A 114563-nucleotide genomic window follows, 5' to 3' on the forward strand; every position below is an offset into this window, starting at 1 on the left:
ACTACTCGGAAAGCTGCTTCGTTATGCTGGTGCAGATTTCTCTTTATTTCCATCACCATACGGCAGTGTTGCATTAGAAAAAAAAGAAGCTCTTCTTATTACAAATGAACTAATTGAAAAAGATCCGTCTTTAAAACGAAGCTTCCCTGTTCCATCGGCCGGTATTCACCCTGGTTTTGTTCCATTTATCCTTAGTGATTTTGGCAAGGATGTTGTCATTAATGCAGGTGGTGGTATTCATGGTCATCCAGCTGGGGCACAAGGCGGTGGAAAAGCATTTCGAGCAGCGATTGATGCTACTTTGCAAGGAACACCATTGCATGAAGCAGGTAACACTGATTTACATGTTGCACTGCAATTATGGGGAAATCCATCTCACAAGGTGACGCTATGAGTCTTCAAATTTTTTGTGACTTCGATGGTACGATTACGAACAATGATAATATCGTTGCTATTATGGAGAAATTCGCTCCACCAGAAGCTGAAACGATTAAACAAAAAATTCTATCACAAGAACTTTCTATTCAAGAAGGTGTTGGAGAGATGTTTTCCCTTTTACCTACAAGCTTACAAAATGACATCACTACTTTTATAAAAGAAACAGCGGTGATTCGAGCTGGATTCTCAGAGTTTGCACAGTTTGTCCAAATAAATCAGATTTCACTTCATATTATATCCGGAGGAATGGATTTTTTCGTCTACCCTCTTCTCAAAGGATTAATCAACCCAGATCATATTTATTGTAATACGACTGATTTTTCAGGGGAAACAATTCAGGTAAACTGGCCCCATCCGTGTGATGAAGATTGTAAAAACAAATGCGGTCTTTGTAAATCGACACTGATTCATCAATTAAGTTCAAACGGTGATTTTAATATTGTAATTGGAGATTCAATTACAGATTTACAAGCTGCAAAACTTGCTGATAAAGTATTCGCTCGTGATTTTCTCATTACAAAATGCCGAGAACATCAAATTTCCTATACGGCATTTGAAACGTTTTATGACATACAGACAGAAATTAAGCAATTGTTGGAGGTGATAAAATGAAACAACTTTTTCGCCAATGGGAAGAATTGAGTAAACTAAAGAAAGAATTAACGGATCGTAACTGGTTTCCTGCTACAAGCGGGAACATTTCAATAAAAGTAAACAATGCTCCAACTACCTTTCTTATTACAGCAAGTGGAAGAGATAAAACGAAAACTACACCTGATGATTTTCTATTAGTTGATCATACTGGAAAGGCTGTTTTAGAAACCGATTTACGTCCTTCAGCAGAAACATTGCTGCATACTCATATTTACAATCATACAGAAGCTGGATGTGTCTTACATGTCCATACAATTGATAACAATGTAATTACAAACGTATACGACAAAGAAGTTTCATTTTCTAATCAAGAAATCATTAAAGCTCTTAATATATGGGAAAAAGGGGCCTCTATCAAAATTCCGATTATTGAAAATCATGCTCATATTCCAACGTTGGGAGAAGATTTCCGAAAACATATTCATGGTGACGCTGGAGCCATACTAATTCGCAACCATGGTATTACAGTTTGGGGAAAAGATAGCTTTGACGCAAAGAAAAGACTAGAAGCATATGAGTTTTTATTCCAATTTCATATAAAACTATTATCAATTCAAGGAGGCGTTTCCCATGGCGCAAATTCGTATTCATGAAATAAATACCCGTATTGAAAATGAAGTGGAAGTGCAGCAATTTTTACAAGGAGAAGGCGTTTTATATGAGAAATGGGACATTTCAAAACTTCCTGCTCATTTAGAAGAAAATTACTCCTTAACTGACGAAAACAAAAAAGAGGTTTTAACAGTATTCTCCAATGAAATTGCTGATGTTTCAGAACGTCGAGGCTATAAAGCACAAGATGTTATTTGCCTATCAAATGCAACGCCTAGCCTTGATGAGTTATTAATTAACTTTAAACAAGAGCATCATCATACTGACGATGAAGTGCGCTTTATTGTCAGTGGGCATGGTATTTTTGCCATCCAGGGTAAAGATGATCGTTTCTTCGATGTTGAGCTTGAGCCTGGTGATTTAATCTCTGTACCTGAAAATACAAGACACTATTTTACTTTACAAGATGATCGCCAAGTTGTAGCCATTCGTATTTTTGTTACAACGGAAGGCTGGGTTCCTATTTACTAAGGTAGTTAGTTGAATAAAAGGTACTGGACCCCCTTTTCCATCCTTTTATTCACTCTACATATATACATCCTCCTATGGAACAGGCTTATTTCACAAATATGAAATAAGCCTGCTTTTTTATTTTCTCTTGCTTTGTAATATCTCCTGATGAATGTAAATTCATCATTAAAGATGACTGATGTCTACCTCATTTTTTTATTTTTCACTTTATCAAGTATGTTTCTCAATAAAATTTGAACATTTTTTGAACATTTTTTGAATTTTTTCTGAAAATTCTGTTTAAATTGTGATATAATACAAATAATAGAAAATGAAGTGAAAAAACTGCAAAAAGAGGGGGAAGAACATGAATTTAATTATAGCACTTATACTTGGGGTTACTTGTGGGGCTATTCCTGCTATTCTCGGGGCAATTATGGAGGAATTAGAGATTGGTATCTTCGGTTTTGTCGCATCCTCTGTAAGCGCTTTACTTTTTGGTTTGTACGGTGCTATTCCTGTCGCTATTCTCTTTGCATTATATATATTACGTCACGCTCGCACAAAGCAATTTAGTCGCAATCATATGGCTCAGATCATTCCATTTCCAATCGAACGCTCTCGCCGTGCTTCTAGCTTATAATTCCATTATTATATCCCCACCATACATCTACTTTAATATAACCTGCCTTTGTCAAAATTAGCTTCCAATTTTCCCGAAAAATATGTTAAAAATAAAAAAGTCCTCAAGTGAGGACTTTTTTATTTATTTAATTCCAAAAACTGGAACAATTCTTGTAAATGAAGAGCATCTTCTCCGTAGCTAACAGATACATAACATACCCCATCAATTTCAGCATGCATATATAAATCGATACCTTCACGGTCATACTTTAAAGCTAAATAAAATTCCATTTCTTCTAGCATCTTTTTTGCTGTTCGAATAACATAATGACCATTTTCATCACGCCCATATTCAAATGTTGGCTCAAAATCATACTTTTGTTTAAATGCCGCTTGTTGCTTATCATTAATCGGCATACAAATTGTACGTTGCACAGCATCAACCATTCCATCAAATTTTTCTAAATTCATCATATTCCTCCCCCTATATATTTTTTATATAATACTTGTGTTCCACTGTCTTCCTCTCCCGATTCTACTAGTTGTTCATATAAATCTTTCGCAAGAGTTAAACCCGGTACAGGTAATTCTAATTTTTCAGCCTCATCTAATGCAATTTTCATATCCTTCATAAAATGTTTCACATAAAATCCTGGTGCAAAATCCTCTTTTAACATACGTGGAGCTAAATTACTTAATGACCAACTACCGGCTGCTCCAGTTGAAATACTTTGTAATACTTTATCTGGATCTAAACCTGCTTTCTTTGCATATGCTACCGCTTCACAAACTCCTATCATATTAGAAGCGATTGCAATTTGATTACACATTTTTGTATGCTGCCCACTTCCTGCCGGGCCCTGTAGCTGAATGTTTTTCCCTAGTTTCTCAAATAAAGGTAAACAAACTTCATATACTTCTTGATCTCCACCAATCATAATGGCAAGTCTACCTTCTTTTGCTCCAATATCTCCTCCCGATACCGGCGCATCTAGCGTATATACATTCTTTATTTTTCCAGCCTCATATATACGTTTCGCTAGCGTAGGTGTAGATGTTGTAAAATCAATTGCAATTGTTCCTTCATTTGCATGTTCGAGAATTCCTTCTGTTCCAAAATAGACTTCCTCTACATCATGCGGATATCCTACCATCGTCATAACAACATCTACATTCTTTACTAATTCTTTTGGTGAATCACACCAATTTGCTCCTTCTTTTAATAAAGAAGTTGCTTTTTCTTTCGTACGGTTGTACACATATACTGTATAACCACTTTTTAATAAATGATGCACCATACTTTTCCCCATAACACCTATGCCAATAAAACCAATTGATGAAATTACTTGTTTCATCTACTCATCCCCTTTGCTCTATTAAGTCGCTGACCATCTTTCGAAATTCCTTATTAAAATCATCATCCACGCCATTTTGTACATTTGAGAATAAAATAACAAATGTTCTCTTATCCTTATTGAAATTATTAAATGTATTCCAGCCAGAAAGTACACCATGATTATGAAAATAATCAGGATAAATATAAAAACTAAATGCATATTTTCGTGCTGGTGAAGGTGTAAACATTGCTTGGATACTTTGTTGTGAAAGAAGTTTTCCATTTATAATTGCTTCATCCAACTTCTTCATATCTCCAACTGTAGTATACATCTCACCACAGCCGTATAACCAATCCATTGCCAATTTTGGTGCAGGTACAAGTACATTATCTTTCTTTTTATATCCTTTAGTAAAATGTTGATCTCCTGGCACCATATTCCCCATGCCTGATTCATACATTTCTGCTCGTGCAAAAATATTCTCCTTTATGTATTCTCCTAAAGGCTTTTTAGATATATTTTCTATAATGTAAGCCAACACCATATAATTATAATCAGTGTATTCCCAACCAGTTCCTGGCGGAAAAGCTACTTGTTGCTTTCCAATCCAAGTAACTAAATTCAAATGGGATGCAGCATTCACTTTCCCCTTTCCCTTCCCTGGTAAACCAGAAGTATGTGTCAGAAGATGATATAATGTAATATTTTTATCTGCCGGGAATGAAGGGATATATTTATTTACATTATCCTGAATATTTAACTTCCCCTGCTCTTGCAGCTGTAAAATCGATGTTGCCACAACAGTCTTAGTAATTGAACCGATACGATATTTTGTTTGTGGCGTATTTTCAATTTTATTTTGAACATCTGCGTACCCATATCCTTTATTCAACACAACATGATCTTTATCCGTGACAAGAACTGTTCCATTGAAATTTTTATCTTTTAAATATTGATCTAACTTTTGGGCCACACTGGCATAATCAATTGGCCGTCCCTCTTTTTCTTCCGATTTATCATGTAACGCAGAATCAACAGAAGGCGTTACCTTAGGAGTTGCTATTTCTTCCTTCTTTGGTATAGAAAAAAAGTAATACACACTCCCGCATACTATACAGAAACTCAAGACCATAATAATTAATCTTTTTGTCATTAACAAACCTCCGCAGTTATTTTATTATAAATGGTCCCCCTCTTTCTATTATCAGACAACAGAAAAAAATCGCAACACTTTGTTGCGAAAAAGTTACATTTTTTCTTTTCTATATAAACGTACTTGGTTTTTTCCATTTTTTTTCGCTTCATATAATGCAATATCCGCTCGTTGCATCAATTCTTCTTTTGTAATTCCTTGCTCATATAAAGCAACTCCAAAACTCGCGGTTAATTTTGAAATACTAGAAAATTGTTTTGTTTCAATAAAAAATCGTAATGATTCAGCAACTTGAAAAGCCTCTTTTTCCGTTGTATTTATTACTAATATAATAAATTTCTCACCACCCCACCTTGCGAAAATATGCTGGGGTGCTATTTTAGATTTCATAAGTTCAGCTAACTGAATTAATGCTAAATCACCAAAATCATGTCCATATGTGTCATTTACTTTTTTTAAATCGTCTATATCAAAAAGAATAATTGCCATTGTGTGATTCATTCGTTTCTCATTATCCCATTTTTCTTCTAATAATTGTTGAAACTTCAAACGATTGTATATTTCTGTTAAAGAATCAATTGCAACAAGCTGTTCTTGCTCTTGATATAATTCATCTAGTTCCGTAATATCTGTACAGCTAACAATAAACCTAGACAAATCTTCTGGCACAGGTACCGCACGTAATAAAAAAACAAATTCTTCGCCTTCATAATTATACATTTTTATTTTTCTGGATTGTTCTAAAGAATCATCGAGCCAAGTTATATCATGTTTTGTTGCATAATATCCATGATCTTGAATAAAATGTTCCGCAAATACCATATGTTTCTCACGGTATGAAAGTAAATCTTCATATCCAAAAAAACTCAAAAAGTTCGTATTACAGTCAACGATCTCATCATCTTCTACAATAAATAATAAATCATTTTGAAAATCAAACATCATTTGAAGAAGCTCTTGTTGAATGGTCACCTGCTGCAATAGTGATATTTGATAGAGACATTTGTTTACCTCTTCCAGTACAACCTGTGGTGTAACAGGAGCTATCACAATATTTCGCACTCCTATTGTAAGCAACTCTACAAATTTTGACGTCACCGGATGATCCCAAATAACAATAAAAGAACTACTTGGATTATACATGTGTTTTATATACTCTACTTGTGCACCATTTGACACATATATGATCACAATTTGCGGTCGAACTTTTTCTAATAATCTTTCTCCTTCTTCAAAACTACTTGCTAAAAACATACATTTTGGATGTATCTCATCAATCGTATACTGGTGATTACACCCTTCTTCTATATAAAGTACATTTACATGGAGATCCTGTAATACATTTTGAAAAACCGTATTCTCTAATAAAAAATGTAGTATGTTCACCACTGGTCTTCACTCACTTCATATATCCTGTTCTACTGAATTCTTCACTATCCTTTTCTACAAGGGATTGTTATCAAAAGAACCCGATTAGTGAGGGCTAAGCATCAGCAGGAACGAGGAACTCTCCCGCTGACAGGAGCTTCACTTTACATATCTCTTCTTGATCTGCGAATCATCTTTTTATTGTATGATTACATGAGTGACAGTGTTTGTACGAATGCCCTCCTTTTATGTTATTCTCAACAACTTGACAATTAAAATAAAGATATTATATTCTTTTACAGTGACAACTTACAAAATGTAAGTAAAAACTTTTACATATGGAATTTTTTACAGATCGACATAAAACTTTGGAGGTATATTATGACACAGCAAGATTTCTTTACTGTTTTATATGAACGAACATCTAATCGTGCATTCAACCCTGAAAAGGAAATTTCAAAAGAGGAATTACAAGAAATTTTGAAAGCAGCTGGCCAAGCACCATCCGCTTGGAACTTACAACATTGGAAATTTCTTGTTTTCCAAGGTAAAGATGTACAAAGCCGTTTACACCCAATTGCTTATAATCAACAACAAATTCTTGATGCTTCTGCAGTAGTCGCTATTTTAGGTGATCTAGAAGCACACAAAAACATCAATTCTGTTTATGGTCCAATCGTAGAGCAAGGGTTTATGAAAGAAGAAGCAAAAGAACGTTTGACACAAAATATTGAATCTGCATATAAGCGTGAACAATATCCACGAGATGCAGCCTTCTCTAATGCATCTTTAGCCGCAATGCAACTTATGCTTGCAGCAAAGGCAACTGGCTGGGATACTTGTGCAATCGGTGGTTTTAATTCACAAGCACTAATGGATGAATTTAATGTTTCCTCTCGCTATGTACCAATCATGCTAATTACAATTGGTGAATCTACATTAAAAGGGCATCCTGCACCACGTATGCATGTCGGACAAGTAGTGGAATGGGCAAAGTAAACAGTCCCACAATAGCATAAAAAAACGAAGGGAGCTCCCCTTCGTTTTTTTATGTCATTTCTTTGTAATATTCCCCATATATAAACAGCAGTTCATTTCTCTGACCATCTTTTAAACTGTAGTATTTTGTCGAACCTTGTTATGTCTTGAAATATAAGGGGTGTTTTTTTGTTACAATTATGATACAATAGTAACAAATAGATAACAAGAGAGGGATTTTCATTGAATTCATATGGAAGCTTTATTGCATTTTTAAGCTATGCCGTAACTGTACTGCTTCTATACTTTATTGGGGATGCCACAAATATTACAATGCTACAATTTCCAAAAGAAAAAGCACTACAACTAGAAGAGGGACTACATATCTCACAATCTATCATGCCATTATTGTTAGCTGTTCCCGTATATGCAATCGTTTTATATAAAAGTAAAAAAGTGTAAGGGATACCTCGTCATAAATGAAGGTGTCCTTTTCTATATATGCAATTATTCATGAATAATTAGCCTTCACCTAAAGGTTCTTATTGATGTAAAGATGATAAATATGAGATACTCTCCCATAAAACCCCAATTATTGAATAAAAAAACTAATAAAAGTTGCGATCTATCTCCCTCTGCCATGTACCCTTATCCAAACATCATTAAGTAACAATTCCCCATCTAGTCATTTAAAATAAGAAAATATCCCAGTAAAAATTCCACGTTCTGTCCAATCACCACATATGGAACTTTCATACATTATAAGTGTGAAGGGGGTGATCAGAATTATGTTTGGATCTTTTGGATGTCACGAAGACTTTAGACACTTTCACTGTGATCGCGATCGAGATCGTGATCGCGATCGAGATCGTGAAAGAGAGAAAGAAAAAGAAAAAGAAAACAACGCGGTATGTAATGTCCTTAGAAACATTTCAATCGGAACAGAAATTTCTCTTTTAAGTATTAGAAACAACGGAACTTTTCATAACGTTATTTTTGAAGGGTTTTCGAACGGTGTTGCTCTTTTCTCTGCTTTAGCTATGGGAAAAGACAAAGATAATAATAAAGATGATAAAAATAACCAAAACACAAATAGATTTACAGGGATTTTACGTGTTTGCCCAAATGATGTTGTAGCAATCGCTATATAATTCTGCTTCGTTTCCTCAAAATTACAAAAATCAAATCTAAATTTAGTATATAAAAAAACCTGAGACCGATTTCAAATCGGCTCAGGTTTTCTTTTGTTATTAGATGTTTTTAACTAATTCAACAACTTCTTCAGCAGTTGACATTGTTAATGCTTTTTGCGCTAACTCTTCCATCTCTGCTTTTGACAACTTACTTAGTAGTGTTCTTGCAGGAAGAATAGATGTTGCACTCATGCTAAATTCATCTAATCCTAATCCAAGTAATAGTGGGATTGCAAGTGAATCCCCTGCCATCTCACCACACATACCAGCCCATTTTCCTTCTTTATGAGCAGCATCGATAACCATTTTTACAAGACGTAAAATAGATGGATTATACGGTTGGTATAGGTAAGATACACGTTCATTCATACGGTCAGCAGCCATTGTGTATTGGATTAAGTCGTTTGTTCCGATAGAGAAGAAATCAACTTCTTTTGCAAACTGATCTGCTAATACTGCAGAAGCGGGGATTTCTACCATCATACCTACTTCAATAGCACCAGAAACAGTTGTACCAGCTTGAACAAGTCTTTCTTTCTCTTCTAATAGAATTGCTTTTGCTTGACGGAATTCGTCAAGAGTTGCAATCATTGGGAACATAATTTTTAAGTTGCCATATACGCTTGCACGAAGTAATGCGCGAAGTTGTGTACGGAACACATCTTGTTCTTCAAGGCATAAGCGAATTGCACGGTAACCTAAGAATGGATTCATCTCTTTTGGTAAATGTAAGTATGGAAGTTCTTTATCTCCACCAATGTCAAGTGTACGAACAACAACTGGTTGACCTTCTTTTACACCTTCAAGAACTGCTTTATACGCTTCGAACTGTTCTTCTTCTGTCGGAAGATTGTCACGGCCCATGTATAAGAATTCTGTGCGATATAAACCAACACCTTCTCCACCATTGTCAATGATACCTTGTACATCGTTTGGTGTTCCGATGTTTGCAACAAGCTCAACATGATGTCCGTCGCTTGTGACAGTCGCCTGATCTTTTAATTTCGCCCATTCAGCTTTTTGTTCTTCAAATTTTGCTTTCTTTTCTTCGAAAGTGCGAAGAGTTTCTTCAGATGGGTTTACAATTACTTCTCCATCTAAACCATCGATGATTACGATATCGCCGTTTTGGATTTGTTCCATAACAACTTTTGTACCAACAACAGCTGGAATTTCCATAGAACGAGCCATAATTGCAGAGTGAGATGTACGTCCACCGATATCAGTTGTGAAACCTTTTGCATATTTGCGGTTTAACTGTGCTGTATCAGATGGTGTTAAATCCTCAGCAATGATGATTACTTCTTCAGAAATTGTACTTGGATTTGAGAAGTTAATGCCTAGTAAATGTGCAAGAACACGTTTTGTTACGTCGCGAATATCCGCTGCACGCTCTTTCATATATTCGTTATCCATGTTTTCAAACATAGTAATGAACATTGTTGCAACTTCGTCCATTGCAAATTCAGCATTTATTTTTTCACTATTTACTTTATCTTTTACTGGATTTACTAGTTCTGGATCATTTAGTACTAGTAAATGTGCCTCAAAGATAGCAGCTTTATCAGCACCAAGCTCAGCAAAAGCATGGTCTTTAATTGCTTCTAATTCTGATTTTGCTTTCTCAAGCGCAGCGTCTAAGCGTGCAATTTCTGCAGCTTCGTTCGTAATCGTTTTCTTTTCAATGTTAAATTCAGGATTTTCAAGTCGGAAAGCCTTCGCAATAGCAATCCCACTTGATGCAGCAATCCCTTGAATATTAAGAGTCATTATTCTCCTAATCCTTCGTTTTTCATAGTTTCTTCGATAGCTGCTAGTGCTTGAGCTGCATCATCACCATTTGCAGTGATTTTAATTTCTGCGCCTTGTTGAATACCTAAAGACATAACGCCCATGATTGATTTTAAGTTAACGTTTTTACCATTATATTCTAAGTTAATGTCAGCACCGAATTTGCTTGCAGTGTTAACAAGTAGAGTTGCTGGACGTGCATGAATTCCTGAGTCACTAGTTACTTTAAAGATTTTTTCCATAATAATCTATCTCCTTTAAATACAGTATTTTTTAGTTGTATAGACGTGAGTACTACACCATCTATTGTATATAATGGGCGATGTTCGGTCAACCACATCGCCCATTATAATTATAAACATTTTGCGTCAATTTCTTACTGAATGTCAATAATACTGGCTTCGCCTTTCTTGACATTCCCCTCTTTTTTCAATTCAACTTGTTGTCCTTGCTGTAAATTTGTAAAAATAATTGGTGTAATAATAGATGGTGCATTTTCTTTTACAAATGCTATATCTACTTTTAATAACGGTTGTCCTTGTTTCACTTTATCACCTTGTGCTACAAGTGCTTCAAAACCTTCACCATTTAATTTTACAGTATCAATACCGAAGTGAATTAAAATTTCTTTTCCACCTTCAGATTGAATACCAATTGCATGTTTAGTTGGGAATACATTAACAATCTCGCCGTCAACTGGGGAAACTACCGTTCCTTCTGTTGGCTCAATTGCAAATCCATCTCCCATCATTTTTCCTGAAAATACTTGGTCAGGTACTTCTGTAATCGGTAAAAGCTTTCCTTCAATTGGAGATACAATTGTTTCATTTGTATCAGCTTTTTGTACAGTTTCTTCTACTTTTACAGGTTCTTCTTTTTCAATATGAGGCGTGCGACCTGACATAATATCATGAATTTGTGACTTTAACGTGTCAGATTTTGGTCCGAAAATAGCTTGAATGTTATTTCCTACTTCAAGCACTCCCGCTGCGCCAAGTTCTTTCAAACGATCTTTGTTTACATTCTTTTGTTCGTTAACTTGAACACGTAAACGTGTAATACAAGCATCTAAAGAAGCAATATTCTCTTTACCACCTAGCGCTGCTAAAACTTCGCGTGGCAGTTCGCCTGCTTCTGCTTTTCCTGCACCATCAGTATCTGTTGTTACTTCGCGACCAGGTGTTTTTAAATCCCATTTGCGGATTGCAAAGCGGAATCCGAAGTAGTAAATTACTGCAAGTACAAGACCAACAACAATTACCCACCACCATGCTGTACGGCCTGGTAAAACACCAAATAGCATAAAGTCAATTAAACCACCAGAGAATGTCATCCCAATTTTAACACCTAAAATGTGCATTGTCATAAATGATAAACCAGCAAATACAGCATGTATTCCGAATAATACTGGTGCTACGAATAAGAATGAAAATTCAAGTGGTTCTGTAATACCTGTTAGGAAAGATGTTAATGCAGCAGATCCTAAAATACCAGCTGCCAATTTTTTATTTTCTGGACGTGCTTCATGATACATTGCTAAAGCTGCTGCTGGAAGACCGAACATCATGAACGGATACTTACCAGTTGTAAATGTACCAGCTGTTAATTCTACGCCGTCTTTTAACTGCGCCATAAAGATTTTTTGGTCACCACGGATTAATTCGCCAGCCGCATTTGTATACTGACCGAATTCGAACCAGAACGGTGAATAGAAAATATGATGTAATCCGAATGGAATTAATGAACGTTCAATTAAACCAAAGATAAATGCTGCGATCGTTCTATTTGCATCAATCATTTGATGTGAGAACGCATTTAAGCCACCTTGAATGTATGGCCAAACGAAGCACATGATAATACCTACTACTAAAGAAAATGTTGCAGTTGCGATCGGTACGAAACGCTTCCCTGCAAAGAAACCTAAGTATGATGGTAATTCAATGTCGAAGTATTTATTATAACAATATGCCGCTACTATCCCGACGATAATACCACCAAATACTCCTGTTTGCAGCGTTGGAATCCCTAATACATTTGCATACGCAGGATCCGCAAAACCGATTTTAACTGGATCAGCCCCAGTACTTGTTACTTTCACTAGCTTGTCTACTTCTAAGAACACACTCATCGTTTTGTTCATAATTAAGTAGCCGACGAACGCTGCTAAACCAGCTACTCCGTCCCCACCTGCTAAACCAATTGCTACCCCAACTGCGAATAATAAAGCAAGGTTAGCGAAAATAATGTCACCAGATTGTTCCATAATTTTTGCAACCATTACGAACCAATCCGCTTTTAAAGCAGGAATAAGATTTGTTAATTGTGGATTTTGAAATGCATTACCAAATCCAAGTAAAATACCTGCCGCCGGCAAAATCGCTACTGGAAGCATAAGCGCTTTTCCGACTTTTTGAAGAACACCAAAGATCTTCTTAAACATGGAAACCCTTCCTCTCTTATCTATATTGATACTTTTCGACAAACGCCAAAAAGGCATGAGGAAAAAAAGATAGAACGATAGCTATACAAAGGGTAGTATGTCCCTTTCTTTAGCTTACATTCCCAACTTTTCTCCACTCATGCCTGATCGAATCAGTAACACGTGTCAAAAATAGGTTTACGTATAAGTTCACTATAATTAAGGCAAACGTTTTCGTTACTCACCTTAACGTGTTTGTCGAAATTTGTATAACTTTGTATTAGTAATTATACATAACTATTGTAAGCGATTCAATCATTTTTTTTAACGTTTTCATTTTAGACAAAATATAATATCTTTTTACACATGCTCTGCTTTCACTAATCGTTGTAAGTGCATCGTTAAATACACGCTCTCCGCTTCATATACAGGAAGTTGTAGTTCTTTTTGCATTACCTTAACTAGCTTCCAAGCCAAGTTATAACAGATTGGATATTCTGCTTTTAATAAATCAGCAAATCCCTGCGCTTCTTCTACCTTTTCTCCCTTTTTCACCCGTTCAATTGCATATTGTAAATGACGAATAAGGCGTAAATAATGAATACTTTCTGGATCTAATGTAAGATGTAGATTTGTTTCAATTAATGAAACAAGCTTTGCAATAAGACGAGAGTTTTGATTAACAGAAGATAGATCAGAATTTGTGAGTGAACTATAAATATGAAGTGCAATAAAGCCAATTTCCCCTTCTGGCAATGTAATTTGCAAACGGGAATTTAAAAGTTGTACAACTCCTTCAGCAATTTTGTACTCTTCTGGGTACAGCATTTTTGTTTCAACTAAAAAAGGATTATCTATTGTAAAGCCTTGTTTCAGTCTTTTAATTGCAAAAGAAATATGATCTGTTAAGGCAATATGAATATGCTCGTTTAATGGTGACTGCGCCTTTTCTTGAATATATATCATAATATCGTTCATCAGTTCAATTAATTTTTCGCTCACATGTGGCACTAAAAGCTTATATTGTTCACGGTCACGTTCATTTTTTAAAACAAACATTTTTTCAATTTGCTCCGCTTTTAATACATCTTTCGCTTTCTTCCCAAATCCAATCCCCTTGCCAATCACTACTACTTCCTCATGCTCCTGATGGCTCGCAATGATGACATTATTATTTAAAACTTTTTTAATTTCTAGATAATTATTCATATAACACCACCCTCGTACTTAAATAACCTGCTTTTATGTTACAGAACATCCTTCTTTTTCGTCAATGCAAAACATCTACCATTTTAGAAAAAGTCATATTTTAGACATGATTGCACTATATACGTATAATGTAAGAGCAAATATACATAGAAAGGAGAAAGCAACATGATTAAAATGTTTATAAGCGATATTGATGGTACAATGATGCAGCATGGAGGTTTCATTGATCAAGAAGATATTACTGCACTTCATAGTCTCGCAGAGCAAAATGTGATTCTTTGTTTTGCCTCCGGTAGGCTTGATAATGAAATTGCTGATTTGATGAAAGAGATTGGTACTAACTTTCACCGCATTAGCGTAAATGGTGTATTCGTATATACCCATGAGAATAAACAATTATTGTCTGCGACATTTGATTCTGGCATTTTACCAGATTTGTTAGCAATGACAAAAGAAGAGCCTTATTTTCGTTATGTAAGTGACGAATATAATTATTACATTGAGGAAAAAACACCCTTTATTCATGAACTTGAAAAACAAGTTACAATGACTTCTGTTGAAGAACCAAATTTATTACAAAAAATTGATGATACAATTTTCCCTAATAAAATTTCTGTCGGGGGCACAAAAGAAGACTTACAAGTACTTCAGAAAAAAATCGATGAGAAATTTAGCGGTAAAGTCAGTACCTTTATCTCCGCTGAACAATGCTTAGATGTCATGCCTCCAAATGTTAGCAAAGGGTCCGCCATCTCCGTTTTATTACAAGAATTCCAAATAAAACCTGAAGAAGTTGCTTGCATCGGAGATTCTTACAATGATATTCCGATGTTTAATTTAACACCTCATAGCTTTGCCATGTCACAAGCTGATGATGAAGTGAAAAAGCACGCACAATATGTCGTAGACTCTGTAAAAGACGCTGTAGAACACGCGATAACTTACAACTCCAAACGAAATAAAAATACGACTCACTCCCTATAAGGATGAGTCGTATTTTTATTTCTCTACATATCCAATGGCTGAATCGAAAGTTTAATACATTTCACAAAATAAAATATATTACTTGTTTCGTGAAATACTCGTAATAAACTTATAACGATCACCACGATAAATACATTTCACGTATTCTAGCGGTAATTCGCTTTCTGCATATGACCATTGTCTCATTACAAGTACAGGTGCTTTCTTTGGAATATGCAGATGCTCCGCTTCATTATCCGTTGCAATTGAAGCTTCAATTGCTTGGGTAGCACGAACAAGTTTAAAGCCTAATTTTTTCTCTAAATGTTCGTATAAGGATTGTTGCAGAATTTCTTCATTAATATCTTTTACAAGAGTTGGTGACAAATATGTCGTCTCAAAAGCAATCGGTTCGTCATCAGCTAAGCGGATACGCCTTACTTCATACACCGATTCTCCCTCTTGTATCCTAAGCCGCTCTGCTATTTTAGCAGTAGCTGGAACTACGCGGAAGCTTAATAATTGGCTGCTTGGTTGCATACCGCGAGAAAGCATATCCTCTGTAAATCCGGTCATCCCTTGCAGCTTCTGCTCCACTTTCGGAAGTTGAACAAACGTTCCAATTCCACGTTTTCGATATAAATACCCTTGCTCCACTAAGTTATTAATTGCCTGTCTGATTGTCATGCGACTTACTTCGAACTTATCACAAAGTTCATTCTCAGATGGAATTTTATCTCCCGGCTTCCATTCACCGTCCTCAATTAGCTGTTTCACCCACTCTTGAATCTGATAATAGATCGGAAATGGTGAATACTTGTCGATGTTCATCAGCAATCGCCTCACTGCATAAAGATAGAGCTTCTGGATCGGCAATTACAGTTACACTCGGATGACGTTGTAATACTGTAGCAGGACACGCTTCGCTATACTTACCTTGCAATAATTCCTTAATTGCTTCTGCTTTTTTCGGTCCCATAGCAACAAGGAGAATTTGTTTCGCTTTCATAATGCTTCCAATACCCATTGTAATCGCATGGGTTGGCACATCTTCTTCTTTTTCAAAGAAGCGAAGATTTGCTTGGCGTGTAGACTCTGTTAATTCTACAATGTTAGTTGAAGAATTAAACGCTGTCCCTGGCTCGTTAAATCCGATGTGACCGTTTTCACCGATTCCAAGAATCTGTAAGTCAACTGGGTTAGCTGTTAGAATGCTTTCATAACGCTTACACTCTTCTTCTAAATCACTTGCCATCCCATTTGGTACATAAGTTTCTTTAAAAGGAAGATGATCAAACAACTGTTCTTTCATAAAGTAATGATAGCTGTTTTTATCTTCATGTGGTAAATTTACGTACTCATCTAAGTTTACAGTGGTTACACGGCTTGTATCAAGTTTATTTTTTCGCATTTCTGCATAAATACCAAGTGGAGAGCTTCCAGTAGCCATTCCTAATGTTGGGTTTTCTTTTGATTTTATAACTTCTTCAATTAATTTATAGCCTGCTTCTGCTAATTCTTCCGAAGTTTTTACAACAAGAATATTCATCCTACTTACTTCCCTTCTTTCATATGGATTCCTAATCGAACTGTATCATATACATGTAAATCTTGGGTCATAACAACAAAGTCAGCATCTTTGCCTACTGCTAATACACCTTTATTCGTTAATTCAAACTCTTCAGCTTGGTTAACTGATGTCATAAGAACAGCATCTTCAACAGAACATCCTGTGAATTCAATTACATTTCGGAATGCTTGATCCATTTTCAAGATACTACCAGCTAATGTTCCATCTTCTAACCTTGCGCTACCGTCTTTTACATGTACCGGCTGTCCACCAAGTTCATATAATCCATCTTCTAAACCTTTTGCACGCATTGCGTCAGTAATGACACTTACTTTTTTAGGGCCCTTTAATTTATATGCTAACTTCACCATATCTGGATGAATATGAATACCATCTGTAATAACTTCAACCATTACATCTGGATTTAATAACACATGACCAACAACTCCTGGTTCACGGTGATGTAAACCACGCATTTGATTGTATAAGTGTGTAGCATGTGTAATGTTTCTATTTTTTAATTGTGCATCAATTGCATCTGTATGTCCCATTGTACCAACAACACCAGTTTCAGCAAGATACTGTTCAAACTCTATCGCACCATCTTCTTCTGGCGCATACGTTACTAATTTAATTAAATTACCGCTTGCCTCTTGCCATTGTTTAAATTGTTCAATATTCGCAGGAACGATATGCTCAAGTGGCTGTGCTCCTGCACGTTTTTTTGAAACATATGGTCCCTCTAAATGAATATATTCAAAATGCGCTCCTTTTTCTTTCGCCTCTTTTGCAGCTATTAATGCCGCTTCAATTGCTTCTGGAGCTTGCGTCATTGTTGTTGGGAAATAAGTTGTAACCCCTTCTTTTAACATTTCTTTACCAAGGGTTACCAATCCATCGCTATTTGTATCCATCGCATCAATATCGTATCCACCATGAATATGAACATCGATCATACCTGGAATCACAATTTTTCCTTCTGCATCAAATACAGTTTCATTTTTTTGTGATACATATTGAGTCATCAAACCAATTTTTTCAATTTTTTCTGCGTAACGAATAAATCCACTTTCCATTACTTCGTGACCTGTATAAATTTTGGCATTGATGACAACTTGCGTTTTCATTTTCATCGATCCTTTCCCATGAAATACCTACTTGTATTATTACCTATTTGCCTAATTCCATCTTAATATATACATGAGTAGTTGTCTATACATTAAAAACAAATTTCCTCTTTTATGATTAAAAAAGGAAATTTACTTTTCTTATCTAATTATAATATATACTATTCACTTTTTCCAAAAGAAGACAATGAACCTTTTTCGAAATTTGGTATCGATTTCTTATTTGATTCAAAATGTAACCATAAGTGATATCGAGTTACTTTAATAATGGAAGTGGAGGGTTGGACCACATTACAATATGTTCTCCATCCGTTTCAATATCTACTGTTCGTTTATCGGTTACATACGTCATCACACCATATCTCTTTAATCTTTTTACTACACTTTGGTGTGGATGCCCATATGGATTTTTTTTATCATAAGAAAGAATAGCAAATTGAGGATTTACCTTCTTTAGAAATTGTTCACTGGTTGACGTATATGAGCCATGGTGACCTACTTTTAAAACATCTGCATGTATATCATATCGCTTCATTATTTTTTTTTCAGTTTGTATATCCGCATCTCCCATTAACAAAAAATCAGCTTTGCCATATCGAACCTTTAAAACGATCGATGATTCATTATTTTCATCCTTTGATTCCCCGTTATTTAACACTTGAATTGCAACTTGGGGATCTAACGGAATATGCTGGCCTTGTTTTACACGAACAAACGGAATACCCCTCTTTTTAATATTGTTCCTATACGTATGATATGTAAAAGAACTATAGGTTTTGCCGCTATCTAATACAAGTGACACTGGCATTTGTTCTATAATCGGGATAAGCCCACCTATATGATCCATATCTGGATGAGTCCCTACCACAACATCTAAATGATTGATTCCCTTTTCAACTAATTTTTGAATAATTATCTCTCCAGCCTCATAAGGTCCTCCATCGATTAACACAGTTTGACCATTAGGTAAGATAATAAGTATAGCATCACCTTGTCCTACCTTAAAAAAGCTCATCTTCATTCTTCCTAAATGTGGACGTTGCACGGGAAAAGAAGACGCAGTATGAACAGACGTCATATATCTTTTGGCAGATGTGCTGTTTAATGCAAAACATAATAAAACAGAAACTAGCAATAGAATAATCCGTACTCTTTTCATAATCCGTCTCCTTTTTCATTTAGTATGACACGAGGCGTATTTCATATACAAAAAAGCTTAGCAATGTGCTAAGCTACGATTTTGACAGTTCCTGCAAGGAGCCAAAGAATAAGTCTGCTTCATTCATTTGTTCATCTTCTTCAGAAAGAGCTGGTAAATCATCTAATGTTTGAAGTCCAAACGTATCTAAGAACTCTTTCGTAGTACCATATAAAATCGGACGCCCTGGTCCTTCCGCTCGACCCGTTTCTTTTATAAGTAAGTGCGAAACCAATGTTTGCAATGCTCGATCTGTTTTCACACCACGAATTTCTTCCATCTCCGTTCTTGTAATTGGCTGACGATAAGCAACAATCGCCAATGTTTCAAGAGCGGCCTGAGAAAGAGAAGCGGCGGTTGGGGTATTCATCAATTTTTGATAATAAGGAGCATGTTCTTTTTTTGTAGCAAAGCGATACACTTTTGCAAATTGTACAATTTGCAAACCTCTCTGCATCCCTTCACATTCCCTTTGCATTTCCTCGATCATCTGAATTACATCTTTCACTTCAACCTCAAGTACTTTTGCAATTTGTTCCGGGTAAATTCCTTCATCACCCGCAACAAATAAAAGTCCCTCAATAATTGCCATTTTGTCTTTTCTATCCAACGTACAATCTCCTTTCTTATACTTTTCCATGCAAAAATGTCCATAGTAAAAACCGAATCACAGTATATTGCGTCCGGTCCAACATTCCTTCTATTGTTCCTAAACACGATCATGTGAATCTTTGATCAGTGGGCGTATTTCCACTGATCATTACTTTCACTCATCAAATACTTACTGCTAGTTTTCCTCACAATCTTAAGATGCAAGTTCTACTAGGCTTTAGAACGAGTCAAAAAGATTTCATCAAAATTGTGTTCTTGCTCAATAATAATTTGTTGATTTTTCATGAGTTCTAGTACAGCTAAAAACGTTACAACCATTACTTCACGCTCTTCATCAACAAATAAGTCATAAAAGCTTTGGCGTCCTTCCGCTATTTCTAATTGCTTTAAAATATCACTCATACGTTGTTCAATCGGGATTTCTTGACGAGTAATTCTTGTTGTTACTGGACGTTTGGATTTTTTACGACGCAAAAGTTTTTGAAATGCCGCTAACATATCATATAGTGTGACATCGAGAGGTAAACTTGTCTCCTCTTCTGACTGAAACGATGTAAAATCAATTGGTGGACGTGTAAAAAGTTGCGCTCTCTCTTGTTCTCTCTCTTTTAATTCAGTAGCAACTTGCTTGTATTTTTTATATTCAATTAACCGCTCCATCAACTCTTGACGGGGATCATCTATAAAGTCTTCACCATTATCAGGTACATCTTCCTCTTGTTTCGGTAACAGCATTTTACTTTTAATTTGCAATAGCGTTGCAGCCATCACCAAATACTCACTTGCAACATCCAATTGCAAGTCTTTCATCGTATGAATATAGGATAAATACTGCTCTGTAATTTCCGCTACAGGAATATTATATATATCGATTTCATAACGATGAATTAAATGTAACAATAGATCTAAAGGCCCTTCAAAAGCCTCTACTTTAAAATTATATTGCACAAAGCATCCCACCACATTTTTTCTATAACAACATAAGTATAGAGCATACTTATGTTCTATCCAACCTTTTTCAGAAATTTAGTTAAAAATAGACACCTGCCCATGCAACAATGCCCACCCTTTCATATGATAAAAATGTAGTAAGTTCAATGTAGGAGGTAAAAAACTATGGGCCATGTTGATTGTGGTTTTCACGGCGGTTTCGCTTTACTTGTTGTGCTCTTTATCTTATTAATCATTGTAGGCGCGGCTTGTTTCTGCTAATGCAGAATATAATAAACGACTAGAGGTTCTCTAGTCGTTTATTATTTATCACGCTTTTTTCGGAATTTCACTTCATGATACACTGTACATAAGACTATTTAGACAGGAGTGAAAAGAATGTATCCTACAGCATACATACAGTTTTTAATTCATTTTCATGGTGATTACGATTATTTTGAATGTCATGAAGTATTAGAGGAGCATTGGAAATTAAAACCTCGAGAAGAGCGGGACAACTATTGGGTTGGTTTTATTCAAATAGCAGTTTCTTTATATCATCACAGACGCTCAAATTGGAATGGTTCACTACGAATGATGAAAAGCGCCATTACTATTTTAAATAAAGAAAGTAAACAAGTGCACAAATTAGGTCTGAATCACTCCAAACTTTTAACTATATTACAAAAACAATTACTGTCTATTCAAGCGAAAGAACCTTTCACACCTATATTTTTACCTTTTTCAGATTCTTCTTTAGAAAACACATGCCGGCAATTATGTACAGAAAAAATGATTCCTTGGAAAGATGCTCAGTCGCTACCTACTGAATACATTATCCATAAGCATAAATTACGTGACAGAAATGCTGTAATTGCCGAACGAAACGAACAGCTAAAAAAAAGAAAGCAGAGATGACATGGTTCCTATCTCTGCTTTTATGAATGTATATTCTGTTCAACTTCCTGACACTTTTCGCAAAAACTCGCAGTTTGTTCATTACCACAAATCATAGCATCTTGAAACTTATTTTTTAACTCTTGTACCATCTTCGTTCCAATCCCCATGTGACGATGAGACGGATTTACACTAATATGTTGAATCTTTAATACATCTTCTTCTTTAATAACTCCAATTATCCCAACAAAATCATCATTTTGTTTCCACAAATACAGTTGCCAATGATCATTTTTATCATATTCCTTCATTGTCACCTGTAAAGTTTTCACATCTTTTTCAGTCGGCATAAAAGAAAGAAGCCCCATTGCAATCTTTTCATAACTTTTTTTAAAACGAATTAACATAAACCTTATCCCTTCTTACAAAAGTTACAAACCATGTATCCCCTCTACTACTATTTTTACATCATATCCATTTTACAATATTTTCACTGTAGTGAGAAGGGCTGCCAAAACAACCTGATAATCATACAAAGAGAATTTAGGAAAGTCAAATGTATAATATTCCTTTATTTTCACTAATAAAATAAACGAAAACTCACTTTCCTAAAATGAACTCAGCTTCTCTCAGAACTGATTGAACTACAAAGCTTATTGACTTCGAATAGCAAAATACATCTTCACTGTATTCTATGTATTTTTATAAAAATAGTTTTATTGCAAAAAGTTTAGTTAGCTATAAAAACTTTTCTATCTACTCTCTTATCATTTACTGCACATTACTTACAAATTCCTGTTTATAGATTAAAACTTTTCTTATTTAAGTTTTCTCTCCAACTGCCACTACAAACATTGAACACAGCAAACTTTTATACCCAAATATTTCTAATCTTCTTTACATATCATGTGAAATTTTGAATGATGATTCTTTAACAGCGAAAAAAATAAAAAGAGAGCACAGTGCTCTCTTCAGCTTACTCTTCCCAAACTTTAACTTCTTTCATTACATCGCCTTGACGCATGTTTAATACTGTTTCAATGCCGCTTGTTGCTTTACCAAACACAGTATGTACACCGTCTAAATGTGGTTGTGGCTCATGAACGATAAAGAACTGGCTACCACCTGTATTACGGCCAGCATGTGCCATAGAAAGTGAGCCAACTACATGTCTATGAGGATTTTCATCAGTTTCACATGGAATAGAGTAACCAGGGCCACCTGCTCCTGTTCCCGTTGGATCTCCACCTTGGCTTACGAAACCAGGAATAACACGATGGAATGTAACCCCATTATAGAAACCTTGATTTGCTAATTTTTTAAAGTTTTCAACTGTTTTTGGTGCTTCCTCCGAGAAAAATTCCAATTCGATTTTTTCTCCGTTTTCCATTAATATGTATCCTAAAGTTTTCATGCTTATATGTCTCCTTTCGACTATCTCAGCACTATATTACCATATTCGTGCTCAGAAACAAAAAGAATCCGACAATCTGCATACTTCTTTTTTAAAATCAGTACGAAGACGGATGACAAATTTTTAAAATATACTATAATTACTTTGTTGCCCGCAAATTTCAAGAAAAAGAAAGGGAGCGATTTTTCGTGAAAACGAAACTATTAGCTCTGCTATTAGCTGTTACGGTATTTATGATTCCGTCAGCTTCATTTGCAGACGTGATTGAGGGAGAATCAATCGTTACATTAGGAGAAAATTTATCTGAACAACAAAAACAGGAGCTTTTAAAAGAAATGAAAGCGCCAAAAGATGCGCAAGTTATTACTGTCTCTAATGCGGAAGAACATAAATTTTTAGAAGGCATCGTTCCAAAATCACAAATTGGTACAAGAGCGATTTCCTCTTCTATGATTACGTATACAAAACCAGGATCTGGTCTTATTGTACGGGCAAAAAATATTAACTGGGTAACAGATGCAATGTACACAAATGCACTTATCACAGCAGGTGTCAAAGATGCAGAAATCCAGATTACAGCACCATTTAAAGTATCAGGAACAGCTGCTTTAACGGGATTAATGAAAGCTTACGAAACTACAGCAAACAAAGAAATTCCTGAAGAAGTAAAAAAAGTAGCTAATGAAGAAATGGTACAAACAGCTAAGCTTGGTGATAAAATCGGTGACGAGAAAGCTGTTCAACTTGTTGCAAAAGTAAAAGAAGAAATTGCCAAAGAACAGCCGAAGACCACAGAGGATTTACGTGCGCTAATTAAAAAGATTGCTGATCAACTCGGTATTACACTAACAGATGAGCAATTAGATAACTTAGTTTCATTATTTGATAAAATGAAAAATTTAAATATTGACTGGAACCAAGTTGGTAGCCAATTAAATAAAGCGAAAGAACATGTTTCAGCCTTCTTAGGGTCTGAAGAAGGACAAAGTTTCCTAGATAAGATAAAAGATTTTTTCTCTAGTATCATTGATTTTATTAAATCATTATTTAAGTAATAAAAGCTCGTCAGTGACGAGCTTTTTCTTTATACATCCAAATTTAAAAACGACATAAACCATCTTTTTTAGACGGGAGAGATCATCGCCCCATGCTTTGTGAAGACAAAAAGAGAAAATGAGTGGATATTTCTGTTTGTTTTCATAGCTGCGACTTATATGCAGGAAAACAAAATGGATTTATCCCACTATTTGCGGACAGTTACACTCTCATCTCAAAATGTTTCACTTTATACAAGCAAGGGTAACTTCATAATAGCTTCCTCTACAGAACGAACAACGTGACGCGCCTTTTCCTTTACATAGGGATGTGCATGATGAAGAGCAAAAGAATGTGGTGTTACTGTAAACATGGAAATATCATTGAAAGAATCACCAATACATGCTACTTCATGCGCTTCAATGTTTAAATGCTCCATCAACCGTTTTAAAGCACTTCCTTTACTAACCCCTATTGGCATAATATCCACATAGCCTTTTCCAGAAATAAAAATTTCAGCTTGTTCATGAAAAGTTTCTCTTAGCTCTTCATCTAATGTCACAATCTTTCCTGCTTCTCCATACACAAACAACTTTGAAGGATGGACTGTTTTACCAAACTCTTCTTCTAATGTTTCTATCTCCGCAATATGCACACTCATATATTCTTCAAAAGCATAATGATGTTCATTTTTCTTTTTGGTATATCTCTGCTCTTTTGCACATACAATATCAGCTAGTCTTTTTTCATGTATATATCGATATATTTCCTGGGCAACTTGATCATTAAATTTCGATTCATGGAATATTTGCCCGTTTGGTAATAGCATGGTAGCTCCATTTAAACCTGTCGTATAATATGGAAATCCGAATCTTCTAACCACATCTTGGATCCTATGTGTAAAACGGCCAGAAGCAAAGCAAATATTCGTTCCTTTTTCCGCTAACCAACAAAGTGCTTTTTCATCTTCTTTATGAATATGGCTTACATTATAAACGAGTGTATCGTCTAAATCACTTACAAATAGTTTGATCATGCTCTCTTCCCCTTTCATACACAATTTCTACTCTAAGTGTACGAAAAAAATGTTGTCTTTTTGTTACAAAACGATAAATTTATAATAAAAAATAAGCAGGAGAACGATGAACTGCACCCCAATTGTTAGACACATAATCTAACAATTGGAGGTGCAGTTTTTCTATGGCTAAATTTACGGTTGATGAAAAAATACACATCGTTCTACGTTATTTGAACGGAAATGAAAGTTATCGAGAAATTGGTAAAGCGATCGGCATAAGAGACACAGTAATTTTGAATTGGGTAAACCAATATAAGCAGAATGGTGTGGAAGCTTTCCTAAAACGGTATACAAATTACACACAACAATTTAAACTAGACGTACTAAATTTTATGATTGAAAACGGTACGTCCTTAATTGAAACGGCAGCTATCTTTAACATTCCTGCCCCTTCAACGATTATTGTTTGGAAAAAACAACTCGAAACACAAGGAATTGGTGCCCTTCAATCAAAGAAAAAGGGGCGTCCATCCATGAAAAAAGTGTCGAATAAACAATCAAGACAAGCACCAGTTGAAGGATCAGTCGAAGCACTTGAAGCACGTATTAAACAGCTTGAAATGGAAAATGAGTACTTAAAAAAGTTGAATGCCTTAGTTCAAAACAAGGAAAAGTCACTAAACAGGACAAAGCGCAAGTAGTCTATGAATTAAGGCATAAATATTCGGTGAAGGCACTCGTGGAGCTAGCTGATATTCCACGAAGCACGTATTATGATTTAGTGAAGAAAATGAATCGTCCGGATCTAGATACCGATTTGAAAGCTGAGATTAAAGCGATTTATGAGGAAAATGAAGGGCTTTATGGCTACCGTCGCATTCGTGATGAGTTAACGAATCGTGGTCAGAAAGTGAATCACAAGAAGGTTCAGCGCATTATGAAAGAGCTTGGATTAAAGTGTGTTGTGCGTATGAAAAAATATAAGTCTTATAAGGGGAAATCCGGTAAAATTGCACCAAATATTTTAGAGCGCAATTTTAATGCAAATGCCCCGAATCAAAAATGGGTAACAGACATCACAGAGTTTAAATTGTTTGGAGAGAAACTTTATTTATCACCTGTATTAGACTTGTATAACAGTGAAATTATTACATATACAATTGGCTCTAGACCGACGTATTCACTTGTTTCAGAAATGTTAGAGAAAGCATTAGAACGTTTACCTGAAAATCACCAGCTACTGATGCATTCAGATCAAGGGTGGCATTATCAAATGAAACAATATGTCCGTACACTTGAATCAAGAGGTATTGTGCAGAGTATGTCTCGAAAAGGAAACTGTTACGACAACGCAGTAATGGAGAATTTCTTTGGGATCATGAAGTCGGAATTCCTCTACATAAAAGAGTTTGAAAGTGTAGAGCATTTTAAAATAGAATTAGAAAAATATATAGATTACTATAATACGAAACGGATAAAGGCAAAATTAAAAATGAGCCCGGTGCAATACCGGACTCACTTTTATCAAGCTGCCTAATGAAATAACCGTGTCTAACTTTTAGGGGTCACTTCAGAAACGATCCTGCTTATTTTTGTCTACGTATATTTTGTGGATGTACAATACTTGGACGCACTTTTAAACTAGACATGGTCGGGCGTAATAATATTGTTTTTAATGCCCCCCAATCAAATGGTAAAAACGGCCATAAATATGGTGTTTGCAAACTTTTGATGGACGTTAAAAATAAAATTAACATCGTCATGCCAATTACAAATCCTATCTCATGGAAGAAGCCAGTTAAAATAATGACAAATAATTTTCCTATTTTGTTTCCAAGTCCTAATTCGTAACTTGGCGTTGCATATATTCCAATCATTGAAACCGCCGTATATAAAATAACTTCTGGAACAAATAATCCAACGTCAATTGCAATTTGCCCAATTAAAATCGCTGAAATTAAGCCGGTAGCTGATGATAGAGGAGTTGGTGTATGAATCGATGCCATTCGCAAAAATTCAAGTCCAATATCGGCCATAACTATTTGTAATAATATAGGGAGATTGGTCATTTTATTTGGTCCAATGAAAGCAAGTTTTTCTGGTAACAACGTTGGATCGAACACAAAAACGAGCCAAAACGGTAATAAAAACAAAGAAAATATAATACCTACAAAACGAACCCATCTCAAAAATGTACCAACTGCCGGATTTTGCCTAAACTCTTCCGCATGCTGTACATGGTGAAAATAAGTTGTTGGTGTAATCATTACGCTTGGTGATGTATCAACAATGACTAATACATGTCCTTCTAATAAATGATTTGCCGCTACATCAGGTCTTTCTGTATAACGAATGAGCGGGAAAGGATTATAGCCTTGCTTTACTAAAAATTCTTCAATCGTTTTGTCAGCCATCGTAATCCCATCTACTTCAACACTCTCTAGCTCTTGCTTAATAATTTTTATCAAATCTGGATTCGCAACATCTTGAACATACGTAATGCAAATATCCGTTTGCGATCTATCCCCTACCCGAATAATTTCGTTTCGAAGGCGCGGATCACGAATACGTCTTCTTATCAATGCTGTATTAACAACAATGTTTTCCACAAAACCATCTCTTGCCCCGCGCACTACTTTTTCTGTATCCGGCTCTGTCGGTGTTCGGCCTGGATAACTACGAACATCAATTACAAAAGCTTCTGTTTCACCTTCTACAAAAATAATTACAAGACCAGATAAAACTTGTAGCATTACTTCATCCATCGTTTTCACTTTACTTACTTGTTGATGGATAAGTCGATTTTCTAAAAGCTTTACGGTATTCTCACCAACATCCCTTATCTCATTTGTATCAACTGCTTCTTCTAAAATCGGGATAATATAGTTTGTATCACACAATCCATTTACAAATAATACACCAATCTCTTTATCAAGAATTTGAAACTTACGAATCCCTACATCAAATGTGACACCAAGTCCAGCTGTTTGTTTCAAATAATTTTCATTATCACTTATGAAGGAAGAAATCGGGATATTAACTTTCTTTTGTTTCATCATAAAACCCACTTCTTTCTAAAATTAATTGAATTGCTTTTTTTGTAATTGGCGATCCTCGCTCCCACTCATCATTTCTACACATCTTTCCTATATCACCAATCCCTACAATTACAGGGACAGTTAATTCATCTAAACAATAAATCGTATCTCCATTAATTCTGCCAATTTCACCATCGGGGAGTCCAAATTTATCAACACCATATTCTGTTAATCTGCCTTCTCGATCTATACTGATATCTACACGAGCCCACTCCCAATGATGTGTATTAGATGCAACGGCTAAAATACCAAGAACATCAATTTGTTTATGCATTGCCACATATTTTAGCGCCTTTTCACCGGAACCCTCCCCTATAAATCCACTATCATCAAACATAACAAATACAGGGTCATATGGCGTTTGCATAATTAGCTCCACAATCTTCTTTCCCGTCAATTTTGTTGGATTGCTTTGCGATGCAGAAATACACCTTCCGCCAAATTCCTTTGCTAACAGCTCAATCGTTCGTTTTGCATATTCATCTCCATCTGTCACCAAGATAACCCTTCGTCTCATTTGATTTATCCTTTCGGTTTACATATAAGTGCTACAAAAAATGCAAATAATATCGCTGCTGAAATACCTGAAGAAGTTAAGCTAAACATGCCAATTCCAATTCCTAAATAACCATGTTTTTCAGCCGCCTCTAGTGCCCCGTGTAAAAGGGAATGTCCAAAGCTCGTTATAGGAACAGTTGCACCTGCACCTGCAAATTTTATGAGCTTATCATATAGTCCAAAACTATCTAAAATCGCTCCAATCACTACAAACGTTGCCATCAAATGTGCAGGGGTTAATTTAGCAAAATCCAATAAAATCTGTCCTATAACACAGATAGCTCCTCCAACGATAAACGCATATATAAAATCCACAATTCACACCCCTTTTACCCTTTCAAATACAACCCCATGTGCAATTGTCGGAATCGTTTCTTTTTGTTGAATCATAATCGGGCTTAACAATGCTCCTGTTGCAACTACAAAAATACGTTGTAAGTTTCCCTTTTGCATTTCTTTTAATAAATGACCGTATGTTACAACTGCCGAACAAGCACACCCGCTTCCACCTGCAAAGACCTCTTCTTGATCCCCATAATAAATCATTAATCCGCAATCATTATATACATTCCCTAAATCATATCCTTCCTCGAGTAAAAGTTGCTTCGTAATTGGCGCTCCAACACCTGATAAATCACCTGTAACGATTAGATCATAATCTGCTGCGCTTCTTCCTAAATCTTCAAAATGCTGTTGAATTGTATGAGCAGCAGCAGGCGCCATTGCTGACCCCATATCAAAAGGATCTGCAATTCCTAAATCTTGCACTACCCCAATGGTTGCAGCTGTTACTTTAATATTGCTCTGTTCTTTACTAATTAAAACTGCCCCTGCTCCTGTAACAGTTGATGTTGCTGTACCAGGTCTTTGCCCCCCGTATTCTGTCGGATAACGGAACTGCCGTTCGGCAGTTGCATTATGACTACTAACTGTAGCTATCACACGGTTAGCAAATCCTCCATCAATAAAAGCCGATCCAATTGCTAATGTTTCCATTGATGTCGCACAAGCACTGAACATGCCTAACAAAGGAATTCCAAGCTCCCGAGCCACGTAATTTGCTGTAACAGTTTGGTTTAATAAGTCGCCTGCTAAAAGAAAATCAATTTGCGAAGGCTTTACATCTCCTTTTTGCATGACTTGCTGAATTGAATCATTCATCAATCGTCTTTCAGCGAGTTCCCAATTCTCTTCCTGACAGTGCAATTCATCATATGAAATATCAAAACACTTTCCAAGAGGACCTTCCGCTTCTTTTGGACCGACAGCAGTACCTGTTGCATTCACAAATATATTATTTTGAAATACCCATGTTTGCTTCCCTGTCAATCTCATATCTAGTCTCCTTTAAGATAACCAAAGTTTAAACGTATATCGAATTAGACCAACAATGTATGCTCCAACAACACCAAAGACAATTACACTTCCAGCAAGCTTAAACATATTTGTCGCAACCCCGAGTACAATTCCCTCACTACGATGCTCAATTGCCGCACTTGCCATTGAATTTGCAAATCCAGTAACAGGAACTGCTGAACCAGCCCCCCCAAATTGACCGATTTTATCATACACACCCAATCCCGTTAACACAGCTGATAATAATACAAGCGTTGCTATTGTAGGATTTCCGGCATTTTGCTCACTGAAGTGAAAATAGTGCATATAAAATTTCATCAAGCATTCACCTACTGTACAAATCAGCCCCCCTACGACAAACGCTTTTACACAATTCATCACATAATTTGACTTTGGGTGATAATCTTTTACTTTATGTATGTAATCATCTTTTAATTTATTTTGTGTCATCTTAATACCTCCTACCTTGCAAAATAAATCCAATGAAACAAAGACCCCATTACCTTTCCAAGCACAAGTGCAACGAGTGGAACCACAATTTCCCCATCTTCCCCGACACGTTTTGTGATTTTATAAACGAGTTGTTTTTTATTTTCTCTACTATGCTAAAATCTCCAACAACTTGTGCAATCTCTTCAATCTTCACCTCATATGAAGGAGATATCCTCAGCCTATTTCGCATTTTGAGATAGATTGTTCGCTCCACTTCACTCATCTCTTCACTATTCCTCGTAGTTGTAGTATGGTTTTTGGAAATTTTTCTAATACAACTTTTTTCATAAAAGTATTAGAGATTTACTACCGATTTAAATAAAAAAACATCTGCACCATGTGAGTACAGATGTTTTTTATTATGACAAGTTTATATTTTAAATTTACTAAACCACCAATAAATTCTGTAAATATTTCCAGATGATTGAAATTCTTTGGTTTTGGAAAAGATAACAACAATAACATAAGATACAACTTTTTCATGATTTTTTTCTTTCCAAGTTTAGTTGAAATATCAATGCCGTCTAGTCTAATACAAAAAATCGAATAGATGGCTATTCATCTATTCGATCTTTCATCTGTTTTAATATTTTCTTTTCAAGCCTTGATACTTGAACCTGTGAAATTCCAATTCTCTCTGCTACTTCTGATTGAGTTTGATCTTTATAATAGCGCAAATATACAATTAAACGTTCGCGCTCATCCAATTCTCTAATCGCCTCTTTTAAGGCGATTTTATCAAACCATTTCGTTTCTGTTTGATCTGCAATTTGATCTAAGATTGTAATAGGATCTCCATCATTTTCATAAACCGTTTCATGTATGGATGATGGAGTACGGCTCGCTTCCTGTGCAAGAACCACTTCTTCTGGCGTTAGTTCAAGCGCCTCTGCTACCTCATTAATTGTTGGAGCCCTTCCATATTCTTTAGAAAGCTCATCTTTCATTTTTCGAATTTTATTTCCAGTCTCTTTTAAAGAGCGACTTACTTTCACTGATCCATCATCACGCAAAAATCGCTGTATTTCTCCAATAATCATTGGAACTGCATAGGTTGAAAATTTCACTTCAAAAGACAAATCAAATTTATCTACCGACTTCAAGAGCCCAATACAGCCAATTTGAAATAGATCATCTGGTTCATATCCTCGATTGAGGAAGCGTTGTACAACCGACCATACAAGACGCATATTACTTTGGACTATCGTATCTCTCGCCCCTTGATCTCCATCTTGACTTTTTTGAATTAACGCTTTTAACTCGTGGTCCTTTAACTGAGGCTTCTTCTTCTCATTTCTGACCTCTATGTCCATAGGCAATTCTCCTTAATTGCATAGAGCGTTACGATTTGATAAGTATTTTGTCAAATGGATTGTTGTCCCGAAAGATTCATTTGAAATGACTTCTACTTCATCCATAAAATTTTCCATGATAGTAAATCCCATTCCGGAACGCTCTAATTCAGGTTTAGTTGTAAAAAGAGGTTGCCTTGCCTCATCTAAGTTAAAAATGCCAACCCCTTCATCTCGAATCGTGAGTTTCACCATTGCTTCTTCCAAAATCACTGAAATGTAAACAACACCTTCAGCATTCCCTTCATACCCATGAATAATTGCATTTGTGACTGCTTCAGACACAACTGTTTTAATCTCTGTCAATTCCTCCATCGTTGGATCCAATTGTGCGATAAAAGCAGCAACTGTAACACGAGCGAACGACTCATTTTGACTTAATGCTGAAAATTGAAGGTTCATTTCATTTCTCATTTATGCCACCCCCAATGTCGCGAGCGCATGCGCTTCACTTTCTTCTAAGCGAATGATTTTAAACAGACCTGACATTTCAAATAAACGTTTTACAGGAGGTGAGATTGCACAAACGACCATCTCCCCTCCTAAACTTTTAACATGCTTGTATCTGCCTAATATAACACCAAGACCAGAACTGTCCATAAATGTTAATTTTTCTAAACTTAATACAATATGATGAATACGATGCGTCTCAATCATATCCGTTACTTTTGCTCGCAACTCTTCAGCAGTATGATGATCTAGTTCACCCGCCAGCCTTACACATAAGACATCACGCTTTACTTCTAAATGCACGGAAAGACTCACACGATTTCCTCCTTATGCTTAAACTTTACTCATGTACATAAGATTTTCGTGAACATAAAATAAGAATCCTTCCTACTGACAAAAGAAGTACTATTTCGCCATAATGTGAATCTTTCAGCAATTATTCTACCTTTTTCATGTATATAGATAGAATAGCGGCAATATTTTTGCCGCTATTTCGATGTTGAAAACGTCCCTAAACTTCTTTTAAATAGCTCCCACCAGCTTGCTGCAGCAACATCTTCTCTCGCTACAATCGTTTGCTTTAATAAAACATCCTTATCTTTTTTAATAACAAGTGTACCGAGTGCATCACCTTTTTTAATTGGTGCTTTTACTTTCTTTTCAGCAATAACTTCCTGTTTTACCTTGTCCATATTCTCGCCTTTTTTCATCAAAAGAGATACGTTTTCTGATGCAACTAAATCTACCTTGTCTTTCTTACCTTTTCCTACCTTTACGGTTTGAATTTTTTCACCACGCTTATACAATTTTTTCGTTGTATATTGTCCAAATGCATAATCAAGGAGCTTTGTTACTTGATTGTTACGTTCTTTTGATGTTGGAGCTCCCATGACAACAGAAATGACACGCATGCCATTTTTTTCAGCTGATGCTGTTAAACAATATTTGGCTTCTGTTGTAAAACCTGTTTTTACCCCATCCACCCCAGGATAAAAACGAACTAATTTATTCGTATTCACAAGCCAAAACTTTTTCTCTGTATCTTCTCGTAAGTAATCTTCATACTTTCCTGTATATTTTCGAATGAGTGGATACTTCATCAACTCTTTCGCCATAATTGCCATGTCATATGCTGTTGAATAATGATTTTTCGCTGGAAGACCCGTTGGATTTTGGAAATGTGTATTTTTCAATCCTAAATCCTTTGCTTTTTTATTCATCATGTTTACAAAACCTTCTTCTGAACCAGCGATATGCTCAGCAACTGCAACAGATGCATCATTTCCCGATGCAATTGCAATCCCTTTTAGCATTTCATTCACTGTCATTTCTTCACCCGGCTCAAGAAAGATTTGTGAACCACCCATCGAAGCTGCATGCTCACTTGCTCTAACTTTATCCTCTAGTTTTAGTTTTCCTTTTTCAACTTGTTCCATAATCAATAGCATTGTCATAATCTTTGTCATACTAGCAGGTGGCAATTTTTCATTTGGACTTTTCTCAAATAAAACTTTACCCGTATCTTGCTCAATAACAATTGCTGACGATGCTTGCTCCGCTAACTTCGGTCCTGCTTCTATTTCTGTTTTTTCAGACTGCGCTTTCTTAGATTCTGCAAAGCCAACCGAAACACCAGAAAATAGCAACATGAAACAAACAAGTATTCCAAAAACTCGCCTCATGACTAACCCTCCATTCTATATCAAACCTATTTTTTCCAATCGACGTGTTTTTATACCATATTTTTCTATAAATTCGTATTGACAAATAAATTCATTACATATATTGTATTAGGTGTATTACATCTAGTAGTACACTCAATATTCATCAGGAAGGAGACATTGCTCTTGCACATTCAACTCGATCCAAGAAGCAACACTCCGATATGGGAACAAATTGTTCAAAATATAAAAGAACTCGTACTAAAAAATATGTTAGCACCAAACGATAAACTACCATCTGTACGTGAACTCGCTTCACTTCTTGTCATTAATCCAAATACAGTAAGCAAAGCGTACCAGGCGTTAGAACGACAAGGAATTATTGAAACACTGCGAGGAAAAGGTACATTTGTCTCCCAATCGATTACACCAACATTAGATGAAAGGAAAATCGCTATGGTTGAAAAACACTTCCATCAATTATTACTAGAGGCTTCTTACCTTGGGATTACGAAAGAAAAAATTCACGATTGGATAGATTCGTACTATAAAGAACTAGGAGGGAATACAGATGCTAAAAGTGACGAGTCTCAAAAAAACAATTGATAATCAAGTCATTTTAGACAATATTTCTTTCACATTACAAAAAGGAAGTATTGTGGGATTACTCGGAAGAAACGGTGCGGGGAAAACCACTTTACTTCGAACACTCGTTGGTATTTTAGACCCAGATAAAGGTACTGTTACATACGACGATATGGATGTTCATAAGCATCCAGAAATTAAACAGAAAATAGCTTATGTGCCGGATTCTACTAATATATTAAGCGGATATACAGTAAAAGAAATTGCGAAGTTTTATAAGGCTGTTTATACAAACTTTAATGAAGAATATTTTTATCAACTGCTAGAGCGTTTCAATTTACCTGAAAAACGCATTCGTAGTTACTCACGCGGTATGAAAGCACTTCTTGCTATGATTTTAGCTTTTTGTACAGGCGTAGAATACATTATTTTAGATGAACCAACAAATGGACTTGACCCGATTGTAAAAAGACAAATTTTACAATTCTTAATTGAAGAAGTAGCAGAACGTGAGATTACCATTCTCATTTCTACTCATCACTTAGATGAAGTGGAAAAAATTGCAGACACGGTTATTATTTTAAAAAATCATACGATTGCTTCGATTACAGCGTTAGAAGATACGAAATCTCGCTACGCAAAAATACAAGTTGCCTACGAACGTTCATTGCCGCAAAAACTAGAAAATTTAAATAATATAAAAATATTAAATCAAACAGGAAAAGTATATACCATTTTAATTGAAAGCAATGTAGCTATTACGTTAGAAAAATTCCATAAAGAGCAACCTCTTTTATTAGAAGAATTACCAATGTCACTCGAAGATATATTTGTCACAACGTTTGAGGAGGATTCACATGTTTCATAAAGGTTTATGGATACGACAATGGAAACAGGGGAAATATATTATTCTACTGTTTTGGTTAACTAGTTTGTATCAACTCCCTTATAAATATTATCAAGCAGCACAAACGGCGCTAAATCATTCAAAAATGAAGATTGATGACTATACGTACTACTACTCCTACTCTTTTCAAACACATGATGGTGTCGTCCTCTTTCAAGGAGCTGCTCTTATTGCACTTGCTTGTCTTTTAATTGGATGGGAACGTAACAATCAATTAACTGATTTTCTATTCTCGATGCCTTTTAAACGAAAAGATATTTTTTTAACAAAATGGTTGCTTGGCGTTTTGAATATTATTACAGTGCAAATTGTTTGCTGGATTAGCATGTACGGAATAAAAAACATGTCGTTTCACAATGAGTATCAAATCTTTACTCCGTTCCATAGTTACTTTCTATATGCTACGGTTGTACTCATTGCTATTTATACATTCACCTTATTTATCGGAACCATTACTGGACATATTTTCTCGCAAAGTAGCTTAACGGCAATTTTATTATTTTTACCATACGGTTCCGTATTATTAATTTCTGGATTCATTTATACCCATACACAATGGTCTTTAGAGGCAATGGGAGAAATAGAGAGACATACTGATGAGTACTTACAACATGTAGGCATCATTTCACCATTAGAATCATTTTCAATTACTTTTGATTACCACCCGATAGAAACATTTGATGACCAAGGGAATAAACTTTCTAGTGTACCACAGGACGATCCAATGGAGCATACTTCTGTACCTTCTCCTTGGACACTATTAACACCATTTGCTTACATCATGACCTTTTTACCATTATCAATTTTTCTATACACACGTACACCGAACGAACAAAATGGAAAAATACTATTGTTTCCTAGCTTACAAAAATGGTTCATGATTTGCACTGTTCTATGCTTCGGACTGCTTGGCGGTAGAATATTAGGCGGACGAGATGCACTTCTGTCTTATTATATTGGATTTTTCCTATTCGCTATCATAAGTTACTTCATTTTTACCCGTCTATTAAAATTGAAGTTTTCTTTTGGAGGGAAATAAGGTGAAACTTTATTCAGTGGGGATTTTCTGTATCCCTCACTGAATATTAGTTGAATTAATCGGGCTTTTACGGGCAGTTGATCCCCCACCTATCTCCCTCGTTTTTCTCTGAATTTTGAGGTGTGGGTCTTACTGCCCGTTAATGCAGGATAAATACGAATTGAGGTGGGTATATGTTTCAAAAAGCTTTATGGATGCGGAATTATAAACAAGGAAAATATGTAATTTGGCTCTTTTGGCTCAGTACTTTATACGCCTTACCATATAAATATTATACTAATGCACAGCACACTGCTGAGTATTTACGCACGACAACAGATACTTATTATATGTATCATTTAGAGGGAGCGGACGCTATACTGTTTCCAGGTCTTCTATTAATGGGATTAGCGATTCTCTTAATAGGATGGGAACGCAATAATCAAACAATCAATTTTCTTTGGTCTATGCCATTTAAACGGTCGCACTTATTTTTATCAAAATGGTTACTAGGCATTGTTCATATCGTAAGTGCGCTTAGTCTTAGTTGGCTTCTTATGTTTATCATCTATAAAAACACGATACACGTTCAATATCAATCCTTTTCACCATTTCATGTATACTTTGCTTATACAATCATTACGTTAATTGCAGTTTATACATTTACGCTCTTTATTGGGACGATTACAGGAAATATGATTTCACAAAGTGTTTTAAGTTACATTATTATCATTTTACCTTTATACATCTTTCAGCTTGCGTTCCCTTTTTTCGCACTACATATAGATTTATCACGAGAAGAGTACAATTATAATAAATATGCCCTTTATACAGAAAATGTAAGTGTTGTATCTCCACTTACTCATTTTCGTATTAACTATAACTACAATCCGCAGAGGGAAACTTTTGAGGATGAATTTGGAGACATACACACAGGACCTAATTACCATCATATCTCGCCTACTTTGACATTGTTAAGTCCTGCTATCTATATACTTATTTGTCTTCCATTAGGAGCTTATTTATATACACGCGCCCCAAATGAGCACAATGGAAAAATATTGCTATATCCAAGACTTCATAAGTATTTCTTAATCTGTACTTCTATTTGTTTCGGACTTCTTGGCGGTACTATTTTTATTGATGGTAGTAATTCTTTACCTCTTTACTATATTTATTTTATAGGGTCTGGCATACTGACATATATTATCTTGCAGCGACTGTTAAAACACAAGCTTTCTTTATATGCAAAATAACCTCCTCACCCCAAGGAGGTTATTTCACATTCTCTCTTCTTTTTCCATATTCCTTCTCTTCTTTCATTCCAAAACCATCGCCATTCTCTATTATTTGATCTGTAGGAGCTACAATACTTTCAGCAATTCTCCAATCTCCTTGCTCTTGAACAAATACTTGAAGAAAGTAATTCATTCCATTTAATTGATATGGAGTTTCTTTCTTCACTTCATAACGCACAGCAACGTAATACACTTGAACATTTTTATTTTCAAATTTAGAAACATATTGAGATAATCTCGGGATGTAATTTGAAGCTTTTTCAAGTGAAAGTTGTTTTACTTTTACGAGAGAAGAATTTGTAACATTGCGCAGTGTATCCTGCTCACGAATATTATTACTATGATGAAGTAAAATTGTATTCTGCATAGAACGAACCCATAATTTCGAATATAAAACAGGCTCATTACTTGCAATATAGTGCATTTCTTTTTGAACAACTTGGATTGGTGTTTTTGCATAAATCAATGTGCTAGAACATATAAAACTTCCAATCATAATTAGGAATGAGACGATATATTTCATTATTTTTCCTCCGATACTTTTTACTTAAAGTATTGGAGTTTCAAAATATTTTTATTCAAAAGAAAAAGGATAGGTAAGCATTTCGCTTCCTATCCTCATTTATTATAATACGCGACCAAATAGCTCTAATACCATTTCAATTTCTTGATCGCTCCAACCTTTAAATTTCTCTCTATAATATTCTTTACGTACAGCTTCCAGTTTTTCAGCCACTTCTTTTCCATGCTCTGTAATTTCTAAATATACAATACGACGATCTGAATCAGAACGTTTTCTCGTTACGAAGCCCTTTCGTACTAAACGATCTGTTACAGCTGTAATATGGCTAGATGTTACGTTTACTTCACTTGCAATTTGCGAAGCCATTTGTGGGCTCTTCCAAAATAACGCACGCAATACAGAAAACTCATTATATGGCATATGCTCTGAAAAACGTGTATTAATATCATTTTGTAATAAACGTATCATCTTTCGAAATGATGCAGATAAATCTAAAATCAGTGCTTCTCTTTTTTCGTTCACTAGCCTCGACCCTTTTTTATAATATTTACACATATTATAATCTATCAATACCTACATTGTATATGCTTTCTTTCCTTTCACTTCTCAATTATGTAACTTTTTACATACAATTTTCTCTCTCTTTCACTCATATACATATAAAAAGGATGGTGAGCAAAAATGCAAGTTGGCATGAACCCTTATTCACCTGATGTCCGCAATGGTAAACAAGCAACCATTACTGTGCAAGGAGAGGGAATTATAAAAGCAAAACCAAATGTCGTTGTATTAACAATTGGTATTAGAACAGACAATAAAGATGTGAAACAAGCACAAGAGGAGAACTCCATTCATTCTAGACAATTACTCGATGCACTTAAACAAATTGGTATCGCCGATAAGGATATAAAAACCATTTCATATACAATTACTCCCCAATATGAATATGTGAAAGAAAAAGCGCTATTACAAGGTTACCGAGTAGAGCATTTGTATGAAATTACCGTTTTAAATGTACAAAAAGCTGGGGAAGTATATGATATAGCTGTTACAAATGGTGCAAATGTAGCAAGAGGATTACGCTTTCTTATTTCCCATCCAAACGCGTACTATCAACAAGCACTCTTACAAGCAGTCCAGCATGCTCAAGAAAAAGCTCGTATCATTGCAAGTTCATATAATTTAAATATTAATCCCGTCCCACTTTCACTCGTTGAAGAATCGGCACAAGTTCCACGTGAATTTACGTCTCATGCTACTTTACAAGCACAAGCCGCTCCTCCAATTCAATCTGGGGAACTCGAAATCATCTCTACTGTTCGAGCCATTTTCACATATTTGTAGCACCAATTAACTTTTAAGTAACCGTTCTCATTATATTTATTGTAAAAAGATTATGTTCTGATATAATAAAGGACGGTGGGCCCTTTTCATAGGGATATCACGGGTGGGAGAGGGATATGAAAAAGAAGGTTTAACATGAAAGGAATACTCGAAAGAACATTTAAATTAGACCTACACCACACATCACCAAAACAAGAAATATTAGCTGGAGTGACATCATTTTTCACAATCGTTTATATTATGATTGTCAATGCGTCCATTTTATCAGATGCCGGCATTCCGCTTGAAGCAGGAATTTTGGCAACTGTTTTTAGCTCATTTGTCGGATGTCTATTGATGGCATTTTGGGCAAATGCACCTGCTATTCTTGTACCAGGTATGGGTGTAAATGCATTCTTCACGTACACAGCTGTGCATACGCTTGGATTAAGTTGGCAAGAAGCATTAGCAGCTGTCTTTATCGCCGGTATTATTTTTGCAATTGCCGCGTTTACACCGATTGCTCGCACGCTTTCATTATCAATTCCAAAGTCATTAAAAGAAGCGATCACTGTCGGTATCGGTTTATTCTTAGCTTTCATTGGCTTGCAAAAAGGTGGTCTTGTCGTTTCGAATCCGAACACTGCTGTTGCATTAGGAAAATTAAGTAATCCTGTTGTTCTAGCAACACTGCTTACTCTTGTTGTGGCACTTGTGTTATTTATTCGTAACGTACGTGGGAACTTTTTATGGACGATTGCAATTGGAACCGGTATTGCATGGATATTTGGTCTTGTTGATACAGGCCAGGTTGGAAATAGCTCATTTTCAATCTCAAACTATGGAGATGTATTTGGAGCTATGTCCTTTGGAAAGCTTTCTTCCTTACCGTTTTGGATTGCAACATTTTCCTTAAGCATGGTGCTTATTTTTGAGAACATGGGACTTTTACATGGATTATTAGAAGATGACCGTAAATTCCCACGTGCCTATCAAGCAAATGCAATTTCAGCAATGACATGTGGTCTATTTGGCACAAGTCCTACCGTTTCAACAGTAGAAAGTGCCGCAGGTATTACAGCAGGCGGTAAGACAGGTCTGACGTCTATCGTTACAGGGATGTTGTTCTTTGCATCACTGTTTGCTCTTCCGTTTGTAAAATTAATTCCTGATAGTGCCATTGCACCAATCTTAATTATTATTGGCGGCCTGATGATTTCAAACATTCAAGAAATCCCTCTAAACGACTTTTCAGAAGGATTTCCAGCGTTTTTAATTATCGTTATGATTCCGCTCACATATAGTATCGCCGATGGCATTGCGTTCGGATTTATTGCTTACCCTATTTTAAAGATCGCTCTTGGAAAGCATAAAGAAGTCGCGCCGTCCATGTATATCATTGCATGCCTATTCTTAGCCATGTTTGTGTTACACACTATTGGCTAGAAAAAACGCTGAGGGAGTTCCTCGGCGTTTTTTACTTAAACCAGCCTTTTTTATAAAACCAAACCATCATTCCTCCACCAATTAACACCATAATAGCTAAACAAATAAAATAGCTATATTTCCCTACTAATTCTGGCATATGCGCGAAGTTCATCCCATACACCCCGGCAATGAATGTGAGTGGCATGAAAATCGTCGAGAAAACAGTTAATGTTTTCATAATATTGTTCATATGATGAGAATTCAACGAAAAATAGCTATCTCTGATATCAGCTGTTAACTCTCGACTTGCTTCAATCATTTCTGAAAGCTTTAGCAAATGATCATGAATATCTTTAAAATAAATCTCATGGTCGCTTACACCATAAAACCTAGTGGAATTTAAAATACGATACAAGAGATCGCGCATCGGTATAATGGTACGCCTAAGCTTAGATAAATCCGCACGAATATCGAATACTTCCTCTAGTACACTCCCTGCTGTATCACCTGTTAAATTATCATCAATTGCATTTAAATGATCTTCAATATAGTAAACAGGTGCAAAGTAATCATCCACAATTTGGTCAATGATTGTATGTGCTACATGTAAGGAACTCTTCTTGATACGTTTTCTCTCGCCAAGCGTTGTCCACACTCTTTCAATCGCATTATTATGTGAAAAATGGAAAGAAACGATATAACGATCACTAACAAATAAATCGATCTCATGCGGTTCTAATCCATCTTCTCCAAATGCGTGGAGAACTAAAAAGTTATATCCGTCATAGAAATCCACTTTTGGCCTCTGAACATATTCTACACAATCTTCAATCGCAAGAGGATGGAACTTAAAATGCTCTTGCAAAATGTATGTATACTCTTCTTTTGTTGGCTTATATAAATCAAGCCAATACCATACGATATCTTCTCGTCCTGTTTCTTCTAACGAAACATCATATAATACTTCATCTTCTTTCGTTACTGCACAAATTCTAATCATAATTTCACCCATTAATATTATAAACAAAAAACAGTCAAAAAAGCCAAGGAGAAGTCTCCTTGGCTTTTTCAGCTTATTTCGTTACAATGCCATGCACAAGTTTCGGTGCATCCACATGTTCTTTCGTTATTTTCATGTTCTCATAAATTTTTTCTTTTACATCTTCTACATTTTCGCGGTTTGCGTAAATCGTAACAAGTGAGTCACCTTTTTTCACGCTATCCCCTACTTTTTTGCGAAGCATAAGTCCAACTGCTAAATCAATTTCAGATTCTTTCGTTGCACGTCCTGCACCTAAAAGCATTGCTGCTGTTCCAATTTCATCTGCAACAATTTCAGATACGTATCCATCTTCTTTTGCCTCTACCTCAATTTTAAATTGTGCTTGTGGCAGTTTAGAAGGATCATCAACAACTGAAGCGTCTCCGCCTTGCGCTGCTAGGAACGTTTTAAATGCTTCTAACGCTTTTCCGTTGTTCATAACTTCAATTAGTTTTTCACGCGCATCTTCTAAAGAAGAAGCTTTTCCAGCAAGGTATACCATTTGACTTCCAAGTATTAAACATAACTCTTCTAAGTCTTTCGGTCCTTTACCTTGTAATGTATCAATTGCCTCTTGTACTTCTAATGCATTACCAATGGCCTCGCCAAGCGGTTGACTCATATCAGAAATAACTGCCATTGTTTTACGACCAACATTATTACCGATACGTACCATTGCTTCTGCTAAACGTTTTGCATCTTCATCCGTTTTCATAAATGCACCTGCACCTGTTTTCACATCAAGCACAATTGCATCAGCACCAGCTGCAATTTTCTTACTCATAATAGAGCTTGCAATCAGAGGGATTGAGTTTACTGTCGCAGTTACATCACGAAGCGCATATAGTTTTTTATCGGCAGGTGTCAAGTTTCCACTTTGACCGATAACAGCAATTTTATTTTCATTTACAAGACGAATAAATTCATCATTTTCAATCTCTACATGGAACCCTGGAACTGCTTCTAATTTATCAATCGTACCACCTGTATGCCCTAAACCACGGCCAGACATTTTTGCAACTGGTACATCTAAAGCAGCTACTAATGGACCTAACACAAGCGTAGTTGTATCACCAACACCACCTGTTGAATGCTTATCTACTTTTACGCCTTCAATCGCTGATAAGTCAATTGTATCACCGCTATTTACCATTGCCATCGTTAAATCAGCACGCTCTTGTTCATTCATATCTTGGAAGAAAATTGCCATTGCAAGTGAGCTCATTTGATAATCTGGAATATCACCATTTGTATAGCCTTCTACAATAAAATTTACTTCTTCCGTCGTTAATGCATGTCCATCACGTTTTTTCGCAATTAGGTCCACCATTCTCATTGTAAACTCATCCCTTCATTTGTTTTACAATTGCTTTTACTAATGCTAAGAAATTAGATTTTACACGTTCTGTTGTTTCAATTACCTCATCATGATGAAGTGGTTGATCTAAAATACCAGCTGCCATATTTGAAATACAAGAAATACCAAGTACTTTCATACCAGCATGACGTGCAACGATAACTTCTGGTACAGTTGACATTCCAACCGCATCGCCACCAAGTGTACGAAGCATACGGATTTCTGCAGGTGTTTCATATACTGGACCTGTCATCGCAACATATACACCTTCTTGTATTTTAATGTTTAAATCAGTTGCAACTTGTTTTGCCATCATACGAAGTTCTTTTGTGTATGATTCAGACATATCAGGGAAACGTACTCCCATTTCAGAATCATTTGGCCCAATCAATGGATTGTGTCCCATAAAGTTAATGTGATCTGTAATTAACATTAGATCTCCTGGTTCAAATGATGTATTTACACCACCAGCTGCATTTGTTACAACAACTGTTTCTACACCTAGTTCTTTCATAACACGAACTGGGAATGTTACCTTTTGCATGTCATATCCTTCGTAATAATGGAAACGACCTTGCATTGCCACTACTGTTACACCTTGAAGTGTACCAAATACAAGCTGACCAGCATGACCTTCTACAGTTGAAACAGGAAATTCAGGAATTTCACTATACGGTACTGTTACAGCATTTTCGATTTCATCTGCTAATACACCTAGTCCAGAACCAAGGATAAGTCCTACTTGTGGTGTTTCTTGGAATTTCTCTTTTAAGTATGAAGCTGATTTTGTAATAAGTTCACGATTCATTATATTTTCCCCCTTATTTCTTTAAGTTGTTTAAGAAACTTGTTCCGTATTCTGGCATTGTTACACCGAAGTTTTCTGCTACTGTTGCACCAATATCAGCAAATGTTTGACGAAGTGCTAATTCTTCTCCGCCTTCTTTCATGCTTGGACTATATGCCAATAATGGTACATATTCACGCGTATGGTCTGTACCATGGTGAATTGGATCATTACCATGATCCGCTGTAATTAGTAATAAATCATCTTCTTTTAGTTTTTCAAATACTTCTGGAAGACGTGCATCATATTCTTGCAACGCCTCTCCGTATCCTTGAGGATCACGGCGATGACCAAACAGCGCATCAAAATCAACTAAGTTCAAGAAGCTAAGACCTGTAAAGTCCATATTTAGTGTATCTACAAGCTTGTCCATTCCATCCATATTCGATTTTGTACGAAGAGATTCAGTTACGCCTTCTCCGTCGTAAATATCAGAAATTTTGCCAATTGCAATGACATCATAGTTACTGTCTTTCAATTCATTCATGACTGTACGACCGAATGGTTTTAATGCATAGTCATGACGGTTTGGTGTACGTGTGAAGTTTCCTGGCTCTCCAATGAATGGACGAGCAATAACACGACCTACCATATACTTTTCATCCAGTGTTAACTCACGTGCAATTTTACAAATGCTGTATAGTTCTTCAAGTGGTACAACTTCTTCATGTGCGGCAATTTGTAATACGCTATCAGCGGAAGTATAAACAATTAGAGATCCAGTTTCCATCTGCTCTTGACCAAGTTCATCAAGAATTTCAGTTCCAGAAGCAGGTTTATTCCCAATAATTTTACGTCCTGTTTTTGCTTCTAATTCATCTAATAATTCTTTTGGGAATCCTTCTGGGAACACTTGGAATGGCTTATCAATGTAAAGACCCATGATTTCCCAATGACCTGTCATTGTATCTTTACCAGTAGATTTCTCTTGCATTTTTGTATAATAGCCAAGTGGTTTCTCTACTTTTGAAATCCCTTTCATTTCACGAATGTTACCAAGGCCTAATTTCACCATATTTGGCATTTGTAATCCGTTCATATGTTCAGCAATATGACCGATTGTATCAGAGCCTAAATCGCCAAATTTTTCAGCATCCGGTGCTTCCCCGATTCCTACTGAGTCCATTACGACTAGGAAAATACGTTTATATTTATTCATAACTGCAACCTCCTTTATGTTCAGTTCCACTCCTTGTAGTATGTTCAAAACGTTGTAAAGTGAAACTGCTATCAATGAGAATTCTCTCGTTTTCCACTTACTAAAACACTTCTTCAAGTCATGCTCCAACCCTCTTCGCTCTATTTTCAAACGAAGCAAAAAACTTTCCTGTTTTTTCTAAGTCAGATGTCAGACATCTCATGTTGATATCATAACATGTTTACGCTTTCTTTTTAATACATTTTCGTAGAAATTCTTATTTTCTTCACATTTTCTATTGTAATCCATTCTGCACTGAAGTGCTAATGAAATTATGATTTATTTCATTAACCTAAAGAAAAAAGCAGCTCTAAAGAGCCGCTTCTTATTTTACTTCTACTGTTTCCTCTTTATGTTCGTGAAGTTCACCTTTTTTCACATGAACTTTCACTTTATAAGCACCATTTTCTTTAAATGTATGTTTACTTACATACTCACCTTTATCCCCTTCTTTTGCGGGAATAAACTCATGCTTTTCAACGCCATCTTTCCAAATTTCAAGCTGTACTTCAGCTCCAGTTAACGCTTCTTCTTTTTGCTTCAAATGAACTTTCATTGTTGATTCATTATTTGCTTTTACATCGCCAGCCATAAGATGAATCATCGTATCACTCTTGTGACCACCGTGCCCTGCTTCATGGCCACCATTTTCTTTCTTCGCATCTTCAACTTTTGCATTTCCTACAGCTATTTTCACTTCTGGCATAACATGCATTTCACGTGCATTTGTATGTGCAATAACATGATACACACCATCAGATGGGAATGTTTTTTCTACTGCATAAACACCTTTTCCTTTATGTTTACCGTTTAGCATTTCATGCTTCTCTTCGCCATCTTTCCAAATTTCGAACTTCACATCGTCAGCATCCGTTACTTTTTCTTTTCCTTGTGTAACAAGTGCCTGCACTTCTGTTTTTTCATTTGGTTTAATTTCTTTCGGATTTGTTTGAACCGCTACTTTCACTTCTTCAATTTTGTCTTTTTTCGTTGATTCTTCTTTCTTTGTATTACAACCAGCTAATGCTAGCATCGCGATAAATAAAGTAATTACAAGTTTTTTCATTTTGATTTCCTCCTTTATACTTTATTTAGTATAGAGGATATACCAGTTCATATTCCAGCCTTCTGCTGAAAACAATGTACGAAATGTTTGTGAAGTTTTTGTGAATTCCTCACATCTACTTACTTTTTATTCTCAAAACGCTTTATTCGTTTACTAATTAGCTCTGGCAATATACATTCATTTTGATTTTCCCACATATAAGTCGTGGCTATAAAGAACAAAAGGTTACCGCTACTTATTTTCTCTCTTCGTTTTCACCTGGCATAGGACAGGAAAAAGATCTGACCGCTTCTATGCATGGCCTGATTCTCTCCCACCTAAAACACTTTTCTCAATTTGTACTTATATAAATAAAAAATATAAAGAGCATAATACTTATGCTCTCGGATGAAACTGTTTATATACATCTTTTAATCTAGTTTTTGAAACATGCGTATAGATTTGCGTTGTTGAAATATCTGCATGTCCAAGCATTTCTTGTACAGCACGCAAATCCGCTCCATTCTCTAATAAATGAGTCGCAAAAGAATGTCTTAATGTATGCGGCGTAAGCTCTTTTTCTATATTGGCCTCTTTTGCTAAGCGCTTTAAAATCTTCCAAAAACCTTGACGTGACAATCGATTACCATGATGGTTCAAAAATAGTGCATCGACTGCTTTCTTCCCCATTAATTCTTTTCTTCCCTTTTCAATATAACGTTGAATTGCTTCCGTAGCCAAACTTCCTAATGGGATGATCCGCTCTTTATTCCCTTTTCCAATGCAGCGAACAAACCCCATTGTCAAATGAACATCCTCTAAATTTAGTGCTATCAATTCAGAGACGCGGAGTCCTGTTGCATACAATAACTCTAGCATAGCCTTATCCCGAATACCGAACGCACTTGTCGCTTTGGGCATTTGAAGTAATGCCTCTACCTCGCTCACTGACAATACTTTCGGTAATTTCCTCTCACCTTGAGGTGTTTCAATATGTACAGATGGATCGTGTTCTACCACTCTTTCACGAAGTAGAAATTGATGAAATGAACGAATAGAGGCAATGTGGCGTGCCAAAGTTTTTGATGATTTTCCGTTCTCTTTTAAATACTGCAAAAAATTCACAATGTGTATCCTTGTCACTTCATGAAATGTTTTTATTTGTTCGACATTTTGTAAATACTTCACATAGCTTTTTAAATCACGTTCATAGGATACAACTGTATTTTTTGCTAAACCTTTTTCAACAATCATATAATGAATAAAATCTTTTAATTGATCTTCCAATCTACACTACTCCCCATTTTCATAGAAAAAAATTATTCTATTTACAAAAGCATCTTTTGCCGGTTCCTCATTCCCTAATACTTTTTCTACTGTCTCCTCTTTTGGTTTTTCGTAACGATGATAACTTTCATATTCTTCATTTACCCATAGTATAGCGAAATAAAACAAAATCGTACAACCTGTAAATAATAAAAATACCTTCATCCCATCAAAAGTTAATTGTAAAGCTCGGCGCATGGTAAACTCCTCCAAAATATATGTTATTACAACATATGCCAAGCTTTCTGCGATTTATACCTAAATTCAAATAAAAAACCTCTTCCTAGATAAATAGGAAAAGGTTATTTTTCATCCGTTTCATTTTCTTGACAATTTTTACAAATCCCATGGAAAGTTAAACGATGGTCTTTTACCTTGAAGCTCCAGTCTCGTTCTACTTTTTTCTCCACTTCACCAAGTAAATCCTCTTGAATTTCTTGTACAGCACCACATTGCGTGCAAATCAAATGATGATGGAAACGCTGTGCACCTTCTTGGCGTAAGTCATAGCGTGAAACACCGTCTCCGAAGTTAATTTTATCAACAACTTTTAACTCAGATAATAACTCTAAAGTTCGATAGACGGTTGCTAATCCGATCTCTGGCGACTTTTCTTTTACAAGGAGGTAAACATCTTCTGCACTTAAATGATCTTCTTCATTTTCCAGCAGCACACGAACTGTTGCTTCACGTTGTGGTGTTAATTTATAGCTCGCTGCATGCAATTGCTTCTTAATTCGTTCAATTCTCTCTTCCATTCGGTACTACTCCCTCCTCGCCACTCTTACACCATTATATCAGAAGAAGGACTTCTGTCAAAAGAAAAACAATGAAAATAACTTGATAATCATTCTCATGTAGTAATTATTTTTTATTGATAACTTCCACGACTTCTTTCATTAACACTGGTGACGCATATGCTTCAATGCTAGAAGCAATTGCTAATACTATGCCAATAACAAGAAAGAAGCAAGTATAGCGGATTAATAACGGTAGTAGTGGCTCGGTAATTTTTCGAATAAATTGATGCCTAATCATACGTAAAGAAAAACTTGCAGCAATTGTCGTCATGACAAGAAACGCTGGAATGATAATTAAATTTTGTGGCAACACAGATACAAATGCTAATAACAATCCATTCCATCCATGCTGACTAACTAAAAACCCTACTGTAAACCCAACAACTACCCCTTTTAAAAATAATAAAATAAAAATTAGTGGCAATCCAATAATTGAAATTCCTAACAACCAAATAAATCCAATATATTTTAATTGTGAAAAGAAACTTTCTCGAAACATGTCGCTCGCAATTGCAAATTCTCCTTTGGAAACTTGTCCAAAAAATCGATTCAAATAAAAAGATAGATCTTGTTTTTGATTGACCTCTAGGCTATTTACAAGAACGGCTCCAAACACCACACCCATCAATAACAAAACAGAATTAAATATATATAGCGAAGAATTCTCTTGTATATGAGAAATTACACGATCTTGCCAAGTTTTTCGTAACATTTTTCTTCCCTCCGTTCACACTCTTACTAAAATGTATGAAAGAAAGAAAAAAGTATGACGAATTAACATTGAAATTCCGCTCTACTTTGCTAAACTTAAAAGTAGAGAATAGGAGGGATTTTACTTGAAACCATTATTATTAGATTTTCCAACATTATTTCAAACTGAGCGCCTGCAAGTACGCAAACCATTTCCAGGAGATGGAACAGAAGTATATGAAGCAATTCAAGCTTCTTTAGAAGACTTACAGCCTTGGATATCCATTACATCTGAAACAGAAGAAAGTGCTGAGGAAACAGTCCGAGAAGCTCACGGACAATTTTTACTTCGTGAAACATTAGCTTTTCATTTATATGATAAAACCAATGGTACATTTATCGGCGCCCTTACCCTTCACCCAGAAAACTGGGATATTCCAAAGTTTTCAATTCGTTTCTGGCTACATAGCGCTTATACAAAACAAGGATATATGACAGAAGCGGTGAAAGGTGCTGTCCAGTTTGCTTTTGATAAGCTTGATGCTAGACGACTTGAAATTCGCTGCGATGCTACAAATGTAAATGCATGTACTTTAGCAGAACGTCTTGAATTCATTTTAGAAGGCACACTCGAAAATGACTTTCTTGCTCCAGACGGCAGCTTACGTGACACACGCGTTTACGCCAAAATTAATTAAAACACTCGCCTAAGGCGAGTGTTTATTTTTGTAATTGTAAGTATTGCACAGCGAACATCGTCTTCGCATCATGAATACGCTGATTTTTCATAAGTTCAATGGCTTCTTCTAGTGAAACTTCCATTAACTCTACAAATTCATCTTCATCTAAGGCCGCTTTATTTTCTTTTTTCTTTAATCCTGTCGCTTTATACACATATAAAATTTCATCAGCAAAACCTGGTGATGTGTAAAAAGATGTGATGAATTCCATTTCATCACATACATAACCCGTTTCTTCTTCTAATTCACGAATTGCTGTGATCTCTGGCTTTTCCCCAGGCTCTAATTTTCCCGCAGGAATTTCAACAATCTCTTTTTCAAGAGCTTTACGGTACTGCTCAACAAGTACAAGCTTCTCTTCATCTGTAACAGCGATAATTGCAACGGCACCAGGATGATTTACAATCTCACGTTTACTCATTTCTCCATTTGGCAATACTACATCATCAACACGAACTTTAATAACTTTCCCATCAAAAATTGGCTCAGTTGCAACTGTTCTCTCTGCAAGATTACTCACAATATTTCATCTCCCTATTCTATTTCCTAATCGTTCTTCATACATTTTACCACACTGAAAGGAGCGTGATAAAAATGAAAGTATATATTTTACCGAATCGTATCACATTGGTCGGGAAAGCTTGGCAAATTCGTAATAAACTAAAACAATATGGAAAAGAGTACACAACTGTACAAGACTGGATTAACGCAAGCAAAAAGTAAACGTTTGTCAACCTTCTTCTGCTTTCGTACAATATAAGATAAGGGGGTTGAGCGATGAAAAAACGACAATTAGGAAACTCAGATTTATATATTACCGAAATAGGACTCGGTTGCATGTCTCTTGGCACCGATGAATACGAAGCAATCCGCATCATCCATGAAGCAATAGATTTAGGAATTAATTTTTTTGATACGGCAGACTTATACAATTATGGATTAAATGAAGAATTTGTTGGGAAAGCCCTTAAGGGAAAACGCGATCAAATTGTTCTTACAACGAAAGTAGGAAATCGCTGGACAGATGGCAAAAATGGTTGGTCTTGGGATCCTTCTAAAGCTTATATAAAAGCAGAGGTAAAAGAAAGTTTACGCCGCCTGCAAACGGATTATATTGATTTATATCAACTTCACGGCGGAACAATAGAGGATCCTATCGATGAAACAATCGAAGCGTTTGAAGATTTAAAACAAGAAGGTGTGATTCGTCATTACGGTATCTCTTCTATCCGTCCAAATGTTATTCACGAATATGCAAAACGGTCTAACATTGTTAGCGTATTAATGGAGTACAGTCTATTAAATCGCCGACCAGAAGAATGGTTTTCGTTCTTACAAGATAATCAAATTAGCGTGATTGCCCGCGGGCCACTCGCAAAAGGTTTATTAACTGACATCAATGAAAGAAAGATAGAAAAAGTGAAAGAAAAAGATTATCTTTCTTATTCTTATAATGAGTTAACAGAAGCTTTAGCTACTGCTAAAGCGATTACAAAAGAGCGTTCATTAACCGAAACAGCTCTTCAGTATTGCTTATATGATCCAGCTGTTGCAGCTGTTATTCCAGGTGCTAGCTCTATTCAGCAATTGCGAGAAAATGTACAAGCCACCAAACAATCTCCATTAACAACTGAAGAATACAAACAAATTCAAGCAACTACTAAATATGATACATACACATCACACCGTTAAAAAAACGCTACCGAAAATGGTAGCGTTTTTTTACAATGTATCATATTTATCAGGGTTTGTACCTACATGTAAATTACGATCCAGCGTATCAATCTGCTTGATTTCTTGTTCTGTTAATGAAAAATCAAAAATCGTAAAGTTCTCTTGAATACGAGATGGTGTAACAGATTTAGGAATTGTTACGATACCACTTTGAATATCCCAGCGTAAAATAATTTGAGCAGGTGTTTTTTCATATTTTTTAGCAATCTCTTGAATAATTGGATGCTGAAAGACTTCGCCACCTCTCATTAACGGACTCCACGCTTCCATTTGAATCTGTTCATTTTGACAAAAATCACGTAATTCAAACTGCGCGAGCATCGGGTGAAGTTCTACTTGGTTCACCATCGGCTTCACATTACAATTTGGCAAAAGCTGCTCTAAATGATGTTGGTGAAAATTCGAAACGCCTATTGCACGCACTTTTCCCTCTTCATATAATTTCTCAAGAGCCCGATATGTATCTATGTATTTTCCTCTTATTGGCCAGTGAATTAAATATAAATCTACATAATCCATTTGTAATTTCTTTAAACTTTTATCAAATGCTTGAAGCGTCGTTTCATAACCTTGATCGTCATTCCATACTTTTGTCGTAATAAACAATTCTTCACGGGCAATCCCCGATTCACGAACCGCTTCTCCGACACCGCTTTCATTTTCATATACAGTCGCTGTATCAATAGAGCGATATCCAACTTCTAAAGCTGCTTTTACTGCTTGTTTTACTTCTTCTCCCTCTTTTGCTTTATATACCCCTAAACCAAGCATCGGCATTTTCACACCATTACGAAGTGTCGTTGTTGGAATATACATGATTGTTGCTCCTCCTTCTTCTCTCCTACGAATGATATAGAGAGGTGCCATAAAATTTTTGTAACCATCACCTTATTTGAACAAGATTTATAGCAAAAGTCAAAAAACACATTCAGTTAACATAATATTTTTATAAAAATAACACGTTCTTACTTGCTCACGTTACTTTCTAACCACTCTTTTGCTTTCACATCAATATTACGTACAAAATCAGTCTTTCCTTCTGTATATTGATCTCCATCATATGTGAATTTTTCTGCTAAGTCATTTTTTAATGCCGCATAAGCTTCTGCTTCTTCACAATGTGCCATCATATAATCACGAAATGCTAAATGACGTGTGATTTCTGGATTTCCTGTTTCAAATACATGTAAATGATACGACCGTTTTTCTTCCGTTCCATGGATAAAAAAACGCCGACCGGAAATACCATTTTCACCTTTTACAATGTAACCGAGTTTTTCAAAGCGCTCTTTCCAATTGTCTACTCTCTCAATATCTTCTACCTCCATAATCATATCAACAATCGGCTTTGCTGCGAGCCCTGGTACTGATGTACTACCAATATGATGTACCTTCACAGGTTCTGGCATTGCTATTTTTAGCCTCTTCGCTTCTATTTGAAACTTCTCACTCCAATGATTTTCATAAGGAACGACTACAATCTTTCTCATCCCAATTCCCCTTTTCTTATCAAATCGTTAAAAAAATCATCAGGATAATACCGCTGATGATTTTTTATATTATTTAAAGTCTTTCCAAGTGAGGTTACTTTCACTTAATAGTTCTTCAAACGATTTATTCTTTTCTCGTTCCTTTTGCTCTTTACGTTTTCTTTCTTGTTCTTCTATTTCTTTTTGCTCAGCTCTTACTTGTAATTCTTTCTTCTTACTTTTCAATTGATTCATTAGTGATGCATTCAATTGATCACCAATGGTAATAGAATCTTTCTCTGTCTGATGATTCATTTGTGTTTGTCTTTGCTTCTTTTTCTTCATACTATTCACCTTTTACTTTTTTCTCCATTATAGGGGAAATGACTCCCTCTCCACAATAAAAAAGCCCATTCTCTTTCGATTCCCCTACTATTTTTATCTCGTAAAGATGTAAAGGGAAAAATAAAGTTCTATTAATTTTTATAATAAAAAGAAATTTTGTAGCATTAATCCTCTTAATCTATTAAAATTATGTCGTATGATGTCAGATTATAAAAAAAAAGGGAGAGAAATTTCATGTGGAAAAAAGTCATTCCTGCTGCTCTAGTATTAAGTACGATTACCTTCTCAAGTGTATTCGCTGCACCACCGTCTCAGACACCAGCAGAACAAAACCGCTACATAGACGTACAAATGCTTGGTATTAACGACTTTCATGGACAATTAGACACTGTAAAGAAAATTAACAACAAAGAGGCAGGGGGCGCCGAGTACTTAGCTGCTTATTTACGTGATCGTGAAAAGCAAAATCCAAATACATTAATGGTTCATGCTGGTGATGTCGTCGGAGCAAGTCCTCCAGTTTCAGCACTACTACAAGACGAACCAACAATTGAATTTTTAAATGATTTAGGATTTGATGTTGGAACGATTGGAAACCATGAATTTGATGAAGGAATAGACGAAATGCATCGTCTTATTTATGGTGGATACCATGAAAAAACAGGGAATTTCAAAGGAGCAAAATTCCCGTACGTTGCTGCCAACTTCTACAACAAATCAACTGGTCGCTTATTTCTACCACCATTTACTGTGAAAATGGTACAAGGAGTTCCTGTCGGCTTTATCGGTGTTGTAACAACAGATGTTCCTAACGTTGTTATGCCTACTATGCTAAAAAATGTACAAATTACAGATGAAGTTGAAGCAATTAACACATCTGTAAAACAGCTGAAAAGACTAGGTGTTAAATCTATCGTTGTTCTTGCACATAATGGAGGTACAACGGATAATAACGGCGTAACAAATGGCGATATCGTTCGCTTAGCAAATGAGACTGACCCAGAAGTCGATGTGATTTTCGGCGGTCATAGTCATACTTATGTAAATGGAACCGTTAACAACAAGCTTGTCGTACAAGCAAATTCTTATGGAATGGCCTTTGCCGACGTAGATGTAAAGATTGATCGTAAAACAAAAGATATTGTTGGGAAAAAAGCAGAAGTTGTTACAACCTACCATGAAGGAATAAAACCTGATCAACAAGTGAAAAAGAAAATGGATCAGTATCAAGAAAAAATTGCTCCTCTTGTAAATCAGGTTGTTGGAAAATCTACCGCTCCAATGGATCGTAAACAAAATGACGCGGGTGAATCCACTCTTGGAAATTTAATTGCTGATGTTCAGCGCGAGACCATGAATACTCAAATTGCCCTTATGAATCCTGGTGGTATTCGCAATGATCTAGATGCTGGCGATATTACATGGGGAGAATTATATGGCATTCAACCATTTGGGAATCAATTGATAAAAGTTAATTTAACTGGTCAAGACATTCGAGATATTTTAAATCAACAATGGCAAAAAGACATAACAAGAATGCTTCAAATTTCAGGTATTCAGTACACTTGGGATGCGAATAAGCCAAATGGTGAAAAAGTTACAAATATCCACTTAACAAACGGAGAAGAGTTAGTTGCCTCTAAAACTTACAGCGTCGTTGCAAATGCCTTTCTAGCTTCAGGCGGTGATGGATTTGTATCCTTTAAAAATGGAAAAGATGCTGAAACAGGACCAACTGATTTCGAAGCGTTAGTGAATTATGTAAAACAAGCAAACGAACCAATTCAACCTATTATTGATGGAAGAATTCAAAAACTGAACTAGTTTTTTCTATACGAAAATACGTTAATACTAAAAAGAGCTCCACTATATTCTCACTTAAAACCCCCATGTTCATTTAGAATACGGGGGTTTTTCATACATAACCTAAAATCTATTCTAAAGGATATGCACCCAGTATCTTCATTCCCCGTAAAATATATAAGAATAAACTGGGAGGGGAAAAAATGTATTCCTATTCAAATAATTACAATTTTATATACAGACAAAACGAAAAATTAATTGTTGACATCGAAAAAGCCATCAATGGAGAGTACAGCGCAATAAATTGTTATGCTAAATTAGCTAATTTGGCTTCACAAAATACTGAGCGAAATCAAATTCTTGAAATCCGCCAAGATGAAATAAAACATTTTCAACAATTTGTACAGATTTACATCAGCTTAACGGGTAGGCAACCTCAACCAAAAATCATTGAAGAGTGTCCAAATTTTTATGAAGAGGGATTAGAATTCGCGCTACAAGACGAACAACGAACTGTTGACTTCTACTTAAAAATTGCAGATGATACTACAAATCAATTCATTAAAGAAGCATTTCGTAGAGCAGCAGCAGATGAACAAAATCATGCCGTTTGGTTCTTGTATTATTTTTTTAAAACTAAAAAATAATACTACAAAGGATACATGTTTTTGCATTGAACATAGTATCCTTCCCTTCATTTATCTTGATACAATTCATCAGCTTCTTTATACTTTCGTAAAAATTCTATCAACGCTTCTTCTACAATTTTAGATTTATGAACTCCTGTCGCATCAGCTATAACGTCTAATTTCTCTAAAATCTCCGTACATATAGAAAAAGTGCGTTTTTTCTTCTCATTACTTGTGATTATTTTGGGGAGAATAAGTTCCTCGCGTTTTCGCAATAATTCATAAATATTTTGCAATTGTTCATAAATCAAAACTTGATAATCTGTTTTTACATATTGAAGTGCAGTTGCTTCTTGAAGATATAAATGGCGGGGCTCTTCTCCCTCTCCAATAAATATTCGTTTCTTCTGTTCACCATCATATTCATATCCAAGTATCCTTAACTTTTTCGACAATGCATAGGGGCTCATATCGAGGCGTTTCGCAACTATGGCAAGTGGTTCACGTTTGTTCAAACAATCTATAATTTCTCCAATCGTCACTTCCTTCCTCCTCTCCCTAAGCGTTCATAGTTGAAATATAGCCTATATGTTATGATACAATAACTTTTTAACAGTATATGCAAGATAGTACACCCGTGCGATACATACTCTTAGAGAAAAGGAGATTTTTTTATATGCTTTTTCGTAGCCACACTCCTAAGTTTTACAATGAAAGAAAGAGTCCAATTCCAAATAGCGTCGCTACGATAGAAAGCGTTACGATTAACAATCGCAAACAATCTCTACTTATTCGTGGTCAAGATATAAATCAGCCTATTTTATTATGCTGTCACGGTGGCCCTGGCATGGCACAAATTGGATTTATTCGCCATTTTCAAAAAGACTTAGAAAAGCACTTTATTGTTGTCAATTGGGATCAGCGCGGAGCAGGGAAAACTTTTTCTTGGCGAGATATTAAAACACCATTCACAATTGAACAATTTATTTTAGATGCACTTGAAATAATAAAATACCTTCTTGCTCGCTTCAATAAACCGAAACTATTTCTTGCTGGACATTCTTGGGGAAGTATTATCGGCCTACAAATTGCAAGTCAATATCCAGACCATATTGAAGCCTATATTGGCATTGGTCAGATTGTACATATGAAACAAAACGAAGAATTACTCTATCAACACTTAATTCATTCTGCAAAAAAACATGGGCACGAGCGGGCATTGACTTCACTTTCAAAACTTGGAAAACCTCCTTTTCTAGATATGCGGCGCTTGATTATTCAAAGAAAATGGCTTGGTACATTTGGAGGATCCGTGCAAAATGGGACTTCATTTTCCTTCATTCGAAAAGGGCTATTCTCTTCAGAATATACATGGTTAGATTGGATAAAATTTCTCGCTGGAAATATGAAATCTGGGACGTTATGGGAAGAAATGCTCACAATAGATTTCTTTTCTACAATTTCAAAGCTTTCTGTACCTATTTATTTCTGTTCTGGTCGTTTCGACTATCAAACGCCTTATGCACTCGTTCAACAATATTGCGACATGATTCAAGCACCCATCAAAAAAATGATTTGGTTCCCAAACTCTGCTCATTCACCAAATTTAGAAGAACCTGAACTTTTTGCAAGATCTTTATGTTCTATCAAACAAGAGCTATCTTTTCCACACCAGTAATCGGTATACTTTTTACATTTCACAAAAAACAATTTATAATTACATGTCGCAACTTTACTCTGTTAGTACCTATACCTACCTAAGATAAGTTGCAGAAACAGAAAAAGATCAGGGAGATTACATTTATTATGAATGCTGTACTCGTCGCTGTTGCAGTGATGTTGCTGCTTAGTTTATTACGTGTCCAGGTCATTGTCGCTATTATCGTCGGTGCTTTAACAGGTGGACTAATTGGTGGTCTTGGAATTTCAGAAACAATCAATACTTTTACCATAGGTCTTGGAAACAGTGCTCCAATCGCTTTAAGTTATGCCATGCTCGGAGGATTTGCTATTTCTCTTTCCAAAACAGGTCTTCCCGATGCTATGATCCATACTGCACTGAACTTAATCAGCAACGAAAAAGACACGAAAAAACAAACATATTCAAAAATGCTCATTTTATTTATCATTTTAGCAATGGCTTGTTTTTCACAAAATATTATTCCGGTCCATATTGCTTTTATCCCCATTTTAATTCCAGCACTCTTAAAAGTCTTAAATGAATTAGAAGTGGACCGTCGGCTTGTTGCATGTCTTATTACATTCGGATTAATCACTCCTTACATGTGGATCCCAACTGGATTTGGAAAAATCTATCACGATGTATTACAAACAAATGCACAGCAAAGCGGTCTTACATTTGATGTAGCACTCATTCCAAAAGCCATGACCATTCCGGCAATAGGAATGATTATTGGTCTATGTATCGCTGTTTTTATTTCATATCGTAAACCGCGAACTTATCATACTGAAACCATTCATACTCCATCTGATGAAATTGTACCTTATACGAAAAGAAGCATTTCTTTTGGGTTATTGTCTATTGTCGCAACACTATGTGTACAACTAGCAACAGAATCAATGATTTTTGGTGCATTAGCAGGTATCATAGTATTATCCATTAGTGGCAGTCTTCCTTTAAAAGAAGCTGATGCCATTTTAACTAGTGGTATGCGAATGATGTCATTTATCGGTTTTGTTATGATTTCTGCAGCAGGATTCGGAGCAGTTCTTCGAAAAACAGGACATGTTGAATCGCTTGTTCAAACAAGTGCTGATTTAATTGGGAACAGTAAGCCACTTGCTGCCTTCCTTATGCTTATTATCGGTCTGCTTGTTACAATGGGAATCGGTTCTTCCTTTTCTACCATTCCGATTTTAACAACTATCTTCGTTCCGCTATGTATCCAACTTGGCTTTAGCCCGATGGCCACCATTGCTATTATCGGTACAGCTGGCGCATTAGGTGATGCTGGTTCTCCAGCATCGGATAGTACGTTAGGACCTACCTCAGGTTTAAATGCTGATGGCACGCATCATCATATATGGGATACATGTGTCCCTACTTTTCTTCACTACAATATCCCGTTACTTATATTCGGTTTTATTGCTGCAGTCACATTATAAAAAAAGGTGCGTTTTACTTGGACGCACCTTTTACTTTGTCGATTCTCGTTCAATTAATAGAAACTCTTCTTCCTGCACTTCCTCATGTTTTACTTGTTTCTTCTTTATTTTTCCTACTAAGCTTTGAACAGCTAGTACTCCTTGTTTTTCAAAAGACCTTCCAATCGTTGTCAAAGATGGCATAACCCATTCACCTTGTAAACTTCCTTTAAAACCAACAACTTGCAAACGCTCAGGTATATGAATACCAAGATAGCTTGCTGCACGGACGACTGCAATTGCAACAGCATCACTAGAAGCCACAATACCATCAATATATGGATACTTTCGTAACAATTCAATAATTTGTTTTTCTTCAGGTCCCTCTATTCTTTCTTTTCGATAAGCAAGACCCTCTTCCCAAACTGCATCTAAAAATCCAGATACATGTTCTTCCATTGTCTCATCTTCTATCTCTTCTCCCATATAAGCAAGAAAATGACAACCTTTTTCTTTTAACAAAACAACTGCCTTTCTAGCACTTTCGTAATATGTAGAAAGCTCTCCTGCTTCATCAAGTATGACAAACGGAATGGAAATATTATTCAGCCGTTTGAATATGTCGTTCGTCATAATAACACCAGCAATATTATTTTGCATTAGTATATCTATATAATCACTCTTATTTTCTATGTTACAAATAACAATTTGATATCCCTCTTTATATGCAGCCTCTTCTACTGAACGAAGCAATGTTATATATGATGGATTTTCTAAATTTGATACTAATATAGCAATCATTGTCGAAGATTTTTTAAATAATGCCTTCGCTACAGCATTAGGTTTATACTGTAACTCTTCAATTGCTTGTTTTACTTGTTTAACTGTATCCTCATGGACATACCCTTTTTCGTTAATTACTCGTGAAACGGTTGCGACTGAAACACCGGCCGATTTTGCAACATCACGTATGGTTGCCACATCTTCACCCCTTAATATGGTAATAGCTTACAATTCAAACCTAAAACAAAGTAGGACATTCGTCAATATTATTATTCTATATTTCTGAAAATTGTTACACGAACACTTCTTACTCCTTACATTTTCCATCTTCAACATATGTAAAGAGTGATTTTATATATTCATTTTTTCTAGTTGAATTTCATGTGAAATCGCAATATTGTCATAACCAATGAGAGGAATTTCTCGCTTTATCTTCCTCGCCTCCTTAACCGCATCTACATATAAGTTAGTCATGATAAAATCACGTTTCTGATAGAAACGAAGTGCATTCGTGTTATCGTTTGTCGTAATAAGCCACACCTTTTTACAACATTGTTTTTTGGCAATATCAATTACATACTCTACAAGTTTCGTTCCAGTTCCCTTTTTCTCCTTAAAGCTATCTAATGAAACAATCTCACAATCATTTCCTCTTATTTCATATGTGATAATTCCTATTATTCTGTTATCTTCAATTGCAATAAAACCAGGTAATTGGTCTAACTGATGTGCTCTTCCACGTGAAACCATCAGCGTGCTTCCCCAATTTTCACGCATAAATAGCGCAATTGTTCCTCTCATTTCTTCTGTAATTTTTTGTATTTGAATCATGGTTCACTCTCTCCCCTTTTTACATCATTATGATACAATATAAGAGTATCATATGTAGAGGTATGTGGAGGATGAGGTATGAAACGTTTTTTTACAGCATTGCTAACCTTAATGGGAGCCTTAATTGGTATCGGTATTTTCTTTACGAATAAAGTAATGTACTTAAAGAAAAAAACAGAAGAAGAAATTTTAGAGCGTGAAACAAAAAAACATTTTCGCTTAGAGGATTTTAATGCCATTCCAAAAGAAGAGGTTCGTATTCCATCTCAATTTAAATATGAAATTCACGGCTATTACATTTCTGCAGGCAATTCTAATAAGTTTATGATTTTTTGTCACGGTGTAACCGTAAATAAAATAAACTCTGTCAAATATGCAAATTTATTTTTAAACAGAGGATATAACGTATTTATTTATGATCACCGTCGCCATGGTAAAACCGGTGGTAAAACGACAAGTTATGGCTATTACGAAAAACATGATTTAAAGACGGTAGTTGATTGGCTAAAAGACCGTTTTGGAACAAATATTATACTGGGCATTCATGGAGAATCGATGGGGGCTGCGACACTCCTTCAATATGCAGGAATGGTGGAAGATGGTGCTGATTTTTATATTGCAGATTGTCCATTCTCTGACTTTTATGGCCAGCTACAACATCGCTTAAAAGTCGAATTCCATTTACCGAAATGGCCGCTACTACCATTAGCAAATGCCTTTTTAAAAGTACGGGACGGTTATACAATACGAGAAGTTTCTCCAATCGATTGTGTAAAAAACATAAATAATCCAGTTCTTTTTATTCACAGTAAAGACGATGACTATATTTTATGTGATATGACAAAAGCACTTTATGAAGCGAAAGAAAATAATAAACAGCTCTTTATTGCAGAACACGGTGCACACGCTTGCTCTTATAATGAGAACCGGCAAGAGTATGAAGCTGCAGTGGATCAATTCTTAAAAACATATGTGAAAGAAACAAAAAACAGGCTTGCATAAGCCTGTTTTTTGTCACTTTATTGCCCTAACACATCTGTAACTTGTTCCATATTTTCAGAGATCCATTTTACCGCTTCTTCGAGCGTTTGAAATTCTGTCGTTTGAAATGTTACTTCATCTTGAAGTAGCCACACATCTTTAGGCTCTTGTCCCGCACCTGCAATCGACCAATGAAGTAAGCTATATGGATGATTATCATTTAAAAACGATGCCCACGTGCGCTCATTTGCAATATTTTGTAATGTACGTAATTGTTTATTCATGTTTCGTCACCTTACTGTATTTCAGTTATAAACGTTATTATAACATTCTCTTCCACTACATACAAAGTACAGTTTTCTATTGTCAAGTACTTCCTGTAATTATATGATGAACGTAAGCGTTTGGGAGGGAGGGATAACGTTGGCAAAAGTTCAAATTAAAGTGAATGATAATGGTTCATTTCGCATTACAGGGGATGTGGAATTAATCGACTCACAAGGGAATGCTTTCCCTGCAAAGCCTGCATTTTCTTTATGTCGCTGCGGCTTATCAAAAAATATGCCTTATTGTGATGCTTCACATAAAGGAAAATTTGAGTCTGTCGTTCGAGCACCAAAGGAATAATAATACGAGAAGCATGCAAAATGATTTGCGCATGCTTCTTATAAATATCCTATATAAAAACCTAGAAACGCACAAAAAATGCCTATTATATAACTCATTACTAAATATAATAACGCCTTTTGTCCCTCACGTTTATGTATTAATTGAACCAATTCAAACTTAAATGTTGAAAAGGTCGTAAATGCCCCCATAAACCCTGTTCCGCATAATAATAACCATGTATTACTCACATCAGCCCCATACAACAGACCCAGCAAGAATGATCCAACTATATTTACAAATAATGTTCCATACGGGAATACATTCCCGTATTTTTTTTTCATTACATTACTAATAGAGAATCTAGCAACAGCTCCGCAAAAGCCACCGATTCCTATAAGTAAAATATTCATAGCGCTCCTTCTTTCTTCATGCTTTTTTCATATAGTGTATTCCCAAGATAAAATCCAAATAAAGACAAAAGCAATCCTCCAACTATACTTGTACCTACATAATAAAATGCCATAAAAAATGCTTCATGTTGCATTAATTTTAATGTCTCCATGCTAAATGTTGAAAAAGTAGTAAAAGATCCAAGCATTCCTGTTCCAACGCTACTCATTATCGTTTGTGAAACATGTTTCATACGAAATAAATACATCGTTAAAAATGCTAATAAAAAACTACCAATCATATTCGCTATCCATGTTGCCAGCGGAAAAGAATCGACTGAAGGAGTATCAATCCATTGTCCTAATCCATACCGAGCTAAAGCCCCAATAACACCACCGATTCCTACTGCAATATATTTCATATCCTCACCTCATTTATGTATGCACTGAAATCTTTCTCATGCTAGTATAACAAACTTTATCCCCCCTTTCATTTTCATACAATTCTTCACATTCAAATATTTTTTACTATCCTTTTTTCTTTTTTGTGCTATAATGTGAGCAAACAGCATCCTTCGGGGTCGGGTGAAATTCCCAACCGGCGGTGATGAAGTGCACACTTCTAAGTCCGTGACCCGTTTTCACTCTTGGAAACGGTGGATCTAGTGAAATTCTAGGGCCGACAGTATAGTCTGGATGGGAGAAGGATATGTTTTCTAGTTCTTATATAGCGAATACACTTTTATTTTGGCGTACACATGTGTACTGATTCGTTTTGAATCACTGTATATGTTTTCTTTCATATACCTATTTTTCTATGCTGAAATAAAAAGATACGACTAGCGTATGAAAATTGATAGTTTGCTAGGTTTTTTTCTCATGCAAAAATATCAATCATCGTTAGGTTTCTTTCTTATACTTTCGTATTCGAGCTATACTTCTAGAAATCACGTCTCCCAAACCCCAAGGATATTAATCCTTGGGGTTTTTTGATTTTTCTTAGGAGAGGTGAAAAGAATGACAGACCAAGAATATATGAAGATCGCCTTACAGTTAGCACAAAGTACTGCAGGGCAAACAAGTCCAAATCCAATGGTCGGCGCTGTTGTTGTAAAAGATGGAAACATCGTTGGAATGGGAGCACATCTGCGCGCAGGTGAGGAACACGCTGAAGTTCATGCTCTTCGTACGGCTGGTGACAAAGCAAATGGATCCACTGTATATGTAACTTTAGAGCCGTGCAGTCATTTTGGAAAAACTCCGCCGTGCTGCGATCTACTCATTGAAAAAAAAGTGAAGCGTGTAGTAATTGCTACACTTGATTGCAATCCGCTCGTTTCAGGTAACGGTGCAAAACGTTTGCAAGCGGCAGGTATTTGTGTAACTACCGGTGTTCTTGAAGAAGAAGCCATCACATTAAATCGCTACTTTTTCCACTATATGAATACAAAACTACCGTTTGTAACAATAAAAACAGCAATGAGTTTAGATGGAAAAATAGCTACTACTACTGGAGAAAGCAGATGGATTACAGGTGAAATAGCTCGCGAAGATGTTCATCAATATCGTCATACGCACGATGCCATCCTTGTTGGGGTCAATACTGTTATAGCTGATAATCCATCTTTAACAACACGTCTTCCAAACGGAGGCAAGCATCCGATTCGAATTATTTTAGATACACATTTACGAACGCCGCGATCCTCTCATGTCATAACAGACGGGATAGCGCAGACATGGATTATTGTTGGAAAAGATGTAAAGAAAGAAAAAATAGCCACCTACGAATCTCAGGCAGTATCTGTACTTCAAATGCAGACGAACCAAATTGAAATACGTGATCTCCTCCTCCGTCTTGGTGAAAAACAAATTCTTTCACTCTTTGTTGAAGGTGGACAATCCGTGCATGCGAGCTTTTTAGAAGCAAAGTGTTTTAATGAAATTGTAACTTATATAAGCCCTAAATTAATTGGTGGAAAAGCCTCTCCAACTATGTTTGGTGGCACCGGATTTAACAAGCTACAAGATGCAATTTCTTTGCAAATTCAAGAGATGAAACAACTTGGTGATGATATAAAAATCGTCGCTACAGTGCGAAATGAGGTGCTTGCATGTTTACAGGAATTGTAGAAGAGCTTGGAACTGTTTCGAATATAAGTCAAAGCGGAGAAGCCATGAGGCTAACAATTACCGCAAATACAATCTTGTCAGATGTAAGATCAGGAGACAGTATCGCTGTAAATGGAATCTGTTTAACCGTCACTTCTTTTACAGCATCTTCGTTTACTGTTGATGCCATGCCGGAAACAATGCGAGCGACATCACTCCGTATGCTCGGTACCCGTTCTAAAGTGAATTTAGAACGAGCAATGGCTGCAAACGGGCGTTTTGGTGGCCATTTCGTCACAGGGCATATTGATGGAATTGGAACCATTGTAAGTAAAAAACAGCACTATAATGCGATATATTACAAAATTGAAATTCCAGATGATTTGCTCCGTTATTGTTTACACAAAGGATCGATAGCTGTTGATGGCACAAGCTTAACGATATTTGATATAGATGAATCTTCCATTACCATTTCGCTCATTCCGCATACAGTAAGTGCATCTATTATTGGGGAAAAAGCAGCTGGAGACATCGTAAATATTGAATGTGACATGATTGGAAAATATATTGAGCGTTTCATTTCAAAGCCCAAGAAACAGAGCAGTTCGGTTACAGAGAGCTTTTTACAAGAAAACGGATTTCTATAAGGAGGAAGCACAATGTTTCATCGTATTGAAGAAGCACTAGAAGATTTAAAACAAGGAAAAGTCATTATTGTATGTGATGATGAAAGCCGTGAAAACGAAGGAGATTTCATCGCTTTAGCAGAGAACATCACACCTGAAACAATTAATTTTATGATTACACATGGCCGTGGTCTTGTCTGCGTACCGATTACAGAGCAATATGCAGAACACTTACAGTTAGAACCTATGGTTTCTCATAATACAGATTCTCATCATACTGCGTTCACAGTAAGTATTGACCACGTTTCTACAACAACAGGTATTAGTGCTTACGAACGCGCGACAACTGTACGCGAGTTATTAAATCCAACATCAAAAGGAACAGATTTTAATCGTCCAGGGCATATTTTCCCTTTAATTGCAAAGGAAGGCGGAGTACTGCGCCGCGCTGGCCATACAGAAGCAGCTGTTGATTTAGCAAAATTATGCGGTGCGGGACCAGCAGGGGTCATTTGTGAAATTATAAAAGAAGACGGTACGATGGCACGTGTTCCTGATTTAGTACAAGTTGCAGAACAATTTGATATAAAAATGATTACGATTGAAGATTTAATTGCTTATCGCCGCCATCATGAAACACTCGTAACAAGGGAAGTTGAAATTACATTACCGACAGATTTCGGTACATTTCATGCAATTGGTTATTCCAACTCGCTTGACCAAAAAGAACATATCGCTCTCGTAAAAGGAGACATCTCTACTGATGAACCTGTTCTCGTTCGTGTTCATTCTGAATGTTTAACTGGCGATGTTTTCGGCTCATGCCGTTGCGATTGTGGTCCGCAGCTCCATGCCGCCCTCGCTCAAATTGAACGAGAAGGAAAAGGCGTTCTTCTTTATATGCGCCAAGAAGGTCGCGGGATTGGGCTGTTAAATAAGCTCCGTGCATACAAATTACAAGAAGAAGGATTAGATACAGTTGAAGCAAATGAAAAATTAGGGTTTCCTGCAGATCTTCGCGATTACGGCATTGGTGCTCAAATCTTAAAAGATCTAGGCTTACAGCAATTGCGTTTATTAACAAATAATCCAAGAAAAATTGCCGGCTTGCAAGGGTATGATTTAGAAGTTGTGGAACGTGTACCGTTACAAATGCCAACAAAAGAAGAAAATAAAGTATATTTACAAACAAAATTAGAAAAATTAGGTCATTTACTAAGTTTATAATATATAAAGGGAGAGATATAATATGGTATTCGAAGGTCATTTAGTTGGTACAGGATTAAAAGTCGGAGTTGTGGTTGGACGCTTTAATGAATTTATTACAAGCAAACTATTAGGAGGCGCATTAGATGGGTTGAAGCGCCATGGGGTAGAAGAAAACGATATTGATGTCGCATGGGTTCCAGGTGCATTTGAAATTCCATTAATCGCAAAGAAAATGGCTTGTAGCGGCAAATACGATGCTGTCATTACACTAGGAACAGTCATTCGTGGTGCTACAACTCATTATGATTATGTTTGTAATGAAGTTGCAAAAGGCGTTGCCTCTTTATCATTACAAACAGACATCCCAGTTATTTTCGGTGTATTAACAACTGAAACAATTGAACAAGCCATTGAACGGGCTGGTACGAAAGCTGGTAACAAAGGCTATGAATCGGCAGTTGCTGCGATTGAAATGGCTCATTTATCCAAACAATGGGCATAAAAAGAGGCTTCGGCCTCTTTTTATTTTTTTACTTTTTTCCGCACATCTTGTATCAATTCATCCATTGTTTTTCCTTCTGTTTTAATACGAAGATTTTGAGCGGTTTTCCACACATTTTCTCGCCTTTTTTCTTCCTCTACAATATGAATTTCTTTCCGCACCTCTTTTAAGTCTTTCCCCTCAGTTTCAATACCAAAATGCTCAGCTTTTGTTCGAAAATGCTGTTCGATTCTTTGCTGCATTTCTTTCTGCTCTGGATTTTCAGCCGCTTTAACAGGATCAGTACTTATCGCTTTTAATAAAATAAGAAACGTCATAATAGCTAATATATATTTGTGCATGTGAAATCCTCCAACCCAAGGTAAATTACATCTTTACTTTGTACAATTACAGGTTGGAAAATTCGTCCACGAAATTAATTTTTTCACTAAAAATCCGCATATCTGAAGGACTAAAGATAATTTATTACATTTTATTTACAATGAAATCCCGTAAAATAATCTATTTCTTTTATAATTAAAAACAGCCATTATTTCATGAAATAATGGCTGTTTTGTGTAACTTTTATTTCATTATTCTAGTCTACAAAGGAGCTTTCCTCCCTCATTTTTACAGCGCACACTCCTCAATCTCAAACCCTAAATCCTCAATCATACCCCAGTCTGCTGTTGGCTCTTGTCCTTCTGTTGTTAAATAATCACCAACAAAGATTGAATTTGCTGCGAATAAACCAAGTGGTTGTACAGAACGCAAATTAATTTCACGCCCACCGGAAATTCGAATTTCTTTTGATGGATTCACGAAGCGCATCATCGCGAGAGTTTTTAAACATTCTACTGGTGTTAATTCTTTCTGTCCTTCAAGCGGTGTGCCTTTTACAGCAACAAGGAAGTTACATGGAATAGAATCCGCATCTATCCGTTTTAATTCAAGTGCAATTTCAACGCGCTGCTCTTTCGTTTCACCCATTCCGAAGATTGCACCAGAACATGGAGAAATTCCCGCTTGCTTCGCTTTTTCGACTGTATCTACGCGATCATCATACGTATGTGTTGAACAAATGCTATCATAATTATTTGCATGTGTATTTAAATTATGATTATAACGATGAACACCTGCTTCTGCTAAGCGCCCTGCTTGATCTTCATTTAAAAATCCTAAGCAGCAGCAAATTTTCAAATCTGTTGTTTCACGAATTTCTTTTACGGCACCGATAACATGATTTACTTCTTTATCCGTTGGACGGCGACCAGATGCAACAATGCAGTATGTACCTGCTTTACGGCGAATTGCTTCGTGAGCTCCCTCTACGATTTTTTCTTGTGTTAACCATGCATACTTATCGATTGGCGCTTCTGAAACGATAGACTGTGAGCAATATCCGCAATCCTCTGGACATAGTCCAGATTTCGTATTAATAATCATATTTAACTTCACTTTTTTACCAAAGTAATGATGGCGGATGACATAAGCTGCGTTCATAATTTCTAATACTTCTGTGTCGTTTGCTTCTAAAATTGCTACAGCTTCTTCTTTCGTTATATTTCTACCCTCTACTACTTCAGATGCAATTTGTTTCCAATCTACTTTTGTTTGTACTTGTTTCATTTTTCCTCTTCCCCTCTTTTTCAATATACGCAAATAAAACATGGTACGTCGCTACAATTTCCCCCTCTTCCGTGAAATCTCTTTCGTATATACGAAGCATAGTTCGAAAGATAGAAGGAATTTGACAGTATGATTCTGCATTACTATTCGTTGCTCCCACTTTCCGAATGGATTGTAGAAACTCCCGAACTTCAGTAAACTTCTCTATGTAACATGTTTCAGAAACATGAACATCCCCTGTTACACTTTCACATAAACCTTGCAGCTGTTCTCTCGTAAAAAAACGTTGTCCAACAGATGCAGCATTTTGTCTCTTTCTTTCTTCTTTAGCGCTTTGAAATGCTATATGAAGCTCCCTAAATGTCTGTTCTCCAAACGTCGAAAATAACAATAAGCCATCTTCACATAAATGACGACTATATAAACTGTTCACCGTTGTTTGCAAATCGTTTAACCATTGAAATGTCGCACTTGAAATAATGACATCAAATGACTCGCTTAATGTGAGATGTTCAATATCTTCACATCGAAATGTCACAGATTCCACATAACTTCTCGTTTTCGCAACAGCAATCATACTTTCAGCAAAATCAATTGCGGTAATTGTTGCATTTGGAAAAGAAACCGCCAATTGTTCAGTCAAATACCCTGTGCCACATCCAAGTTCTAAAATACGAATGGACGACATCTTTTGGTAGTGTTTTTTCATTATAGAGAGCAATTGTTGCGCCATCTTTTTCTGTACATTTGCATATTGATCATAGGATACTGCTGCCCCATTAAATCGTTTTTGTAATAACGTTTTGTTGATCATTTTGTATCCCCTCTACAAACTGGATTATTTCATTTACGCAATATTCAAAATCCGTTACACAAAGTGCATGCCCCGCTCCATTTATTACTTTAAGCGTTCCATTCATATTTTTTTGTATATAGCGAGCAGCAGATAGTGGACATATCGCATCCTGTTCTCCATGAAGAAGTAATATCGGTGTCTTTACATACTTTAGCTGACTTCTCATATCCACCTCTATTAAATAATCAAGCCCCATCTGTAAAGATTCAATGGAATCACCTTGAAAATGCTCTGTAATGCCCTCAAATTGTTCACTCTCTTTTAGCTCTTGTTTGGCAAACATACTTTTATAGAAGCGCTTCAATGTATCTTCCTTTCGCTTTACCAAACTTCTTTTCATCCGTTCTACAAAAGCATGTTTCCATCCACTCTCATAATTTTCATCCACTGTAAACTTTGCCGTACCACCTATTAAAATCATTCCTTTTGTCCGCACTCTATCACATGCTTGAAGAGCAGCTAGTGCACCAAGTGACCATCCAATCAAAATTACATCCTGTTCTTCCGCAGCTTCTACTATACGATCTGCAAAATCATTAACCCCTTTTACACTACGCCATTCAACATATCGAACAGAATATTCTTGGAAATATGGAAGTAATAAATCCCATACTTGTTTTTCCATCCCCCATCCAGGAATGAAAATAAGCTGAGGCAGTTTCATATGAGTACCCCCTCTTCTTTACCAATTCGAATGATCTGCCGAGTAGCCCATTGTAAATCAGATTTTGTATGTTCAGACGTAACTGCAAATCGAATTCGGGAACTATTATGCGGAACAGTTGGTGGCCTGATAGCAATTGCAGCAATTCCTGCTTCCTGCAATTTTTCGCTAAAACATATCACGGCTTCATTCGATGAGACAATAACTGGGACAATATGAGTTGAACTATCGCCAATATTAAAGCCAACTTCCTCTAAAGTATTGCGGAAATACGCTCCATTTTCTAAGAGACGTTGCCGTCTTCCCTCATCTTCCTTAACAATTTCAATTGCACGTTTCATTGCACCAAGCGTCCCTGGTGGTAATGCTGTTGTGAAAATAAAGCTTCTCATCATGTTTTTCATATAATCAATGCAAATTGCATCACCTGCTAAATATGCTCCATAACATCCTAGCGCTTTACTAAATGTTCCCATATGAATATCAATTTTCTGAGAAAGTCCTTGCTCTACATGAGCTAACCCAGCACCATGTCTTCCGTATATTCCACCTGCATGCGCTTCATCAACCATCAATAATGCTCCGTATTTTTCTTTCAACATAATCAATTCTTTTAGATGAGCAACATCTCCATCCATGCTGAAAACAGTGTCTGTTACGATTAACTTTTTCTTCGCAACAGGGGCCATTTGCAACAATCTTTCCAAATGTTCCAAATCATTATGTCGATACCTTTTATATTCCGCACCACTAAGCATAATTCCATCGACAATACTGGCATGATTTAACTTATCGCTAAAAACGATATCGTGCCGACTCACTAAAGAAGAGAGTGCCCCTACATTTGCTGAATATCCACTGTTCACAATGATTGCTTTTTCGGTTTCTTTCCAATCACAAACGCTCTGTTCTACCTCTTCATATAGTGAATAATTCCCTACAACAAGCCGTGACGCCGTAGCTCCTACTCCGTATTGCTTTGTCGCTACAATAGATGCTTCTTTTAGTCTTCTATCTCCCGCCAAGCCTAGATAGTTATTCGAAGCTAAATTCAGCATACGTTTTCCATCCCTAATCAGCCATGTTTCTTCAGCTTGCTCAGTCATAACTACATGTCGATATTGTGATTTCTCTTTCAAACGACTTAAACTAGAGTGAAAGTGTAGATTCCACATTTGATCCATGTTTGACAAACTCCTCTAAATTTAAAATCGCGATATTTTCTTCTGCTGCTCTCAATACTTCTTCACGCGTAACCCCTTCTCTAAGCTCTGGTAGTAAGCCCAAAACTGGAATACCACTTAACTCCTCAATCATTTCTTTATTCTCTTGCACACGTTCCTTCTCACATTCCTTACAGCCGGATAAAATAACACCTGCAACTGTTAAACCATGGGCTTTCGCATACGAAATCGTTAAAACGGTATGATTAACAGTACCTAACGTTGGACGCGCAACAATAATAAGTGGTAATTTTAGTTCCTTTGCAAAATCAACCACTAACGCATCTTCTGTATACGGAACAGCAAGACCACCTGCCCCTTCTACAAACAAACTATCAAACTCTGTCATTAACTCGTTATAATGAGCGGTAATTTGTGCTAGTGTCACACTTCTTCCTGCTCTCTGCATTGCCAATCTTGGCGCGAGAGGTTCTTCAATAGAATAAGGGCAAATACTATCAGTCTCTGTCATCACTCCTGATGCCATTTTCAATCTCGCAGCATCACCTTCAGGATGAGAAGCGATGTGTCCACTTTGCAATGGTTTATATACCCCTATGTTATACCCACGATTTCTAAGCACTCCTGCTAATGCACCTGCAACAACTGTTTTTCCAACTTCCGTATCCGTTGCTGTTATAAAAAAGCCACTCATGATTCTCCCTCCGTAACATCTGCAATTGCTTGATATAAGATGCGCAACATTTCATCAATCTCATCTATCTTAGATGCTAGTGGTGGCATAAATACAATTGTGTTACCCAGTGGGCGTAAGATCATTCCTAGCTCTCTTGACCTTTTACACACTTCTACGCCTACTCGCTCCGTCCACTCAAACGACTCTTTCGTTTCTTTATTTTTCACAAGTTCAATTCCAATCATCAATCCACACTGACGAATATCTCCAACATGCTTATATTCGTAAAGTGCTTCCAACTGTTTCCCTACATATTCTGCTTTATATGCAACATCATTTATTAGATTATTTTTTTCGTAAAGTTCTAGATTAGCAATTGCAACAGCGCAACCTAATGGATTGCCCGTATAACTATGGCCATGGAAAAATGTTTTTTGCTCTTCATAGTCACCTAAAAAAGCATCATAAATTTCATCTGTTGTCACAGTAATAGCGACTGGTAAATAGCCACCTGTTAAGCCTTTTCCAGCTGTTAAAATATCGGGTGTAACATTTTCATGTTCACAAGCAAACATTTTTCCAGTACGACCAAACCCTGTCGCTACTTCATCTGTAATAAATAAAACATTATATGTTGTACAAAGATCCCGAAGGCCTTTTAAATACCCTTTTGGCATTGTAATCATACCGCCTGCACCTTGCATTAACGGTTCTACAATAATCGCTGCAACTTCTTCGTGTTTTTGTTTTAATAGCTCTTCCATTTCCTTCAAATGCTCTTGTACAATTTGTTCTTTGTCATCCCCATAAGGAGAACGGTATGTATATGGATATGGCATTTTTATCGTGTCAAATAAGAGCGAACTGTACACTTGGTGAAACAAGTCAATCGCTCCTACTGAAACAGCTCCGATTGTATCTCCGTGATATGCTTCTTTTAATGTAATAAACTTTTGCTTTTTAGTTTTTCCTTTATGCTGCCAATATTGAAACGCCATCTTGATTGCAATTTCAACAGCTGTAGAACCAGAATCTGAATAAAATACTTTTTTCAAACCTTTTGGAACAACTTCAATAATCTTTTCTGCAAGTAAAATAGATGGTACATTGGCAAGTCCTAGCATAGTAGAATGCGCAACTTGATTTAATTGTTCACGAATTGCATCATCTAATTCAGGTACCTGGTGTCCATGAACATTAAGCCAAATTGATGAAACACCATCCCAATAACCATTTCCATTGACATCGTATAATTTACGTCCTTCTCCACGTTCAATAATAATAGGATCTTCCGCTAAGTAATCCTTCATTTGTGTAAATGGATGCCACACATACGCTTTATTCTTTTCAGCTAACTCTTCATATGTATAAGCTATTTTTTTACTTGTATTACGACTCACAGTCACAATTGTCACCCCTAATGTTAACTTTTATATAAATATAGTTAACATTAAAAACGAAGTGCTGTCAATTTTTTCGGCCGATAACGTTCTTAAAAAAGAACGACTTATCATAAGATAAGTCGCTTTATTTTCCATGTTGAATCTTTCCGATTTCTAAAATAATCTCTTCATCTTTTTTTCCTTCAGTATCAATCCCAAGTTGCTTTGCATGTTCTATAAGCAGCTCATGACGCTTTTCAAACCTTGCTGTATTTAACTCTTTTTGAATCTCTTTCTCTGTTTTCCCTTCAAGAGAAACGCCTAATTTATCAGCTGCTTTCTCTCTATTCTTTTCTTCTTTGACTTTCTCTAATTCCTTTGTTTCTACTTTTTGCTCAACCTGTAATTTCGGTTGAGCTGGTGATGCCGCAAATACTGTATAAATCCCAGCACCCCCACCAAGAACAAGTAAGGTTGTCAAAAGAAATAATTTTTTCTTCATTCACTCCCCTCCTTTCTTTTTTTCATTATAACGCACAAACAAGGAATTAAAAAAATATTCTAACATTATTTTCTTTTGAAAAATAATTAATATATATGTTGACATATGATCCAGATGTGTGATAAAAATTTAACTAACATCATATGAATCGGCGATGATAGGATTTAGTAGTATTTCGTTTCTTGATTTCAGAGAGCTGGTGGTCGGTGCGAACCAGTACAGAGCGAATTATGAATTACCCCCTTGAGCTTCTTTTACGAAACGTTGGGAGTAGTAAAAGACGGTTATGGACCGTTATTTCTACAGAGTGGTGAAATGAAACTATTTCACAATTTAGGGTGGTACCGCGATTTTTTCGTCCCTGCATATACTGCAGGGGCGTTTTTTATTTTCTGTTGGTGCATATTATACGACCCTTTATTTTGTGCTACGTTCATTTCACAAGCTAGGGTGGTACCGCGATTTTTTCGTCCCTGCATATTTATATGCAGGGACTTTTTTTATGATGCAAAACGATTACCGGTAATTTGTCAAAAAATCTAAATTTATAAAGGAATATACAAGCGAATTTATATAAAAAAGAACTATTTTAGATTATTAGGAGGGGTAAACAATGGTTTCAAAAATTGAATCTATTCTATTAACAGTTTTTATCTTTTTCTGTATTGGTTTTAGCGTAATTAAATTAGAAACATCACCACACATCCCAATTCTATTTGGCATTATTGTATTGTTAACATTTGGATTTATTAAAAAAATCTCTTGGTCTGATATGGAAAAAGGAATGATAAGTAGTATTTCAGCTGGTATCCCATCCATTTTCATCTTCTTACTTGTCGGTGTATTAATTAGCGTTTGGATCGCTGCTGGGACAATTCCAACATTAATGGTATACGGCTTCCAGCTTGTATCTCCAAAAATTTTCATTCCGACAGTCTTTGTTGTTTGTGCAATTGTTGGAACGAGTATTGGTAGCGCCTTTACAACAGCAGCAACAGTGGGACTTGCCTTTATGGGAATGGGCACTGCTCTTGGATACGATCCAGCACTTATTGCTGGTGCAATTGTTTCTGGAGCTTTCTTCGGAGATAAGATGTCCCCTTTATCAGATACAACAAATTTAGCTCCTGCCGTAACAGGGGTGGATTTGTTTGAGCATATTCGTAACATGCTTTGGACAACAATTCCTGCTTTCATCATTGCCTTTATTGCTTTCTTTATTTTAGGAAGTGGTTCTTCAGGAAATGTTGATTTCTCTACTTTTACAAATGCGTTAGAAAAGAATACAATCATTTCTATTGCCACACTTATTCCGATTCTATTACTATTCTTGTGCGCATTTAAAAAAGTACCAGCTGTTCCAACTTTACTTGCTGGAATTGTAGCTGGAATTATTATTCTCTTTATTTTCAAGCCAAGTACATCTCTTTCTGATTTAATGAAAATTATGCAAGATGGCTATGTTGCTAAGACGGGCATAAAAGATATTGATAGCTTATTATCACGCGGCGGGCTACAAAGTATGCTTATGTCAATTGCCCTTATTTTCCTTGCTCTTTCTATGGGTGGATTACTACAAGGTATGGGCATTATTACTCAGCTTATGAACATTATTTCTAATTTTGTTAAGACAAGTACACGTTTAATTATTTCTACTGCTTCAACAGCAATTGGAGTTAACTTCTTGCTTGGCGAGCAATACTTATCTATCGTTTTAACAGGGCAAGCATTTGCTAAAAAATACGATGAAATTGGCTTGAAGCGCCGTAACTTATCACGAGTATTAGAGGATGCAGGCACAGTTATTAACCCTCTTGTTCCATGGGGCGTAAGTGGTGTCTTCTTATCAAATGTACTAAGCGTTCCAACATTTGATTACGTTCCATACTCAATCTTCTGCTTAGCTTGTCCCATTGTTACAATCATCGTTGGATTTACAGGATTTGGTCTTTCCTGGCAGAAAGAAAAGCCTGTTACTGTTTCTTAAATTAGATATATATAAGAGGATTACCGATACCGGTAATCCTCTTTCACGTTATCGATTTGCTTTTTTTCTTCTAAAGAGCATGAACATACCTGCTCCAATAAATGCAATTCCCGCTCCAATTGTAGAGAAAACACTCGCTCCCGTTTTTGGTAAATCACGATCTACTTTGCTTGTTTCTTTGTCTTCACTTACATTTGTAGGTTCTTTCGTATCTTTATTCCCATTGTCAGGAGTTATTGGTTTATCTCCAGCATTTTCTTCACCTGCTGGCGGTGTTGTTGGGTTACCACCGTTATTTTCCCCACCTGGTGTTGTTGGATTACCACCGTTATTCTCTCCACCTGGTGTTGTTGGATTACCACCGTTGTTCTCTTCACCTGGTGTTGTTGGAGTGCCCTCATCTTTCTTTTTCGTTAGGTCAATAGCATATTTCGCAAACTCATTTTCGGACGGGCCAACATAAGAAATTTTTCCGCCTTGTGTAATATACTTCTGCGCGTTTGGTGAAGAATCAAATGTAGTATTTAATTTTTCAGCTACGATTGGCTTAAACGTCCAGTTTTGATCTGCTGCCGGATTAATAACTGGTGTTTCTTGCATATATTTCACAATGATTTGACGCGTTTCATCTTGAGATTGATATACAACTTTACCTTTACTTACACCAGGGAATGTTTGGCTACTACCGCGATAATTATTTGTAGCAACAATAAATTCTTGATTATCGGCTACCGGTTTTCCATCATACGTTACATTCACAATACGATTTGCATTTTGGTTTACTACTTTCCCATCTTTATCATACTTTGCTGGTTGTGTAACATCAATTTCGTATTTTACGCCATCTAAAACATCAAAGTTGTATGTAGGATAGTTTACATTTACTAACGACTGTTCTTCTGCCTTCGCTGGATCAATTTGATTGAACTGCCCTGCTGACATTTCCAGCCATTCTTTTACTTGCGCACCATTTACTTTTACAGCATACAGTGTATTTGGATATACATATAAATCAGCAACGTTTTTAATTGCTAACGTCCCTGCTGGAATATCAGTATAATAAGTTGCACCATTTCGGCCGCCTGCTTTAAAAGGTGCACCTGCTGATAAGACTGGGATTCCCTTAAATTCACTGTACTTTTCATCTTTTAATAGCTTTTCTACATACCATTTTTGAGCATTTGTAACGAGCTGGACAGATGGATCATCTTGTACAAGTGAAAAATAACTGTTAATTGGTGCTGTCGTTTTACCAACAGGAGTATTTACATATTTAATTGTCGCCTCGTGATCATCTTTGATCTCATCAACTAATTTTTTATCAGGTTCTACTAATGCAGTTCCTTTGCTATCAGAAATTGGGCGAACACTTGGAACCGATTTATCTTTTTGTACTTCCCACTTGCCGTTTACCTTTTTCAGTTCCATATCAATGATACCTAGATTACTTCCGAAAACACCAGGCATGACAACTGGAACACCGTCAAACTTGTCCGTTATTACCGTATGCGAGTGTCCCATTAACACTGCATCAACGTCAGGAACTTGTGTTGCTAAATAATACGATGCATTTTCCATACCAGCATTGTAACCATTTTTATCGACACCAGAATGCGCTAGTGCAACAATAATGTCTGCACCCTTAGCTTTCATTTCTGGAACCAAATTCTTCGCTGTTTGCACAATATCTTTCGCTTTTACTTTTCCTTCTAAATTTGCTTTATCCCAGCCCATAATTTGCGGTGGTACAAAGCCCATTACACCGATTTTCACTGTTTGTGTTTTGCCAGCTTCATCTGTTACTACTTTGTCAAAAATATGATACTTTTCAAATGCATTTTTATCGTTTTCTTCATTATTATCATGATCATCTATAAAAACATTTGAGTTAATAACTGGGAACTGTGTTTTACTAATTGCCTTATGTAAGTAGTCCAAACCGTAGTTAAACTCATGATTCCCAAGAGAAATGACGTCATACTTCATTAAATTCATTACACGATATAAAGGATGAACATAGTTTCCATCCAAACCTTTTTGCGCCACATAATCCCCGAGCGGAGTCCCTTGCAAAGCATCCCCATCATCAAATAGTACAGAGTTCTTCGCTTTTGCACGCTCCTCATTTACAAGCGTTGCAGTTTGAACTAATCCCACTTTATTATCTGTTTTCGTTTGATAATAGTCGTAGTTCATTAAGTTAACATGAATATCAGAAGTTTCTAAGATTCGTAAATTAACTGTACTCTCCCCTGCTTGTTCCTCTGCATGTGCAGTTGTTGGCAACACTTGCGGAGCCATAACACCTAATGCAAGCGTTGCTCCCGCTAACACTTTCTTTGACTTCTTCACAAAAAATCCCCCTTATAAAATTGTCCCTTGAAAAACAAATAAAATGAGTTTCTTATCAAACTCTAATAAAGCTTTCTCTCTACCTTTATTCTCTTCTTTCCTCATATTAGAGTGACATACATTCATTTATCTGACATTATCATATCGAACATACTTTCATATCGTCAATAATTTTTGACATGCTTCTACAAATTTTCTGTAAAGTTATTGTAAACTTTCCATAAAGATATAATATAAACTTTCACTGCTTATACAGTTAGGTATGATACAATAACCAATTACCAGGAGGATAAATTTATGAAAAAAGTCATCTTAACTATACTTTGTCTCCTCCTTCTAATCATTTCTTATTCATATTTTGAAGAGAACGATGAGACAAAAGAACAGAAAGAACAGAAAGAACAAAAAGCAGCGTCTACTCCCCATTGGATTGATAGGCAGACGAATGATTCTTTTTATCACCTTGTATTAGGGGATTCGCTTGCAAAAGGATTTGGCTCGACACAAGGAGGATTCGCGGAATTAGCCTCCAAACAAATAGAAGAACAAATTCATAAACCAATTAAAGTAGAAAACCTTGGAGTAAATGGACTTACAACGGATCGTCTCGTTCAAAAAGTTCAGACAGAAGAAGTACAACAAAAAATTAAAGAAGCGAATATAGTTACCATAAATATTGGGGGAAATAATTTATTTCGTTTAAATCGCAATGTAGGTGTTATAGATGGTATTAAAATGTTAAATAAAGAAAAGACTCATTTTGAAACAGACGTAAAAAATATTGTAAAGACAGTTCGGACACTCAATCCGAATGCTTTACTCATTCTATCTGAACTCTATAACCCTTTACAACTCGATGATTCAATTGCTTCTTATGCTGATATGTTTTTAGACGGCTGGAATGATACAGTTTACTCCATTTCGAAAGCAAATCAACCGTCCATTGTTTTACCAATTCGAAAATTAATACCAAATGATAATAAAGATTTACTATACGACCAAGTACACCCAAATGATAAAGGCTATGAGATTATTGCTAATGCATTTACAAAGCAAGTATTGTCCTATAAATATTGAGGCTAAGCCAAACAATTCTATTTTTATACGATACCTTTTTTGTTACAATGATAATGGAAGGGGGCCTTTATATGGAATCACGTGAGTGGGAACGTATTGTTGATCATCTTCTTTCGTTAGTGCCTCTTTTTTATCGCAAATTTATGCTTCCTGGAGAATTTTCTTCACAAAGGCACATGCCACCGTCACATACACAGGTGTTATTGCTATTACATGAACATGGCACATTAGCAGTCTCAGAAATCGGAAAACGATTAGCGATTTCAAGACCAAACATGACACCTCTATTAAATAAATTGATTCAGGAAGAACTTATAGAGCGGCATTACAGCGAAAAAGATCGACGGGTCATTTTAATTTCCCTGACAACAGAAGGGAAATCGTTAGTAAATCAATATCAACAATTTATTTTAGACAAATTAAAAGAAAACTTTCAAACATTGTCGGAAAGCGATCGTGACCAACTCATTCACTCGCTTCAAACGATTCAAAATTTAATTTTGAAAACAAACATGTAAAGCTGCTTCCAAAAGAAGCAGCTTTATGATTCATAATAATTTCCATAATATACATTTGAATACGGCCATGTCATTAAGTAAGGTTTTCGTTGCTGTGAAGGCTGCGGTGGCTGATATGATTCAAACTGCTGCCGTGGATAAGGAGCAGTATAATAATTCGCATATGGATATACTTGAGGTACATAGTAATAATACATTCATTCCCCCCCTTTTTCTTAAACATATTCAAGGCAGGAAATGGATGTGACATTCTTTATATTTGTACAAGTGGTTCTCTCGTTTGTTTTTTTCTTTTTTTCAAACGTAACTTCCGGTTCTTTTCATATAAATAATACACAACAAAATAAGATATCACTCCGAACACAACACCTAAAATCGTCATCCCAATTAATACATATACTTCACTCTGCAATAAGCTCTTTAGCATCATAAAAACATCGCTTGAGAAAAGATCAGATATTGTATATGGTTTATGCGGAATTACCTTTATTTCAAACGGATATAACATTTTTCCTAATGCATATGCAAACGGAAACAAAAATACCGGAAGAAATGATACTTTTCCGATAATATTGCCAATAACCGCTGCAGGAAAAGAACCCTTTGCTAATCGCACAATTGGATAAAAAACAAGATACACAAGTGACGCTGTATAAAGCACTAGCATTTCCAAAGCAAACCCAATCGCAAATCCTCGTGACACTTTCTTTGCTCCTTCTGGCGAACGGAGCAACTTATAATAATGAAATTTCGGCACCCTCCATATTCGCTGAAAAAAAGAATATGTTTTTTTACTTGTTCGCACAATCATCATCTCTTTAATAGTATTTTCTCTTTCCAGTATGCTCTTATATATTACTAAGAAACAAAACTACTCATCTTCATCTTATTATAAATGATACAAAGGGCATTCACCAAATATACATCAGACATTTCATAACAAAAAAACCTTCCTGATTAGGAAGGTTTTTTGACATTTTGAAGCAGACTTGCCAATAATGCTTTTTGAACGTGTAATCGATTCCCAGCTTGCTCAAAGACAACAGAAGAAGGGCCATCTATAATTTCTCCTGTTACCTCTTCTTCACGATGAGCGGGTAAACAATGTAAGAAACGATACGTTGCTTTCGCATGCTGAACAAGTTTTCCATTCACTTGAAACGGCTCGAATAATTTATATTTCCCTTCCGTATCTTCTTGCCCCATACTCATCCAAACATCCGTATAGATAAAGTCTGCATCTTTCACCGCCAACTCTGGATTATGTAAAATTTCAATATTCGCTCCTGTCTCAGTTGCAATTTCTAGCGCATTCTTTACAATTTGTTCATTTGGTTCATACCCCGGGGGAGTTGCTACTGTCATATGCATACCGACTTTTGCACTTGCTAACAGTAAAGAGTGACATACATTATTTCCATCTCCCACGTAAGCAAGTTTAATCCCTTTAAATGTATGAACTTCTTCATAAATTGTCATCAAATCCGCTAATGCCTGACACGGGTGATGATCATCTGTCAATCCATTAATAACAGGAATACTAGCTTCCTTCGCAAGTTCCTCTACATCTGCGTGCGAAAATGTACGAATCATAATTCCATCAATATAATGAGATAATACTTTCGCTGTGTCTGAAACACTTTCTCCTCTGCCAAGTTGCATTTCTTTTCCACTTAGAAACATTCCATGCCCACCAAGCTGTACCATTCCGGCTTCAAAAGAAACACGCGTACGAGTTGAATGTTTATCAAAAATGAGTCCTAATATTTTTCCCTCTAATAACGGTTCATGTTTATTCTTTTTTAAATAAATAGCAAATTCAATTAACGCAATCAATTCCTCCTGTGTCAATTCCTCTAATGTTAAAAGATCTTTCGTTTGTAATTTCGGTATTTGTATAGTTGACATGGAAATTCCCCCTTATAATATTGGTGATTTTTGTGTACAAATTACTCTCTTTATCATATTTACCGCTTCATCTATTTCTTCATTCGTTACAATGAGTGGTGGTAACAATCGCAAGACATTTGTTCCAGCTTGCAATACAAGAATCCCCTCTTCTTCTAACTGTTCTATAATTGGTGTGACATCACACTTGCAAACGACTCCAATCATAAGTCCTCTTCCGCGAATATCAGTAATCCATTCGATATCATGTAATTCTTTTTTTAGTTTTTGTAGTAAATATTCTCCCTTTACCTTAACTTCTTGTAAAAAAAACGGTTGCTTCATAATTCGCAACACTTCTTTTGCTGCTGTCATCGCAATATAATTCCCACCAAATGTAGAGCCATGAGCCCCAGTTGTAAAAGCAGTCATAAGCTCTTTCTTTCCAAGCATTGCCCCAACCGGAATACCATTTCCAAGCGCCTTTGCCGCTGTAACAATATCTGGGGATGTTCCAGTCTGTTCATAAGCAAACAACGTTCCCGTTCTTCCCATCCCTGTTTGCACCTCGTCAATTATATAAAGGGCTCCATATTGTCTACATAATTGTTCAATCTCTTGTAAAAAGGAAATATCGGCCGGTAAAACTCCACCCTCTCCTTGAACAACTTCCACCATAACTGCAGCTACTTCTTCATTCATTGTCTCCCTGAGTGCTTCTATATCATTAAAGGGAATATGTAAAAAAGACGGAAGAAGTGGCCCGAATCCTGTTTTGACTTTCTCTTGTCCAGTTGCACTCATTGTCCCAAGAGTTCTACCATGAAAGGATTGCTGGAATGTTAAAACGAGTGACTTTCCCGTATGCTTGCGTGCTAGTTTAAGTGCTGCTTCATTCGCTTCTGCTCCGCTATTACAAAAGAACACGTAATCTAGCTCACGCCCCTCTGTTAATAGTGCAGCTACCTTTTCTTGTACCTTATGCGGAAAAAGATTTGATATATGCCAAATTTCCTCTAATTGCTTTGTCATCGCTTCTACAAGTATAGGATGACAATGTCCTAAATTACATACAGCAATGCCAGAAGTAAAATCCATATACTCTTTCCCATTTTCATCTATAACCTTTGTTCCAGTCCCTTGAACAATTTCAATACTGCGTCTTCCATATGTGGGAAATATATGACTACTCATACAATACTCACCCCTTTTGTTACTTTCGTTCCAATCCACTCGCCTGATGTTCCAACAAAATGTTTTGTACCATTTACAATGCTGACGTTCTGAACGCCCATCTGTATTGAGGTAAGAGCCGCCTGTACTTTCGGAATCATTCCCCCTGTAATAACTTCTTTTTCTATCAGTCGTAGGATCTCAGCTTTATCTGCTTTCTTTAACAACTTTCCTTCGAACAATATCCCATCTACATCAGTAATAAAAATAAGTTCTTTTGCCCCCAGCGCGTATGCAATTCCAGCTGCCGCCGTATCTGCATTTATGTTATATACTTGGCCACCACTTATCCCAATTGGAGCAATAACCGGAATATAATTTAAATCTAGTAACCCTTTTAATAGCGCCGTCTCTACACCACTAACTTCTCCTACGTATCCAAGTTCAGAATCAAGTTGCTTAACTTGCAGTAACCTTCCATCGCAACCAGAGATCCCAATTGCATGCAAGCCATGCTTTTGAAAATTCATCACCATTTTTTTATTCGTGCTCCCGCATAAAATCATCTGAACAATATTCATCACTTCTTTTGTCGTCACACGTAGTCCATTCTTCTTTTCAATTGAAATATTAAATTGCTGTAGCTTTGCATCAATTTCTGGTCCACCGCCATGAACAACAATAACTTGATATTTTTTCTTCAGCTGCTCTATACATTCAAAAAATACATGGTCTAAACGCTCTAACATACTACCACCGCATTTTACTACAATATACTCGCTCATCTTTTCTCTCCCTACGTACGATAACAAGCATTTATTTTCACATATTCATAACTTAAGTCGCAGCCCCAAGCTCTTCCTTTTTCCTCTCCAAGGTGCAAATGAACATCAATAACAATTTCAGGTTGCTTTAATTTTTTATTCATTTCCTTTTGAGAGAATACTTGTGGCTCACTGCTTTGTAAAACAGAAATGGACTGAACAGCGATATCAACGGCGGTAGGTTCAATAGCAACTCCACTTTGACCAATTGCGCTAATAATGCGACCCCAATTTGCGTCTTCACCATACATCGCTGTTTTCACAAGACTTGAGCCAACAATTTGTTTCGCAATCTTATTTCCTTCTTCTACTGTTCGTGCCCCAGATACATTTACTTCAACTAACTTAGTAGCGCCTTCACCATCTTTAGCAATTTGCTTCGCTAAGTCCTCACATACCTTTTGCAAAGCACACATAAACTTTTCCCACTCTGTATGATTTGTATCAATGGCAGTCGTCCCTGATAATCCACTTGCCATAACAATCACCATATCATTTGTAGACGTATCTCCGTCCACTGTAATTTGGTTAAACGTATGATTGGTAACTTGTGATAACGCTAGCTGAAGTGTAGCTTGTTCTATATGTACGTCGGTTGTAATAAAACTAAGCATCGTTGCCATATTTGGATGAATCATTCCAGACCCTTTAGCAGCTCCTGCAATCGTCACTTCTTTCCCTTCAATTGTAAACTGATAACACGATTGTTTTTTGACGAGATCCGTTGTTAAAATGGCTTCATAAAATGAATCTACTTTCTCTTTTTCCTTCGATGGCACAAGATGGACAATACCAGCACGAATCACATCCATCGCTAAAGGAACTCCAATGATACCTGTTGAAGCAACCGCCACATGATTTTCTTTTACATGGAATTGTTTCGCAGCCAACATTCTCATTTCATACGCATCTTGCAATCCTTGTATACCTGTACAAGCATTCGCATTTCCGCTATTTACAACAACGGCCTGCACTTTCCCCTCCACCGCAATACTTTCTTTTGTTACTTGCACCGGTGCCGCTTGAAACTGATTTGTTGTATACACAGCCCCGCAATTTGCAGGAACATCACAAACAATTGCTCCCATATCTTTTTTCTCTTTTTTCAATCCAACCTGGATACCAATTGCAGCAAAACCTTTTGGCGTTACAATTGATCCACTTGCAACCTTTATAATAGAATCTGTTTCAATCATTATTCTCCCTCCCTTATGGGTAAAGCGGTATATATTGTAACCCTGCTGTTTCCTCTAACCCTGCTAATAAGTTTGCATTTTGAATTGCTTGCCCTGCAGCTCCTTTCATCATATTATCGATGACAGAAACAACTGTAATACGCCCTGTTCGTTCATCATAAGCCGCCCCAATATCACAATAATTTGAACCTCTCACTTCTTTTGGGCTTGGAAACTCCCCTTTAGGACGAATACGAACAAAAGAAGCATGACAATACGTTTCTTCATATAACTTCTGTAATATACGTGCATTGATATCTCGTTTTGCTTTTGTATAGAGAGTAATCATAATCCCTCTCGATATCGGAATTAAATGTGTGCTAAATGTAATAGGTTGTGCTTGCTCATTCCACTCAGTAAGCATTTGTTCAATCTCTGGAACATGTTGATGCTCATTCACCTTATAAATATGAAAATTATCATACAACTCAGGAAAATGCGTCATTGTTGTCGGTGTCTTTCCTGCTCCTGATACCCCTGATTTCGCATCGATAATAAGTGAGTCTTCCTCTATCATCCTACCCTGCATTAATGGTGCGGCCGCTAATAGTGCAGCTGTTGCAAAACACCCTGGATTTGCAACTAATTTTGTTTCTTGAATAGCTGACTTTTTCCATTCACTCAATCCATACACTGCCTTTTGCAGAATTTCTTCCTTTGCAGCAGGCTTGTTATACCATGTTTCATATGCATGAGGATTTAACATACGAAAATCACCTGATAAATCAATAACTTTTAAACCAGCTGCTAGCAATCTTGGCGTTATATGCGCCGAAACTCCTGCTGGTGTCGCTAAAAATACAATACTAGCTTCCTTCGCTATTACCTCCACATCGATTTCTTGCAACGTATGAACAATAAAATTTTGTAAATGAGGATATACATTTGTTATGCGTTCCCCTACTTGTGAAAAAGAATGGAGAGATACAATTGAAAAATATGGATGATGTTGCAATAACCTTATTAACTCAATTCCTCCATATCCTGTTGCTCCAATAATCGCGACTTTCATACGCTCCTCCTTATATCGATTCTTTAAATTAAGTATGATTATAATATTGTATATTTATAGAGTCAATTAAATATTTATTAATTTTAAAAGTTTTAAAAACGTAATTTTTCTAGAAAAACATTAACCTGTTATGAATTTTTATACACAAAAGACGTATACTGGTATTTTTTCTACACTTCAAGTACAATAAAAACAATACATGTATACACATAAGCGGGGAAAAAGATGAACGAAAAATTAATTGAGAAGATGTTAGCAAAAAGTTTTCGGCAATATCAATGTAAACCTGTTTCAAAAGAAGATGAGGAAATTTTAATTCAAAATATTCAAACACTTATTCATTCGGAACCTCATATGGATTTATATGAAGCAATTGAGGACATTGTTTATGAATATATTACGGGAAAATAAAAAATAGGAGATTTCCATTTGGAAATCTCCTATTTTTTACTTAATGATTTACCTGCTACACGTTCAAACAATCCCGGAAATAACGCAAAAAGTTTTGGTCCAATACTCATCCATTTGGGCAAATTCACTTCACGCTTTTTCGTTCGCATCACTTTTACAATTTGCTCTGCTACATATGTTGGCTTTAACATGTAACGCCCCATATTTTTTACATATGTACCGGATTGATCGGCAATATCAAAAAAGTTTGTGTCAATTGGTCCTGGATTAATTGCTGTTACATAAATATTTGTACTTGAGAGCTCCATGCGTAAGCTATTCGTAAATCCTAATACCGCATGTTTGGTTGCAGCATACGCACTCGATTTTGGCGTTGCAATTTTCCCTGCTAACGAAGCAATATTAATGATTTGCCCACTATTTCTCTCTAACATATGAGATAATACCGCTTTCGTACAAGCTACTAATCCAAATACATTAACCTCGAACATATCTTTCACTTCAACCATGGTCGCTTCTTCAAATGTTTTGAAAATGCCAAAGCCAGCATTATTTACTAATATATCAATTTGTCCTGCATCTGCTAGTATTTTTGCAAAGACAGTATTAACCTCTGTTTCTTTACTTACATCTAATACATAATAATAACAAGGCGTATTGTAAGTCGTTTTAATCTTCCCCGCTAATACTCGCAGTTTTTCTTCTGTCCTCGCTATTAATACAGGAATTGCGCCCTCAGCTGCAATTTGCATCGCGACTTGTTCCCCAATCCCACTAGAAGCTCCTGTAATGACGATTACTTTTTCTTGTAAACGTCCTGTCATCGCTGTCACCTACTTTGCATAATAAATCAATTGTGGCGACGATTCATCAATCATCACTTGTTGATTATATGCTAAAAAGTCTAATTGTCCAACTGTTTCCGAAATCGTAAGTGGCAATTGTTCTTTATATAATACAGGAAATAATTTCACACATACTTCAAAGGCTGTCATCGGCTTTTCTTTTAATAATTCTAATACTTTAAATGCACGTGTTTCTTGCTTTTGCAATCTTCCTCTTATCAGCGCTTTCACATCCACAATATCTTCTCCGTGACCTGATAAAATACGTGAAATATTCATATTACTTAAACGTTTTAATGTTTGGTTATATTGTAATAAAGGCCGTGCTCGCTCCGTCTGCCCTTCATATGGCGGTTCTAGTATTGGATTCGAAGAAATATGACTAATTAAAGCATCCCCACCAATTAACAGTCCATCTCGCTCCCTATATAACGAAATATGCGTCGAAGCATGCCCAGGTGTTTCAATAACTGTAAACTCAGGTAACGACTCAATACTATCTCCCTCTAGTACAGTATGTGTTAACGACCTATTACAAGAATATTTAAGTGTTTTCGTTGTAAGTAATACTTCATCTTTCAAAAATGCTTCTGGGACGCCAAACTGTAATGCGGCTTCTTTAAAAAATTGCTGATAACGTTTCAAAAATTGAGAATCCTGTGTAATCCATGGCTCATTCCAAGGATGGCCAACAATATTCGTCTTCTCGGAAAATGTATTTAGAAGCCCACAATGATCAGCATGATGATGTGTAATCACTACTGTTTCAATGTCTTCTATCTTGTATCCTAAAGTCCTTAATTGTTTTTCTAATGCTGACTTTGCCTCTTTTGTATTTGTCCCTGTATCAATTAATGTTAATGATTCTCCCTCTACTAAAAACACATTAACTGTCTCAACTGCAAATGGAACAGGAATCTCCATTCGATGAATTGCTACCATGTTTATGCCCCCCATCTCTCTCCGGTTCAAAATGAATCTCTCTTCAGTTTACAACTTCCATAAAAATTTGTCATTATTTTCAGACAAAAAGAAGGTTTTTTCTATAATAAAACGAATGTATGTAAATTTATAAGTTTTTCTTACCAAAATGAAGGAGGCTTCATCATGTCTATTCAAAATATTTCCTTTCTAGGTGCTGGATCAATAGCTGAAGCAATCATCGCCGGTTTATTAGATGCAAATGTTGTAAAGAGTGAACAAATTACAGTAAGTAATCGCTCCAATGAAACAAGATTACAGGAATTACATACAAAGTATGGTGTTAAAGGAACCCATAACAAACAAGATCTACTGGATCATGCAGATATTATCTTTCTCGCAATGAAGCCAAAGGATGTAGCGGAAGCCTTAACACCTCTTAAAGAATATATAACAAGTAGCCAACTTATCATTTCATTATTAGCAGGTGTTTCTACAAGTTCTATTACAAGTCTGCTTCAAAAAAATGTTCCGATTATCCGTGCAATGCCAAATACATCGGCAGCTATTTTAAAATCAGCTACAGCTATCTCTCCATCCTTGCATGCAACAGAGCAACATGTTCATATTGCTAAATCTTTATTTGAAACAATCGGTCTTGTTTCAGTAGTAGCAGAAGAGCATATGCATGCTGTTACTGCCCTATCTGGAAGCGGTCCTGCATATGTGTACTACGTAGTTGAAGCAATGGAAGAAGCTGCAAAACAAATCGGCTTAGAAGAGCATGTAGCTAAATCTCTTATTTTACAAACAATGATTGGTGCAGCTGAAATGCTTAAAGCGAATACAAAACACCCTTCTATCTTACGAAAAGAAATTACCTCTCCTGGTGGAACGACAGAAGCTGGAATCGAGATTCTACAAAGTTTTAATTTTCAACAAGCACTCATCGCGTGTATTACACAAGCTACAAAACGATCTCATGAGCTTGGTAAAACATTAGAACAATTAGCAAAAGAAAAATAAAAAACAGAGCTCAGAAAATAAATCTGAGCTCCGTTTTTTATTACGATCGTATTCTCTTATTTGCTACTCTTCCCAAAAATCTCTTCTTGAAGGCGACGTCCTGTCGGTGTTGCTGCTAGTCCACCTTCAGCCGTCTCACGAAGTGCAACTGGCATTGTTTGCCCAATTCTAAACATCGCTTCAATAACTTCATCACATGGAATCGTACTTGTTACACCAGCTAATGATAAATCAGCTGCAATCATCGCATTTGAAGCACCTGCTGCATTACGTTTTACACAAGGGACTTCTACAAGTCCAGCAACAGGATCACATACTAATCCTAACATATTCTTTAGAGCAATTGCCATCGCCGTAGCCGCTTGCTCCGGCGTTCCTCCTGCCATTTCAACAGCTGCTGCCGCTGCCATTCCACTTGCTGAACCAACTTCAGCTTGACATCCTCCAGCTGCACCAGAAATACAAGCATTATTGGCAACAACCATACCAAATGCTCCAGCTGTAAATAGAAATTCAATCATTTCTTCGCGTGTTGGCTGTAACTTTTCTTTAAGTGCAAACAATACTCCTGGTACAGTGCCCGCTGATCCAGCTGTTGGTGTTGCACAAATGATTCCCATCGCTGCATTCACTTCATTTGTCGCAACAGCTTTACTTACCGCATCCAACATCGTATGTCCAGATAAGCCTTTTCCACTCTTCATATACTCTTGTACTTTCACCGCATCTCCGCCAGTTAAACCGGTTGGTGATTTTACACCACGAATACCACGTTCTACTGCTTGTTCCATCACGACTAAGTTTTTTTCCATACCTGCAAGTACTTCTTCACGAGAAATACTTCTTGTTTGCATTTCACATTGAATCATAATTTCTGCAATTTTTACATTCTGTTCTTTAGCTTGTGTCACTAGTTCCGCTGCGTTCCGAAACATGGTGTGTCCCCCCTGCAATTAGTCCATAATAGTTACTTGACAAATATTTGATTGTCCCTTAATTTCCTTAATCACTTCATCTGCTAATAATTCATCTGTTTCAATGACCATAAGTGCTTTTCTTCCCTTTTCCTTACGTGAAACACTCATTGTACTAATATTAATTTCATGTTTGGCAAGTATAGAAGCTACAGATGCAATCGCTCCAAAGCGATCGTTATTGACAATAAGAAGTGCTGGACTTGTTCCTGATAATTGTAAATCAAATCCGTTTAATTCCACCACTTCAATCTTTCCACCACCGATTGAACAAGCAACCACTTCAATCTCCTCTTCTCCTTTATACAAGCGAATTCTCGCTGTATTCGGATGTGGTGCATTCGCTTCTTCTTCAATAAAATTCACTTCAATCCCACGCTCTTTTGCAATTTCTAGCGCACTTGGGATACGTATATCATCTGTTTCAAATCCTAGTATTCCACCAATCAATGCTACATCCGTACCATGACCACGATATGTTTTGGCAAACGAGCCATATAACGAAATCGTAATTTTTTCTGGTTCATGCCGGAAAAGTTGACGAGCAACCTGTCCCATTCTTGCTGCCCCTGCGGTATGTGAACTGGACGGCCCAATCATAACTGGACCGATAATATCAAATACTGAGCGATATTTCATCATGATTCCCCCTAAACCTTTTATCAAAAATTGCTTACTACTATTCTATTAAGCTGCCGATTCTGTTGTCTTCCCTTCCGTACCACGAATTTGCTGTGCTGTACGAATTGGATAGTTTTTGAATAGAAGTGAGTCGATATATCCTGTAAAATACCAGATACCAGACACCATAATACATAAGAAACATAGCGTCACTTTGATCGGATCATTAAAGCCATACATTGTCATAAGTCTAGCAATAAATCCTGGTAGCAATCCAAATTCTAACACAGAAGCCCCTACAAGCATAGCCTAAACAAGTGAGACCCCCATTACTAACGCAACAAGAGTTGCACCAGCTACTCCGCTTAGACTACCTGCTGATTCTCCAACTTCTTTCAAAAACGGTATGTCAATTACATCTCCATCAACATATAGCTGAAATGCTTCAACTAAGAAACTTGCAACAGCGGCACTCGTTAAAGCACCCATTGCTTTCATACCATTTGGTGCTTTGAAACTAAAAAGCTAAAAAAGACTTAATACAAATAATAATACAGTTCCTTTAATTATCTCCTTGATGCCCTCTCTCTTTTAGTCAATTTCGTTTCGTTACGAAAAATGGCTAAAATGCACGATGCAACTTACGATGAATTGTAATTCGCCCTCATTATAGCTTGTTTTTGATAAAACGCTTACTTTTATTGAATTTTAAAATTTCCGAATTTAACCTCATTTATTCCCCTTGTATTAATAATAAAACAAATTATATATATAACAGTTTTTCAAGACAAATGATTTTTCGTACTTCTTTCATACCCTTTCGAAAATCTTAAAATTCCTGTATCAGTTCATAAATTTATCAAATTATAACAGTTCTATCTATTTTATAGAGAAAACTTTTTTATAAAAAACAAAACAATGGCAAATCTATATTGCCATTGTTTGTGAAATGTCACCTTTCTACTGGAAAACATTTCAAATCCATCGCTATTTCCGTATTTGCAAACAGCGACTGAGCTTCTTGTAACAATTCCTTATATGCATCTCCTTGATACCGCGAACTAATGTGAGTCAATATCAATCGTTTCACATTCGCTTGTAACGCAATACTTGCTGCCTGTTTCGTTGTCGAGTGAAAATAATCATGCGCCTGGATTTCATCTGCTGCTGCAAACGTCGCTTCATGAACAAGCACATCTGCGTCTTGTGCAAGTTGGCTACTCGCTTCACAATAACGCGTATCTCCTAATATCGTAATAATTCTCCCTTTTTGCGGTGGACCGATAAAGTCTTTCCCGTGTAAGACTCTTCCATTATTTAATTCTACTGTTTCACCATCTTTTAAACGCTTAAAGATTGGTCCTGGTTTTACTCCTGCTTCTAACAATTTATCAACAAGAAGGTGCCCTTGTATATCTTTCTCTACAATGCGATATCCAAAGCATTCAATCCCATGTGATAATCTCTTCGTTTCTACAGAAAATTGAATGTCTTCAAAAACAATACCTTCCTCCGTAATTTCAACAATTTCAAGTGGATATTTAACATGCGTCGTACTCACTGATAATGCCACTTCAATGAATTGCCTAATTCCTTTTGGGCCATAAACCGTTAATGGCGTTGTTCCACCTTGAAAAGAGCGACTTCCTAATAAACCAGGTAAACCAAAAATATGATCACCATGTAAATGAGTAATAAAAATTTTTTCAATGCGACGCGGACGCACGGATGTATGTAAAATTTGATGTTGCGTTGCTTCACCACAGTCAAATAACCACGTTTCACCACGTTCCTCTAGTAATTGTAAAGCTATTGATGAGACATTTCTTCCTTTTGAAGGAACGCCTGCACCAGTTCCTAAAAATACAAATTCCACTTTGTTTCCTCCAGCTCTTTATATACTCTATCTTTCATCTTACGGAATGTAATTTCAAATGGCAAATCAAATTTCATAAACAACTCATCTAGACAACTATATAATACGAACGTTATAAATAAAAAAATAACAAACGTTCGTATTTTGTAGTAAAATGATTATATCAAATAAAAAGGGAGCATTTAACTATGAAAGAAGCATTTCGTTTACAAACTGATTTTTCATCTTCATTTGATCGCTGGGTAAGTTCTTTCGTTTCTGATCACCCGGCACAATTACAGTGGACGACTTTAAAAGAATTAATCCATGAGTACACAACATTGCACACAAATCAAACGTTACCAGAATATATTTCTTCTTCTATCACATATTATGCACAACGTATTTCAACAACAAACAATTCAGAGATCATAATTTATGAAAATTCTACCATCTCATAATCTATAAAGTGAAACTTTAATGAGTGGAGTTTTACTGTCCGCAAATAGCAACACAAAAATAAAAAGCATCGATTCTCGATGCCTTTTTTATTTCAAAAATATACAAATCTCATTACTTTAACATATACTCTTTAGTTATATCATAGAAGGATATAACATTCTCTTCTGATCCATTTACCAATCGTTTATATACTTTATCAATGGGAAACACTTTCCACTCTCCTACTTGTAAATGTAAAACCTCTTCATTATCAAAGACTGTTTCTTGAAGCCACTCTGCCTCTTGTCCTAAATGCCTTTTTAGAACTTCGCCTAAATAACTCCCCCAAATTAAAGCCATCGAATACATTTGATTTTCTGTCGGTATATCTTCTTCATCCCCAATTGCTTTCTTATCCCGTAAATCGTTTGCATAATAATCTAAAATCTCTTCCAATTCTTTGATATCCTCCTCGGAATAATTAAAAGTTTTGTCAAAGGCTTTTGCATATTCAATAGCCACATTACAAAGTTCTTGTACCCTATAGCTCAGATTACTTTGCTCCATGCCCTTCCCCCAAAACTTATTTGATAAAAATTATATCATCCTATTTCACTATGCATAATAAATGTACAACTGGTCATTTTAAGAACGTAGTATAATGAAGGAGGGTTATCATTGAAAAATGTAAAGATGCTTACAATCTGTTTTTTAGCAGCTATTTCGCTATTTGGATGTGCAGGAAAGCAAAAGGAGAAAGCATTGGATACTCGCGAAAACAATGGCGTACGAAATGTTAGATACGAAGGAACCAACACTGACCTTCAAAGGGTACGAAATGATACGAACGGTATCACGAACAATGAAACACAACTACACGTAGCCAATAAAGCAGCTGACCGGATTGTTGAATTAGCGGAAGTGGACAAAGCAACTGTAGTCGTCACAAACAAAAATGCCTATGTTGCAGTCGTTTTACGTGATAACGTAAAAGGTGATGTCACAAAGCAATTAGAGAACAAAATTGCTGACCAAGTAAGAGCTACAGATCCAGATATCCGCAATGTATTTGTATCATCAAATCCTGATTTTGTAGATCGCATGAGAGACTATGCGGACAAAATCAACCAAGGTAAACCAGTATCAGGACTATTTGAAGAATTTACTGAAACCGTTCGAAGAGTATTCCCTAATCCTCGATAATAAATCAAGTAGCCTTAATTGAAGAAGTAGTAAGTCGAATACTTTTGAAATCTAGACTGACCGCTACTTCATTCAATTAAGAAGCTATTTAAACATAAAAGGTGTCATGATATGAAATTGTCATGACACCTTTTACATAAATTTATTTTCTAATTTCTGCTGAAAAGATTTTTCCTGCTTTCGAAATAACTGACTTCCTCTTTGCAAAATAGGAGCTCCATATTTATCATTGATCTGGTCAATCACAGCTAATATTGGCTCTTCTTTCGCATCTTCTTCAAATGAAAATAAATCCAGTTGCTTGATTGATTCTGTCTTCCACTCTAGTTCAGTAGCTGTAACACCAAGCAACCTAATGGGATCTCCATCCCAATGTTGTTTCCACAAACGTGAAGAAGCTTGAAAGATATGGCGTTCTTCCCAAATTGCATTTTTTAATTGTTTACTCCGTGTTACTGTACGCCGATCATAATATTTAATCGTAATTTGGATGTTATAACTGACAAGCGTACGTTTTTGTAGCCTTTTACTAACTGATTTTGCTAAGCACTCTAACATATCAAGCAATTCCTTCTCTTCATCCATATCCTTTGAAAATGTCTTTGAATTCCCAACACTTTTATGTTGTCCCATTTGATTCGGATCAACTTCTCTATCATCCATACCTTTTGCCCTTTTTTGTAAATCCACACCATGCTTTCCTATTTTGGCGCGAATGATATGTTCTTCCCCATGTGCTAACTGTTCAATTGTATATATATGGATCTCTTTCAATTTCTCTGCTGTTTTCTCACCAATTCCATGCATCGCTTCAACAGGACGCGGCCACAGTAACTCCTGAATATCTCGTTTACGAAACACAGTAATACCGAGCGGCTTTTCCATGTCCGACGCAGTCTTTGCAAGAAAAAGGTTTGGGGCAATCCCAATGCTACATGGCAAATGCAACTCCGTTAATAACGCCTGTTGAATCATTCGAGCGATATCAAGGGGGGAACCTAATCCATAACAATCTGTTATATCTAAGTATCCTTCATCTATAGAAACAGGCTGTATCTTCTCAGTAAAACGTGACAGAATTTGAAACATTTCAAATGATGCCTCACGATATAATTTAAAATTTGGATGTTTCACAATTAAATCTGGACATAATCGTTTTGCTTCCCAAAGAGGCATTGTTGTTCGTATTCCGTATTCTCTCGCTTCATAACTACATGTTATAATAATTCCTTTTCGCTCTTTTTCATTTCCGGCAATTGCTAGTGGCTTACCTTCTAACGATGGGTCATGCGCGATTTCAACTGATGCAAAAAAACAATTCATATCAACGTGTAAGATGACACGACCGTTTTTTGGATACATTTCTCTCATGTTTTCCACCCCCTAAAGAACATTCGTTCCTAATTTTATTATATCAAATTCCATGAAAACAGTGGAGCTTCTCAACTACAAAAGCACGTTCGTTCCCATTCATATTTTTGATATACTTATATTAAATATGGATATTTTTTCACAAGAAGTGGCGTACATTACAAACTCAATTACACATTCCTTGTTATTATATTAATTATTGCTATTAATTATTTACTACTGCGAATTTTCAATTTTTATATTACCTTTGCACTTTTCCCTCGCGCAGTAGGTGTAGTGACAAAGTATATACTCCCATGGATTTTTTCTATTGGCTCATTCGCCTTGTAAAAGCGATTGAATCTAAATGAAAAGGGCGTGTAAACCTATTGTGGTTTACACGCCCTTTTTTCTTATGCTTACAATTATTTCGCTACTTCTTCAATAATTGCCACAACTAATTCAGCTGTTTTTGCTAATTCTTCAACAGGAATTTTCTCGTTTGTTGTATGAATTTCTTCATAACCAACTGCTAAGTTTACTGTTGGAATACCATGTCCAGCAATTACGTTTGCATCACTTCCGCCACCGCTTTGGTGAAGAGAAGGCGTACGACCAATTTTTTCAGCAGCACGTTTTGCAACTTCTACAACATGATCGCCATCGGCAAATTTAAATCCAGGGTACATAACTTTTACTTCAACATCCGCTTGACCGCCCATTTCTTTTGCAGTTGTTTCAAATACTTCTTTCATTTTTGCAACTTGTTCTTGCATTTTTTCATCTACTAAAGAGCGAGCCTCTGCAAAGATTTGTACATGATCACAAACAATATTTGTTTGTGTGCCCCCTTCAAAGCGACCGATATTTGCAGTTGTTTCCGAATCAATACGACCTAGTGGCATTTTTGCAATTGCTTTTGCTGCAATCGTAATTGCAGATACACCTTTTTCTGGTGCTACGCCAGCGTGAGCTGTTTTCCCACGAATAATCGCATTTACTTTTGCTTGTGTTGGTGCTGCAACTACGATTTCGCCAACTTTTCCATCGCTATCTAATGCATAACCATATTTTGCTGTAATACGGTCACGGTCCAATGCTTTCGCACCAACAAGACCAGATTCTTCACCAACTGTAATAATAAATTCAATTTTCCCATGGGAAATATTTTTTTCTTTTAAAACACGAATTGCCTCGAACATAGAAGCTAATCCCGCTTTATCATCTGATCCTAAAATTGTAGTACCATCTGATACGATATAACCATCTTTAATAGAAGGCTTAATTCCTTTACCAGGAACTACTGTATCCATATGAGAAGTGAAGTAAATTGTATCTACTCCTTCTTTCGTCGCTGGTAAAGTACAAATTAAATTTCCAGCTCCATGTCCAGTCACACCCATTGTGTCATCTTCAAATACTTCAACACCTAAAGCAGTAAATTTTTTTGTTAACACTTTACAAATTTCTGCTTCATATTTTGTTTCAGAATCTACTTGAACAAGTTCCATAAATTCATTTACTAAACGTTCTTGATTAATCATGAGAATGCGCCTCCTGCATTGCATTATGTATGTAACAAGGTTAATTATAACAGAATTTCGCAAAAGTTTCGAAAGACACGAAAAAAATAGATGGTTCACACATCTAGATAACCATCTATTCTACTCATTTAACAGTACCCAGCGCATATGATCTTCCCACACCCCATTCACCATTAACATTTTCCGCGACACTCCTTCATATTGAAAACCAATCTTCGTTACAACTTGAATAGATGCTAAATTACGCGGCATAATCGGAGCTTCAATACGGTGTAAGTGAAATTCTTGAAAAGCAACATCAATTGCTTTTCTAAGCGCTTCTGTTGTATATCCTTTATTCAATTCATCTTTATCTAACTTATAGCCTAGAACGCAAGATTGATAAATCCCTCTCACAATTAAATTGAAAGAAATACATCCTATAATATTCGTATTATCTCCATTCTTAAAAATCCATAATCGAATCGTTTTTCCTTCATTAAACTCTTTTTTATCTTTTTGCAATCGTTTTTTTTGATAGTCTAGTGTGAAAAAATCATCTGGTCGATATTCTTCCCACGCCTTTAAAAACTCACGATTTTTGTCGTAATATTGAAGAACTTGCTCTGCATACGACTCATCGATTTCTCTTAATTGTAAACGTTCTGTTTCATATATTTTCATCATCGTATCTCCATTCTTCATCTAGTAAAACTTTTTAAAGGCACCGAAAAACCTTGTGTCCCATCCTTCTATATTCTCTATGTATTCTATATTTTCCTGTTATATTTTAGATACACTTCTCGAATTTTGTCTTCTTTATACTCTTGTCCATGTTTTCATTTCTCGATACAATAAAATTGTAATGATTGCAAGGAGGACCAGTATGAATAAAAAAGCACAAAAAATTATGATATACGTTATGCTAATTTCAATGCTTGTAACAACATTACTCACTGGAGCTAGTATGTTTTGGTAAAGAGGGCGATGTATTTCGTCCTTTTTTTACACAAACAGGCTGCTTATTCTTCTAGATAGAAAATAAGCAGCCTGTTCAATCACAATGATTTTAATGAATAATATTTATTTCATGATTAGCACAATCGCGACAATACTGAATGAAAAGGCCATCACAAGTGCCATAACAAAACTCGTATAATGTTTCTGCTGAAACGCTCCAATTACAAATGTCAAATTAAGGAACACCATAAAAACAATAGATACAAGAAAAGAACATACATTAAAAGTTGCCAATATGAAAGTAACAACGAATAGAAAGCCAATAAAAAATTGCATATAGGAAAGCTTTGGATTCAAATACATACAAGCAACTCCTTTTCCTATTATCTTTATATATTCTCATTAACTCATGGTTATGTACACATGTCAAGACAACCTAGTCAGAAAGAAAAAGCCAACTTGTATGGTTGACCTTTTCATAAGCAATAGCCCCTTTTTCTTTTGCGAGCTTCTGAAACGGCTTATTCGTTTTTACAATCCACACCTTTGTTCCAATCGGAATACGATCAAATAAATATTCCACATCTTGTTTCTTCATCCTTATACACCCTTGTGAAATATATTTCCCGATTGAACTTGGCTGATTTGTACCGTGAATACCATATTTACTCCCATCAGTACCTCGTGCATTAAACCCCATCCACCTAGACCCAAGTGGATTTTGGGGTGAACCACCAGGGATATCCTTCGCAATATAATAAGGATTTTTTGCCTTCATTACAATATCAAAAGTCCCCTCTGGTGTTAACTCGTTTGTTTTTCCAGTCGCTACAGGAAAAACTTTTTGAATTTTACCATCATCAATATAAGCAAGCTTATTCGTCTGCTTATTTACAATAATAAATGGATCTCCAGCACGCGGATTATCTCCAAGAGGCCAAATTGGTGAAAGAGAAAAACATAGTAGCAAGGATAGAAAATACGGCATGATTCATTCCTTCCCTCTATATAAGTTCTTTCACATTATCCTTCCCTTTAAACCTACTTTTAATGAGTAAATATTGCTCCATTTCATAAACAAGTTGAACAAGCTTCGCACGCATTTCAAATTCTTCACGGGTCTCAGGAAGTGGCATTTCCCTAAAAATCTCTCGCATTTCTTGTAATTGTCTAAGTGAAATAAGCCCCGTACTTTCAGGACGAATTGAGTTCCCAACGTTTTCAATCATTTCCGCAATCATATCTGATTGTTCATATGACCACGATAATGAGGCTGCAAGTGGCATAATCCGCTCCAAAATTTCAAATTGCTGCATACGCATATCAAAATATCGATAATAATAATCATCTTCTCGCATAAATTGATTTTCAAGCTTTTTGAAAGACAGCTCTTTTGCTTGCTTCAAAATGTTCTCTGTTTCAATTAATTCTTTTCCAGACCATGCGCTATCCCGATTTCGTAAATATACAGCCATCTCAAATAAAATCGTTTTAAAATTCCATTCTACTTTTTCTTGATAACCTTTTAATTTTTTTTCTGCACTTGGCATATACATATTTACTAACAAAGCCACACTAATCCCAATTGTTAAAACAGCTACTTCATTTCCAATCGCTGCCCATGTGATATGTTTTAATGAATATAAATGCATAACAATAACTGAACTTGTAACAATTCCTTCTTGAATCTTAAACATAACAGCTGTCGGAATAAAAGTAAGAAGTAACAAACTAATTGCAAGCGGCGTATAACCGATTGTTTCAAAAATACAAAATGAGAATGCCATTGATAACAAACAGGCCAAAAATCGATGTAAAGAGACTTGAAGTGATTTCCACTTCGTATTTTGTACACACAAAATAACCAAAATCCCCGCAGAACTATAAAATTCCAACCCGAATAGCTGAGCAATAAAAACCGCTACACCTGTTCCAACTGCTGTTTTCACTGTACGATATCCAATTCTAAACATATCATTGCTCCTATACATTCATTCTAATTTCCCAGCATATAAGTCACGGCTATGAAAATAAAAAGGTCTCTCCACTCATTTTCTCCCTTTGTTTTCACGTGGCATGGGGATAAAAAAGCAATGACCGATTCTATGCAAGGGCTGACGCTCTCTTCTCCCTAAAAGAAAAGGTTTTATATTGTTTTTTCAATCTGTATTTATATATATGTATACAGGTAGTTACAGTAAGTATAAAAAAAGGATGACAAACTGTCATCCTTTTCTCCTTATTATTCACGTAACTTTTACATGTTACAATATTTTTTGTAAAAATTCTTGCGCCCGCTTGCTCTTTGGTTCTGTAAAAAACTGTTCTGGGTGTGTATCTTCAACAAGTTTACCACCATCTAAAAAGAGCACACGATCAGCTACTTCTTTCGCAAAACCCATCTCATGTGTCACAATTGCCATCGTCATTCCAGTAGTCACTAAAGATTTCATTACTTCTAATACTTCCTTTACCATTTCAGGATCAAGTGCAGATGTTGGTTCATCAAATAGCATAACTTCTGGCTCCATTGCCAAAGCTCTGGCAATTGCAACACGCTGCTTTTGTCCGCCTGAAAGACGATTTGGATACGCGTCCTTTTTATCGAGCAGCCCTACTTTTTCAAGAAGCTCCTTTGCCTTTTTCTCCGCTTCCTGTTTTGTCACTCCTTTTACATTTACTGGTGCATACGTAATATTTTCTAATACAGTCATATGAGGGAATAAGTGAAAATGTTGAAACACCATACCAACATTTTCGCGAACATGCATAATATTCGTTTTCGGGTTAGTCACTTCGGCATTACCAATCCAAATGTTACCACTTGTAGGTGTTTCTAGTATGTTCATACAACGTAAAAATGTTGATTTCCCCGATCCAGACGGTCCAACAATCGCAACAACTTCGCCTTTTTCAATTGTTGTTGTAATGCCTTTTAATACTTCATTTTGTCCAAATGATTTATGAAGGTTTTCAACTTTAATCACTTTTCTTCATTCTCCCTTCAATTGCTTTCCCAACAAACGTAAGAATAATTACTAAAATATAGTAAACAAGTCCGACAAATAATAGCGGTTCAAGATATTTAAACGTTTCACCACCTACAATATAAGCACGGCGCATTAAATCTGTAGCACCAATTACCGTTACTACTGCTGACTCTTTTGTAAGTGTTGCAAACTCATTCACAAGCGCTGGTAATATATTTTTTAATGCTTGTGGCAAAATAATATTTCTCATCATTTTTCCATACGGAACACCTAATGCCATCGCAGCTTCTGTCTGTCCTTTATCAACTGCTTGAATACCTGCACGAATTATCTCTGACATATATGCACCTGAATTTAAACTAAATGCAAGTACTGCTGCTAAAAATGCAGGTATATCATATCCAATCATTTGCGGGACACCGAAATAAATAATCATTAATTGCAAGACGAGCGGTGTACCACGAAATATCGATGTATATAAATCAGCGGCGATATTTAATACTCTTATTCTAGCAATTTTGCAAAGTGCTAATAGCGTTCCGAGCATAAAACCAGCTATAGCAGATACTGCTACAATTTTCAGTGTAACTTCTAGACCCTTTAATATATATGGTATCGACGGAGTAATTGCCGAAAAATCTAAGTTCATCTTTTGTCATTCCTCTCACAGAAAATAGAAAGGCAGCTTACTTTCCGCTGCCAAACCATTTCTTCACTAATTTATCCATTTCACCATTCTCTTGCATTTTCTTAATTACTTTATTAAATTCTGCTGTTTTATCACTATTTTTCGGAAGGGCAATTGCTGCTCCTACTTCTTCTGGAGCTTCCTTGATTTCAATTCCTTGTAAATCTTTTATTTTGTCTAAATAATTTTTAGCAACTGTATCTTCTATAATGGCAGCGTCAAAGCGTCCAGCCTGAATTTCTTGTACAATTTCTGGTATACGGTCACGACCTTCCGCCTGGAAGTTCACTTGTTTTTTGAAGTCGTTTGCTTTTTCTTCTTGAATAGAACCTGTTTGTACTCCTACTTTTTTATCTTTTAAATCTTGTAATGATTTAATACCAGAATCCTTTTTCGAAACGATCATGTTTTTAGCAACAAAATATATATCTGTAAAATCGGCATTCTTCTTACGATCTGGATTTGGTGTCATACCTGCCATAACAAAATCAACTTTTCCTGAGCTAAGAGATGCTAGCAATCCTCCAAAATCCATATCCTTTATTTTCACTTCATAACCAAGTTCTTTTCCAATATATTTTGCAATATCTACATCAAAACCGATAATTTCATCACTCTTGGAAGCTTCTACATATTCATAAGGTTTATAGTCTGCTGAAGTTCCCATAATAAGTACTTTCTTATTTTTATTCGCTTCTTTTGTTTCTCCCTTACTACAAGCACTAAACATACTTACGATTAAAATAAGTGCAAATGAAATTGATAATAACTTCTTCATGTTTCTTCCCCCTAATAATGTATATTTAAAAGTTTTATAGAATTTTTATTCGATGTTTGTATTGTATCAGCGTTTTTATTTTTATGCAATAATTAAAATAAAAATAAATAATGTTTTTAATTATAATCAATATCTAATATGTTTTTTATGTATAAATTTTTGCATAATACATGTTTTTTATGTATATTCTCTTTCATGATATGCAACTAAGAATAAAGAAATTCAAATTCTATTAACCATTAAAGTGAGATTTTTCTACATATCCTTTCAATATGTGAAACTTCTAGCAAAAAGGAAATTTTTCTACTCCCCATCTTCCTCGTTTCACTCTAATTAGCAGGATACAAAAAAACGGTACAAACACATAAGTGTCTGTACCGTTTTTTCATTCTATTAAACCTCTTCACAATTCTCTTCAAAATACGATTGTAATTTTGCAATAACTTGCATTGGATCGTGACCTTCAATTTCATGGCGTTCAACCATCGTTACAATCTTTCCATCTTTTAATAATGCGAAAGACGGAGAAGATGGTGGATATCCTTCAAAATATTCACGTGCACGTGCTGTTGCCTCTTTGTCCTGACCTGCAAATACTGTTACAAGTTGATTTGGACGTTTATCATAGTGTACGGAATGTGCAGCAGCAGGGCGAGCAATACCACCTGCACAACCACATACTGAGTTTATCATTACAAGCGTTGTGCCCTCTTTTTTGAACGCTTCATCGACCGCTTCTGTTGTTGTTAATTCTGTATATCCAGCGGAAACAATTTCCTCACGCGCTTGACGGACAACATCATTCATAAAAAAGTTAAAGTTAATCAATGTTTTCCCTCCTCTAGATCTATCTATTTGTATCTTACCAGTTACTGTTTCAGAAGTACAAGTAAACTTACTTTTGTGTATAAATAAAACGTCTTAGAACAAGTGTCCTAAGACGTTTCTCTTAATGTCCACGATGCTTTTGTTTTGCTTTTTGCACTTTGATAAGACGTTTTTTCTGCTTTTCTGCTTCACGCTGTTCCTTAGATTGCACTCTTTTTTCCTGCTTATGCAATTCATAAGATAAACTAATTGCTTCTTGTGCTTTCGTAAAGCGCTTTGTATGCATTTCTTTCGCAGCTTCTCTTATGATACGCTTTATATTTTTTGGACGCTGTTTCTCTTTCACTTTAACACCACATCTGGCAAAGTGATTAAAATACTTTAGCATCATACCATTTACAAACAAAAGTATCTCTTCATCTGATGGCTCAGCACAAAAAATATACCTCGCTGCATACAAAGTTCCTTTATGTGTGTTCTCAATCATTCCTACAAAAAACTGACCATCGTGATATACTGTCAAATCCATTCGACAGCCCCTCCTTAGAAAAAATTAGAAATACTGGACATCCCGGAGGGGAAGGTTACTGACATACTAGTATGCGCCTGGACTACCAACCAGAACTGTGTTTTTGCATTTCTATATCCATTATACATCATTTTTACTTCATTTAACTTTTTTCCCTATATTTTCATATACTTCAATCATTTTTTTATGCGAACCTACAATATAATCTGGTAATCCTGTAATTGGAAAGAATTTAAGTTGAACTGCTTCCTCTTTATTGACAGATAGCAACCCTTCATATTCATTTGTATAATAAGCCGTCGTTACGGATTGAAATTCATCACCATTCGCTAATTTTATAAAGTAATTCGCTCCAGAGAACACATTAATGAGCTTTAAATTTTTTACATGAATCCCTGCTTCTTCATATACTTCACGGCAAGCTGTTTCTTCTGGTGATTCTCCAAGTTCCATCAAACCGCCAAGTAATCCCCATTTTCCGTACGGTTCTGTTCGTTGTTGTAGCAAAACATGTCCATCTTCATTCAATACGAGAACAACAGCACCAACTAAAATTAAAGGGCGATGACCAACTACTTTCCGTAATTCTTCTACATATCCCATCGAAACAAACCCTTCTTTTTTTATTTCGTTGTCCACACTATTGTATCATATGCAAGAAATGGTAAAATGCCATATTTTTTACTTTTTTATAAAGTAAAACTTTAATCAGTGGAGTTTTTCTCCCTCCCCAGTGATAATTCATTTTTATCAATTAGGCTTTTACGAGCAGCACATTCCCCCACCTAACTTTTTTTCTTTCCTTGCATTTTAATCTTGAACGCTAGACAAAATATTGATTTGTTCATTTTCATCTATAGTTGCTAATTGAATCAATTCAATTGATACTTTTTTTGATAATTCCTCCTTTGCCCATCTTTCCGTTTTCCCCAATAAAGTGAGCACATCCTTTTGAATTTTCCCGTCTTTTACAAGAATAAATGAAATAGGTGATTTTTTACCAGCTACTTTCATATCCTGCCGAGATACCGTTTCATATTCTGGATACTGAAATACCGAAACAACACCACTTGCTTCCCATAATGCTAATCTTATCGTTTTAATATCACTAGCACTTTGTAAGCGTAATTCAGAGAATAAATACTCTACTGTAATTCTTGCTTTTTTCAAATTATTAAAATCAATTGACCCATTATGTATAAGTATAATGGGCGATGGTTCTAAAAAGCGTCTCCATCGATCCCATTTCAACGCTAAAATCGAACTGACAATATAAAGAACAATGAGCATACATGTTGTAATCATCGATCCGAGTAAACCGACTCTTTCATCGGATAGTGCGTTAGAGAGATTCCCTTCCAACAATAGCACTAATACGACATCCAAAAAACGAAGCTGTGCAATGGAGCGTTGTCCCATTGCTTTAGCAACAAAAATTAAAAAAATATACGCTATGATAGCTCGAATCATCCATTCTATATAAGAAAGATGATGTGCCCCATTCAAAATATGCATATGCATGAATTTGCACTCCTTAATCATCACAAACTTTCACACTCCCTTTAGTTTGTGATGATTAAGAGCATCTATACAAAAAAGACCGATTCGCATGAAAACGAATCAGCCTTTTTACATAAAAATTAACTAACTGAAAACATATACTTTTTATAAGTTTTCCGCACCGATAAAACGAGCCCCATCATCATCATATTCGAGAATAAGGAACTTCCTCCATATGATAAAAACGGAAGCGCAATTCCTTTTACCGGCATTAATCCAACGATCATACCAACATTTTGGAAGATTTGTAGTGTTAAAACACCAATTATTCCTGCACATAATAATGTACCGAACAAATTATCTGCTGAATACCCAATTATAATTGTTCGATATAAAAGAAGAAGGAACATAAATACAATAAAAGCTGCAATTAAAAATCCACCTTCTTCAGCAATTGTAGCAAAAATGAAATCGGTATGCTTTTCGGGAATGTAGACACTTCCATATCCAAATCCTTTTCCATCCATTCCTCCACTACCCACCGCTAAAATTGATTGTTGTGTTTGATAACCTTGATCTGCGTGCTCAAATGGATCTAGCCATCCCAAAATTCGTGACTGTTGATGTGGCTTTAGTAAAGTAACCAATTTGTTGAAAAAAATATCTGGGTATTTCAAAAATATAAATACTAATGTGGACAATATGGTCAGTGGAATAACTGTACATATTGCAATTAACTTCTTTTGAATACCTGACATAAACAAAATACATGCGATCCCTGCAGCATATAGGAAAACCATCCCTGTATCAGGCTGACTATATACAATTAAAGCAGGTGGAATCGATACTAAAATAATCTTACCTACTAATATTAAATCAGTTTGAAAAGTTCGTACCATATATTTCGCATTATGCTTCACCGCTAAACTGGCAACTAAAATAAGCAACGCAATTTTGAAAAACTCTGATGGCTGAATTGCCCCAAGGACAGGGACACGAAACCATCTTTTTGCACCTAATATTTCAGGTGTTAAACCTTTAAATGGTGAAATCTTAAGTATGATAATAGAAGCAAATCCAACAATATACAATGGCCACGCTAATTTTTGCAACTGATCTAAATCAATACTTGCAACAAGTAGTAATAACACAATACCTATTATATAGTTAATCCCTTGTTTCATTGCAAAGTTCGCAGCTCCATATTGCCCTGTTTGTTGACTGCTATATATGGCAGCTATACTTGTAATGCATAAGACACACAAAATTAAAATTAATTTTACATCTAAACTTTTTAGAAACTCGGTACTTCTCTTCATGACACCCTCCTGAAACATTGTTAAGGCAAAATAAAAAATCAGGAGTCAATACGCTTCATGTTTTGACGGCTGATTGCACATTAATCTATAAAATACTTATATAGAATAACTTTCTTTTTCAAACAATACAATACATTATACTACAGTTTCGTCAGTAAGATTTGCCAAAAAAGGATTCTTTTTTTATTGTATATCTATATACTGAATATCAGCAATGTATTTTCATAAATTTATAATACATTGTTATTCATTGTCAGATTAATGGAAGGCATTTTTTATTGTGGAATACAAAGTGAAGAAGTATATCTTTTCTAAAGCAAAAAGCTCGCAGACGCGAGCTTTTTATTAATATACAGATGTATTATCCGCTGATACATTTTCAAGAATTTCTTTTACACGTCCTAAGAATTTACCACAAATCAAACCATCAAGTACGCGGTGATCAAGTGATAGACATAAGTTAACCATGTCACGTGCACCAAACATGCCATTATCCATAATTACTGGACGTTTTACAATAGATTCTACTTGTAAAATCGCAGCTTGTGGATAATTAATAATTCCCATGGACTGAACAGATCCAAATGATCCTGTGTTATTAATTGTAAATGTACCGCCTTGCATTTCGTCTGCTTTCAATGATTTTGTACGAACTTTTCCTGCAAGTTCTGTAATTTCACGAGCAATGCCTTTAATTGTTTTCTCATCTGCTTGTTTAATAACAGGTACAAATAACTCATCTTCTGTTGCAACTGCGATAGAAAGGTTAATATCCTTCTTCTGAACGATTTTATCGCCAGCCCACATTGAATTAATTTGCGGGTACTCTTTCAATGCTTGTGCAACTGCTTTTACAAAGAATGCAAAGAATGTTAAGTTGAAGCCTTCGCGTTTTTTGAACTCACCTTTAATTGAATTACGGTATGATACAAGGTTTGTTACATCTACTTCAATCATCATCCATGCATGTGGTGCTTCATGTTTACTACGCAGCATATTCGCAGCGATTGCTTTACGCACACCAGTCACTGGAATTTCGATATCTCCAGGTACAGTCGGTACAGACACTGGTTTTGTTGCTTCTGTTTTTGGTGCTGATGGTGCTGGCGTAGCTGATTTTGGCGCTTCCTGTTGTGTTGGTACAGAAGCAGGTGCTTCTTCTTTCTTTGCCCCAACTACCGGGATGTTACCAGATTCAACTAGCTTTAAAATATCTTTACGCGTAATACGGCCATTTGCCCCCGTACCTTCCACTGCATCTAAATCAATATTATGTTCACCTGCTAGTTTTAATACAGCTGGTGAAAAACGTGGTTTACCATCAGTTGGTTGCTTCACTTTTGGTGCTTTTCCAGATGAAGCTACTTCTACTTTTGGTTCCTCTTTTGTTTTCTCTTCTACAGTCGTGGCAGCTACTTCATCTGCTCCTTCTACTTGAATTACACAAACAACTTCACCTACAGCCAGTGTATCACCTTCACCAGCGATTAACTCTTTCACAATTCCAGTGAAAGAAGATGGCACTTCTGCATTTACTTTATCTGTCATTACTTCTGCAAGCGGATCATATTTATTTACATGATCGCCAACATTTACGAGCCATTTACTAATTGTACCTTCTGTTACACTTTCCCCAAGCTGAGGCATTGTAATATTTTCTACAGCCATGTATAGTCCCCCCGATTAAAATTCCGCAAGTTCACGCATTGCTTTTTCAACTTTATCTGGATTTACCATAAAGAATTTTTCCATTGTTGGTGCATATGGCATTGCTGGAACGTCTGGACCTGCAAGACGTGCAATTGGTGCATCTAAATCGAATAAGCAATTTTCTGCAATAATTGCTGCTACTTCACTTATGATGCTTCCTTCTTTATTATCTTCCGTTACAAGAAGAACTTTACCAGTTTTTGAAGCTGCTTCAATAATCGCTTCTTTATCTAATGGATACACAGTACGTAAATCAAGAATGTGAGCAGAAATGCCATCTTTCGCTAATTTTTCAGCAGCTTGAAGAGCAAAGTGAACACATAATCCATATGTGATGACCGTAATATCATCACCTTCACGTTTTACATCTGCCTTTCCGATTGGTAATACATAATCGTCCTCTGGTACTTCGCCTTTAATTAAACGATATGCACGTTTATGTTCAAAGAATAGTACTGGATCTTCATCACGAATTGCTGCTTTTAATAATCCTTTTGCATCATATGGTGTAGAAGGAATGACAATTTTTAAACCTGGTTGATTTGCGAACATTGCTTCTACAGACTGCGAATGATATAACGCACCATGAACACCGCCACCAAATGGTGCACGTATAGTAACTGGACAAGTCCAGTCGTTATTAGAACGGTAACGAATTTTCGCTGCCTCAGAAACAATTTGGTTTACTGCCGGCATAATGAAATCAGCAAATTGCATTTCAGCAATTGGACGCATTCCGTACATTGCCGCACCAATTGCTACCCCAGCAATTGCAGATTCTGCAAGCGGTGTATCAAGGGCACGATCTTCACCAAATTGATCATACAATCCAGTTGTCGCTTTAAATACGCCACCTTTTTTACCAACGTCTTCTCCTAATACAAATACTTTCTCATCGCGTTCCATTTCCTCGCGCATCGCTAATGTAATCGCGTCAATATAAGACATTACAGCCATGAAACGTTCCCCCCTATTCTGCGTATACGTGCTTCAATGCGTCTTCAGGTGCTGCATACGGAGCATTTTCTGCATATTCTGTAGCTTCGTTTACGATATGCATAATTTCATCTAACAGTTGTTTTTCAGATTCCTCTGTTAACACGCCAACTTCCTTTAAATAAGCAGCAAATGTAAAGATTGAATCCTTTTTCTTTGCCTCTTCTACTTCTTCTTTATCACGATATACACGATCATCGTCATCACTAGAGTGTGCTGTTAAACGATATGATACCGTTTCAATTAAAGTTGGACCTTCACCTTTGCGGCCACGATCAGCTGCTTCTTTTACAGCTTTATATACTGCAAGTGGATCATTTCCGTCTACTGTATATCCTGGCATACCATAACCAATCGCACGATCTGATACATTCTTACATGCTAATTGCTTTTCAACAGGAATAGAAATTGCATATTTGTTATTCTCACACATGAAAATAACAGGCAATTTGTGTACACCAGCAAAGTTTGCACCTTCGTGGAAGTCACCCTGGTTAGAAGAACCTTCACCAAATGTTACAAACGTTACTAAATCTTTCTTCTCCATCTTTCCAGCTAAAGCAATACCAACTGCATGCGGTACTTGCGTTGTAACTGGAGACGATCCTGTCACAATACGGTTTTTCTTTTGACCGAAGTGACCAGGCATTTGACGGCCACCAGAGTTTGGGTCTCCTGCTTTTGCAAAGCCAGATAACATAAGCTCTTTTGCTGTCATACCAAATGCTAGTACTACACCCATATCACGATAATATGGCAATGCATAATCTTTTTCGCGATCAAGTGCAAATGCTGCACCTACTTGCGCAGCTTCCTGTCCTTGACAAGAAATTACGAATGGAATTTTCCCTGCACGGTTTAACAACCACATACGTTCGTCAATTTTACGTGCAAGTAACATCGTACGATACATTTCTAATACTTGCTCATCACTTAAGCCAAGTTCTTCATGGCGCTTTTCTTTTACTTCTGCCATTTTTATAACCTCCTAAATCCACATTTTTATGCGTGTAACGCTTTTCCATCTACTGCTAACGCAGCTTCACCAATCGCTTCTGATAATGATGGATGCGGATGAATTGTATGTGCCACTTCCCAAGGTGTTGCATCAAGCACTCTTGCAAGACCTGCTTCAGAAATCATATCCGTTACATGTGGACCAATCATATGAACACCAAGAATATCATTTGTTTCTTCATCAACTACAAGTTTGACAAAGCCATCTGATTCGCCGTATACAAGCGCTTTTCCTATTGCACGGAATGAGAATTTACCTACTTTTAATTTATAACCTTTTTCTTTTGCTTCTTGTTCCGTTAAACCAACAGAAGCTACTTCTGGACTACTGTATACACATTTCGATACCATAGAGTAATCGATTGGCATAACTTCTTTACCAGCTATATGTTCTACAGCAACAATACCTTCATGAGAAGCAACGTGTGCAAGCTGTAAGCCGCCGATTACATCACCAATTGCATAAATATGTGATTCTTTCGTTTGATAAAATTCATTTGTTTGAATGTATCCTTTTTCTACGACAATTTCTGTATTCTCTAAACCGATATTTTGTGTATTCGCTTGTCTTCCTACAGATACAAGCATTTTTTCTGCCTTGAATTCTTTATTTTCACCATTGTGTTCTGCTTGAATTGCTACTCCATTATCTTTTACCAATGTTTCTGGTAATACTTTTGCACCCGTCACTACTTTAATACCTTTTTTCTTGAATAGACGTTGCATTTCTTTAGAAACATCTTGATCCTCAAGCGGCAGGACATGTTTTGCATATTCTAAAACAGTAACTTCTACACCGAAGTCAGCAAGCATAGATGCCCATTCAATCCCAATTACACCGCCGCCCACAATAATAATGGACTTCGGAAGTGTTTCCATTTTTAAAGCATGATCTGATGACATTACATATTCTCCATCTAATTCTAAACCTGGTAATGAATTTGGACGAGATCCTGTTGCAATCAGAACATTTTTTGGAATAAGCATTTCATTCTCTTCACCACTTGCAAGTTCAACCGAAATGGTTCCTGGCATTGGAGAGAAGATAGAAGGTCCAAGGATTCGGCCGATACCTTCAAACACATCAATTTTACCTTGCTTCATTAAATGTTGAACGCCTTTATGAAGCTGCGTTACAATTTTTTCTTTACGGTCTTGCACTTTTGCAAAGTTTAATTCTACATTGCTCGTTACAACGCCAAACTCTTCACTCTTTTTCGTAGTTGCATATACTTCAGCACTGCGTAGCAATGCTTTACTAGGGATACACCCTTTGTGTAAGCAAGTTCCGCCAAGATTATCTTTTTCAACAAGCGCTGTTTTTAGCCCTAATTGTGATGCACGAATAGCAGCAACATATCCACCAGTACCGCCGCCAACGATGACTAAATCATATTCTTTTGCCATTATCTCAACCCCTAGCTACCGTTTCTTTTTCTCGTACAACATACTCTTTTGGAGCTTCTTCCTCACGTAACACACGAAGCGCTCCTTCTGCTAATGCTTGTAATTCATCTTCTCCAGGATGTACAATGACATCTGCAATCCAATGAACACGCTCTTTAATTTCATCAACAAGGATTTTACTATATGCAAGTCCACCTGTTAAAACAATTGCATCGACTTTCCCATGAAGAACGGCACTTGCCCCACCAATTTCTTTTGCAACTTGGTACGCCATTGCTTTGTAAATAAGTGTTGCCTCAGGATCACCTTTCTCAACCATGTTTTCAACCTTAATTGCATCATTTGTGCCAATGAGACTCACTAACCCGCCTTGTCCAACAATCTTTTTCATCATTTCATCGCGGTAATACTCACCAGAGAAACACATTTCAACTAACTGTCCAACTGGTACTGTTCCAGCACGTTCTGGACTAAATGGCCCTTCTCCGTTTAAGCCATTATTTACATCGATAACTTTTCCATTTTTATGAGCACCAACTGTAATCCCACCGCCCATATGAGCAATTAATAGGTTTAAGTCTTCATATTTACGATCAAGCTCTGCTGCAACCTTACGAGCTACCGCTTTTTGATTTAACGCATGAAAAATACTTTTCCGCTCCATGCCAGCTATTCCACTAATGCGTGCAATCGGTGCCATTTCATCAACAACAACTGGATCAACGATGAATGCCGGAATATTTAATCCAGAAGCGATTTCATATGCTAAAATCCCTCCAAGATTTGATGCATGATGACCGCTATATCCACTTTTCAAATCTTCTAACATCGATTCATTTACTGTATACGTACCACCTTCAATCGGACGAAGTAATCCCCCGCGGCCACAAACAGCGTTTAATTTCGAAATATTAATACCATGAGAATGAAGAACTTCTAAAATGGTTTCTTTTCGGAATTCATATTGATCAATAATTCGTTTATATTTCCCAATTTTATCTACATCATGACGAATCGTTTCTTCTAGAACAGGTCTTTCATTATCAAAAACACCTATTTTTGTTGATGTACTACCCGGATTAATAACAAGGATTCGATTTAAAGACAATGTTGCTACCTCCACCTTTAAATTCAAAAGGCAGTGGAAACCTCATAAGAGGTAACCACAGCTTTTGTAAAATTTATATATGATAGATTAGCGACGGCTAATAATGTCATGGCCGTTGCGTAAGAATGTACTACGTGTATTTTTTAAACTTGCAATACGCTCTTCAGCTAGACGATCTGCTGCAAGATAAGTTGGTACACCATCACGTTTTGAAATTTCAATTACTTTTGCAATTGTGTCATAAATAGATTCTACGCGTTTTAATGCACGTTCTCTATTGTATCCATATAACTCATCCGCTACGTTAATTACGCCGCCCGCATTAATTACATAATCCGGTGCATATACAATTCCCATTTCATGAATCGTATCGCCATGACGATCTTCTTTTAATTGGTTATTTGCAGAACCCGCAATTACTTTTGCTTTCAGTTGTGGAATTGTCTCATCATTCACTGTTGCCCCTAGTGCACATGGTGCGTAAATGTCACATTCTACACCGTAAATTTCGTTTGGCTCAACTGCTGTTGCACCAAATTCTTCTACTGCACGTTGTACTGCTTCTTTATTAATGTCTGTAACGATTAATTGTGCTCCCTCAGCATGTAAATGTTTGCATAAGTGATATGCTACGTTTCCAACACCTTGAACAGCAATTACTTTTCCTTCTAAGCTATCTGTACCAAATGCTTCTTTTGCTGCTGCTTTCATACCACGGTAAACACCATAAGCAGTTACTGGAGATGGGTTACCAGAAGAACCGAATGAAGGTGAAATACCTGTTACAAAGTCAGTCTCTTCATGAATAATATCCATATCATCAACCGTTGTACCAACATCTTCTGCAGTAATATAACGACCGTTTAAGCCTTGGATATAACGTCCTAGCGCACGGAACATTGCTTCACTTTTATCTTTACGTGGGTCACCGATGATAACTGTTTTTGCACCACCTAAGTTTAAACCAGCTGCTGCGTTTTTATATGTCATCCCTTTTGCAAGACGCAATGCATCTTCAATCGCCGCTTCTTCAGAATCATATGTCCACATTCTTGTTCCACCAAGTGCCGGTCCAAGTGTTGTATCATGAATTGCAATGATTGCTTTTAATCCAGATTCTTTATCTTGACAAAATACTACTTGCTCATAATCATATTTTTCTAAGTATTCGAAGATTTCTAATGTCATTGTCATTTCCCCCTAATTGTTTTTACCCTTTTGGTTTATTTAGAAGCAGTCGCAACTGCTAAAGCTAATGAATATACTTTTGTTTCTGCCGAATCGGCACGAGATGTTAAAACAATTGGTGCTTTCGCGCCAGCAATCATCGCTCCTACATTTGCATTTGCAAAATAAACAAGCGATTTATATAGCACGTTTCCGGCTTCAATCGTTGGGACGAGTAAAATGTCTGCCTT

General features: G+C 36.2%; 132 protein-coding genes, 3 pseudogenes, 1 riboswitch and 1 other annotated feature (2 of these 137 only partly in view). Of the genes and pseudogenes, 41 read left to right on the plus strand and 94 right to left on the minus strand.

What is annotated here, in order from left to right:
• From mtnW to QRY57_RS19980, 5 genes are all read left to right on the plus strand, one after another.
• Positions 1-394: the final stretch of a 2,3-diketo-5-methylthiopentyl-1-phosphate enolase gene (gene mtnW, locus QRY57_RS19960; protein ID WP_286015934.1), read on the plus strand. Its footprint begins 851 nt before the window's first position; 394 of the gene's 1245 nt are visible here — the last part of the coding sequence; its start codon lies off the left edge, out of view; its stop codon occupies positions 392-394.
• On the plus strand, positions 391-1050 hold the full coding sequence (locus QRY57_RS19965; RefSeq protein ID WP_208017022.1) for a 2-hydroxy-3-keto-5-methylthiopentenyl-1-phosphate phosphatase: 660 nt from the start codon (positions 391-393) through the stop codon (positions 1048-1050). Before mtnW ends, QRY57_RS19965 begins: the two co-directional genes overlap by 4 nt.
• Positions 1047-1685, plus strand: coding sequence for a methylthioribulose 1-phosphate dehydratase (locus QRY57_RS19970; protein ID WP_286015935.1), 639 nt, complete (start codon positions 1047-1049; stop codon positions 1683-1685). Before QRY57_RS19965 ends, QRY57_RS19970 begins: the two co-directional genes overlap by 4 nt.
• On the plus strand, positions 1663-2175 hold the full coding sequence (locus tag QRY57_RS19975) for a cupin domain-containing protein (RefSeq protein WP_026590123.1): 513 nt from the start codon (positions 1663-1665) through the stop codon (positions 2173-2175). Before QRY57_RS19970 ends, QRY57_RS19975 begins: the two co-directional genes overlap by 23 nt.
• Positions 2176-2521: 346 nt before the next feature.
• A complete protein-coding gene (locus QRY57_RS19980) occupies positions 2522-2797 on the plus strand; it encodes a hypothetical protein (RefSeq protein ID WP_026590122.1) in 276 nt (91 codons plus the stop codon).
• A 119-nt stretch (positions 2798-2916) separates the two neighbouring features.
• Here QRY57_RS19980 and QRY57_RS19985 read toward each other — a convergent pair whose 3' ends face one another.
• The 4 genes from QRY57_RS19985 to QRY57_RS20000 all read right to left on the minus strand — a co-directional run bounded on the left by QRY57_RS19985 (position 2917) and on the right by QRY57_RS20000 (position 6654).
• Positions 2917-3249, minus strand: coding sequence for a DUF3909 family protein (locus QRY57_RS19985; RefSeq protein WP_090688288.1), 333 nt, complete (start codon positions 3247-3249; stop codon positions 2917-2919).
• The gene (locus tag QRY57_RS19990) at positions 3249-4133 is read right to left on the minus strand and encodes an NAD(P)-dependent oxidoreductase (protein ID WP_026590120.1); all 885 of its coding nucleotides are present in this window, start codon (positions 4131-4133) and stop codon (positions 3249-3251) included. The genes QRY57_RS19985 and QRY57_RS19990 overlap by 1 nt, the downstream gene beginning before the upstream one ends.
• A 4-nt stretch (positions 4134-4137) precedes the next feature.
• Positions 4138-5268 carry a serine hydrolase domain-containing protein gene (locus QRY57_RS19995; protein ID WP_026590119.1) on the minus strand — a complete coding sequence of 377 codons (1131 nt, stop codon included), beginning with the start codon at positions 5266-5268 and terminating at the stop codon, positions 4138-4140.
• A gap of 93 nt (positions 5269-5361) precedes the next feature.
• Complete coding sequence (locus tag QRY57_RS20000; protein ID WP_286017912.1) at positions 5362-6654, minus strand: sensor domain-containing diguanylate cyclase; 1293 nt, start codon at positions 6652-6654, stop codon at positions 5362-5364.
• Positions 6655-7017: 363 nt separating this feature from the next.
• Between QRY57_RS20000 and QRY57_RS20005 the strand changes: the two genes are divergently transcribed.
• The 3 genes from QRY57_RS20005 to QRY57_RS20015 all read left to right on the plus strand — a co-directional run bounded on the left by QRY57_RS20005 (position 7018) and on the right by QRY57_RS20015 (position 8765).
• Positions 7018-7635, plus strand: a complete 618-nt coding sequence (locus tag QRY57_RS20005) for a nitroreductase family protein (protein ID WP_286015936.1) — start codon at positions 7018-7020, stop codon at positions 7633-7635.
• Positions 7636-7857: 222 nt separating this feature from the next.
• Positions 7858-8076, plus strand: coding sequence for a hypothetical protein (locus QRY57_RS20010; RefSeq protein ID WP_090687351.1), 219 nt, complete (start codon positions 7858-7860; stop codon positions 8074-8076).
• 326 nt (positions 8077-8402) lie between these two features.
• The gene (locus QRY57_RS20015) at positions 8403-8765 is read left to right on the plus strand and encodes a DUF3915 family protein (protein ID WP_286015937.1); all 363 of its coding nucleotides are present in this window, start codon (positions 8403-8405) and stop codon (positions 8763-8765) included.
• Positions 8766-8864: 99 nt separating this feature from the next.
• Here the strand turns inward: QRY57_RS20015 and ptsP are convergent, their stop codons facing one another.
• From ptsP to glcT, 4 genes are all read right to left on the minus strand, one after another.
• Positions 8865-10577, minus strand: a complete 1713-nt coding sequence (gene ptsP / locus QRY57_RS20020; RefSeq protein WP_286015938.1) for a phosphoenolpyruvate--protein phosphotransferase — start codon at positions 10575-10577, stop codon at positions 8865-8867.
• A complete protein-coding gene (gene ptsH, locus QRY57_RS20025) occupies positions 10577-10840 on the minus strand; it encodes a phosphocarrier protein HPr (protein WP_000411078.1) in 264 nt (87 codons plus the stop codon). The genes ptsP and ptsH overlap by 1 nt, the downstream gene beginning before the upstream one ends.
• 134 nt (positions 10841-10974) lie before the next feature.
• Positions 10975-13038, minus strand: a complete 2064-nt coding sequence (gene ptsG / locus QRY57_RS20030; RefSeq protein ID WP_286015939.1) for a PTS glucose transporter subunit IIABC — start codon at positions 13036-13038, stop codon at positions 10975-10977.
• 339 nt (positions 13039-13377) lie between these two features.
• Positions 13378-14226, minus strand: coding sequence for a glucose PTS transporter transcription antiterminator GlcT (gene glcT / locus QRY57_RS20035; RefSeq protein WP_026590112.1), 849 nt, complete (start codon positions 14224-14226; stop codon positions 13378-13380).
• 165 nt (positions 14227-14391) lie between these two features.
• Between glcT and QRY57_RS20040 the strand changes: the two genes are divergently transcribed.
• Positions 14392-15210: an HAD family hydrolase gene (locus tag QRY57_RS20040; RefSeq protein ID WP_286015940.1), complete on the plus strand. Its 819-nt coding sequence runs from the start codon at positions 14392-14394 to the stop codon at positions 15208-15210.
• A 78-nt stretch (positions 15211-15288) separates the two neighbouring features.
• Here the strand turns inward: QRY57_RS20040 and phnF are convergent, their stop codons facing one another.
• The 6 genes from phnF to QRY57_RS20070 all read right to left on the minus strand — a co-directional run bounded on the left by phnF (position 15289) and on the right by QRY57_RS20070 (position 20644).
• Positions 15289-16020 (minus strand): phosphonate metabolism transcriptional regulator PhnF, encoded by a 732-nt coding sequence (gene phnF / locus QRY57_RS20045; protein ID WP_208017013.1) that lies wholly within the window; start codon positions 16018-16020, stop codon positions 15289-15291.
• Positions 15950-16738: a glucosamine-6-phosphate deaminase gene (gene nagB / locus QRY57_RS20050; RefSeq protein ID WP_026590109.1), complete on the minus strand. Its 789-nt coding sequence runs from the start codon at positions 16736-16738 to the stop codon at positions 15950-15952. The genes phnF and nagB overlap by 71 nt, the downstream gene beginning before the upstream one ends.
• A 5-nt stretch (positions 16739-16743) precedes the next feature.
• Complete coding sequence (nagA, locus tag QRY57_RS20055) at positions 16744-17886, minus strand: N-acetylglucosamine-6-phosphate deacetylase (protein WP_286017913.1); 1143 nt, start codon at positions 17884-17886, stop codon at positions 16744-16746.
• Positions 17887-18142: 256 nt separating this feature from the next.
• Entirely contained in the window at positions 18143-19045 is a 903-nt protein-coding gene (locus QRY57_RS20060) for a ComEC/Rec2 family competence protein (RefSeq protein ID WP_286015941.1), read from the minus strand.
• A gap of 73 nt (positions 19046-19118) precedes the next feature.
• The gene (gene scpB, locus QRY57_RS20065) at positions 19119-19676 is read right to left on the minus strand and encodes an SMC-Scp complex subunit ScpB (protein ID WP_432804095.1); all 558 of its coding nucleotides are present in this window, start codon (positions 19674-19676) and stop codon (positions 19119-19121) included.
• A gap of 230 nt (positions 19677-19906) precedes the next feature.
• Positions 19907-20644, minus strand: a complete 738-nt coding sequence (locus tag QRY57_RS20070; RefSeq protein WP_026590105.1) for a segregation/condensation protein A — start codon at positions 20642-20644, stop codon at positions 19907-19909.
• A 168-nt stretch (positions 20645-20812) separates the two neighbouring features.
• Here QRY57_RS20070 and QRY57_RS20075 point away from each other — a divergent pair, with 168 nt between their 5' ends.
• Entirely contained in the window at positions 20813-20908 is a 96-nt protein-coding gene (locus QRY57_RS20075) for a YjcZ family sporulation protein (RefSeq protein ID WP_017151030.1), read from the plus strand.
• Positions 20909-21025: 117 nt separating this feature from the next.
• On the plus strand, positions 21026-21544 hold the full coding sequence (locus QRY57_RS20080) for a DUF309 domain-containing protein (RefSeq protein WP_286015943.1): 519 nt from the start codon (positions 21026-21028) through the stop codon (positions 21542-21544).
• Positions 21545-21564: 20 nt separating this feature from the next.
• Here the strand turns inward: QRY57_RS20080 and QRY57_RS20085 are convergent, their stop codons facing one another.
• Both QRY57_RS20085 and QRY57_RS20090 read right to left on the minus strand, forming a co-directional pair.
• Complete coding sequence (locus tag QRY57_RS20085; protein WP_026590103.1) at positions 21565-21930, minus strand: GNAT family N-acetyltransferase; 366 nt, start codon at positions 21928-21930, stop codon at positions 21565-21567.
• Between the two features lie 569 nt (positions 21931-22499).
• The gene (locus tag QRY57_RS20090) at positions 22500-22937 is read right to left on the minus strand and encodes a peptidylprolyl isomerase (protein ID WP_026590102.1); all 438 of its coding nucleotides are present in this window, start codon (positions 22935-22937) and stop codon (positions 22500-22502) included.
• 188 nt (positions 22938-23125) lie between these two features.
• On the opposite strand from QRY57_RS20090, the gene QRY57_RS20095 reads away from it, so the two are divergent.
• A complete protein-coding gene (locus tag QRY57_RS20095) occupies positions 23126-23992 on the plus strand; it encodes a DUF1002 domain-containing protein (protein ID WP_026590101.1) in 867 nt (288 codons plus the stop codon).
• 230 nt (positions 23993-24222) lie between these two features.
• Here the strand turns inward: QRY57_RS20095 and QRY57_RS20100 are convergent, their stop codons facing one another.
• Complete coding sequence (locus QRY57_RS20100; RefSeq protein WP_208017009.1) at positions 24223-25026, minus strand: HAD family hydrolase; 804 nt, start codon at positions 25024-25026, stop codon at positions 24223-24225.
• Between the two features lie 146 nt (positions 25027-25172).
• On the opposite strand from QRY57_RS20100, the gene QRY57_RS20105 reads away from it, so the two are divergent.
• Positions 25173-26527 (plus strand): IS3 family transposase gene (locus QRY57_RS20105; RefSeq protein ID WP_286015944.1). Its coding sequence is split into 2 segments (ribosomal slippage): positions 25173-25626 and positions 25626-26527, totalling 1356 coding nucleotides; the frame shifts between segments, so codons are not numbered across the junction.
• 49 nt (positions 26528-26576) lie between these two features.
• Here the strand turns inward: QRY57_RS20105 and QRY57_RS20110 are convergent.
• The 11 genes and pseudogenes from QRY57_RS20110 to QRY57_RS20155 form a co-directional block, all read right to left on the minus strand.
• Positions 26577-28049 (minus strand): spore germination protein, encoded by a 1473-nt coding sequence (locus tag QRY57_RS20110; RefSeq protein WP_286015945.1) that lies wholly within the window; start codon positions 28047-28049, stop codon positions 26577-26579.
• Entirely contained in the window at positions 28027-28605 is a 579-nt protein-coding gene (spoVAEA, locus tag QRY57_RS20115) for a stage V sporulation protein SpoVABEA (RefSeq protein WP_286015946.1), read from the minus strand. Before spoVAEA ends, QRY57_RS20110 begins: the two co-directional genes overlap by 23 nt.
• Positions 28606-28610: 5 nt before the next feature.
• Positions 28611-28961, minus strand: coding sequence for a stage V sporulation protein AE (gene spoVAE / locus QRY57_RS20120; RefSeq protein ID WP_026590097.1), 351 nt, complete (start codon positions 28959-28961; stop codon positions 28611-28613).
• Positions 28962-28964: 3 nt separating this feature from the next.
• Positions 28965-29981, minus strand: coding sequence for a stage V sporulation protein AD (gene spoVAD / locus QRY57_RS20125; protein ID WP_026590096.1), 1017 nt, complete (start codon positions 29979-29981; stop codon positions 28965-28967).
• 12 nt (positions 29982-29993) lie between these two features.
• Positions 29994-30452, minus strand: a complete 459-nt coding sequence (spoVAC, locus tag QRY57_RS20130) for a stage V sporulation protein AC (protein WP_026590095.1) — start codon at positions 30450-30452, stop codon at positions 29994-29996.
• An 11-nt stretch (positions 30453-30463) separates the two neighbouring features.
• Positions 30464-30571: pseudogene (locus QRY57_RS27235) on the minus strand (stage V sporulation protein AB); the annotation flags it as partial.
• A pseudogene (locus tag QRY57_RS27025) lies at positions 30566-30708 on the minus strand (stage V sporulation protein AA); the annotation flags it as partial. The pseudogenes QRY57_RS27025 and QRY57_RS27235, both read right to left, overlap by 6 nt.
• Before the next feature lie 340 nt (positions 30709-31048).
• Positions 31049-31807, minus strand: coding sequence for an RNA polymerase sporulation sigma factor SigF (gene sigF, locus QRY57_RS20140; protein WP_026590094.1), 759 nt, complete (start codon positions 31805-31807; stop codon positions 31049-31051).
• Positions 31808-31819: 12 nt separating this feature from the next.
• Positions 31820-32260, minus strand: coding sequence for an anti-sigma F factor (gene spoIIAB, locus QRY57_RS20145; RefSeq protein WP_026590093.1), 441 nt, complete (start codon positions 32258-32260; stop codon positions 31820-31822).
• The gene (spoIIAA, locus tag QRY57_RS20150) at positions 32261-32611 is read right to left on the minus strand and encodes an anti-sigma F factor antagonist (protein WP_026590092.1); all 351 of its coding nucleotides are present in this window, start codon (positions 32609-32611) and stop codon (positions 32261-32263) included.
• A 173-nt stretch (positions 32612-32784) separates the two neighbouring features.
• The gene (locus QRY57_RS20155; RefSeq protein WP_208017004.1) at positions 32785-33978 is read right to left on the minus strand and encodes a D-alanyl-D-alanine carboxypeptidase family protein; all 1194 of its coding nucleotides are present in this window, start codon (positions 33976-33978) and stop codon (positions 32785-32787) included.
• 165 nt (positions 33979-34143) lie between these two features.
• Between QRY57_RS20155 and QRY57_RS20160 the strand changes: the two genes are divergently transcribed.
• The 4 genes from QRY57_RS20160 (at position 34144) to QRY57_RS20175 (ending at position 37723) form a co-directional block, all read left to right on the plus strand.
• The gene (locus tag QRY57_RS20160; RefSeq protein WP_208017003.1) at positions 34144-34563 is read left to right on the plus strand and encodes a GntR family transcriptional regulator; all 420 of its coding nucleotides are present in this window, start codon (positions 34144-34146) and stop codon (positions 34561-34563) included.
• Positions 34529-35410, plus strand: a complete 882-nt coding sequence (locus tag QRY57_RS20165; RefSeq protein ID WP_286015947.1) for an ABC transporter ATP-binding protein — start codon at positions 34529-34531, stop codon at positions 35408-35410. Before QRY57_RS20160 ends, QRY57_RS20165 begins: the two co-directional genes overlap by 35 nt.
• Positions 35400-36488 carry an ABC-2 transporter permease gene (locus QRY57_RS20170; protein WP_286015948.1) on the plus strand — a complete coding sequence of 363 codons (1089 nt, stop codon included), beginning with the start codon at positions 35400-35402 and terminating at the stop codon, positions 36486-36488. The genes QRY57_RS20165 and QRY57_RS20170 overlap by 11 nt, the downstream gene beginning before the upstream one ends.
• Before the next feature lie 173 nt (positions 36489-36661).
• Positions 36662-37723 (plus strand): ABC transporter permease subunit, encoded by a 1062-nt coding sequence (locus QRY57_RS20175; RefSeq protein ID WP_286015949.1) that lies wholly within the window; start codon positions 36662-36664, stop codon positions 37721-37723.
• A 19-nt stretch (positions 37724-37742) separates the two neighbouring features.
• Here the strand turns inward: QRY57_RS20175 and QRY57_RS20180 are convergent, their stop codons facing one another.
• Positions 37743-38288: a hypothetical protein gene (locus tag QRY57_RS20180; protein WP_286015950.1), complete on the minus strand. Its 546-nt coding sequence runs from the start codon at positions 38286-38288 to the stop codon at positions 37743-37745.
• Positions 38289-38390: 102 nt separating this feature from the next.
• Positions 38391-38810 carry a MarR family winged helix-turn-helix transcriptional regulator gene (locus QRY57_RS20185; RefSeq protein WP_208016999.1) on the minus strand — a complete coding sequence of 140 codons (420 nt, stop codon included), beginning with the start codon at positions 38808-38810 and terminating at the stop codon, positions 38391-38393.
• A 159-nt stretch (positions 38811-38969) separates the two neighbouring features.
• Between QRY57_RS20185 and QRY57_RS20190 the strand changes: the two genes are divergently transcribed.
• Positions 38970-39632, plus strand: coding sequence for an SIMPL domain-containing protein (locus QRY57_RS20190; protein WP_286015951.1), 663 nt, complete (start codon positions 38970-38972; stop codon positions 39630-39632).
• A 135-nt stretch (positions 39633-39767) separates the two neighbouring features.
• Positions 39768-41057, plus strand: a complete 1290-nt coding sequence (locus QRY57_RS20195; protein WP_098301793.1) for an NCS2 family permease — start codon at positions 39768-39770, stop codon at positions 41055-41057.
• 31 nt (positions 41058-41088) lie between these two features.
• Here the strand turns inward: QRY57_RS20195 and corA are convergent, their stop codons facing one another.
• The 9 genes from corA to spoIIM form a co-directional block, all read right to left on the minus strand.
• Positions 41089-42051, minus strand: coding sequence for a magnesium/cobalt transporter CorA (gene corA, locus QRY57_RS20200; RefSeq protein WP_026590082.1), 963 nt, complete (start codon positions 42049-42051; stop codon positions 41089-41091).
• Positions 42052-42112: 61 nt separating this feature from the next.
• A complete protein-coding gene (locus QRY57_RS20205) occupies positions 42113-43417 on the minus strand; it encodes a pyrimidine-nucleoside phosphorylase (protein WP_026590081.1) in 1305 nt (434 codons plus the stop codon).
• Between the two features lie 7 nt (positions 43418-43424).
• Positions 43425-44246 (minus strand): purine-nucleoside phosphorylase, encoded by an 822-nt coding sequence (locus QRY57_RS20210; RefSeq protein WP_026590080.1) that lies wholly within the window; start codon positions 44244-44246, stop codon positions 43425-43427.
• Positions 44247-44259: 13 nt separating this feature from the next.
• Positions 44260-45444 carry a phosphopentomutase gene (gene deoB, locus QRY57_RS20215; RefSeq protein WP_208016995.1) on the minus strand — a complete coding sequence of 395 codons (1185 nt, stop codon included), beginning with the start codon at positions 45442-45444 and terminating at the stop codon, positions 44260-44262.
• Positions 45445-45808: 364 nt separating this feature from the next.
• On the minus strand, positions 45809-46549 hold the full coding sequence (locus tag QRY57_RS20220; protein WP_286015952.1) for a FixH family protein: 741 nt from the start codon (positions 46547-46549) through the stop codon (positions 45809-45811).
• A gap of 375 nt (positions 46550-46924) precedes the next feature.
• Complete coding sequence (gene xerD / locus QRY57_RS20225; RefSeq protein ID WP_208016994.1) at positions 46925-47815, minus strand: site-specific tyrosine recombinase XerD; 891 nt, start codon at positions 47813-47815, stop codon at positions 46925-46927.
• A 6-nt stretch (positions 47816-47821) separates the two neighbouring features.
• Positions 47822-48052 carry a YqzK family protein gene (locus QRY57_RS20230; RefSeq protein WP_286015953.1) on the minus strand — a complete coding sequence of 77 codons (231 nt, stop codon included), beginning with the start codon at positions 48050-48052 and terminating at the stop codon, positions 47822-47824.
• Between the two features lie 104 nt (positions 48053-48156).
• Positions 48157-48612 carry a ferric iron uptake transcriptional regulator gene (fur, locus tag QRY57_RS20235; protein WP_000392653.1) on the minus strand — a complete coding sequence of 152 codons (456 nt, stop codon included), beginning with the start codon at positions 48610-48612 and terminating at the stop codon, positions 48157-48159.
• Positions 48613-48718: 106 nt separating this feature from the next.
• On the minus strand, positions 48719-49366 hold the full coding sequence (gene spoIIM / locus QRY57_RS20240; RefSeq protein ID WP_026590075.1) for a stage II sporulation protein M: 648 nt from the start codon (positions 49364-49366) through the stop codon (positions 48719-48721).
• Between the two features lie 124 nt (positions 49367-49490).
• Here spoIIM and QRY57_RS20245 point away from each other — a divergent pair, with 124 nt between their 5' ends.
• Entirely contained in the window at positions 49491-50042 is a 552-nt protein-coding gene (locus QRY57_RS20245; protein WP_286015954.1) for a GNAT family N-acetyltransferase, read from the plus strand.
• Between the two features lie 22 nt (positions 50043-50064).
• Here QRY57_RS20245 and QRY57_RS20250 read toward each other — a convergent pair whose 3' ends face one another.
• Entirely contained in the window at positions 50065-50604 is a 540-nt protein-coding gene (locus tag QRY57_RS20250) for an NUDIX hydrolase (protein WP_208016992.1), read from the minus strand.
• 74 nt (positions 50605-50678) lie between these two features.
• On the opposite strand from QRY57_RS20250, the gene mciZ reads away from it, so the two are divergent.
• Entirely contained in the window at positions 50679-50807 is a 129-nt protein-coding gene (gene mciZ / locus QRY57_RS20255) for a Z-ring formation inhibitor MciZ (RefSeq protein ID WP_026590072.1), read from the plus strand.
• Positions 50808-50861: 54 nt separating this feature from the next.
• Positions 50862-51776, plus strand: a complete 915-nt coding sequence (locus QRY57_RS20260) for an aldo/keto reductase (protein WP_286015955.1) — start codon at positions 50862-50864, stop codon at positions 51774-51776.
• A gap of 30 nt (positions 51777-51806) precedes the next feature.
• Here QRY57_RS20260 and QRY57_RS20265 read toward each other — a convergent pair whose 3' ends face one another.
• The 3 genes from QRY57_RS20265 to QRY57_RS20275 form a co-directional block, all read right to left on the minus strand.
• Positions 51807-52634 carry an aldo/keto reductase gene (locus tag QRY57_RS20265; RefSeq protein WP_286015956.1) on the minus strand — a complete coding sequence of 276 codons (828 nt, stop codon included), beginning with the start codon at positions 52632-52634 and terminating at the stop codon, positions 51807-51809.
• 149 nt (positions 52635-52783) lie between these two features.
• Positions 52784-53308, minus strand: a complete 525-nt coding sequence (locus QRY57_RS20270; protein WP_026590069.1) for a GrpB family protein — start codon at positions 53306-53308, stop codon at positions 52784-52786.
• 69 nt (positions 53309-53377) lie between these two features.
• Positions 53378-53632, minus strand: a complete 255-nt coding sequence (locus QRY57_RS20275) for a YqkE family protein (protein WP_026590068.1) — start codon at positions 53630-53632, stop codon at positions 53378-53380.
• Between the two features lie 234 nt (positions 53633-53866).
• Between QRY57_RS20275 and QRY57_RS20280 the strand changes: the two genes are divergently transcribed.
• The gene (locus QRY57_RS20280) at positions 53867-55456 is read left to right on the plus strand and encodes a bifunctional metallophosphatase/5'-nucleotidase (RefSeq protein ID WP_286015957.1); all 1590 of its coding nucleotides are present in this window, start codon (positions 53867-53869) and stop codon (positions 55454-55456) included.
• 182 nt (positions 55457-55638) lie between these two features.
• A complete protein-coding gene (locus QRY57_RS20285) occupies positions 55639-56082 on the plus strand; it encodes a ferritin-like domain-containing protein (protein WP_090687379.1) in 444 nt (147 codons plus the stop codon).
• Positions 56083-56129: 47 nt separating this feature from the next.
• Here the strand turns inward: QRY57_RS20285 and QRY57_RS20290 are convergent, their stop codons facing one another.
• The gene (locus QRY57_RS20290; protein WP_026590065.1) at positions 56130-56606 is read right to left on the minus strand and encodes a ribbon-helix-helix domain-containing protein; all 477 of its coding nucleotides are present in this window, start codon (positions 56604-56606) and stop codon (positions 56130-56132) included.
• Positions 56607-56740: 134 nt separating this feature from the next.
• Between QRY57_RS20290 and QRY57_RS20295 the strand changes: the two genes are divergently transcribed.
• Both QRY57_RS20295 and QRY57_RS20300 read left to right on the plus strand, forming a co-directional pair.
• The gene (locus QRY57_RS20295; protein WP_286015958.1) at positions 56741-57742 is read left to right on the plus strand and encodes an alpha/beta fold hydrolase; all 1002 of its coding nucleotides are present in this window, start codon (positions 56741-56743) and stop codon (positions 57740-57742) included.
• A gap of 128 nt (positions 57743-57870) precedes the next feature.
• Entirely contained in the window at positions 57871-59190 is a 1320-nt protein-coding gene (locus QRY57_RS20300; protein ID WP_286015959.1) for a Na+/H+ antiporter family protein, read from the plus strand.
• A gap of 30 nt (positions 59191-59220) precedes the next feature.
• Here QRY57_RS20300 and QRY57_RS20305 read toward each other — a convergent pair whose 3' ends face one another.
• A complete protein-coding gene (locus QRY57_RS20305) occupies positions 59221-60150 on the minus strand; it encodes a LacI family DNA-binding transcriptional regulator (protein ID WP_286015960.1) in 930 nt (309 codons plus the stop codon).
• A gap of 153 nt (positions 60151-60303) precedes the next feature.
• On the minus strand, positions 60304-60783 hold the full coding sequence (locus QRY57_RS20310) for a GNAT family N-acetyltransferase (protein WP_286015961.1): 480 nt from the start codon (positions 60781-60783) through the stop codon (positions 60304-60306).
• Positions 60784-60861: 78 nt separating this feature from the next.
• On the opposite strand from QRY57_RS20310, the gene QRY57_RS20315 reads away from it, so the two are divergent.
• Positions 60862-61785, plus strand: a complete 924-nt coding sequence (locus tag QRY57_RS20315; RefSeq protein WP_286015962.1) for an alpha/beta hydrolase — start codon at positions 60862-60864, stop codon at positions 61783-61785.
• A gap of 17 nt (positions 61786-61802) precedes the next feature.
• Here the strand turns inward: QRY57_RS20315 and QRY57_RS20320 are convergent, their stop codons facing one another.
• Positions 61803-62048: a DUF2552 family protein gene (locus tag QRY57_RS20320; protein ID WP_026590059.1), complete on the minus strand. Its 246-nt coding sequence runs from the start codon at positions 62046-62048 to the stop codon at positions 61803-61805.
• Between the two features lie 103 nt (positions 62049-62151).
• Between QRY57_RS20320 and QRY57_RS20325 the strand changes: the two genes are divergently transcribed.
• A complete protein-coding gene (locus tag QRY57_RS20325) occupies positions 62152-62391 on the plus strand; it encodes a CDGSH iron-sulfur domain-containing protein (RefSeq protein WP_139265454.1) in 240 nt (79 codons plus the stop codon).
• Between the two features lie 38 nt (positions 62392-62429).
• On the opposite strand, the gene crcB (QRY57_RS20330) is transcribed toward QRY57_RS20325, so the two are convergent.
• Both crcB (QRY57_RS20330) and crcB (QRY57_RS20335) read right to left on the minus strand, forming a co-directional pair.
• A complete protein-coding gene (crcB, locus tag QRY57_RS20330) occupies positions 62430-62783 on the minus strand; it encodes a fluoride efflux transporter CrcB (protein WP_208019101.1) in 354 nt (117 codons plus the stop codon).
• Positions 62780-63184 (minus strand): fluoride efflux transporter CrcB, encoded by a 405-nt coding sequence (gene crcB / locus QRY57_RS20335; protein ID WP_286015963.1) that lies wholly within the window; start codon positions 63182-63184, stop codon positions 62780-62782. The genes crcB (QRY57_RS20330) and crcB (QRY57_RS20335) overlap by 4 nt, the downstream gene beginning before the upstream one ends.
• Positions 63185-63329: 145 nt before the next feature.
• A riboswitch (FMN riboswitch) is annotated at positions 63330-63474 on the plus strand.
• A 305-nt stretch (positions 63475-63779) separates the two neighbouring features.
• On the opposite strand from crcB (QRY57_RS20335), the gene ribD reads away from it, so the two are divergent.
• The 4 genes from ribD to ribH are packed head-to-tail and all read left to right on the plus strand — an operon-like array spanning position 63780 to position 67208.
• Positions 63780-64892 (plus strand): bifunctional diaminohydroxyphosphoribosylaminopyrimidine deaminase/5-amino-6-(5-phosphoribosylamino)uracil reductase RibD, encoded by a 1113-nt coding sequence (ribD, locus tag QRY57_RS20340; RefSeq protein ID WP_286015964.1) that lies wholly within the window; start codon positions 63780-63782, stop codon positions 64890-64892.
• Entirely contained in the window at positions 64874-65518 is a 645-nt protein-coding gene (gene ribE / locus QRY57_RS20345) for a riboflavin synthase (RefSeq protein ID WP_026590054.1), read from the plus strand. Before ribD ends, ribE begins: the two co-directional genes overlap by 19 nt.
• Positions 65519-65530: 12 nt before the next feature.
• Positions 65531-66724 (plus strand): bifunctional 3,4-dihydroxy-2-butanone-4-phosphate synthase/GTP cyclohydrolase II, encoded by a 1194-nt coding sequence (locus QRY57_RS20350; protein WP_286015965.1) that lies wholly within the window; start codon positions 65531-65533, stop codon positions 66722-66724.
• A 22-nt stretch (positions 66725-66746) separates the two neighbouring features.
• Positions 66747-67208, plus strand: coding sequence for a 6,7-dimethyl-8-ribityllumazine synthase (gene ribH / locus QRY57_RS20355; RefSeq protein ID WP_199631940.1), 462 nt, complete (start codon positions 66747-66749; stop codon positions 67206-67208).
• Between the two features lie 20 nt (positions 67209-67228).
• On the opposite strand, the gene QRY57_RS20360 is transcribed toward ribH, so the two are convergent.
• From QRY57_RS20360 to QRY57_RS20395, 8 genes are all read right to left on the minus strand, one after another.
• A complete protein-coding gene (locus QRY57_RS20360; protein WP_026590051.1) occupies positions 67229-67549 on the minus strand; it encodes a hypothetical protein in 321 nt (106 codons plus the stop codon).
• Positions 67550-67817: 268 nt separating this feature from the next.
• On the minus strand, positions 67818-68816 hold the full coding sequence (bioB, locus tag QRY57_RS20365; RefSeq protein WP_208019105.1) for a biotin synthase BioB: 999 nt from the start codon (positions 68814-68816) through the stop codon (positions 67818-67820).
• Positions 68770-69630, minus strand: a complete 861-nt coding sequence (bioC, locus tag QRY57_RS20370; protein ID WP_286015966.1) for a malonyl-ACP O-methyltransferase BioC — start codon at positions 69628-69630, stop codon at positions 68770-68772. Before bioC ends, bioB begins: the two co-directional genes overlap by 47 nt.
• Complete coding sequence (locus tag QRY57_RS20375; protein ID WP_286015967.1) at positions 69596-70336, minus strand: alpha/beta fold hydrolase; 741 nt, start codon at positions 70334-70336, stop codon at positions 69596-69598. The genes bioC and QRY57_RS20375 overlap by 35 nt, the downstream gene beginning before the upstream one ends.
• A complete protein-coding gene (gene bioF, locus QRY57_RS20380) occupies positions 70333-71520 on the minus strand; it encodes an 8-amino-7-oxononanoate synthase (RefSeq protein WP_286015968.1) in 1188 nt (395 codons plus the stop codon). Before bioF ends, QRY57_RS20375 begins: the two co-directional genes overlap by 4 nt.
• Entirely contained in the window at positions 71486-72214 is a 729-nt protein-coding gene (gene bioD / locus QRY57_RS20385; RefSeq protein ID WP_286015969.1) for a dethiobiotin synthase, read from the minus strand. The genes bioF and bioD overlap by 35 nt, the downstream gene beginning before the upstream one ends.
• A complete protein-coding gene (bioA, locus tag QRY57_RS20390; protein WP_286015970.1) occupies positions 72211-73611 on the minus strand; it encodes an adenosylmethionine--8-amino-7-oxononanoate transaminase in 1401 nt (466 codons plus the stop codon). The genes bioD and bioA overlap by 4 nt, the downstream gene beginning before the upstream one ends.
• A 112-nt stretch (positions 73612-73723) precedes the next feature.
• Positions 73724-74080 carry a hypothetical protein gene (locus tag QRY57_RS20395; protein WP_286015971.1) on the minus strand — a complete coding sequence of 119 codons (357 nt, stop codon included), beginning with the start codon at positions 74078-74080 and terminating at the stop codon, positions 73724-73726.
• Positions 74081-74225: 145 nt separating this feature from the next.
• Positions 74226-74446: a binding site (T-box leader), on the plus strand.
• Between the two features lie 247 nt (positions 74447-74693).
• On the opposite strand from QRY57_RS20395, the gene nhaC reads away from it, so the two are divergent.
• Positions 74694-76067, plus strand: a complete 1374-nt coding sequence (gene nhaC / locus QRY57_RS20400) for a Na+/H+ antiporter NhaC (RefSeq protein WP_286015972.1) — start codon at positions 74694-74696, stop codon at positions 76065-76067.
• A gap of 48 nt (positions 76068-76115) precedes the next feature.
• Here nhaC and cpdB read toward each other — a convergent pair whose 3' ends face one another.
• Complete coding sequence (gene cpdB, locus QRY57_RS20405) at positions 76116-78419, minus strand: bifunctional 2',3'-cyclic-nucleotide 2'-phosphodiesterase/3'-nucleotidase (RefSeq protein WP_286015973.1); 2304 nt, start codon at positions 78417-78419, stop codon at positions 76116-76118.
• A gap of 297 nt (positions 78420-78716) precedes the next feature.
• Between cpdB and QRY57_RS20410 the strand changes: the two genes are divergently transcribed.
• Together QRY57_RS20410 and QRY57_RS20415 are read left to right on the plus strand one after the other, a co-directional pair.
• A complete protein-coding gene (locus QRY57_RS20410) occupies positions 78717-79496 on the plus strand; it encodes a GDSL-type esterase/lipase family protein (RefSeq protein WP_286015974.1) in 780 nt (259 codons plus the stop codon).
• Between the two features lie 71 nt (positions 79497-79567).
• On the plus strand, positions 79568-80014 hold the full coding sequence (locus QRY57_RS20415) for a MarR family winged helix-turn-helix transcriptional regulator (protein ID WP_208019111.1): 447 nt from the start codon (positions 79568-79570) through the stop codon (positions 80012-80014).
• A 23-nt stretch (positions 80015-80037) separates the two neighbouring features.
• Here QRY57_RS20415 and QRY57_RS20420 read toward each other — a convergent pair whose 3' ends face one another.
• The 7 genes from QRY57_RS20420 to argC form a co-directional block, all read right to left on the minus strand.
• A complete protein-coding gene (locus tag QRY57_RS20420) occupies positions 80038-80211 on the minus strand; it encodes a hypothetical protein (protein ID WP_208019112.1) in 174 nt (57 codons plus the stop codon).
• A gap of 56 nt (positions 80212-80267) precedes the next feature.
• Positions 80268-80819 (minus strand): DUF2062 domain-containing protein, encoded by a 552-nt coding sequence (locus tag QRY57_RS20425; protein WP_139265456.1) that lies wholly within the window; start codon positions 80817-80819, stop codon positions 80268-80270.
• A 152-nt stretch (positions 80820-80971) separates the two neighbouring features.
• A complete protein-coding gene (argF, locus tag QRY57_RS20430; protein ID WP_286015975.1) occupies positions 80972-81922 on the minus strand; it encodes an ornithine carbamoyltransferase in 951 nt (316 codons plus the stop codon).
• A 12-nt stretch (positions 81923-81934) separates the two neighbouring features.
• Positions 81935-83095, minus strand: a complete 1161-nt coding sequence (argD, locus tag QRY57_RS20435) for an acetylornithine transaminase (RefSeq protein WP_286015976.1) — start codon at positions 83093-83095, stop codon at positions 81935-81937.
• Positions 83092-83859, minus strand: a complete 768-nt coding sequence (gene argB, locus QRY57_RS20440; protein WP_286015977.1) for an acetylglutamate kinase — start codon at positions 83857-83859, stop codon at positions 83092-83094. The genes argD and argB overlap by 4 nt, the downstream gene beginning before the upstream one ends.
• Positions 83860-83870: 11 nt before the next feature.
• Positions 83871-85097: a bifunctional glutamate N-acetyltransferase/amino-acid acetyltransferase ArgJ gene (gene argJ, locus QRY57_RS20445; RefSeq protein ID WP_286017914.1), complete on the minus strand. Its 1227-nt coding sequence runs from the start codon at positions 85095-85097 to the stop codon at positions 83871-83873.
• Positions 85098-85107: 10 nt separating this feature from the next.
• Positions 85108-86145: an N-acetyl-gamma-glutamyl-phosphate reductase gene (argC, locus tag QRY57_RS20450; RefSeq protein WP_286015978.1), complete on the minus strand. Its 1038-nt coding sequence runs from the start codon at positions 86143-86145 to the stop codon at positions 85108-85110.
• A gap of 225 nt (positions 86146-86370) precedes the next feature.
• On the opposite strand from argC, the gene QRY57_RS20455 reads away from it, so the two are divergent.
• Positions 86371-86556, plus strand: coding sequence for a YqzH family protein (locus QRY57_RS20455; protein ID WP_286015979.1), 186 nt, complete (start codon positions 86371-86373; stop codon positions 86554-86556).
• A gap of 29 nt (positions 86557-86585) precedes the next feature.
• On the opposite strand, the gene QRY57_RS20460 is transcribed toward QRY57_RS20455, so the two are convergent.
• A complete protein-coding gene (locus QRY57_RS20460) occupies positions 86586-87380 on the minus strand; it encodes an SDR family NAD(P)-dependent oxidoreductase (protein WP_208019119.1) in 795 nt (264 codons plus the stop codon).
• Between the two features lie 9 nt (positions 87381-87389).
• Complete coding sequence (locus QRY57_RS20465; RefSeq protein ID WP_090687418.1) at positions 87390-88343, minus strand: MBL fold metallo-hydrolase; 954 nt, start codon at positions 88341-88343, stop codon at positions 87390-87392.
• Between the two features lie 165 nt (positions 88344-88508).
• Between QRY57_RS20465 and proI the strand changes: the two genes are divergently transcribed.
• Positions 88509-89348 (plus strand): pyrroline-5-carboxylate reductase ProI, encoded by an 840-nt coding sequence (gene proI / locus QRY57_RS20470; protein WP_286015980.1) that lies wholly within the window; start codon positions 88509-88511, stop codon positions 89346-89348.
• A 56-nt stretch (positions 89349-89404) separates the two neighbouring features.
• Here the strand turns inward: proI and sdaAA are convergent, their stop codons facing one another.
• From sdaAA to rnz, 5 genes are all read right to left on the minus strand, one after another.
• Positions 89405-90283, minus strand: a complete 879-nt coding sequence (gene sdaAA / locus QRY57_RS20475) for an L-serine ammonia-lyase, iron-sulfur-dependent, subunit alpha (protein ID WP_026590028.1) — start codon at positions 90281-90283, stop codon at positions 89405-89407.
• 18 nt (positions 90284-90301) lie between these two features.
• Complete coding sequence (gene sdaAB, locus QRY57_RS20480) at positions 90302-90961, minus strand: L-serine ammonia-lyase, iron-sulfur-dependent subunit beta (RefSeq protein ID WP_208019134.1); 660 nt, start codon at positions 90959-90961, stop codon at positions 90302-90304.
• Positions 90962-91009: 48 nt separating this feature from the next.
• Positions 91010-91231, minus strand: a complete 222-nt coding sequence (locus QRY57_RS27240) for a hypothetical protein (RefSeq protein ID WP_286015981.1) — start codon at positions 91229-91231, stop codon at positions 91010-91012.
• 21 nt (positions 91232-91252) lie between these two features.
• The gene (locus QRY57_RS27245) at positions 91253-91441 is read right to left on the minus strand and encodes a PTS sugar transporter subunit IIC (protein ID WP_231503887.1); all 189 of its coding nucleotides are present in this window, start codon (positions 91439-91441) and stop codon (positions 91253-91255) included.
• A 454-nt stretch (positions 91442-91895) separates the two neighbouring features.
• The gene (rnz, locus tag QRY57_RS20495; protein WP_286015982.1) at positions 91896-92819 is read right to left on the minus strand and encodes a ribonuclease Z; all 924 of its coding nucleotides are present in this window, start codon (positions 92817-92819) and stop codon (positions 91896-91898) included.
• A gap of 188 nt (positions 92820-93007) precedes the next feature.
• On the opposite strand from rnz, the gene QRY57_RS20500 reads away from it, so the two are divergent.
• Positions 93008-93259 (plus strand): DUF3932 family protein, encoded by a 252-nt coding sequence (locus QRY57_RS20500; RefSeq protein WP_286015983.1) that lies wholly within the window; start codon positions 93008-93010, stop codon positions 93257-93259.
• A gap of 112 nt (positions 93260-93371) precedes the next feature.
• Here QRY57_RS20500 and QRY57_RS20505 read toward each other — a convergent pair whose 3' ends face one another.
• Complete coding sequence (locus QRY57_RS20505; RefSeq protein ID WP_286015984.1) at positions 93372-93806, minus strand: hypothetical protein; 435 nt, start codon at positions 93804-93806, stop codon at positions 93372-93374.
• A gap of 111 nt (positions 93807-93917) precedes the next feature.
• Here QRY57_RS20505 and QRY57_RS20510 point away from each other — a divergent pair, with 111 nt between their 5' ends.
• Positions 93918-94442 (plus strand): YhcN/YlaJ family sporulation lipoprotein, encoded by a 525-nt coding sequence (locus QRY57_RS20510; RefSeq protein ID WP_286015985.1) that lies wholly within the window; start codon positions 93918-93920, stop codon positions 94440-94442.
• A gap of 132 nt (positions 94443-94574) precedes the next feature.
• Here QRY57_RS20510 and QRY57_RS20515 read toward each other — a convergent pair whose 3' ends face one another.
• Positions 94575-95813 (minus strand): DNA polymerase IV, encoded by a 1239-nt coding sequence (locus QRY57_RS20515; RefSeq protein WP_208019125.1) that lies wholly within the window; start codon positions 95811-95813, stop codon positions 94575-94577.
• Positions 95814-95933: 120 nt separating this feature from the next.
• On the opposite strand from QRY57_RS20515, the pseudogene QRY57_RS20520 reads away from it, so the two are divergent.
• Positions 95934-96163: pseudogene (locus tag QRY57_RS20520) on the plus strand (hypothetical protein).
• A 54-nt stretch (positions 96164-96217) separates the two neighbouring features.
• Here the strand turns inward: QRY57_RS20520 and QRY57_RS20525 are convergent.
• A complete protein-coding gene (locus QRY57_RS20525; RefSeq protein ID WP_286015986.1) occupies positions 96218-97336 on the minus strand; it encodes a tripeptidase T in 1119 nt (372 codons plus the stop codon).
• A gap of 120 nt (positions 97337-97456) precedes the next feature.
• Positions 97457-98002, minus strand: coding sequence for a GNAT family N-acetyltransferase (locus tag QRY57_RS20530; RefSeq protein WP_026590019.1), 546 nt, complete (start codon positions 98000-98002; stop codon positions 97457-97459).
• A gap of 199 nt (positions 98003-98201) precedes the next feature.
• On the opposite strand from QRY57_RS20530, the gene prli42 reads away from it, so the two are divergent.
• The gene (gene prli42, locus QRY57_RS20535) at positions 98202-98294 is read left to right on the plus strand and encodes a stressosome-associated protein Prli42 (protein ID WP_090687428.1); all 93 of its coding nucleotides are present in this window, start codon (positions 98202-98204) and stop codon (positions 98292-98294) included.
• A 104-nt stretch (positions 98295-98398) separates the two neighbouring features.
• Here prli42 and QRY57_RS20540 read toward each other — a convergent pair whose 3' ends face one another.
• From QRY57_RS20540 to yqiS, 18 genes are all read right to left on the minus strand, one after another.
• Positions 98399-98638: a DUF3894 domain-containing protein gene (locus QRY57_RS20540; protein WP_026590018.1), complete on the minus strand. Its 240-nt coding sequence runs from the start codon at positions 98636-98638 to the stop codon at positions 98399-98401.
• Between the two features lie 73 nt (positions 98639-98711).
• Positions 98712-99263 carry a L,D-transpeptidase gene (locus QRY57_RS20545; protein ID WP_026590017.1) on the minus strand — a complete coding sequence of 184 codons (552 nt, stop codon included), beginning with the start codon at positions 99261-99263 and terminating at the stop codon, positions 98712-98714.
• A gap of 16 nt (positions 99264-99279) precedes the next feature.
• The gene (locus tag QRY57_RS20550; RefSeq protein WP_026590016.1) at positions 99280-100248 is read right to left on the minus strand and encodes an aromatic acid exporter family protein; all 969 of its coding nucleotides are present in this window, start codon (positions 100246-100248) and stop codon (positions 99280-99282) included.
• Positions 100249-100539: 291 nt separating this feature from the next.
• On the minus strand, positions 100540-101262 hold the full coding sequence (locus tag QRY57_RS20555) for an amino acid ABC transporter ATP-binding protein (RefSeq protein ID WP_026590015.1): 723 nt from the start codon (positions 101260-101262) through the stop codon (positions 100540-100542).
• The gene (locus QRY57_RS20560; RefSeq protein WP_026590014.1) at positions 101255-101914 is read right to left on the minus strand and encodes an amino acid ABC transporter permease; all 660 of its coding nucleotides are present in this window, start codon (positions 101912-101914) and stop codon (positions 101255-101257) included. Before QRY57_RS20560 ends, QRY57_RS20555 begins: the two co-directional genes overlap by 8 nt.
• 37 nt (positions 101915-101951) lie before the next feature.
• A complete protein-coding gene (locus QRY57_RS20565; RefSeq protein WP_026590013.1) occupies positions 101952-102731 on the minus strand; it encodes a transporter substrate-binding domain-containing protein in 780 nt (259 codons plus the stop codon).
• 393 nt (positions 102732-103124) lie between these two features.
• Positions 103125-103538 carry a BrxA/BrxB family bacilliredoxin gene (locus tag QRY57_RS20570; RefSeq protein ID WP_208019136.1) on the minus strand — a complete coding sequence of 138 codons (414 nt, stop codon included), beginning with the start codon at positions 103536-103538 and terminating at the stop codon, positions 103125-103127.
• Between the two features lie 142 nt (positions 103539-103680).
• Positions 103681-104088 carry a YjdF family protein gene (locus tag QRY57_RS20575; RefSeq protein WP_286015987.1) on the minus strand — a complete coding sequence of 136 codons (408 nt, stop codon included), beginning with the start codon at positions 104086-104088 and terminating at the stop codon, positions 103681-103683.
• 138 nt (positions 104089-104226) lie between these two features.
• Positions 104227-104691: an NUDIX hydrolase gene (locus QRY57_RS20580; protein WP_208019137.1), complete on the minus strand. Its 465-nt coding sequence runs from the start codon at positions 104689-104691 to the stop codon at positions 104227-104229.
• Positions 104692-104898: 207 nt separating this feature from the next.
• Positions 104899-105609 carry a DUF421 domain-containing protein gene (locus tag QRY57_RS20585; protein WP_286015988.1) on the minus strand — a complete coding sequence of 237 codons (711 nt, stop codon included), beginning with the start codon at positions 105607-105609 and terminating at the stop codon, positions 104899-104901.
• Positions 105610-105728: 119 nt separating this feature from the next.
• A complete protein-coding gene (locus QRY57_RS20590) occupies positions 105729-106907 on the minus strand; it encodes an FtsW/RodA/SpoVE family cell cycle protein (protein ID WP_286015989.1) in 1179 nt (392 codons plus the stop codon).
• 345 nt (positions 106908-107252) lie between these two features.
• Positions 107253-108575: a dihydrolipoamide acetyltransferase family protein gene (locus QRY57_RS20595; protein ID WP_286015990.1), complete on the minus strand. Its 1323-nt coding sequence runs from the start codon at positions 108573-108575 to the stop codon at positions 107253-107255.
• A gap of 15 nt (positions 108576-108590) precedes the next feature.
• Positions 108591-109574, minus strand: coding sequence for a 3-methyl-2-oxobutanoate dehydrogenase subunit beta (gene bfmBAB, locus QRY57_RS20600; protein WP_026590006.1), 984 nt, complete (start codon positions 109572-109574; stop codon positions 108591-108593).
• Between the two features lie 13 nt (positions 109575-109587).
• Positions 109588-110589, minus strand: coding sequence for a 3-methyl-2-oxobutanoate dehydrogenase subunit alpha (bfmBAA, locus tag QRY57_RS20605; RefSeq protein WP_286015991.1), 1002 nt, complete (start codon positions 110587-110589; stop codon positions 109588-109590).
• A 26-nt stretch (positions 110590-110615) separates the two neighbouring features.
• The gene (gene lpdA / locus QRY57_RS20610; protein WP_286015992.1) at positions 110616-112037 is read right to left on the minus strand and encodes a dihydrolipoyl dehydrogenase; all 1422 of its coding nucleotides are present in this window, start codon (positions 112035-112037) and stop codon (positions 110616-110618) included.
• Positions 112038-112041: 4 nt separating this feature from the next.
• Complete coding sequence (buk, locus tag QRY57_RS20615) at positions 112042-113145, minus strand: butyrate kinase (RefSeq protein WP_026590003.1); 1104 nt, start codon at positions 113143-113145, stop codon at positions 112042-112044.
• Between the two features lie 87 nt (positions 113146-113232).
• Positions 113233-114333, minus strand: a complete 1101-nt coding sequence (locus QRY57_RS20620) for a leucine dehydrogenase (RefSeq protein WP_208019131.1) — start codon at positions 114331-114333, stop codon at positions 113233-113235.
• A gap of 35 nt (positions 114334-114368) precedes the next feature.
• Positions 114369-114563 carry the final stretch of a phosphate butyryltransferase gene (yqiS, locus tag QRY57_RS20625; RefSeq protein ID WP_026590001.1) on the minus strand. 705 nt of this gene lie beyond the right edge of the window, so only the last 195 of its 900 coding nucleotides appear in the window; the start codon falls outside the window, past its right edge; it ends in the stop codon at positions 114369-114371.

Source organism: Bacillus arachidis, from assembly GCF_030285945.1.
In the GTDB taxonomy this organism is placed as follows: domain Bacteria; phylum Bacillota; class Bacilli; order Bacillales; family Bacillaceae_G; genus Bacillus_A; species Bacillus_A arachidis.

Bases quoted from the DNA above. Each gene is read 5' to 3' on its own strand.
- QRY57_RS19965 (WP_208017022.1), top strand. From the start codon at position 391: ATGAGTCTTCAAATTTTTTGTGACTTCGATGGTACGATTACGAACAAT.
- QRY57_RS19970 (WP_286015935.1), top strand. From the start codon at position 1,047: ATGAAACAACTTTTTCGCCAATGGGAAGAATTGAGTAAACTAAAGAAA.
- QRY57_RS19975 (WP_026590123.1), top strand. From the start codon at position 1,663: ATGGCGCAAATTCGTATTCATGAAATAAATACCCGTATTGAAAATGAA.
- QRY57_RS19980 (WP_026590122.1), top strand. From the start codon at position 2,522: ATGAATTTAATTATAGCACTTATACTTGGGGTTACTTGTGGGGCTATT.
- QRY57_RS19985 (WP_090688288.1), bottom strand. From the start codon at position 3,249: ATGAATTTAGAAAAATTTGATGGAATGGTTGATGCTGTGCAACGTACA.
- QRY57_RS19990 (WP_026590120.1), bottom strand. From the start codon at position 4,133: ATGAAACAAGTAATTTCATCAATTGGTTTTATTGGCATAGGTGTTATG.
- QRY57_RS19995 (WP_026590119.1), bottom strand. From the start codon at position 5,268: ATGACAAAAAGATTAATTATTATGGTCTTGAGTTTCTGTATAGTATGC.
- QRY57_RS20005 (WP_286015936.1), top strand. From the start codon at position 7,018: ATGACACAGCAAGATTTCTTTACTGTTTTATATGAACGAACATCTAAT.
- QRY57_RS20015 (WP_286015937.1), top strand. From the start codon at position 8,403: ATGTTTGGATCTTTTGGATGTCACGAAGACTTTAGACACTTTCACTGT.
- ptsP (WP_286015938.1), bottom strand. From the start codon at position 10,577: ATGACTCTTAATATTCAAGGGATTGCTGCATCAAGTGGGATTGCTATT.
- ptsH (WP_000411078.1), bottom strand. From the start codon at position 10,840: ATGGAAAAAATCTTTAAAGTAACTAGTGACTCAGGAATTCATGCACGT.
- ptsG (WP_286015939.1), bottom strand. From the start codon at position 13,038: ATGTTTAAGAAGATCTTTGGTGTTCTTCAAAAAGTCGGAAAAGCGCTT.
- glcT (WP_026590112.1), bottom strand. From the start codon at position 14,226: ATGAATAATTATCTAGAAATTAAAAAAGTTTTAAATAATAATGTCATC.
- QRY57_RS20040 (WP_286015940.1), top strand. From the start codon at position 14,392: ATGATTAAAATGTTTATAAGCGATATTGATGGTACAATGATGCAGCAT.
- phnF (WP_208017013.1), bottom strand. From the start codon at position 16,020: ATGAACATCGACAAGTATTCACCATTTCCGATCTATTATCAGATTCAA.
- nagB (WP_026590109.1), bottom strand. From the start codon at position 16,738: ATGAATATTCTTGTTGTAAAAACTTCGGAAGAATTAGCAGAAGCAGGC.
- nagA (WP_286017913.1), bottom strand. From the start codon at position 17,886: ATGAAAACGCAAGTTGTCATCAATGCCAAAATTTATACAGGTCACGAA.
- QRY57_RS20060 (WP_286015941.1), bottom strand. From the start codon at position 19,045: ATGAAAAGAGTACGGATTATTCTATTGCTAGTTTCTGTTTTATTATGT.
- scpB (WP_432804095.1), bottom strand. From the start codon at position 19,676: ATGGCAATTATTGAGGGACTTTTATTTGTTGCGGGTGATGAAGGAATT.
- QRY57_RS20075 (WP_017151030.1), top strand. From the start codon at position 20,813: ATGGGCCATGTTGATTGTGGTTTTCACGGCGGTTTCGCTTTACTTGTT.
- QRY57_RS20080 (WP_286015943.1), top strand. From the start codon at position 21,026: ATGTATCCTACAGCATACATACAGTTTTTAATTCATTTTCATGGTGAT.
- QRY57_RS20085 (WP_026590103.1), bottom strand. From the start codon at position 21,930: ATGTTAATTCGTTTTAAAAAAAGTTATGAAAAGATTGCAATGGGGCTT.
- QRY57_RS20090 (WP_026590102.1), bottom strand. From the start codon at position 22,937: ATGAAAACTTTAGGATACATATTAATGGAAAACGGAGAAAAAATCGAA.
- QRY57_RS20100 (WP_208017009.1), bottom strand. From the start codon at position 25,026: ATGAAAGGGGAAGAGAGCATGATCAAACTATTTGTAAGTGATTTAGAC.
- QRY57_RS20110 (WP_286015945.1), bottom strand. From the start codon at position 28,049: ATGATGAAACAAAAGAAAGTTAATATCCCGATTTCTTCCTTCATAAGT.
- spoVAEA (WP_286015946.1), bottom strand. From the start codon at position 28,605: ATGAGACGAAGGGTTATCTTGGTGACAGATGGAGATGAATATGCAAAA.
- spoVAD (WP_026590096.1), bottom strand. From the start codon at position 29,981: ATGAGATTGACAGGGAAGCAAACATGGGTATTTCAAAATAATATATTT.
- spoVAC (WP_026590095.1), bottom strand. From the start codon at position 30,452: ATGACACAAAATAAATTAAAAGATGATTACATACATAAAGTAAAAGAT.
- sigF (WP_026590094.1), bottom strand. From the start codon at position 31,807: ATGGACATAGAGGTCAGAAATGAGAAGAAGAAGCCTCAGTTAAAGGAC.
- spoIIAB (WP_026590093.1), bottom strand. From the start codon at position 32,260: ATGAGAAATGAAATGAACCTTCAATTTTCAGCATTAAGTCAAAATGAG.
- QRY57_RS20155 (WP_208017004.1), bottom strand. From the start codon at position 33,978: ATGAGGCGAGTTTTTGGAATACTTGTTTGTTTCATGTTGCTATTTTCT.
- QRY57_RS20165 (WP_286015947.1), top strand. From the start codon at position 34,529: ATGCTAAAAGTGACGAGTCTCAAAAAAACAATTGATAATCAAGTCATT.
- QRY57_RS20170 (WP_286015948.1), top strand. From the start codon at position 35,400: ATGTTTCATAAAGGTTTATGGATACGACAATGGAAACAGGGGAAATAT.
- QRY57_RS20175 (WP_286015949.1), top strand. From the start codon at position 36,662: ATGTTTCAAAAAGCTTTATGGATGCGGAATTATAAACAAGGAAAATAT.
- QRY57_RS20180 (WP_286015950.1), bottom strand. From the start codon at position 38,288: ATGAAATATATCGTCTCATTCCTAATTATGATTGGAAGTTTTATATGT.
- QRY57_RS20190 (WP_286015951.1), top strand. From the start codon at position 38,970: ATGCAAGTTGGCATGAACCCTTATTCACCTGATGTCCGCAATGGTAAA.
- QRY57_RS20195 (WP_098301793.1), top strand. From the start codon at position 39,768: ATGAAAGGAATACTCGAAAGAACATTTAAATTAGACCTACACCACACA.
- corA (WP_026590082.1), bottom strand. From the start codon at position 42,051: ATGGGTGAAATTATGATTAGAATTTGTGCAGTAACGAAAGAAGATGAA.
- QRY57_RS20205 (WP_026590081.1), bottom strand. From the start codon at position 43,417: ATGAGAATGGTGGACCTAATTGCGAAAAAACGTGATGGACATGCATTA.
- QRY57_RS20210 (WP_026590080.1), bottom strand. From the start codon at position 44,246: ATGAATCGTGAACTTATTACAAAATCAGCTTCATACTTAAAAGAGAAA.
- deoB (WP_208016995.1), bottom strand. From the start codon at position 45,444: ATGAATAAATATAAACGTATTTTCCTAGTCGTAATGGACTCAGTAGGA.
- QRY57_RS20220 (WP_286015952.1), bottom strand. From the start codon at position 46,549: ATGAAAAAACTTGTAATTACTTTATTTATCGCGATGCTAGCATTAGCT.
- QRY57_RS20230 (WP_286015953.1), bottom strand. From the start codon at position 48,052: ATGCGCCGAGCTTTACAATTAACTTTTGATGGGATGAAGGTATTTTTA.
- fur (WP_000392653.1), bottom strand. From the start codon at position 48,612: ATGGAAGAGAGAATTGAACGAATTAAGAAGCAATTGCATGCAGCGAGC.
- spoIIM (WP_026590075.1), bottom strand. From the start codon at position 49,366: ATGTTACGAAAAACTTGGCAAGATCGTGTAATTTCTCATATACAAGAG.
- mciZ (WP_026590072.1), top strand. From the start codon at position 50,679: ATGAAAGTATATATTTTACCGAATCGTATCACATTGGTCGGGAAAGCT.
- QRY57_RS20260 (WP_286015955.1), top strand. From the start codon at position 50,862: ATGAAAAAACGACAATTAGGAAACTCAGATTTATATATTACCGAAATA.
- QRY57_RS20265 (WP_286015956.1), bottom strand. From the start codon at position 52,634: ATGTATATTCCAACAACGACACTTCGTAATGGTGTGAAAATGCCGATG.
- QRY57_RS20270 (WP_026590069.1), bottom strand. From the start codon at position 53,308: ATGAGAAAGATTGTAGTCGTTCCTTATGAAAATCATTGGAGTGAGAAG.
- QRY57_RS20275 (WP_026590068.1), bottom strand. From the start codon at position 53,632: ATGAAGAAAAAGAAGCAAAGACAAACACAAATGAATCATCAGACAGAG.
- QRY57_RS20280 (WP_286015957.1), top strand. From the start codon at position 53,867: ATGTGGAAAAAAGTCATTCCTGCTGCTCTAGTATTAAGTACGATTACC.
- QRY57_RS20285 (WP_090687379.1), top strand. From the start codon at position 55,639: ATGTATTCCTATTCAAATAATTACAATTTTATATACAGACAAAACGAA.
- QRY57_RS20295 (WP_286015958.1), top strand. From the start codon at position 56,741: ATGCTTTTTCGTAGCCACACTCCTAAGTTTTACAATGAAAGAAAGAGT.
- QRY57_RS20300 (WP_286015959.1), top strand. From the start codon at position 57,871: ATGAATGCTGTACTCGTCGCTGTTGCAGTGATGTTGCTGCTTAGTTTA.
- QRY57_RS20310 (WP_286015961.1), bottom strand. From the start codon at position 60,783: ATGATTCAAATACAAAAAATTACAGAAGAAATGAGAGGAACAATTGCG.
- QRY57_RS20315 (WP_286015962.1), top strand. From the start codon at position 60,862: ATGAAACGTTTTTTTACAGCATTGCTAACCTTAATGGGAGCCTTAATT.
- QRY57_RS20320 (WP_026590059.1), bottom strand. From the start codon at position 62,048: ATGAATAAACAATTACGTACATTACAAAATATTGCAAATGAGCGCACG.
- QRY57_RS20325 (WP_139265454.1), top strand. From the start codon at position 62,152: ATGATGAACGTAAGCGTTTGGGAGGGAGGGATAACGTTGGCAAAAGTT.
- crcB (WP_208019101.1), bottom strand. From the start codon at position 62,783: ATGAATATTTTACTTATAGGAATCGGTGGCTTTTGCGGAGCTGTTGCT.
- crcB (WP_286015963.1), bottom strand. From the start codon at position 63,184: ATGAAATATATTGCAGTAGGAATCGGTGGTGTTATTGGGGCTTTAGCT.
- ribD (WP_286015964.1), top strand. From the start codon at position 63,780: ATGACAGACCAAGAATATATGAAGATCGCCTTACAGTTAGCACAAAGT.
- ribE (WP_026590054.1), top strand. From the start codon at position 64,874: ATGTTTACAGGAATTGTAGAAGAGCTTGGAACTGTTTCGAATATAAGT.
- QRY57_RS20350 (WP_286015965.1), top strand. From the start codon at position 65,531: ATGTTTCATCGTATTGAAGAAGCACTAGAAGATTTAAAACAAGGAAAA.
- ribH (WP_199631940.1), top strand. From the start codon at position 66,747: ATGGTATTCGAAGGTCATTTAGTTGGTACAGGATTAAAAGTCGGAGTT.
- QRY57_RS20360 (WP_026590051.1), bottom strand. From the start codon at position 67,549: ATGCACAAATATATATTAGCTATTATGACGTTTCTTATTTTATTAAAA.
- bioB (WP_208019105.1), bottom strand. From the start codon at position 68,816: ATGAAACAAGTACAAACAAAAGTAGATTGGAAACAAATTGCATCTGAA.
- bioC (WP_286015966.1), bottom strand. From the start codon at position 69,630: ATGATCAACAAAACGTTATTACAAAAACGATTTAATGGGGCAGCAGTA.
- QRY57_RS20375 (WP_286015967.1), bottom strand. From the start codon at position 70,336: ATGAAACTGCCTCAGCTTATTTTCATTCCTGGATGGGGGATGGAAAAA.
- bioF (WP_286015968.1), bottom strand. From the start codon at position 71,520: ATGGATCAAATGTGGAATCTACACTTTCACTCTAGTTTAAGTCGTTTG.
- bioD (WP_286015969.1), bottom strand. From the start codon at position 72,214: ATGAGTGGCTTTTTTATAACAGCAACGGATACGGAAGTTGGAAAAACA.
- QRY57_RS20395 (WP_286015971.1), bottom strand. From the start codon at position 74,080: ATGAAGAAAAAATTATTTCTTTTGACAACCTTACTTGTTCTTGGTGGG.
- nhaC (WP_286015972.1), top strand. From the start codon at position 74,694: ATGGTTTCAAAAATTGAATCTATTCTATTAACAGTTTTTATCTTTTTC.
- QRY57_RS20410 (WP_286015974.1), top strand. From the start codon at position 78,717: ATGAAAAAAGTCATCTTAACTATACTTTGTCTCCTCCTTCTAATCATT.
- QRY57_RS20415 (WP_208019111.1), top strand. From the start codon at position 79,568: ATGGAATCACGTGAGTGGGAACGTATTGTTGATCATCTTCTTTCGTTA.
- QRY57_RS20420 (WP_208019112.1), bottom strand. From the start codon at position 80,211: ATGTATTATTACTATGTACCTCAAGTATATCCATATGCGAATTATTAT.
- argF (WP_286015975.1), bottom strand. From the start codon at position 81,922: ATGTCAACTATACAAATACCGAAATTACAAACGAAAGATCTTTTAACA.
- argD (WP_286015976.1), bottom strand. From the start codon at position 83,095: ATGAGTAGTCATATATTTCCCACATATGGAAGACGCAGTATTGAAATT.
- argB (WP_286015977.1), bottom strand. From the start codon at position 83,859: ATGAGCGAGTATATTGTAGTAAAATGCGGTGGTAGTATGTTAGAGCGT.
- argC (WP_286015978.1), bottom strand. From the start codon at position 86,145: ATGAAAGTCGCGATTATTGGAGCAACAGGATATGGAGGAATTGAGTTA.
- QRY57_RS20455 (WP_286015979.1), top strand. From the start codon at position 86,371: ATGAACGAAAAATTAATTGAGAAGATGTTAGCAAAAAGTTTTCGGCAA.
- QRY57_RS20460 (WP_208019119.1), bottom strand. From the start codon at position 87,380: ATGACAGGACGTTTACAAGAAAAAGTAATCGTCATTACAGGAGCTTCT.
- QRY57_RS20465 (WP_090687418.1), bottom strand. From the start codon at position 88,343: ATGGTAGCAATTCATCGAATGGAGATTCCTGTTCCATTTGCAGTTGAG.
- proI (WP_286015980.1), top strand. From the start codon at position 88,509: ATGTCTATTCAAAATATTTCCTTTCTAGGTGCTGGATCAATAGCTGAA.
- sdaAA (WP_026590028.1), bottom strand. From the start codon at position 90,283: ATGTTTCGGAACGCAGCGGAACTAGTGACACAAGCTAAAGAACAGAAT.
- sdaAB (WP_208019134.1), bottom strand. From the start codon at position 90,961: ATGAAATATCGCTCAGTATTTGATATTATCGGTCCAGTTATGATTGGG.
- QRY57_RS27245 (WP_231503887.1), bottom strand. From the start codon at position 91,441: ATGAAAGCAATGGGTGCTTTAACGAGTGCCGCTGTTGCAAGTTTCTTA.
- QRY57_RS20500 (WP_286015983.1), top strand. From the start codon at position 93,008: ATGAAAGAAGCATTTCGTTTACAAACTGATTTTTCATCTTCATTTGAT.
- QRY57_RS20505 (WP_286015984.1), bottom strand. From the start codon at position 93,806: ATGGAGCAAAGTAATCTGAGCTATAGGGTACAAGAACTTTGTAATGTG.
- QRY57_RS20515 (WP_208019125.1), bottom strand. From the start codon at position 95,813: ATGAGAGAAATGTATCCAAAAAACGGTCGTGTCATCTTACACGTTGAT.
- QRY57_RS20525 (WP_286015986.1), bottom strand. From the start codon at position 97,336: ATGATTAATCAAGAACGTTTAGTAAATGAATTTATGGAACTTGTTCAA.
- QRY57_RS20530 (WP_026590019.1), bottom strand. From the start codon at position 98,002: ATGATGAAAATATATGAAACAGAACGTTTACAATTAAGAGAAATCGAT.
- prli42 (WP_090687428.1), top strand. From the start codon at position 98,202: ATGAATAAAAAAGCACAAAAAATTATGATATACGTTATGCTAATTTCA.
- QRY57_RS20540 (WP_026590018.1), bottom strand. From the start codon at position 98,638: ATGTATTTGAATCCAAAGCTTTCCTATATGCAATTTTTTATTGGCTTT.
- QRY57_RS20545 (WP_026590017.1), bottom strand. From the start codon at position 99,263: ATGCCGTATTTTCTATCCTTGCTACTATGTTTTTCTCTTTCACCAATT.
- QRY57_RS20550 (WP_026590016.1), bottom strand. From the start codon at position 100,248: ATGTTTAGAATTGGATATCGTACAGTGAAAACAGCAGTTGGAACAGGT.
- QRY57_RS20560 (WP_026590014.1), bottom strand. From the start codon at position 101,914: ATGAACTTAGATTTTTCGGCAATTACTCCGTCGATACCATATATATTA.
- QRY57_RS20565 (WP_026590013.1), bottom strand. From the start codon at position 102,731: ATGAAGAAGTTATTATCAATTTCATTTGCACTTATTTTAATCGTAAGT.
- QRY57_RS20570 (WP_208019136.1), bottom strand. From the start codon at position 103,538: ATGAATGATGTTGTCCGTCAAGCGCGTGAGGAAATTGTTTCCGCTGGA.
- QRY57_RS20575 (WP_286015987.1), bottom strand. From the start codon at position 104,088: ATGGATTTGACAGTATATCACGATGGTCAGTTTTTTGTAGGAATGATT.
- QRY57_RS20580 (WP_208019137.1), bottom strand. From the start codon at position 104,691: ATGGGATATGTAGAAGAATTACGGAAAGTAGTTGGTCATCGCCCTTTA.
- QRY57_RS20585 (WP_286015988.1), bottom strand. From the start codon at position 105,609: ATGCATATGCATATTTTGAATGGGGCACATCATCTTTCTTATATAGAA.
- QRY57_RS20590 (WP_286015989.1), bottom strand. From the start codon at position 106,907: ATGAAGAGAAGTACCGAGTTTCTAAAAAGTTTAGATGTAAAATTAATT.
- QRY57_RS20595 (WP_286015990.1), bottom strand. From the start codon at position 108,575: ATGGCTGTAGAAAATATTACAATGCCTCAGCTTGGGGAAAGTGTAACA.
- bfmBAB (WP_026590006.1), bottom strand. From the start codon at position 109,574: ATGGCTGTAATGTCTTATATTGACGCGATTACATTAGCGATGCGCGAG.
- bfmBAA (WP_286015991.1), bottom strand. From the start codon at position 110,589: ATGGCAGAAGTAAAAGAAAAGCGCCATGAAGAACTTGGCTTAAGTGAT.
- lpdA (WP_286015992.1), bottom strand. From the start codon at position 112,037: ATGGCAAAAGAATATGATTTAGTCATCGTTGGCGGCGGTACTGGTGGA.
- QRY57_RS20620 (WP_208019131.1), bottom strand. From the start codon at position 114,333: ATGACATTAGAAATCTTCGAATACTTAGAAAAATATGATTATGAGCAA.